Source organism: Nocardiopsis sp. M1B1 (assembly GCF_052466615.1).
Map to the genome: position 1 here is coordinate 1,317,066 of NZ_CP196194.1, position 114,754 is coordinate 1,431,819.

Sequence of the window (114,754 nt, forward strand, 5' to 3'; positions counted from 1 at the left end):
AGCCGCAGAAAGAGCCGCAGAGCATGCCGCACAAGTCGCGTCCGGACCTCGGTGCCGTAGCGTCCTACACCTTTCCCAAGCCCCGCCGCCTCACCGTCGGCGGCGGCACGGTCGTCGCCGTCGACGTACCCGGCCAACAGCTCGTCTCCCTCCGCCTCGTGCACCCGCACGGCGGTGCCGCCGAGCCGCTCGACGCCATGGGCGTCAGCGCTCTGACCAGCGAGGTCCTGGAGGACGGCCCCGGAGGCAACAGCTCCCTGGCGCCCGCCCTGGAGCGCCACGGCGCCGAGTGGGTCTCCCGCGTCAACTGGGACGCCTTCATCACCGGCCTGGACGCCCCCGCGGGCCGCCTGCCCGAGGCGGTGCGCCTGTTCGCCGACGCGGTGCGCCGTCCCGCGCTCAACCCCGACGACGTCGTCCGCCGCCGCGACCAGCTGCTGGAGCGGTTCTGGCTGGAGGCGGCCTCGGCCGGCACCCTGGCCATGCGCAGCCTGGGCGGGCAGCTGTTCACCGGCCGCTACGCCACGCCGCTCGCGGGCGGCCCGGTCAAGCTGGCCGACGTCACCCCCGAGACCGTGGCGGCCTTCCACGCCGACTCCGTCGCCTCGGTGGCCGGGACCCTCGTGGTCGTCGGCGACCTCACCGGGATCGACCTGGAGGACCTGGGCAAGACCGTGTTCGGCGACGCCGCGGCCGTGCGCGCGCCCGAGCCGACCGAGCCCGCTCCGCCGCCGGGGGAGCTGCCCCGCGTCCTGATCGTGGACCGGCCCGGCTCCGTGCAGTCCGCCCTGGTCATCGCGCACCGCGCCCCCTCCCGCTCGCAGGTGGACCTGCCGCGCGCCGAGGGCGTCAGCGAGGTCCTGGGCGGCATGTTCACCTCCCGGCTCAACCTGGAGCTGCGCGAGCGCCTGGGCTACACCTACGGCGCCGGGTCCCGTTTCGACCTGCGCCGCGACAGCGGGGTGTTCTTCATGTCCGCCCAGGTCGAGGCGGACACCACCGCCCACTCGGTCACCTCCTCGCTGGAGCAGGTCGCCAAGCTGCGCGAGTCGGGGGTCACCGAGGAGGAGCTGTCCGCCGTGCGCGACTCCAACACGGTGGGCCTGCCAGTCACCTACGCCACGGCGCGCGCCATGGCCGGGGCCCTGGTCGACATGGTGGTGCACGACCTGCCCGAGGACCACGTGGACCGCGTCCGGGCCGGTTACGAGAGGCTCACCAAGGAGTCCCTGGACAGCGCCGCCACCGAGTACCTGCGCCCCGAGGAGTCGGTCGTGGTGGTCGTCGGCGACGCCGAGCGCCTGCGCCAGCCGCTCACCGACACCGGGGTGGGCCCGGTCGAGGTGCGCACCCCGGACTCGCTCTGGACCTGAGGCCGACGGGTGCGCGGGCGGTCGGCCCGCGCACCCGCGCCACCCCCGCCAACAGGCACGGGAGCCGCGGAGTGAGACCTACGTCACTGCATGCTCGGGTCGTCGCCGGACATAACGAAAGCGAACCTATGTGTCCGTGATGTGGCAACCACCAGCATGGATCCGGCGTCCTGCTGGTATAACGAGTGATCCGTGCACCTACGTGGTGACAGCGACCGCAATGCTCCCGCAGGAGGCCACCATGGCCGGTGAATGGACCCGTGGATAACCGTGTCCTCCCTAGAGAACCCCCACACGCAGCGCCCTGAGGCGTCGCGCTCCTCCGCACGGGCGGAGACGGCCGACACGGCCGAGCCCCGTCCCGAGGGGCGCCTGCTCAAGGGGCGCTACCAGTTGGTGTCGGAGATCGCCAGGGGCGGTGTCGGCACGGTCTGGCGTGCCACCGACCTGGTCATCGACCGCGAGGTGGCCGTCAAGGAGCTGCGCCTGCCCGCGGACCTGAGCCGCTCCGAGCGCGAGTCGCTCCTGCAGCGCACCACCCGCGAGGCCCGCGTCGCCGGACGCCTCACCCACCCCAGCCTGGTCACCGTCCTGGACGTCGTGGACGAGGACGACCGCCCCTGGATCGTCATGGAGCTGGTGGAGGCCTCCACCCTGGAGGAGCTCATCCAGGTGGGCGGCCCGCTGCCCTACCAGCGCGTGGCCGAGATAGGCCTCCAGCTCATCGACGCGCTCAAGGTCGCGCACGCCGAGGGCATCGTGCACCGCGACGTCAAGCCCGACAACGTGATGATCAGCCAGGCCGGGCGGGTCGTACTCACCGACTTCGGGCTGGCCGCCTGGAACGGCGAGTCGGCGCTGAGCGCGTCCGGGCGCATCATCGGCTCCCCGGCCTACATCCCGCCGGAGCGGGCCAAGGCGGGCCCGGTGGGACCCGAGTCCGACCTGTGGTCCCTGGGAGCCACCCTGTACGCGGCGGTGGAGGGGCACCCTCCCTACGACCGCAAGGGCTACATCAAGATCCTGCGCCAGGAGCAGCTGGACGAGCCCGCCGAGGCCGCCAGCGCGGGCCCGCTGGCGCCGGTGCTGGCCGGTCTGCTCCGGGTGGAGCCCTCGGAGCGGCTGACCGCCGAGAACGCCACCAAGATGCTGCGGATCGCGGCTCTGGCGCCGTGGGCGCCCGAGACGAGCCCGGAGACGGCCGCGCAGGGCACCGCCACGCCCGCCGAGCCCCGTCCCGAGGGCGAGGAGCGCGAGTCGGCCCGCGAGCACTTCAAGGCGGGCGCGCACGTGCTGGCGGAGTCCATCAACGAGCGGCTGCGCAACAGCCCCGAGGCGATGAACTCGATCATGACCTCGATCCGCGAGTCCACGGACACGCTGGGGCTGACCAGTTCGGGCAAGCACGCCGAGCGCAGCCGCCTGCCCGCGGTGGCCACCATCGCCGCGGTCTCCCTCGGCGTCCTGGTGCTGCTCGCGGTCATGCTCTGGGCGCTGCTCGGTCGTTAGCGCCGCCTCGGCGGGAACCTCCGCGCGGGCTGGGCGGGGTGGGATGGGTGGGGCCGGCGGGATTCGAACCCGCACTGTACAGCACCTAAAGCTGCCGTCTCCTGCCAGTTGGACTACGGCCCCTCGCGGACAACTGTACCGGTGCCGGGCGCGGGGCCCGGCCGCGGCGGGCCCGTGCGCCCGCCGCGGCCGGGGGCCGCCCCCGGCACCCGTGTCACAGGCCCAGTTCCCGCTTGATCCGGTCGACGTGGCCGGTGGCCTTCACGTTGTAGAAGGCCTTCTCCACCCGGCCGTCGGTGCCCACGACGACGGTGGAGCGGATGACGCCCTGCACGACGCGGCCGTAGTTCTTCTTCTCGCCGAAGGCACCGTAGGCGCGCAGGGTGTCCTTGTCCGGGTCGCCCAGCAGCGGGAAGGTCAGCCCCTCCTTGTCGCGGAACTCGGCCAGCTTGTCGCTCGTGTCCGGGGACACGCCCAGGACGGTCAGGCCCGCGGAGTCGAAGTCGCGCAGGTTGTCGCGGAAGTCGCAGGCCTGCGTGGTGCACCCGGGGGTCATGGCCGCCGGGTAGAAGTACAGGACGACGCGCTTGCCGGTGGAGGCCAGCACCTCGCTCAGGGTGACGGGCTTGCCGTCGGCGTCGTCGAGGGTGAAGTCGGGCGCCTGGTCGCCGGGCTCCAGACGGATCGGGTCGCTCACGTGGTGTCCCCCTTGGGTTCGCGGGCGGGGCGCCGCCCCGCCGACTCTCGCCCTCACCCTAACCACCCCCGTCTTCCGGTGCCCCGGGAGTCGCCGCTTCGCGGGCTGTGCCAGGCTGGGGGTACGGTGTTCGGTTGCGATTCCGGTTCGGTTCGCCCGCATCCGGAGTGACCAGCGGCGCGATCACCTATTGTTGACCGCACTCGTCCTGTCGTTCGGCCCCGGCGACGTCCGCCGCGCACCGGGGACGCCGCGTCGGCGGCGCCCGGCGGGCCGGAACACACCCGCTTCGCTTGGAGAGTATTGGCGACGATGCCTGGATTCACACTCGACGAGGTCAGGGCCCGGACCCTCAAGGAGCGCGACTCCTGGTGGACGGTCTACCTCGTGGACCCCATCGCGGTCCGGCTCGTGCGCCTGGTGGCCAACCGCACCTCGATCACACCCAACCAGCTGACGGTGGTCGCGCTCTTCCTGGGGCTCGGCGCGGCCGTCTGCTTCTCGCTGGGCTACCGCCACTTCCTGGCGCTGGGCGCGCTGCTGTACCTGTTGTCCTTCCTGATGGACTGCACGGACGGCAAGCTGGCCCGGCTCACCGGCTCTGAGTCGCTGTTCGGGTCGTGGATGGACTACGTCTCCGACCGGTTCCGGGTGCTGGTGTGCGTGGTCGCCCTGATGGGCGGACAGTACGTCGTCGCCGAGAACGCCGAGGGCGACGGGCCGGTGTGGTTCGTGTGGCTGGCCCTGGTCGTGGTGTTCCTGGACATGCTGCGCTACCTCAACGCGCTCCAGGTGTACAAGGTCCGCAGGGAGATGCGCTCGCACCTGGCCGCCGCCCTGGAGAGGGCCCGCGCCACCCTGTCGATGCTGGAGCCGGAGGAGGACGACACCGGCTCGGCCACCGGCGCGGGCGGGCGGACGATGAGCGACGGCGGCGAGCAGGCGGTGCTGCGCCACGGCATCGGCGTGCTGGAGCAGATCCTGCACAGCCAGAACGAGCGCGAGGCCCGCAACCAGCGCTCGGCGGGCAAGCAGCCCGACCTCACCCTGCCCAAGGTGGACCTGCACCAGGAGTTCCGCAACCGCTTCCCGTGGTACCAGCGGTTCTGGTCGGCCCTCAACGCCAGACGGGTCAGAACGCACCTGGTGGGCGGCATCGAGTTCCAGATGTCGGTGTTCGTGATCGCGCCGCTGGCGGCCGCCGTGTTCGGCGCGCCGTCCCTTATCGGATGGATCACCGCCGTGGCGGGTGTTTTGCTCCTCGCGTTCGAGATCGCCATCATCTATAAACTGTGGTTGTCCACGCGGGACTTCTTCCGCGTGGTCGACGGAATCGACAGCGCGCTGAGATTTTCCGGTCCGTCCGACGGCGCGGAGGAAGGGAGCCGGGACACCGGCTCGGACACGGGTTCTCAGACGACCCTGCGCTAGTGGAGAGAGGCACCCATGACGGGACGTGACACCGAACCGCGCCTGACCCCGGCGGACGTCGTCGCCGAGATCAACCGCGAACAGCGCCAGCTCGCCGAGACCCTGGACGAGTTGAGCGTGCAGGCCCGGCCCGCCAACATCGCCCGCAAGCAGATGGAGAGGGTCCGCGAACGCGGCGCCCGGATCGTGGACGAGGCGCGCGCCCTGGTGGTCGGGGGCGGCGCGGTGCGCGTGGAGAGCCACCCGGTGGAGCCCGAGGAGGGCAGCATCGTCGTCAAGGGCGACGGCCACGTCGTCACCACCTACCAGTCGCGCGGTCAGCTCCCCCCGGAGGCGCTGCTGCTCGCGGTCGGCGTCGGCGCGGTCGTCGCCGTGGGCGTGGTGGCCTGGGCGGTGCACCGCAGGAGGAAGTAGCGCCGGACCGGCGCGCGTTCGGAGGGGTCCGCGTCAGCGGGCCCCTCCGTGTGTGTCGCGGAGGCGTTCGAGGCGGTGCCCGGTATAGGGCCGCGGCCGCGCGCGGGCCCCGGGCGGCGCCGCCTAGAGGAAGGTCTGGCCCTCGCCCCGGTAGGTGGGCACGGCGCCCGCGTACTCCCCGGTGTCGGAGTCCACCAGGTGCAGGGTGTCGAAGCGCTCGCACAGCTCTCCCGCCTTGGCGTGGCGCATCCACACCCGGTCGCCGACGGACAGGCCGTCGGCCGCGGCGCCGAGCAGGGGCGTCTGCACCTCGCCCGCGCCTTCGTTGACGCTGTAGGAGAGACCGGCGGGCAGGTGGGGGAGCGGGGCGCGGTGGGCGTTCACGGGGCCCGAGGCGGGGTAGCCGCCGCCGAGGGCGGTGGCCACGCCCGGCCCGGGGCGGCGCACGACGGGGAGCGCGAACAGGGCGGCGGGGCGCCCGCCGAAGGAGCGGTAGTGGTCGAACAGGTGCGGGTGGTAGAGCCCCGAGCCCGCCGCCAGCTCGGTCACGGCCCTCTCCCGGCCGGTGGTGTGCAGGCTGCCGGTGCCGCCGCCGTTGACGAAGCGCAGGTCGGCGACCTCCCTGACGGCGTGCACGATGGCGGCGCGGCGCTTGGCCAGCTCCACGGCCGAGCGGCGCTGGACGGCGCGCAGGAGGCGTCCGTAGAGCGGCCTGCCGGGCGGGGCGTCGCCCACCCCGGCGATCTGGCCCTCGTAGGCCATGATCCCGTCCAGCTCCAGTTCGGGTCGGACCGCGACCGCGCGGGCGAACGCGGCGGCCTGGGCCGGGGTGCGCACGGGGGAGCGGTAGGTGCCCACGCGCAGGCGCGGTCCCACGGGCTGCCAGCTGGTGTCCACGTCCAGGCACACCCGGACCGGCGGGGCGTCGGGGCCGCGGGAGTCGGCGGCCTCGGCGACGGCCGCGCCGATCAGGTCCAGATGCGCGGTGTCGTCCACCATCAGGGTGATGGCGCGGGCGGCGCGGGGGTCGCGCACGAGCCTGGCCAGGGCCTGGCGGTCGACGGTGGGGTAGGCGACGAGGACGTCGTCGCTGAGGGGGCGGTCGCCGGTGGCCAGCCAGAGGGCCTCGGGCAGGGTGAAGGCCATGATTCCCGCGTAGCCGGGCAGGGCGAGGACGGTGCGCAGCAGTTCTCGGCTGCGCACGGATTTGCTGGCGATCCGGATGGGCCTGCCGTGGGCGCGGCGGGTCAGGTCGGCCGCGTTGGCGCGCAGGGCTGCGAGGTCGACGAGGGCGAAGGGGGCTTCGAGTTCGCGCGTGGCGGACTCGTACGTTTCGCGCAGACTTGTCATGTCCTGAGCATGCCAGAACATGAATGTCTTTCATATTCTCGGCGGGAAAGGGGACGCGGTACCCCTGCGGCGGGCGGTCCGCGGGCGGCTTCGCGATAACCGGCCCCCGGTGTTGCGGGGGCGATACCCTGGGGTGTCACGGCTGATCAGCCGTCCGACCCCGGGAGTGGTTCTTTCCATGAGTGAGCGTGAGTACGTCCTGACCCTTTCGTGCCCCGACAGCCGGGGCATCGTCGCCGCTGTGGCCAACCTGCTGTCCGACCACGGTTGCAACATCACCGAGAGTCAGCAGTACGGCGACCACTACACGGGACGCTTCTTCCTGCGGATGCAGTTCGTGGCCGAGCGGGGTGGCGACGGCGTGGCCGGGGAGGACGTCCTGCGCGGCGCCTTCGCGGCGCTGGCGGGGGACTTCGGCGGCGGGAACGGCGACGCGTTCGTGGAGTGGACCCTCAACCGCCGCGACGTGCGCCCGCGCATGATCGTGATGGTGTCCAAGTTCGGCCACTGCCTCAACGACCTGCTCTACCGCCAGCGCAGCGGCCTGCTGGACGCCGACATCGCCGCGGTGGTCTCCAACCACCCCGACCTGGAGTTCCTCGCCGACTCCTACGGCGTGGACTTCCACCACCTGCCGGTCACGGCCGGGAGCAAGAAGGAGCAGGAGGCGCGCCTGCTGGAGCTGGTCGACTCCTACGACGTGGACCTGGTGGTCCTGGCGCGCTACATGCAGGTGCTCTCCGAGCAGCTGTGCGCCAAGATGTCCGGCCGGATCATCAACATCCACCACTCCTTCCTGCCCAGCTTCAAGGGAGCCCGGCCCTACCACCAGGCCCACGCGCGCGGCGTGAAGCTGATCGGCGCGACCGCCCACTACGTCACCGCCGACCTCGACGAGGGCCCGATCATCGAGCAGGAGGTGTCCCGGGTGGACCACACGCACAGTCCGGAGCAGCTCACGGCGATCGGCCGGGACCTGGAGTCGGTGGCGCTGGCGCGCGCGGTCAACTGGCACGCGCAGCGCCGCGTGCTGCTCAACGGGGACAAGACCGTCATCTTCGGCTGAACCGGACGCCCGCCGCGCGGCGGCGGGGTGCGGTCCGCACGGGGGCGCCCGCGGGCGCCCCCGTGCGTTTTCCTGGCCCGACCGGATTCCCGACGCTGTTTTGGGTCGGAGATGGGACGCGCGTTGCCCGTTCCGACCAGGAAAAATTACTCACAGTGCTTTGTCGGATACAGTGTGTATGTATATGGTGTGATCAGTTCGACATCCTTCCGGCCATGACACGGGCCCGGGTTTCGGTCCGGCCCTCTGGGAGGGCACATCCGCCGGGAAGGCGCGGGGAGCGGTCCGGGGGCGCCTTCGGCGCCGCGACCGCCCGTGCGGCCCGCACACTGCGTAGGGGGACCCAGTGACGGACATGAGGACCGAGACCAAGGTGCCGGGAGCCCGCGAGTCGGGCCGGACGAACCGGGGGGACTCCTCCCGCGAGGAGGGCGGGCGCACCCAGATCGCGGACGGCGTGGTCGCCAAGATCGCCGGCATGGCCGCGCGTGAGATCGGCGGCGTCCACGCCATGGGCGGCGGGACCGCGCGGGCGGTCGGCGCGGTCAGGGACGTCGTGACCCGGGGCGGCGACAGCGGCTCGGTCGCGCGGGGCGTCTCGGTCGAGGTGGGCGAGCGCCAAGCCGCCGTCGACATCGACCTGGTCGTCGAGTACGGCGCCGCCATCCAGGACCTGGCCGCGGCCGTGCGCCGCAACGTCACCTCGGCGGTGGAGCGCATGACCGGGCTGGAGGTCACCGAGATCAACATCCGGGTGGACGACATCCACCTGCCCGACGACGACCGCGGCGAGGACGACGGCGAGTCCGCGCCCCGGGTCCAGTGATGGCGGCCGCCGACGCGGACCCGGGCGAGGTCGCCCGGCGCCTGGCGGGGGAGGCCGAGCGCTTCCCGGACGTGGTGGAACTGTCCTCGGGGGGTTTCGGCACGCTGACCACGCCCGTCCCCGGGGGACGGGTCCTGGGGGTGGCGGTACGCGCCGACAGCGTCGAGGTCGGCGTCGTGGTCCGGTTCGGGCGGCCCCTGCCGGAGATCGCCGCCGAGCTGCGCCGCGTCCTGACCCCGGTCGCCGGGGGCCGCACCGTCCACGTGTCCGTGGAGGACGTGGTCGCGGGACTGCGGGACGGCGCCCGTACGGGTGGTTGAACAGGCAGCATCGGGTGCTGGACAAGAGGGGGAAGCCATGTGGCCCATCGTCGGACTGTCCTACGGGACGGTACTGGGTCTGGCCGCCGCGTTCGGCGGTTTCACGGCCTTCGCGCTGGTCCTGATCCTGGGGATCGCGGGGTTCGTCGCCGGTCGGGCGATGGAGGGCGAGATCGACCTCACCGCGGTGTTCTCGCGGCGCTCCGCCTGAGACGTGAGGGGGCGGACGTGGCCGGAGTGCGGACCAGTACGGTTCCCCGACAGCGGGAACGCCCGGGCGACGGGGTCGCCCGGGAGCGGAGCGGGGCGGACCGCGACCCCGGCGGCCGCACCGTCATCGAACCCGGTGTGGTCGAGAAGGCGGCCGCGCGCGCGGTCCGCGAGGTCCCCGGCGCCCTCCCCGCCCGGTCGCGCACGGCGCGGGCCCGGGTGAGCGGCGAGGTCGTGCTGCTCAGGCTGCGGGTCGGCGTCCGCTACCCGCACTCGGTGCGCGAGGTCGCCGCACGGGTGCGCGGGCACGTCGGGCGGCGGATCGAGCGGATCACCGGAAAGCGGGTCCACCACATCGACATCGAGATCGCGGAGTTGGTGCGCTGACATGACCACCGTGGAAGAGGTGCTCGGACGCCCCGACCAGGGCGTCGACCGCCGGGCCAGGCGGGTGGCCGTCCACACGTTCCGTCCGCGGAGGTCCTGGCCCGCGGTGATCACGGGCCTCGTGATCCTCCTCGTGGCCGTCGTGGCCGCCGCCGAGGTGATCTCGGCCCTGGCGGGGAGCCCGCTGGGGCTGATTCCGGTCGGCGCGGCCAGCGGTTACGCGGCGACCACGACCTGGTCGATGCCGTCGGTGCAGATCGCCTCGGCGGTCCTGGCGCTGATCGGGCTGGCCCTGATCGTGGCCGCCCTGGCCCCCGGGCGGGGGCGCTGGACGGCTCTGCGCACCGACGACCCCGCCCTGGTGGTGGGGCTGACCCGGCCCGCGCTGCGCCGGGCGGTGGCCGCCGCGGCCGAGGGCGTCAGCGGAGTCGAAGGCGTGCACGTGACGGTGCGCGGCAACAGGATCCGGGTGCACGCGCGCACCGGGATGCGCGGGTCGGCGGGACTGCCCGCCGAGGTGACCGCGGCCGTGGAGCGGCGGTTGGAGGAGCTGGCGCCGCTGCGCAGCATGCGGATCGCCACCCACGTGCGGTACGCGGAGGGTTGACCATGGCTGGTGGCAGGTCGCGCAGGTCGGCGCGGGGGAACCGGTGGGGGCTGGCGGTCGTGGGGGCGGTGCTGCTCCTCGCGGGGCTGGCGTCGCTGGCCGCGGGGCGCGGCCTGTTCGGCGGGGGAACGGCCGACAGCGTTCTGCTCGGCCCCGGGGCCCGGGAGGCGCTCGACCAGCAGTGGGTGCCCTACGCGGCGGTCGCGGTGGCCTTCGTCGCCGGTTTCCTGGCCCTGCGCTGGCTGATGTCCCAGGGGCTCAACGACACGGTGGGGCGCCTGGTCCTGGAGCGCGGGGAGCAGGGGCGGGTGGAGATGTCGGAGAACGTGGCCCGCGGTGCCCTGGAGCAGGAGGTCGCCGATTACCCGGGCGTGCGCCGCGCCCGCGCGCGGCTGACCGAGTCCGCCGAGGCGCCGCACCTGCGCCTGGCGCTGACCCTGGACGACGACGCCGACGTGGCCGGGGTGTGGCGGCGGGTGAGCTCGGAGGCGCTGGCGAACCTGCGCCGGGCGCTGGACCTGGAGCAGGTCCCGGCCGTCGTGCGGATGTCGATGACCGCACCGGCCAAGAACCCGCGGCGCAGCCTGGCCTGAGCCGTTGCCGCCGATTGTCGGTGCCCGCTGTTAGCTTCGCCACATGACTCGAATGACCTTCGTGAACCTGCCCGTCAAGAGCGTCGACGCCACCCGGGAGTTCTTCAGCGCGCTGGGCTTCGGCTACGACGAGGCCTTCTCCGACGACAGGGCGCTGTGCATGGTCGTCAGCGACCAGTCGCGCGTCCTGTTCCTGTCCGAACCCTTCTTCGCGGAGTTCACGCCCTCGGGGACGGCCGACACCTCCGCGGGCGCGGAGGTGATCACCTGCCTGAGCGCTGACAGCCGCGAGGACGTGGACCGGATCGCGGAGGCCGCCGCCGTGGCCGGGGCGACCCACGCCAGGACCACCGAGCACACCGGCATGTACTCGCGCTCCTTCGCCGACCCCGACGGCCACCTGTGGGAGTTCCTGTACATGGACGCGACCGCCACCATCTCCTGAGCGACGGCGGGTGCGGGCCCCGGGGCCCGCACCCGCCCAGCTCCGTCGGGATCAGACACCGACCGTGTTGATTGTGTACACAAGTGACTTAGTGTACGCTGACGGTATGGCTGAGACGATCACTTCCCGTCATTTCCGCGCCCACCTCTCGGAGGTCATCGACAGAGCCAGGGCCGGTGACAGCACGGTGGTGACGCGCAACGGCAGACCCGTGGGCGCCTTCGTTCCCATGGAGGTGCTGGAGCAGGCCAGACTGCGCGAAGAGGAGGAGTTGCGTCGCATCATCGAGGAGCGACGGGACTCTCCGACGGTCTCGCTGGCAAAGGTCATGGCGGAGACGCTGGAACGGGATGAGTAGGTACTCGACGGTCTTCAAGATCGAAGCCCAGGCCGAGCTCCGCAAGATCCCGCGCGGGCAGGCGATGACCGTCCTGCGCAAACTTGCGGAGCTGGAGTCGGACCCCTACGCCTTCGGAACCACTCCTCTGGTGGGGATCCCCGGGCACAGAAGACTCCGCGTCGGTGACTACCGGGTCATCTACACCGTGGACAACGGCGAACTCGTGATCGTGGTGGTCGAGGTCGGGCACAGGTCGAGCGTGTACGACTGAGTCCCCGGCGTCGGCCGCCGTCCGGATCTCCGGACGGGTCCAGGACCAGGGGACCCGCTCCGTACGGGCGGGCGCGGGCCCCGGGGCCCGCACCCGCCGCCGCGTCAGCGCACGGCGTCGCGCTCGTGGCGGATCCGGCCGTCGCGCAGCACGGTGCGCACGCTCGTCTCCGGCGAGGCCAGGACCCCGATGTCGGCGAGCGGGTCGCCGTCGACCACGACGAGGTCGGCCCGCGCCCCGTCGCGCAGGGTGCCGACGACCCCCTCCAGCCCCAGCAGCCGGGCGGCGTTGACGGTGGCGGCGCGCAGCACGTCCGCGGCGGGCTGGACCCGGCCGCGGATGGCGAATTCCTGGCTCTGGCGGTCCTGCATGCCGCCGAGCAGATCGCTGCCGAAGACCAGGTTCACCCCGGCCTCGTGGGCCATGCGCAGGGCGTCCAGCCCCCGGTCGAGCACGGTGTCCACCTTGGCCTGGCTGGCCGCGGGCAGCCCGTTGGCGGCCCCCTGCCGGGAGAGCTCCTGGTAGGTGACCAGGGTGGGCACCAGGTAGGCGTCGTGCTCCAGGAACAGCTCGATGCTGCTCTCGTCGATGAGGTTGCCGTGCTCGATGCAGCGCACGCCGAGGCGGAGCCCGCGGTTGACGGCGCGGGCGGTGTAGGCGTGGCCGGTCACGTAGCGGTTGGCCGCCTCGGCCTCCTCCACCACGGCCCGGATCTCGTCCTCGGAGGACTGGGTGGAGTCGATGCGGTCGGTGGGGGAGGCCACGCCGCCCGAGAGCATGATCTTGAGGTGGTGGGCTCCGGTGCGCAGCTGCTCGCGGGCCGCGCGGCGGAACTCCACGGGCCCGTCGCAGACGATGCCCGCGCCGGGGCAGCAGGCGTGGGTGTCGTTGCCCTGTCGGCCGGGCGCGCGGAAGTCGCCGTGGCCGCCGGTCTGCGACAGCGCCTTGCCGCCGAACATGAGCCGGGGGCCGTCGACGAGCCCCTCCTCGACCGCCCTGGCCAGTCCCCAGTCGCCCCCGGCGACGTCGCGGACGGTGGTGAAGCCGCGCCTGAGCATGTCGCCCAGGGAACGGCCCGCGTAACTGGCGACGTAGGCGGGCGACTGGTCCATCGCGGCGCCGAGGTCGGCGCTGAAGGCGGTCGGGTGCACGTGGGCGTCGATCAGGCCCGGCATGAGGGTGGCCCCCGCCAGGTCCACGGTCGGCACCCGCGACTCCACCTCGGGCGGGGTTCCCTGGCCGCTGCCCGCGACGAGGCCGTCCCGCACCAGGAGCCAGGAGCCGGGGGTCCTCGTGCCCGCCTCGGGGTCGAGTAGCCCGGCGCCCGTGAAGAGGATGTGCGGTTCTGACTGGCGGGTCATGGATACCTCCGTCGGGGTTCGCGTTGTTGCAATATATGTTGCATCACGGGGAGGGGGCCACCCCGGGGGTGGTATCGCTTGGGGGTGCGGCGCGGTCCGGGGCGCCGGGACGGAGGGGTGATGGCGGACTGGATCGAGGCCGCGCTCGGCGGCGGACGCCTGGGCCGTGCGGCCGAGCGCGTGGTCAGGGTGCTGCGGGACGAGCCGCGGTTCGCCTCCTACGCGAGCACGGCCGAGCTCGCCGAGCGGGCGGGGGTCAACGTCGCCACGGTCGTACGGGCCGCGCAGGCCCTCGGGTTCACCGGCTGGCCCGCCCTGCGCGTCGAGCTGCGCTCGCGTTACCTGGCCTCGCTCAGCGCCGGAGAGGTCCTGGCCGAGCACGCCGGGGCCGACGCCGACCCCGTGCGCGAGGCCTTCCGCGCCGACCGCGAGGGGCTGCGCGACCTGGAGCGGACCCTGGACCCCGCCCGGGTGCGCGCCCTGGCGGGCGCGGTGCACGGTGCGCGCCGGACGCGGGTGGTGGGTTCGGGCACCTTCGCGGCGCCGGGCGTGCAGCTCGCGCACGCCGCGGGGATCATGGGTTACGACGTGGAGCGCCTGGAGCTGGGCGGCACCGGCCTGGTCAGCGCGCTGGCGCGGATGGGTCCCGGCGACCTGCTGCTGGCGTGCGACCTGTGGCGGCTCCCGGTCGCGCTGCGCTCGGCGGCGCGGGTGGCCCGTGAGCGGTCGGTGCCGGTCGCGGTGATCACCGACCGCAGGGACTCCCCGCTGGCGGAGGGGGCGGCGCACGTGCTGCTGGTGCCCAGCGAGGGCGTGGGCATGTTCCCCTCGCTCACCCCGGTGATGGCGGTCGTCCACGCGGTGCTGGCCGAGCTGGCCCGTCTCGGAGGGGACGCGGTGCTGGCCGCCGTGCGCGACACGGAGCGCCTTTGGGAGAGCACGGAGCTCTTCTGAGCGACGCCGGGGCGAACGACCTGGGACGACGCGGTGACACCACTGTGACGTGATCAGGGTCACGTTCGATGCAATAAGTGTTGCACTTCACGCGGTGCGGCTGCTTACATGGCCCGGTCGGACCGCCTCCGCGGGCGGTCCCTCCCGTGCACGTCCCCCGAACCGAACCTCGCCGCGAAGGTGGCCCATGCAGACGACCCATCTCGTGATCCTCGCCGTGTACATCCTGGCCATGATCGGGATCGCCCTCTACTTCGTGCGCTCGGGCAGGCTGCGCGGCGGTGACGACTTCCTGTTCGCCGGACGCAGCCTCCCCCGCCCGGTCATGATCGCCACCATGCTGGTCACCTGGGTCGGCTCGGGCACCATCATCGGTGGCGCCAACTTCGCCTACACCTACGGCCCCATGGCGGGCATGGTCTTCTTCGCGGGAACGCCCCTGGGCATCCTTGTCCTGCTCCTGGCGGCCCGCCGCATCCGCCGGGCGTCCCGGCACACCATCCCCGAACTGCTGGAGGTGCGCTTCGGCATCGGGGTGCGCACCGTCGCCGCCGTGGTCACCACCATCGCCTTCCTTGGACTGACCGCCTCGCAGTTCGTCGGCGGCGGGTACGTCGTCAGCCTGGTCACGCCGCTGTCCGCCACCCAGGGCACCGTGCTCATCGCGGTCGTCGTGACGCTGCTGACCGTCACCGGCGGCCTGTTCTCGGTCGCCTACACCGACTTCGTCTCGGCCATCCTCATCGTGCTCGGCCTGTTCGTGTCGGTGCCGCTGGTGTTCGCCGCGATCGGCGGCCCCGGCGCCTACTGGGACGGCCTGCCCGAGCAGGCGACCACCTTCAGCGGCGGGCTGACCGCCCTGCAGCTCCTCGGCTACTTCCTGCCGCTCTTCCTGCTGCTGCTCGCCGACCAGAACATGTACCAGCGCCTGGCCGCGGCCAAGGACGAGCGCGAGGCCCGCTCCTCGACCGTCGGCATGCTCGTCGGCAGCTTCTTCGTCTTCGTGCCCGTGGTGCTGCTCGCCACCTGCGCCGCCATCCTCATGCCCGGCATCGACGGGGACATGGCGGTGCTCAGCCTGGCCTCCGAGGGCTACCTCCCGGTGGTGCTGGGCGGCCTGATCCTGGGCGGGGCGGTCGCCTTCGTCATCACGACCGGGTCCTCGTACATGCTCTCCTGCGCCTCCAACGTCGCCTACGACCTGTACGCCCGCTTCGCCGGGGACAGCGCGGACGAGCGCCGCAAGCTCGTGGTCCAGCGCCTGTCGGTCCTGGGCATCGCGCTCGCGGGCCTGGCGCTGAGCCTGTTCTTCCCGACCGTGCTGGAGCTGCAGATGTACTCCTACACGGTCTACGGAGCCGCGATCACCCCGGTGGTCCTGTCGGTGCTGTTCTGGAAGCGCGCGACCACCGCGGGCGCCGTCGCGGCGCTGGTGGTCGGCGCGGCCACCACCATCGGCTGGCAGGTCGCCGGGACCCCGGGCGGCCTCAACGCGGTCATCGTCGCCCTGCCCGCCGCCCTGGTCGCGCTCGTCGTGGCCAGCCTGGTCACCAGGGCCCCCGACCCCGCGCGGGTGGCCGCGGCCGAGGCGCCCGCGCCCACCGGGACCGACGCCTGACACACGCGGGGACCGCTCCCGACCGGGAGCGGTCCCCGTGCTCTCCCCACGCCCCGGCGGACCAGGCGGCCCGCCGGGGCCCGTCTTTCCCGCCCACGGCAGCGCGGGAAAGCCGTTCTAGGATGGGCGTATGCCGGGGCGAAGACGCAGACGCGAACGCGAGGCGCGCCGTGCCGAGGCCAGGACGGCACGGGAGGCGCGGAGCCGCTGGGAGGTGCTCTTCGAGACCACCGACGAGGCGGACTGGCACGCCTACCACCGGCGTAGGAGAGGGGAACCGGTCGGCCTCAGTGAGGAGGACCTGCGCGTCGACGTCCTGTGCGGGCGCGGTGCGCATCCCACCACCTACCGCCTCAGCGTGCTCGTGCCCGACGGCCTCGACCGCGACGCCTACCTTCGCTCCCTTCGGCAGTGACGCCGTAGGCCGGTGCGCTGGTCACCACCGGGGAACCTCTCCGTACGGGCACGGACCCCCTGCGGACTCCACGTGGGCCCCGGACGGCCCGGCGTCCGTCCGTGCGCTCCTGCGGAGCCCTCAGCACTCGATGACGTTGACGGTCAGGCCGCCGCGCGAGGTCTCCTTGTACTTGTCCACCATGTCGCGGCCCGTGTCGCGCATGGTCCGGATGTCCTTGTCCGGTGCAACGGTTAACAACATGCTGCCGTACTGCCTCGGAGAGGACGAGAAACCCTCAACCGTGGTCTACTCCTACGGGGGCCGGGTCTCAGGTGTTGGTTGTTGAAGCCTGTACTCGTCCGGAGAACAGCATGGGGGCCAGAGCGTCGTGCAGTTCGCTCGTGGTTCGGCTGATTTCGGCGTGCAGGTGAGCCTTGTCGTCCAGGGCTTCGAGGGACGCACCGATCTCCTGCTGAACGTGCAGGGGAGGTAGCGCCGTAGGGAGCGATCGAAGTGTGTCCATCGTGAGCGACCTGACCGTGCTTCCAGAGGCGTGCCTGTCGATCCAGCGCTGGACCGTGGGCAGGGTCAGATAGTGCACCAGGTACACGGGGTCCATACGTTCGGACGGGCGCACACGAAGCAGTTGGGTGCTGTACAGCCAGTCCCGTTGATCCGAGGTGATCCGGGCGAACTTGCCGAGTGTTCCGGTTCGGGTGCCGACGATATCGCCCGAGCGGAGCCGGTAGCGGTGCAGTCGTCCAGCCGTCGTGCGGGTGACGTGGGCCAGGCCGGTGTCCGACACTCGCCGGTCGGCGATGTCGCTGGGTCTGACCAGCGGGATTCCCTGCTTGCTGAGCTCCCGGGAGGGCAGGCTCGCGCCGGAGGGGCCTGCCTGGATCTCGCAGACCTCGTCCAGCCGATGCTCACTCCAAGCGTCGGGTAGCGGGCCGATCAGCGAATCCATTTCCGTGCCTCCTGGAGCACCTGACTGCTTCTGGCATCGACGTAGGGGATCTGTGCCTCCAGAGAGTCCAGGCGTCGGATGAGTGCCGTCAGCACCTCCGCTTGCTCTGCCTGGCTCGTCTGCGGTGCACGTCCGGTCACATAGATCGATGGGCGAAGTGAGTACTTTTTATCGCGTACCTCCTGAATCGTCGCGACGTAGCTAATACTCGACGCTTCGCTCTCGGAGGCATCTCGCTCCCCGTTACGCCATCCGTTGTAAGCGTGTTGGACGAGTGCGATGTCCTCCTCTCGGAGGGTTCGGATCGTACGCGAGGTCATACGGCCGAGTCCGCTGGCGTCGATGAAGAGAATCTCCTCGCACCTACCTGTCGGAGCTTTCAATATCCACAGGGTCACGGGGATGGCGGTGTGCTGGAAGAGCTGGCCGGGGAGGGTGATGAGACACTCTACGGCACCGTCCTCGACCATGTTCTCCCTGATCGCGGCCTCCCTGGCGTTGGCCGAGCTTGATGCGCCGTTGGCCATCACCACGCCCGCCCTACCGTTCGGAGAAAGGCGGTCGATCACGTGCTGGAGCCAGCGGAAGTTCGCGTTCTCCTTCGGTGGTTCTCCGTAGCGGAAGCTCTCGCGGGTGGAGTCTCCGGGTGGGCTGCTCAGGTTGAACGGCGGATTGGCCAGGACGAGGTCTGCGGTGTCGTGTGCGGCGTCGCGGTCCCAGGGAAATCCGGGACGGTGGCCGAACTCGGCCTCGATGCCGTGCAGCAGCATGTTCATACCGGCGATACCGAAGGCCAGCTCGTTGAAAGTGGTGCCGCTGACACGGGGGATCCGCGTCGGGTCGGTTTCCGTTTGTGCTCGTACGGCCTCAGCCAGGAACTCGCCCGTCCGACAGAAGGGGTCATAGACACTGTCGAAAGGATTGTTGGATGTGAGGAGGTCCACCATCATGCGCACCACTGACTCCGGGGTGCGCAGATCCGAGTGACGGGAGAGCCAGCCTCTTTCAAGGAAGGAGAGAGCGCTGTTGAAGGCAGCCGACAGGATGTCCTGCTCCTGGCTTTGGGTGTCGATCGTGTCGACTCCGCGAACCGCCGTGGTGAAGGCGTCAGATCCTAGTCCTTGGAGAGGACCGGGGACGAAAGGGGGGAGGTAGTCGCAGAAGTCGGCCGCGAATACGGACCCGTCAACGGTGCCGTGACCGGTTTGTTCCCGTAGAAGGCCCCACTGGTCAGCATGTGAGGAACGGAGGAAGACGAGTACCGCGATGAGGAGAGCGGACTCGGTTGGTGTGCACAACCCCCGAAGGTCGTCCAGCAAACGGAAGACGGTGCTGTCGACCCCGTCGGTGTCGACCGGGAATCGATGTTTGGGCGCTGACGTCGCTCCCGGGGCGTCGGCCGCTACTGTGGCGCGTACGCGGTCCGCGTAGGTGGTCCCTGCGGGCTCGTGCGGATGACGGGCGTTGGCGGGTACGGCGCGTGAGGACAGCCAACCGATGACCTGGTCGAGGTCGAACAGCTCCCGTTCGGTATCCGCCGGTTCGGGGAAGTCGGGTCCGCGCTTGCGCCAGTTGGTGACCGCCGCCCGACTGACCTCGGCGTATCGGGCGAGTTGTGCGCGTGACACCAGGGTCGGCCCGTCCTCGCTCACAGTGGCCTCCTCAGAAGCTCGGCGGGAGTTCGCCCCGGCACACCTGGTCCTTGACCAGGAGCACCTCGGGAACGCGGTCGAAGGGCTTGATGCCGGAGGCGGCCTCGGGGCTGACGTACGAGAGCACGAGGTAAAGCTTGGCGTGGTCCGCCTCCAGGTGGCGGTGGTGGATCGGCTCGTGGTGCATGATGCGGTTGCGCAGCAGCCGCAGGGAGTAGAGCTGATCCTGGAGGGCGCGGCGCGGACCCCGATAGCCGGGGAACGCCCGGTGGAGGGCGGGAACCCAGAGGTCACGGTCGTACCTGCGAGCGACCAGTGAAGACCAAAACCCCAGGGACAGTTCGGTGACGATGTCGTCCGGCGTGGCGGAACGGCGGCAGCGGGCTCGCGCTTGGCGGACGAGGCGCTGTCCCTCGTTGTCCAGCGGCGCCCCGTTCCACCAGTCCTTCTGCCCGAAGTGCGCGCTCAGGTGGTTGTGGAGGGAGTTGCGCAGAGCCAGTTCGAACGTGTGGAGCGGACCGTAGAAGGCCGCGGAGACCATGACGTTCCAGTGGTACAAGTTCACGGCCCGAACCGCGTCACCCCCACTGTGCCGGAGGTAGGGCGCGAGGCGGGGAGAAGAGTAGGCGTAGACCATCCATTCCGGGATGCCGGCGCTCACGGTGACCTTCGTTCTATCTCGGCTGAGGGCGCGAGAGGACAGGGGGCGAGGGCGTTTGGTATCGTTGCCTGCGTAAGCCCCGGGTTCGCCTCTGCTCAGCACGCCACCCGGGGCACGGCTTTTTCCGGGGTGGCACTGTCCAGGCCCGACGACCGGCTCATCGCGCACGCGGCCGGGTACACCGTCTTTCAGGAACAACGGTACACACGACGGCCGCGCTGTGCAAGCGCACTCCAGTGCGCGCCTTTGTTAACAGTCTCTGGGTCGGGCCCTCAGCACTCGATGACGTTGACGGCCAAGCCGCCGCGCGAGGTCTCCTTGTACTTGTCCATCATGTCGCGGCCCGTGTCGCGCATGGTCCGGATGACCTTGTCCAGCGACACGAAGTGGCTGCCGTCGCCGCGCAGCGCGATACGTGCGGCGCTGATCGCCTTGACCGAGGCCAGTGCGTTGCGCTCGATGCACGGCACCTGCACCAGGCCGCCGATGGGGTCGCAGGTCAGCCCCAGGTTGTGCTCCATGGCGATCTCGGCGGCGTTCTCCACCTGCGCGGGGGTGCCGCCCAGCACCTCGGCCAGCCCGGCGGCGGCCATCGAGGAGGCCGAGCCCACCTCACCCTGGCAGCCCACCTCGGCGCCCGAGATCGACGCGTTCTGCTTGAACAGGATGCCCACGGCCCCCGCGGTCAGCAGGAACCGCACCACGCCCTCGTCGCCCGCGCCCGGGCTGAAGTGCAGGTAGTAGTGCAGCACGGCGGGCACGATGCCCGCGGCCCCGTTGGTCGGCGCGGTCACCACGCGGCCGCCCGCGGCGTTCTCCTCGTTCACGGCCAGCGCGTAGAGCGTGATCCAGTCGCTGCCGCGCATGGGGTCGGAGTCCACCCCCGTCGGCGCCAGCAGGCCCGACTCGTCGCAGTTGCCGCCCAGCTGCCGGTACAGGCGGTGCGCCCGCCGGGGCACCTTCAGCCCGCCGGGCAGGCTGCCCTCGGTGGTCACCCCGCGGCGCACGCACTGGCGCATCGCCTCCCACAGCACGAGCAGCTCGGCGCGGATCCGCTCGGGGGAGCGCCCGAAGGCCTGCTCGTTGGCGAGCATCACCGCGCTGATCGACATCCCGGTGTCGGCGCAGATGCCCAGCAGCTCCTCGGCGCTGGAGAAGGGGTGGGGCACCCGGGTGTCGTCGGCCTTGATCCGGTCCGCGCCCGCCGCGCGCTCGTCCACGACGAACCCGCCGCCCACCGAGTAGTACACCTTCGCCGCCAGTTCGGCGCCGGAGGAGTCCAGTGCCACGAACCGCATCCCGTTGGGGTGGTCGGGCAGGCTCTCCCTGCGGCGGAAGTCCACGTCCACGGCCGGGTCGAAGGCCACCGGCGGCCCCTCGGGCCCGCCCAGGCGCAGGGTCCTCTCCCGGCGCACCCGCTCCACCAGCTCGGGCACCGCGTCCACGTCCACGTGCTCGGGGGTGTGCCCCATCAGTCCCAGGACCACCGCCCGGTCGCTGCCGTGCCCCTTGCCGGTGAGCGCCAGGGAGCCGTACAGCTCCGCGCGCACGCGGGCCGCGCCGTCGAGCAGGCCCTCCTCGCGCAGTCCGGCCACGAACGTGCGCGCGGCCTTCATCGGCCCGACCGTGTGTGAACTGGACGGTCCGATTCCGATCTTGAACAGGTCGAACACGCTGATGGCCATGGCTGTCCTCCTCGTCGAGTACAGGGCCCGGGCATGTGAACGCCGTGCGGGGCCGCCCGGCCCCGCACGGCGGGGCTCTACAGGTTCGGGTAGAGCGGGTACCTGGCGGTCAGCGCCTGGACCCGGCCGCGCAGCGCGGCCTCGTCGAACTCCGGCTTGAGCGCCTCGGCGATGACGTCCGCGACCTCGGCGAAGTCCTCGTCGCCCAGACCGCGGGTGGCCAGCGCCGGGGTGCCGATCCGCAGGCCGGAGGTGACCATCGGCGGACGCGGGTCGTTGGGCACCGCGTTGCGGTTGACCGTGATCCCGATCGAGTGCAGGCGGTCCTCGGCCTCCTGGCCGTTGAGCTCGGAGTTCACCAGGTCCACCAGGACCAGGTGCACGTCCGTGCCCCCCGAGAGCACCTTCACGCCGACCTCGGCCGCGTCCGGCCGCGTCAGCCGCTCGGCGAGCAGCCTGGCGCCCGAGACCGTGCGGCGCTGGCGGTCGGCGAACTCCTCGCCCGCGGCGACCTTGAGGGCCACCGCCTTGGCCGCGATCACGTGCTCCAGCGGCCCGCCCTGCATGCCGGGGAACACCGCGGAGTTGATCTTCTTGCCCAGCTCGGCCTTGGCCAGGATCATGCCGCCGCGCGGGCCGCCCAGGGTCTTGTGCGTGGTCGTGGTGACCACGTCGGCGTGCGGCACCGGGTTGGGGTGCAGCCCCGCCGCGACCAGACCGGCGAAGTGCGCCATGTCCACCATCAGGAGCGCGCCGACCGAGTCCGCGATCTTGCGGAAGCGGGCGAAGTCCAGCTGGCGCGGGTAGGCCGACCAACCGGCGACGATCATCTTGGGCCGGTGCTCCTCGGCGAGCGCCTCGACCTCGTCGTAGTCGACGGTGCCGTCCTCGTCGCGCACGTGGTAGGCCACCGCGTTGAGGATCTTGCCGGAGTAGTTGATCTTCATGCCGTGGGTCAGGTGGCCGCCGTGGGCCAGGTCCAGACCCAGGATGGTGTCACCCGGCTTGAGCAGCGCGAAGTACACGGCCGTGTTGGCCTGCGCGCCCGAGTGCGGCTGCACGTTCGCGTGCTCGGCGCCGAACAGCGCCTTGGCGCGGTCGATGGCGAGCTGCTCGACGACGTCGACGTGCTCGCACCCGCCGTAGTAGCGGCGGCCCGGGTACCCTTCCGCGTACTTGTTGGTCAGGACGGTGCCCTGAGCCTCGATCACCGCCTGGGGGGCGAAGTTCTCCGAGGCGATCATCTCCAGGGTGTCGCGCTGGCGCGCCAGCTCCGCGTCGACCGCGGCCGCCACCTCGGGGTCCAGTTCGCCCAGCGTCTGGTTGAGCGTGTTGTCAGTAGCCATCGGGGGCCTACTCCTCGCCTTCGGTCAGCTTGGTGTACTCCTCGGCGGAGAGAAGGTCGGAGGGCTCCTCGGAGATCCGGGCCCTGAACAGCCAACCGTCCTCGAAGGGCGAGGAGTTGATGGTCTCGGGCTCGTCCTCCAGGGCCGCGTTGACCTCGGTGACCTCACCGCTCACCGGCGAGTAGACGTCGCTGACGGACTTGGTGGACTCCACCTCGCCGCACGGCTCGTCCGCGGTCACCTCGCTGCCGACCTCGGGCACCTCGACGTAGACGATGTCGCCCAGGGACTCGGCGGCGAACGAGGTGATCCCGACGGTGGCGATCCCGTCCTCGACCACGACCCACTCGTGTTTGGCGGTGTAACCCAGCTCCGTGGGAACGCTCACTTCAACTCTCCTTGGAGGTGTTCCATTTTCCTGCCGCGCGCCCGTACGGCTGCCCGGCCCGGCCTACGCCCGGTCGCGCCCCGTGCGTGCGGGTCCCCTGTGGAGGGATCCCGCCGCGCTGGGGCGTGCGGGCCTTCGGGGTGTGAAGGCCCCTGCTGCTACGACTGCCGCTTGTAGAACGGCAGCTCGACCACGTCGACGTCCTCGCCCCGCCCGCGCACGTCCACGGTGAACGCGCCGGTCGAGGTGTCGAGGTCGCCGTCCACGTAGGCCATGGCGATGGGGCGGCCCAGGGTGGGTGAGGGCGCGCCGCTGGTGATGGTTCCGACGGAGGTGCCGTCGCGCAGGACCTCCTGGCCCTGGCGCAGCGGGCGGCGCCCGCGCGCGACGAGGCCGATGAGACGGCGGGGACGGGAGGAGCGGGAGGCCTCCTCCAGGGCCGAGCGGCCCACGAAGTCGCCCTTGTCGAACTTCACGACCCGGCCCAGACCGGCGTCGAAGGGGGTGAGGTCGGCGGTCAGCTCCTGCCCGTACAGCGGCATCCCGGCCTCCATGCGCAGGGTGTCGCGCGCGGAGAGCCCGGCGGGGACGAGGCCGTGCCGCTCGCCCTCGGCCATGAGGGCCTCCCACACCTCGGGGGCCCGGTCCGCGGGGCTGACGAAGATCTCGAAGCCGTCCTCGCCGGTGTAGCCGGTGCGGGCGAGCAGGACGGGCTCACCGGCGACGGTGTGCTCGTACCCGGCGTAGTAGCGGATGCCGTCCAGGTCGGCGTCGGTCAGCGGCGCCAGGACGTCGACGGCGCGGGGCCCCTGGACGGCGATCAGCGCGTACTCGGCCGACTCGTCGCGGACCTCGACGTCGAAGCCCGCGGCCCGCTCGGCCAGGGCCGGGGCGACCACCGCGGTGTTGGCGGCGTTGGCCACGACGAGGTACTCGTCCTCGCGCAGCCGGTAGACGATGAGGTCGTCCAGGACACCGCCGTCCTCGGCGGTGATCATGGAGTAGCGGGCGCGCCCCACCTTGACCTGGGACAGGTGGCCGACCAGCGCGTGGTCGAGGGCCTGGGCGGCCTGCGGGCCGGTCAGCCGGATCTCGCCCATGTGGGAGAGGTCGAACAGGCCCGCGGCCTCGCGCACCGCCCGGTGCTCGGCGGTCTCGCTGCCGTAGCGCAGCGGCATGAGCCACCCGGCGAAGTCGACGAGGGTGGCGCCGGCCTTCTCGTGGACCTCGCGCAGCGCTGTCGCGCGCGGCGCGGATGCGGCATCTGACATGGGCACTCCCGAGAGGATGGGCGTCGTGACTTGCGTGGCGTTGCCATCCTCCCCCTCTGTCATCTGTGCCTGAGAGCTTCGCCGCGCGCTCGGCGCGGCTTGCACCTTCGGCGAGGGACGGCTGTCCCTGCTTTCCAGAGTGGTCTCGCCCGTACGGTCCGCTGTGCCTGAGAGGTTGTCTTCGGGGAGGGATTGCTCCTTCGGCGGCCCGCGCTGGATACGCGGGCACTCTCCCGTACGGGGTCAGCAACACGTTCAGCCTAGCAGCGGCCGTGAACGGCGCCCAAGGGTGCCCGGCGCCGGGCGGGAGCGCCGGCGAGGCACCCGTGAGCGGCGCCGTCCGAGCCGTGCGCGCCGTGTCCGCCCCGGCCGCCGGGCTCCTCCGGTGTCCGACACTCCGGCCGCCTCCACCCTGGGGCGGGAGGGCGGGGATTAGCGTGTTCGGGGAGTACCGACCGGGGAGGGAGACGGATGCGAACCGACACCGGGAGGGCGGCGCGCGCCGCGCGCTCGCTCGCGGCCGGATGCGTCCTGTCCCTGGCCGCGGGCACGGGGTGCGCCGGGGCCGTGGACGGAGCGCGGGGGCCGGACGGGCGGGCCCGGGAGGGGGCGGAGACCGGGCCCCCGCCCCTGACGCGGGGTGACCTGGCCGCCGTCGAGCGCGAGGACCTGGAGGCGGTGTTCGCCGACGCGGGGGTGGAGGGCACCTTCGTGCTCCACGACGTGATGGAGCGGGAGGCGACCGTGGTGGAGCCGGAGCTGGCGCGCGAGCGCGCGGTCCCCGCGTCCACCTTCGACCTCGTCAGCACCCTGGTGGGGCTCCAGACGGGCGCGGTCGGGGACGTGGACGAGGTGGTCCCCCACGGGGGCGGACCCCAGCCCGTCGACCGGCGGGAGCGGGACACGGCCCTGCGCGAGGCCCTGCCCGCCTCGAACGTCCCCGTCTACCGGGAGGTGGCCCGCCGGATCGGGCACGGGCCGATGGCGGCCTGGGTGGACCGGCTGGACTACGGCAACCGTTCGGTGGGCGACGCACGGGCGCTGGACCGGTTCTGGCTGGAGGGGCCGCTGCAGATCTCCGCGATGGAGCAGACCGACTTCCTGGCGAGGCTGGCCCGCGACGAACTGCCCGTGGACGACGCCCACCAGGAGGCGGTGCGCGAACTCGCCGTTCTGGAGGAGGGCGAGGGCTACGCCCTCCACGCGAAGGCCGGGTGGGAGGCAGAGGCCGGTTCCGCGCCGGGCTGGTGGGTCGGCTGGGTCGAGAGCGGCGAGGACCTGTACACGTTCGCGCTGCGCGTCGAGCCGGAGGGGGACCAGGACGCCGAGCTGAGCGAGTCCCTGGGGAGGGAGATGCTCGTGGAGCTGGAGGTCCTGCCCGAGGAGGAGCGCACCGTCTGAACACCGCGCGGGCCCCGCGACGCGCGTCGGCCCGCCCCCGTCGCGGGAGCGGGCCGAGCGCGTCGTCCGGGAGTGGTTAGGCCTTGCGGCGCTGGCGCACGGCCTCGGCCAGCTGGGTCAGCACCTCGCCGGTGGTCTCCCAGCCCATGCACTTGTCGGTGATCGACTGGCCGTAGGTCAGGGCGGCGGGGTCGCCCAGCTTCTGGGCCCCCTCGACGATGAAGCTCTCCAGCATCACGCCGATGACGCCCTTCTGGCCCTCGGCGACCTGGGCGGCGATCGCGGCGGCCACACCGGGCTGGCGGGTGTGGTCCTTGCCGCTGTTGGCGTGGCTGGCGTCGATCATCAGGCGGCGGGGCAGCCCGGCGCCCTCGATGACGTCCAGAGCGGCGTCGACCGACCCGGCGTCGAAGTTGGGGCCGCTGCGGCCGCCGCGCAGGATGACGTGGCAGTCCGGGTTGCCCTCGGTGACGACCACCGAACCGGCGCCGGCGGGGTCGATGCCGAAGAAGGTGTGCGAGGCGGCGGCGGCGCCGACCGCGTCCACGGCCACCTGAACGTCGCCGTCGGTGCCGTTCTTGAAGCCCACGGGCGTGCTCAGGCCGCTGCTCAGCTGGCGGTGCACCTGGCTCTCGGTAGTGCGCGCCCCGATCGCGCCCCAGGAGACGACGTCGGCGATGTACTGCGGGGTGATGGGGTCGAGGAACTCGGTCCCGGCGGGCAGGCCGAGCGCGTTGATGTCCAGCAGCAGCTTGCGCGCGGTGCGCAGGCCGCGGTGCACGTCGTAGGTGTCGTCCAGGCCGGGGTCGTTGATCAGGCCCTTCCAGCCGACGGTGGTGCGCGGCTTCTCGAAGTACACGCGCATCACGACGCACAGCTCCTCGCGTAGGGAGGGCACCAGCTCCTTCAGGCGGCGGGCGTAGTCCATGGCGGACTCGGGGTCGTGCACCGAGCAGGGGCCCACGACGACCAGCAGGCGGTCGTCGTCACCGTCCAGCACCCGCTTGACCTCGGCGCGGGACTCCTCGACCAGGGCGCTGCGCTCGGCGCCCAGCGGGAGCTCGGCCAGCAGGTCCCGGGGCGCGATGAGCGGCTTGTAACTGGCCACCCGGGTGTCGTTGGTGCTCGGCATGGTGTTCCCCTCGGGTCCCGTCTGTCGTGTTTTCCGCTGTCGCCACGAAAACCGTCTTATGAAAACAGTAGCGCGGACGGTTCGGCACTCCGCTGCCGCGTCGGCCTGCACGGTTCACGTGACAGAAAACACCACACCGGTTCCGGGCGCCGAAAAGCGTCTCATTTCGTGAGACGAAATTCTTCCGGTGCCCGCTGCCATTTCCGTCGGGGGCGGCTCCGGAGCCCGGCCGGTCACCCCTCCGTCCCCGGGAGGTCCTCCTCCCAGTACTCGCGCGGGTTGCGCGCTCCGTCGGTGACCGTGCCGCGCTCGGCCTCGGCCCGACGCAGCTGCACGCGACGGATCTTACCGGAGACGGTCTTGGGCAGCTCACCGAACTCCAGGCGGCGCACCCTCTGGTGCGGCGACAGGCGCTCGCGCGCGTGGGCCAGGATCGACCGCGCGGTCTCGGCGTCGGGGGCCACCCCCTCGGCCAGGGCCACGTACGCCTTGGCCACCGCCAGCCGCAGCGGGTCGGGGGAGGGAACGACGGCCGCCTCGACCACGTATTCGTGCTCGACCAGAACGCTTTCGAGTTCGAATGGTGAGATGCGGTAATCTGAGGCCTTGAACACATCGTCGGATCGACCGATATAGGTAATGTAACCGTTCGAATCCCGGCTGGCGATGTCACCGGTGCGGTAGCGGTCCCCGCGGACCACCTCGCGGCTGAGGCCGGGGTTGTCGGCGTAGCCTTTCATCACCCCCGCCGGCTCCCGGGACAGGTCCACGCAGATCTGCCCGGTGTCGGCGGGCTCGTCGGTGGCCGGGTCCGTCAGCACCACGTCGTAGCCCGGCAGCTCGCGCCCCATCGACCCGCGTACCACCCGCTGACCGGGGCCGTTGCCCAGCAGCATGGTCGTCTCGGTCTGTCCGAACCCGTCGCGCACGGTCACGCCCCACGCCTCGCGCACGCGGTCCACCACCTCGGGGTTGAGCGGCTCCCCGGCGGCCACCGCCTCGCGCAGCCCCACGTCCCACGCGGCGGGACCGGCCTGCGCCAGCGTCCGCCACACCGTCGGCGGCGCGCACAGCGTGTCCACCCCGCAGCGCACGACCGCGTCCAGCAGCCCCGCCGCGTCGAAGCGCTCCTGGTTGACGACCAGCACCGTCGCCTCGGCGTTCCACGGGGCGAACACGCTCCCGTAGGCGTGCTTGGCCCACCCCGGCTCGGACACGTTGAGGTGGACGTCGCCCGGCCGCACGCCCAGCCAGTACATGGTCGACAGGTGCCCCACCGGGTACGAGCGCTGGGTGTGCACGACCAGCTTGGGCAGGGCGGCGGTGCCGGAGGTGAAGTAGAGCAGCAGGGGGTCGTCGGGGTGGGTGGGGTGCGGCGGGTGGAAGTCCAGACCGGCGTGCTCGGAGTCGGCGTAGTTCAGCCACCCCTCCATGTAGCCCGTGCAGATCCGCGTCCAGTGCCCCCGCAGCGGGGCGAACTTCTCGGCCTCGGCGGCCGAGCACACCACGTGCGCGATCTCGCCGCGCTCCAACCGGTCCAGTAGATCGCCCTCGGACAGGGAGGTGGGGGTCGGGCAGACCACGGCGCCGAGCTTGGTCGCGGCGAGCAGGGTCTCCCACAGCTCCACCTGGTTGCCCAGCATCAGCAGGATCCGGTCGCCCGGGTGCACGCCCTGGTTGTTCAGCCAGTTGGCCACCTGACCGGAGCGCTCCGACATCCGCCGGTAGGTGTACCTGGCCTGACCGCCGTCCTCCTCCACGATCCACAGCGCCGTCCGGTCCGGACGGCGCACGGCGACCTCGTCGAAGTAGTCCAGCGCCCAGTTGAACCGGTCCGACCGGGGCCAGGCGAACTCCCGGTGCGCCCTCTCCTGGTCCTCGCGTAGGTCCAGGAGCAGGTCCCTGGCGGCGCGGAACTCGGCCGCGCCCTCGGCTGCCGTCTCTCTCGACATGTGGCGACCTCCGGTTCGTGGACAGGGCGCCGACCGCACTGTCCGCCGGTCCCGCCCGGGTGGGGCGGTGCAACGGGTGTGCCCCGCTGGTCCTACCCGGGATGCGCCGCCGTGACGCTTGGGGACCGTCGTCCGGACGTGCCCTTGACCTCGGGGGGCGGTTCGGGCGTCCGTCGGGGGCGGTGGCCGTATACGGCCCCGCGCGGTGGGTCCCGCTGGCTCTAGGATGTGTGGACATGGAGGAACTTCGCGGACACCACGGAACTTGGCGGATCGACGACGAGACGATCCGTATCCGCTTCGACTCCGGCCGCAAGGTGCCCACCCTGTTCCGGTCGCTGGGGAGCTGCTCGGTTCCGCTGGTCGCCGTCCGCGAGGTCGACTTCGACCGGGGCACCCGCAAGCACGGGTGGCGGATGCGGCTCCGGCTGGTGGAGGACACCGACCCCTACGCGCTCCTGGGCGTCCCCGGCCGGGACGCGCTCACCCCGCTGCTGATCACCGGTCCGCACGACGGAGAACTGCTCGCCGAGTACTACTCCGAGCAGATCGCCTCCTCGGCCCGTTTCGCCCGCGAGACCCGCACCGGGGAGATCGATCCGCGCGAGGTCGCCCTGGGCCTGGTGGGCCGCGTCCCCCTGCAGGTGCGCACCGCCGAGGGCACGGCCTCCTTCGACGGCACCCGCGTGCGCCTCCAGTGGGACAACTGGCTGGCCAGCACGGCCAAGCAGAAGGAGAAGGCCCGCGACTACCAGCTCTCCGAGATCGAGTCCGTGCACTGGCACCCGCCGGTCGACGTCACCGAGGGCTACTTGCGCATCGTGCTGCGCGGGGTGACCATCCCCGAGGCCACGGCGCTGGACCACGACTTCTTCACGCTGGCCTCGCACGGGTCCAAGGGCAGCGAGGAGACCCTGCTGATGGCCGCCACCGTCAACGCCCACGTCGCGGCGGCCGAGGAGCCCCGGCAGGAGCGCGCCGCGCTCGGCGCGGCGGACGAGGACGGCAGCGAGGCGATCTTCGCCAAGATCCGCGAGCTCGGGCGGCTGCACGCCGAGGGCCTGCTCACCGACGACGAGTTCAGCGCCAAGAAGGCTCAGCTGCTCGACCGCCTCTGACGGCGTCCCGCGTGTGTTCGCGCCCGGTGGACGCCCGGGACGCCGTACCCTCTCCTCGTCGTTCTCCGTCAGGCGTCCGCCGGACACCTCCGTCCGCGGCGCCCGACTCCGCCGGGGTCCCCGGGGAGGAACCACGTCCACGAACACGTCCACGAAAGGCCTCACGCTTTGCGTACCTTGTACCCGCCCATCGAGCCGTACGACTCGGGGATGCTCGACGTCGGCGACGGACACCGCGTCTACTGGGAGCTGTGCGGCAACCCCGCGGGCAAGCCCGTGGTGTTCCTGCACGGCGGTCCCGGCGGCGGATGCGTGCCCGACCACCGCAGGCTCTTCGACCCGGAGCGGTACCGGATCCTGCTGTTCGACCAGCGCAACTGCGGCCGCTCCACCCCGCACGCCAGCCAGATGGACACCGACCTGTCCACCAACACCACCTGGACGCTGGTGCGGGACATGGAGCGGCTGCGCGAGATGATCGGCGCGGAGTCCTGGCAGGTCTTCGGCGGGTCCTGGGGCAGCTGCCTGGCGCTGGCCTACGCCCAGCGCCACCCCGACCGCGTCAGCGAGCTGGTCGTGCGCGGCATCTTCACCCTGCGCGAGAGCGAGCTGCGCTGGTTCTACCAGGAGGGCGCCTCCCAGCTCTTCCCGGACCTGTGGGAGTCCTACCTGGAGCCCATCCCCGAGGAGGAGCGCGACGACCTCATCGCCGCCTACGCGCGCCGCCTGAACTCGCCCGACCGGGAGGAGCGCCTGGCCGCCGCGCGCTCGTGGAGCGTCTGGGAGGGATCCACGGTGACCCTGCTGCCCAACCACGAACTGCGCGAGCACCACGCGGACGAGGACTACGCGCTGGCCTTCGCGCGGATCGAGAACCACTACTTCGTCAACCGCGGGTTCCTGGAGCCCAACCAGCTCATCGACGGTGCGGAGGCGATCCGGCACATCCCCGGCGTGATCGTGCAGGGCCGCTACGACGTGTGCACCCCGGCCCGCACCGCCTACGACCTGCACAAGGCCTGGCCGGAGGCGGACTTCCACATCGTGGACGACGCCGGGCACGCGTTCAGCGAGCCGGGCATCCTGGACCTCCTGATCGAGGCGACCGACCGCTTCGCGAAGTAGGCGGTCCGGCCCCGGGGCGGGGGGACCGCCCCGGGTCTGCGGGCGGGACGCGGGTGTGGAGCCCCCGCCCCGCGTGCCCCGACCGGTCCGGCCGGGGCGCGGACACGGCGGGGGCGTGCGTGGGAGGGGCCGCGCGAGGCGTTCGCCGGAGTGGGGCGGCGGGAACGTGCGCCCGCCGCCCTCCCTAGTAGCCGCGCTCGTAGGAGCAGCTCATCCCGGCCTGGCCGCCGATCTCGAACAGGCCCAGTTCGTCCAGCCGCTGGAGGCCCCGGTGGCGGGACAGGTTCCACGAGGCGAACCCGGCGTCGTCGGCCTCCGCCACGAGGTCCTGGAACCCCACCAGGGCGCAGTCGCGTTCGTTGCCCTCCAGTTCGAGCAGGCCGGGGATCGCGTCGGCGGACAGGTCGCGCAGGTACCAGGTGTCGACCGTGGACAGGTCCAGGTCCTGGTGGCTCTCGGCGATCCGCAGGTCCGGGTTCCCGTAGGCGAACACGGCCAGGGCCGTTCCGGCCAGGGCGGCGGTGGCCCGGGGCAGCCAGGCCGCCGGCCGGCCCAGGGTGTTGAGCGCACCCGCCGCGAGCAGCAGGCCGAACACCCCCGCGCTCCACACGATCCACGCCTCGGCGCTGGCCCGCATCCGGGTCAGCCCGTAGGCGTCGATGTACAGCTGGAGGCGCATCATCGCCGAGGCCAGGATGACCAGGGTGAGCGTGCACAGCAGCCCGAGCAGGGCGTTGCGCAGGACACGGCTGGTGCCGGAGGGCAGGATGCGCACGACCACCGCGATGACGCACAGGACGAGCAGACTGACCACGACCAGCTGGAAGAAGCCCTGGCGCGCGTACTCGGCGTAGGTGACCCCGGCGACGCGCTGGACGTACTCCTCGCCGCCGAACATCGCGACGGCCTGCACCGCGAGGAACGCGGTGAACAGGAGGACCAGGGCGCCGAGGGGGATCGTCCACACCCACACCGGCAGGGGAGTCCGCTCGCGGGAGGGGCTCCCGGGGGCGGTGAGGGGAGCTGGCCTCGGTGCGTGGCGGCGGCACGCGGCCAGCACGGCGGAGCCGGTGAGCAGCATGGCCGTCACCATGGCGAACAGATCGCCGAACGGGTTGAAGTCGCTCTCCAGGAACAGGTCGGTGAACACCCGGCCCAGGTAGCTGCCGAACACCGGGTCGGCGAAGGCGAAGAGCACGCCGAAGACGAGCAGCAGCCCGACCGTGGCCGCCGTGGTGACCAGGACCGGTCCGACCAGGCGGCGGGACCGCGTGCTCTGTAGCGGCGCGGCCAGGAACCGCGGTGTGGAGGGCAGGTTGCGCAACAGGGCGAGCGAGCCGGTGACGACGCCCACCGCGCCCTGACGCGAGGCGGGGTTGCGCGTGGCGAAGGCCATCGAGGCGAAGAGGAAGGACGCGGTCAGGGTCCACAGGAGCACCCAGCCCGCGTCGCGGAACACCGCCGTGAACAGCAGGGCGGCGGCGAGCACTCCGTAGACCGCCGACCAGGTGTAGGAGTAGCGGTCGGGTGTGGGGTCGGGGTCAGGGGTGGGGACGGGGGTGGAGTGAGGAACAGAGGGGTGAGGGGGAGAAGCGGCTGGAGAGGCGGGGGCGTGGGCGGTGGCAGTGGCGTGTGGGGCTGCGGGGTGGGGGAGGGGCCCGGTTGAGGGTGCGGTGCCTGGAGCGGACCCGGCGGCCTCAGCGGTAGCGGTTTCGCCAGCACCGGTGGAGGCGGTATTGATGGCCTCGCCAGCCTCGCCAGCCTCGCCAGCCTCGCCAGCATCGCCAGTACTGGTGATGCTGGTGGCACCGGTGGCCTCTTCGCCTCCAGACGTACGTGTTCCGCTGCTGTCGGATTCACCGGCCTCCGTGACCTCCGACGCACCTTCCGCCCCGGCCGAGGAATCGGCCCCGCAATCCGCACGGGTCTCTGCGGCCCCAGAAGCCGGGTTTTCGGTCTCAGGGGAGACCCCGGTGTGCTCTGCGTCCGCTGCGGCTACGGAGGAGTTCTCGGGTCGCGGTTGCCCGTCGTCCTCGGCGGGGTCGCTCTGCGCGGTCGGGTCGGGGACACCGGAATTCGCGGCGCTGGAGGAGTCCTCTGACCGCGGTTGCCCGTCGTCTGTGGCAGGGCTGCCCTGCGCGGCCGGATCGGGCACACCCGAACCCGCGGCGCTGGAGGAGTCCTCTGACCGCGGTTGCCCGTCGTCTGTGGCAGGGCTGCCCTGCGCGGCCGGATCGGGGACACCCGAACACCCTGTCACGGGGGCCTGCGTGTTCCCAGCGGTGCCGGAAGTGCTCCCGGCCCCCGGTTCCCCGCTTCGCCCCTCCCCGCCCTCCGTCCCGCTCGCGGGGATGGCCGGGCGCACCACCAGCGCGGTGAAAGCGGTCAGACCCGCGACCACACCGGTGATGACCAGGCCGATCCCGGGCCGGTCGAACGTGGCCAGCAGCGCGGCCACCACACCGACGCCGAACACGGCGACCGGCAGCCACACGGGCGCCCGGGGCAGGGGCACCCGGGGCCGTTCCCGGTACCGGTAGGCCGGGTCCTGGTACGCCTGGTGGTACTGCTGCGTGTGTGACAGGTGCGCGAACGTCGTACCGTACTGCTGCGGTCCCTGGTGGGCATTCCGCGGCCTTGCCTGCCCCACCTGTCCCGGGAGTCCCGGCCGCACGGTCGGGTCCGGATACCCGGCCTGGCCCGGAGGGATCGGATACCTCGCCTGTCCCGCCAGGCCCGGCTGTCCTGAGGCTTCCAGCGGACCCGACTGACCGGTCTGCCCCGGTGGTCCCGCCTGTCCTGGTCGGCCCTCCCGCTCCGCCTGCCCCGCTGGACCCGGGCGCACGGGGGTCCTGTCCGGTTCCGGCACGGGGGCGGCCTCCGCCGCCGACCCACGGCTCCCGGGATTCCCGGTGGTCTCGTCCTCGCTCACCCGTGTGCCCCTTTCCCGACGGCACCGGACGGCCCGGTGCTGTCGGCAGTGGGACAGCGTGTGCGCACCGGCGGTTCACACAACATCCGTTTTATGGACGAAAGAGAAGTTATGGACATGCGCCGGTGCGCCCGTACAAGCCCGCGCGAGCCCGTACAGCACGCACGTCCGGGCTAGAGTCGGGGGCCACACCCCTTCCGCGCGAGGAGTCCAGCGACGATGCGAGTCGAGGTCGACTACGACCAGTGCGAGAGCAACGCCCTGTGCATGGCCGCCGCACCGGAGGTCTTCGAGGTCCGCGACGACGACTTCCTCTACCTGCTCACCGAGGAACCCGCCGCCGCGTCGCACGAACGCGTCCGCCAGGCCGAACGCCTGTGCCCCAAGAGGGCCATCACCGTGCGGGAGTGACCCCCGCGGCCGCCAGCGCCTCGTCCCACGTCGTCGGCTTCTCCAGCAGACCCCGGTAGCGCATGGTCCTGGGCGTGGAGCGCAGCCCCATCACACCGGTGAGCATTCCGCCCCGGCCGAGGAAGGCCACGAACTTTCGGTCCTCCGGGGAGCCGTGCACGAAGGTGACCTGATCGGCGGGCGCGCCCTGTCCCAGCAGCTGGACCTTCATCTTGTATTGGTCGGACCAGAAGTAGGGCACCGGAGTGAAGGGCGTGCGCCCGCCGTCGCCCGCCAGCAGGTTGTGCGCCGCGGCCTCGCCCTGCTCGCCCGCGTTGGTCCAGTGCTCCAGGCGGATCCGCCCGCCGTAGCGCGGGTGCGGCCAGTTCGCCAGGTCGCCGACCGCGTACACGTTCGGCACCGAGGCCGCGGAGTACTCGTCGCACGCCACCGAGCCGTCGGCCAGCAGCTCCACCCCGGACCCGCGCAGCCACTCGGTGTTCAGGTGCACGCCGATCCCGGCGACCACGAGGGAGGCCTCCACCGCCGTGCCGTCGGCGAGCCGGACCCGCTCCACCCGGTCCCGGCCCTCGAAACCGGCCACGCTCACGCCCAGGCGCACGTCGACGCCGTTATCCCGGTGCAGCTCCGTGAGGACCTCGCCGATCCTCGGGTCCACGACCCGGGTCAACGGGGTGGGCGCCGCCTCCATCAGGGTCACGTCCATGCCCACCGCGCGGGCGCTGGCCGCCACCTCGGCGCCGACGAAACCGGCCCCGACCACCACCAGTCGGCCGCCGGAGTCGAACTCCGACCGCACCGCCTCGGCGTCGTCCAGGGTGCGCAGCACGTACACGCCCGCCAGGTCGGTGGCGGGACGGCGCGCACGCGCGCCCGTGGCGATCACCAGGCCGTCGTAGCGCACCGTCGAGGCGGCGCCGCCCGGCCCGGACACGCTCACCTCACGGGCGGCGGTGTCCAGCCCCACGGCCCGGCTGCCCGGACGGAAGTCCAGGTCCAGCGCGTCTACGGCCTCGTCCTCGCGCAGGCGCAGCGCCCGGTGGCCCACCAGCCAGCCCGGGCCGCCGCCCGCGGGCTCCATGCCCACCCCGGTCAGGACCTCCTTGGACAGCGGAGGCCGCGAGTAGGGCCGGTGCGCCTCCTCGCCCAGGAGCGTCAGCCGCCCCTCGTACCCGCGTTCGCGCAGCGCCTCGGCCGTGTGCAGCCCGGCCATCCCCGCGCCGACGACGACGATGTCGTTGAGGGTGTCCCGCACGGTGGTGTCCCTTCCGGTGGTGGTTCCCCGAGGAGGGGGTTCGTCAGAGTGGGCGGACCTCGCCGACGGGGGCGCCACCTCCGAGGACGTCCACGCGCAACCGGTCCTGGACGGGGGAGACGTCCACACCGAGGGTCCGCAGCGCGTCGAGTGCGACCAGCGTACGCGCCCGCTCCTCGGCGTCCCCGTCGCTGATCTTGACGGCGACGGTCTCGCCGGTGGCGGCGCTGAGCACGAGTACCCCGTCGGCGCCGACCTTGGCCACCAGGCCGGGCATCCGCCTCATGAGGTCGGTGTCGATCCGGTCGCTGCCCGCCACGTACAGCGGGTGGGCGCTCATCGCCTCGACCACGGCCCGTTCCGGTCCGCCCTCGGGGGCGGTGCGCATGCGCCACAGGCCGCGGGCCAGACCGGTCAGGGAGACCGCCATCTGGGGCGCCCCGCAGCCGTCCACGGCGGTGTGCGCGACCGGCTCCTCGCACAGCTCCTCGATGGTCTCGCGGACCAGGACCTGGAAGGGGTGTTCGGCTTCCAGGTAGTCCCCGGTGCTCCACCCCCGGGCGACGCAGGCGGCGAGCATGCCAGCGTGCTTGCCGGAGCAGTTCATCAGCACGCGCTCGGGCTCGCGTCCGGCGCGCACGAACGCGGCGCGCGCGTCCTTGCCGCCGGGGGCGGCCGGGGGGCAGCCCAGGGCGTCGACGGTGAGCCCGGCCGCGGCCAGGATGCGCTCGGTCTCGGCGGTGTGCGCCTCCTCACCGGAGTGGCTGCCCGCGGCGATGGCCAGCGAGGGCCCCTCCAGGCGCGCGCCCGCCCGCAGCATCGCCAGCGCCTGGAAGGGCTTGGCGGAGGAGCGCGGGAACATGGGCTGGTGCACGGGGCCGCGCGCGTAGGCGATCCGGCCGTCCGCGGCCAGTCCGACGACCGCGCCGTAGTGGACGCTCTCCAGCATTCCGGACCGGACGACCTCCGCCAGGGGGACGTACTCGGGCAGCGGGTTCTGGGGCATGCGGGCTTCTCCTCGCCGTTGAGGTCGGGTCAGGGTGCGCGTGGAGTGTCCGCCTGTGGGTGGACACGACTGAGAACGTTACATAACCCCCCTTTCTTCCGGTCGCCCCGCGGTCGCGGAACCGGTCCGGCCGGAGCAGCCCCGCGGCCCGGGGGCCGGCCGGAGCGGTCGGCCGCCCCGCCTCCGGGAACGCCCCGCCACGTGCACGGGGTCCGCTGTCGGACGCGGGGAGTAAGGTCGTTGCCGGTACGCGGTGAGGCGGGACAGCCGTTCGGCACGAGGGACGAAGGAGTGGGGCACACGATGGGAACGCTGCGGATGGGCGCGCTGACCCGGCGCAGGGTCGGCATGCGGGCGGCGGACCTGGAGTACGCGGTGCTCGACATGGAGACCACCGGCCTCGAACCGCGCGAGGGCGCGCGCATCGTGGAGATCGCCGTGGTGCGCGTGCGCGGCGACGGCAAGTTCGTGGAGGAGTTCAGCACCCTGGTCGACCCGCGCGGGCCGGTGGGCGGCCGGGAGTTCCACGGCATCGGCGAGGGCGACACCGTGGGCGCCCCGACCGCGGCCCAGGTGGTGCCCAGACTCACCGAACTGCTCTCCGGGGCGGTCGTGGTCGGCCACAACCTCGACTTCGAACAGCGCTTCCTCGCCTCGGAGCTGGTGCCCGCCGGGCTGCCCACGGGCCAGGCCGGGCTGTGCACGCTGCGCGCGCTGCGCTCACAGGTGGAGCTGGAGCGGTACTCGCTGCCCAAGGCCTCCCACCGGCTCAGCGGCGACTGGCCGACCGGACAGCACACCGCGCTGGGCGACGCCCGTGCCTGCGCCAAGCTGCTGGCGGAGATGCTCGCCAACGCCCCCGGCGAACTGCGCTACGGCGGTCCCGCGCCCAAGCGGCTCGCGGTGCCGGACCCGGTCCCCGGCCCGGGCGGCGCGGCGGGGCCCGTCCGCTGGAAGCCGCGTACGGCGTCGGTGCCCGGCGGGCTGCCTCCGCTGAGCCCCTGGCGGGCGCGGTGGCGGCCCCACGAGCTCGACCCGCTGCTGTGCGGCGGGGCCTTCGGTGCCACGGACCGCGCCATCGCGGAGATGGCCGCGCACCGCGACACCCGTTTCCGCGAGCGGCTGGCCGCGGCCGCCGCGGTGACGGGCGGGCTCGCTGCCACCGCCGCGGGCGGCCTGCTGCTGCGCATGGCCGGCGGGAACACGCGCGACCCCGGTCATCCGGCCGGACGCGGCGACGGCTCCCCGGCGCGGCTGCTCGGCCGGATCGGCCGGTCCGCGTTCGGGGACCGGCCGGGGTTCACAGACCGGAGAGCGTGAGGAAGAACGCCACGATCAGCGCGCTTCCGCCGAGGGTGGTGAGCAGCGCCTTGCCCGGTTCGGTGAGCCGGGCCGACACCAGTCTCACGCGGGGGCGCACCATCTCCGGGCTCCGCGCGGCGGCCACGGAGCCGCCGCGGTCGGGGCGGGGCGCCGGGATCCGGCCGGGGACGTAGCTGGGGACCTTGTTGAACATGGCGACCGCCACCAGGACGGCGCCGAGGAGGATCAGTACGAGGGACACGTCGGAGAGGGCCTCACACTCGGTCGAAGGGGCGACCGCCCGAGGGGCGGGCGGGCCACCGATTCTGGCCGATGTCGCCGTACCGTTGCGACTTGATATCGCCTCGCCAACGTTGTGGCGCAGGTTATGGGCCAGCCCTTATGACTACGTGTTCACGAGTCGCCACTCCGAGTGTTCCTCGCGGCCGTTTGCGGAAGAACGGTGTCCACGGTTTCGGTCGCCACGCCGAGGGCGCGGAGCACGAACCGTGTGACCAGGGCGTGGGTCTCGTCGAGGTCGATCTCCCCGCTGACGAGGGGCAGGCGCTGGGAGCCGACCATCGACAGGGCCAGCCGGGAGACGGGCTCGGCGGGCAGGGGGTCGAACTCGTCCGCGGCGGTGCCCTCCTCCAGGATCTCGGTCAGCAGGCGCTGCATGGGCGCCACGTGGGCGGCGAGCGCCTGGTAGGCGTCCGGGCCGAGACTGGCCCCGAGCTCGGCGGCGGGCGGGTGCGGATGCGCCATGATGCCCTCCAACTGGAGGCGGACGAACGCCGAGAGCCGCCGCGCCGCCGAGACGCCCGAGGGGAGTTCGCGCCGGTACCGCTCCACGAACGCGCTGTTGACCTGCTCGGTGAAGGCCAGGAGCAGCGCGGGCTTGTCGGGGAAGTAGTTGTACAGGGCGGTACGGGTGATCCCCGCGGAGTTGGCCACGTCGGTCATGGAGATGCGGTCGATCCCCTGGGTCCGGATCAGCTCGTCGACGGCGTCCATGATGCGATCCCGTGTGCGGGCACGGTGGGCGGCGATGGTCGGCGCCGTGATCTTGGGCATCCTCCTATGGTGTCACGCCCGGGGACGGGCCGGGGTGGTGTCCGGTGACCGTGCGCGACGGTGGCGACGGGGTGTCCGGGGGGCGGAGCGGGCCCGGGCGCGCTCAGCCGGCACCCGCGGGCCACCGGCTCCGCCCGCGCGGGCGTCATCCCCGGGGCGCCGTCAGCGTACGGGCCAGGAAGTCCCGGACGTGGTCGGCGGTGCCGTCCAGGTGGCTCTCCAGGAGGAAGTGGCCGCCTCCGGGGACCAGGCGGATCTCGGCGTCCGGCAGGTCGCGGGCGAAGGCCCGCGCGCCGTCGGGGCCGAAGATGCGGTCCTCCGCCCCCCACACGGCCAGGAGCGGGACGCGGCTCTCCCGGAAGTAGGCGTGCACCCGCGGGTAGAGGGGCGGGTTGGTGGCGTAGTCGCGGAAGAGGGCGAGCTGGACGAGGTCGTTGCCGGGGCGGCTGACGTCGCGGTGGTCGGCCGTCCAGGTGTCGGGGTCGACCAGTTCGGGGCGGTCCACCCCGTGCAGGTACTGCCAGCGGATCGCGTCGAGGCCGAGGGCTCCGCGGACCGCCGGTTCCGTCGCGGGCCCCGGGTCCTTCGCGTAGGCCCACACGGGCGCCCAGAACTCGGGGACGAAGCCGTCCTCGTAGGCGTTGCCGTTCTGGGTGACCACCGCGGTGACCGCGTCCGGGTCGCGCAGCGCGAGCCGCCAACCGATGGGCGCGCCGTAGTCCTGCACGTACACGGCGTACCTGGTGACGCCGAGTCCGGCCAGGAGCGCCTCCGTGACGTCGGTGAGCGCGTCGAACGTGTACGCGAACGCGTCGGCGGGCGGGGCGTCGGAGCGGCCGAAGCCGAGGTGGTCGGGGGCGATGACGCGGAACCGGTCGGCCAGCCGCGGGATCAGTCGGCGGAACATGCGCGAGCTGGTGGGGAACCCGTGCAGGAGCACCAGGGCGGGCGCGTCGCGGGGCCCCGCCTCCCGGTAGAAGACGCGGTGTCCGCGCACGGTGGCGTACTGGTGGCGGATCTCCGTCATGACTAACCCTCCAGAGCAATTTTGATGGTTATCGCTGCCCCCAGTGGAGCGGATGCGGGGTAACCTGTCAAGTCGATGAAGAGGGTTAGTCCGGGAGGCGGGCCGACATGATCGACGAGGAAGCGCTGCTCGAAGCGCTGAACAGCACTCCGGTGGTGGACGGACGGCAGCGGGACCTGTGGGCCGATGACGCCGTGCCGCGGCGGTGGGCGCGCGAGCACGGCGGCTCCGACGACGCGTCGGCGATCGGCTGGCTGCGGGCGGCGAGGGACGCGCTCCAGGCCGCCACGCGCGGCCCCGTGCCCGAGGCGCGGATGCGGCGGATGCTCGACGGGGTCTCCCGGGTCCCCGACGTCGACGGGTCGGACCTGCGGTGGCCCCTCCAGGCGCCGCCCGAGCGGATGCTCGCGGTGGAACTGGTGCTCGCCTGGTACGACGTCCAGGAGCGCAGGCCCGGGCGGCTGCGTCCCTGCGGCAACGACGAGTGCCGCCTCTTCCTCCTCGACCGCAGCCGCGCCAACACCGCCCGCTGGTGCTCGATGAGGACCTGCGGCAACCGCCTGAAGGCCCGCCGCCACCAGGAGCGCGCCCGCCGGGCCCCGGAGGCCTGACGGGCGCGCGGCCGGGGCTCAGGCGGCGTCGGCGTCCGCTCCGGTCCCCGGTGCGTACATCCGGCCCAGGTCGGCGAACACCTCGGTGTTGAGCTGGTAGGCCAGCCGGGTCTCGGCCACCAGGCGGGCGGCCGCGGCCTCGCCCAGGTCCAGGGAGTCGAGCCGCTCCCGGTACCCGGTGCGGAAGCGGGGCAGGCTGCCCAGCGCGTCGAAGACGTAGAAGGAGACACCGGCCGCGTCGGTCAGGCCGTAGGTACTGGCGGCCGCGCGGCGGATGAACTGCCCGCCGGACACGTCGCCCATGTAGCGGGTGTAGTGGTGCGCGACGAACCCCTCCGGGCGGTCGGCCATCTGCTCGATGCGCGCCGCGTAGGTGCGGGTGGCCGGGGTGGGGGAGATCCTGCTGCGCCAGTCGGCGCCGAGCAGGTGCTCCAGGTCGCGGACCAGCGCGGGGACCCGCTCCAGCTCCGGGTAGTGGAACCTTCCGGCGACCGGGTCGTCCGCCAGGCGCCGGCCGGTCTCCTCCAGCGCGACGTAGGCGAAGTAGTGCTGGGCCACCATGCCGGTGTACCCGCCCAGGGGGAGCGTGCCGTCCATGAGGGCCCGGGTGAACCCGTGGTCCTCGGCGGCCTGGTGGTCGCTCCAGGTCGCCGCGCGCAGGCGTTCGGAGAACGTCCCGGGGGTGTCGGGGGCGGTCGTCGCGGGAACCTCGGCCGTTGCGCTCATCGGTGTTCTTCCGCCTTCCGTCCGGCACGTTTATGACATCATGTCATTTAGACGGAGGCCGCTGTCAAGGGGGATATGACACCCTGTCATGAAAATCTGTCGCCGCGTCGGTGGTCGCCGCACCCCTCTCCTCCGCCGGTTCCGCCGCCCAGGGCTCCGTCCCGGAGGCCGCCTCTCCGCTTGCGGGCGAGCCCCCGCAGGGGCGCCGACCTCTCCGGAGAGGTCTCGGGTACGCTCGAAGAAATCCAGCGCGTGTCCCCCGTCACACCCTGCATGTGCTCGTGCATGGGCATATGCCCGTTCCGTCCGTATGTCGGGGCGGAGCGTCAGCGGGTTCCCCACCGCGGGCCAACAGGCCCTCACACAGGGAGAACAGGGCTGTGATCCCGGTCTCCGGCGTCGGATGTGTCTCGTCACGGCCGCTGGTCAACAGGTCACCGGGGCGATTATCGTTTGGGTGTCGTGCGGTCCGGACCGCCGGGAGAACCCGGGGCGCTCCCCGGGATCACACGGCGCGACACGGCACCCACGAACCGGCAGACCAAGGGCGATGAGTGGATACCAGGAGAACAGGGCACGATCCCGGGACGGTGATCGGCGGGGAGGCGGCACGGGCCGTCTCCGTCAACGATGCTGCCTCGCACGACGGGGCCTTCCTGGGCGACGACACCGTCCCGGACGAGCGGGTGGAGGCTGCTGTCGAACCGGTTGACGTCCTACTCATAGAAGACGACCCCGGGGACGCCTTCCTCGCCGAGGAGCTGCTCGACGAGACGGCCCTGCCCACGCACATCACCTGGGTCCCCACACTCGCCGAGGCGCGCCGGCACCTGGAGGACTTCCGGGGCTGTGTGCTGCTCGACCTCAACCTCCCCGACGCCCACGGGCTGGACCTGCTCCGTGAGGTCCTGGAGGGCGCGCCCGCGGCCGCCGTCGTCGTCCTCACCGGACTCGACGACGAGCACGAGGGCGTCGCCGCTGTGGCCGCGGGCGCCCAGGACTACCTCGTCAAGGGCCAGGTCGACGGCTCCCTGCTCGGCCGCAGCCTGCGCTACTCCCTGGAGCGCCGCCGCGCCGACGAGAACGCCCGCCAGCTGCGCGAGGCCCGCATGAGCGCCCGCGAGAACATGCGCCTCGAACGCGGACTCCTGCCCCAGGTCCTGCTCCAGCGCTCGCCCCTGGAACACCTGGCCTACTACCGCCCCGGCCGCAAGCGCGCCCTGGTCGGCGGGGACTTCTACGACGCGGTCGAGAAGGACGGCACCACCCACGTCATCATCGGCGACGTCAGCGGGCACGGCCCCGACGAGGCCGCGCTCGGAGTCAGCCTGCGCATCGCCTGGCGCGCCCTCATCATGGGCGGCGTCGACGAGGAAAAGGTGCTGCCCAACCTGGAGGACATCCTGGTCACCGAGCGGGCCCAGGAGGAGATGTACGCCACCCTGTGCATGGCCAGCCTGGACACCGGCGACGACCGGGTCAGGCTCCGCGTCCTGGGCCACCCGCCGCCCATGGTCCTGCGCGACGGCGCCGTCGAGGAGACCCGCGTCACCCCGCAGCCGCCCCTGGGGGTCTTCCCCGTCGAGCAGACCGACACCGACACGGTCGTGCTCCCCACCGGGGCGACCATGCTCTTCTACACCGACGGCCTCGTGGACGCCTACGACGGCGCCCCGCCCGCCCGCCTGGAGGTCGCGGGCCTGCGCCGGATGGTCTCCGGCGTGCTGGAACGGGGCACCTCCCTGGCCGGGCTGCCCGAACGCCTGGTGGACGAGGCCGAGCGCAGCAACGGCGGACCGCTCCAGGACGACGTGGCGATGCTGCTCATCACCCACGGAGAACCCGAGTGAGGCCCGCGACCGGAGAGGGGACGGCCATGGAGACCGAGGAATCCGGGCCCGCCCCGGACACCGGCGTGCACGGCGGGGCCTCGATCGGCGGCACGCACTTCGTCAACGGCACCAACCGCGAGGGGAAGCGCTCGCCCCACCAGTCGTGGAGCCTGCGGCGGCGCGTCACGAGCCTGCTGGCCGTGGTCGCCGTCGTCCTGGTCGTGGCGGTGTCCGTCATCACCCTGGCGGCGTTCCAGGCCCGCGAGTCCCTGGCGCTCCAGGTCGACTCCCTGACACCCGCCGTGAGCGCGGTCGAGCAGACGCACTCGGCCTACCTCACCCAGGACCACGCCCTGCGCGGCTACATCCTCACCCAGGACCGCGAGTTCCTCCAGCCCTACGTCGAGAGCCAGCTGACGCTGACGGAGAACCAGGCCGTCCTGGCCCAGCTGGCCGAGGACAACCCCGAGGTGGCCACCAACGTCGACGCCCTGCTCACCGCGGGCCGGGTGTGGACCGAGGAGTTCGCCGAGCCCGCCCTGGAGCAGGTCAGCAGCGGCCAGGAGGTCACCCAGGAGGAGCTGCGCCGCGGCCGGGTCCTCTTCCTGGAGCTCAGCCGGATCAGCGACGCCACCACCAGCCAGTTGGAGGCGGAGATCAAGGAGGCCCGCGAGGGCCTGACCCTGGCCACCCAGCAGGTCGTGGCCCTGCTGGTCCTGGTCGGCCTGGTCGTGGTGTTCCTGTCCGTGTTCCTGTGGGTGATGCTCCAGCAGTGGGTCCTGCGCCCCCTGGAGGAACTCGCCGGGCACATGCGCCAGGTGTCGGAGGGCTACTACGCCCACCGGATCTCCCTGCACGGCCCGCCGGAGATCGTCCGGCTCGGCCGGGACGTGGACGCCATGCGCGAGCGCATCGTGCAGGACCTGGACGAGGTCGCCTCCGCGCGCCGCAAGCTCCAGGAGCAGTCCGTCCTCATGGAGAACCAGACCGAGGAGCTGCGCCGCTCCAACCTGGAGCTGGAGCAGTTCGCCTACGTCGCCTCCCACGACCTCCAGGAGCCGCTGCGCAAGGTGGCGAGCTTCTGCCAGCTGCTCCAGCGGCGCTACCACGGGCAGCTGGACGAGCGCGCCGACTCCTACATCGACTTCGCGGTCGAGGGCGCCAAGCGCATGCAGACCCTCATCAACGACCTGCTGGCCTTCTCCCGGGTCGGCCGGGTCAGGAACTTCGCGCCGGTCGCCCTCGACGACGCGCTGGACGACGCCCTGAGCAGCCTGTCCACCCGTCTGGAGGAGGCCGACGCCGAGGTCACCCGGGACCCGATGCCGACCGTGCAGGGCGACCGCACCCTGCTCACCCAGGTGTTCTTCAACCTCGTGGGCAACGCCGTGAAGTTCCGCGGGGAGGAGGACCCCCGGGTCCACATCAGCGTCGAACGGCGCGGTGACGAGTGGGTGTTCTGCTGCTCCGACAACGGGATCGGAATCGAACCGCAGTACGCGGAGCGCATCTTCGTGATCTTCCAGCGGTTGCATACCAGGGACAAGTACACGGGGACCGGCATCGGCCTGGCGATGTGCAAGAAGATCGTGGAGTTCCACGGGGGGCGGATCTGGCTGGAAACCGGCTCCCAGGGTTCCGGGGAATCCGAAACCTCAGGTGACCGGGACTCTGGTCGGACCGGAACACGCATATGCTGGTCCTTGCCCGCCGACCCCGCGGAGGACGAGGACCCGGCCCCCGACAGGGGAACCGCCGAGCCCCTCGCCGCCGATAGTGGGGACGAGGGCACCGAGGACGCCGAGACCACCCCCGAGGACTCGGCTCCGACGGCCGCACGACAGCCCACGGGTACGGACAACCCTGGGGAGGACGGCGCCGAACCGGACGACAGGCCCGGCGGCGTCCGCTCCGCCCAGCCCGACACCGGTGGCGGTACGGTTCCCCCCGGTCACGGGGCGGGACCCTGAGCAGGGGTCTGGAAGCTTGAGCGAGGTCATGTTGGTGCATCCCATCGAGGTGCTGCTGGTCGAGGACGACCCCGGCGACGTCCTGATGACCAGGGAGGCGTTCGAGGAACACAAGCTGGGCAACCGCCTGCACGTGGTCTCCGACGGTGTCGAGGCGCTGCGCTTCCTGCGTCGCGAGGAGGAGTTCGCCGACGCGCCCCGCCCCCACCTGATCCTGCTGGACCTCAACCTGCCCCGCAAGGACGGCAGGGAGGTGCTGGAGGAGGTCAAGAACGACGAGGACCTCGCGCACATCCCCGTCGTGGTGCTCACCACCTCCGAGGCGGAGGAGGACGTGCTGCGCAGCTACCGCCTGCACGCCAACGCCTACGTTCCCAAGCCGGTGGACTTCGACCAGTTCATACGGGTGGTCCGGCAGATCGACGACTTCTTCGTCAGCGTGGTGCGCCTGCCCAAGGGGTAGGCGGCGCGCCCGCTCCACGGGGCGTGTTCGTCCCGGGTCTGCTCGCGGGGTTGTCCACAGCCGCGCGCGGGGGCTACCGCGGCGCGTCCGCGCGCGGTTCCATGGATACAGGGGGGCCAACCGCCCCTCCCGCTTCGCGCTGCCCCGCGTGACGCCCCGCCCCGCCCGGCGAACGCGCGGGAGCCACAACACGTGGCCGCAACGGTTTTTCGTTACGGTAAGGGCATGAGCTTGCCGGAACCGCGTGACCCCGCTGGTCCCTACCGCGTCAGTGTCGTGTGCCTGGGCAACATCTGCCGCTCGCCCATGGCCGAGAAGATCCTCGCCGCCGACCTCGAACGCGCCGGGATGAGCGGTCTCGTGGCGGTGGACAGCTTCGGCACGGGCGACTGGCACGTGGGCGGCGGCATGGACCCGCGCGCGGCCTCCACCCTGCGCGTGCACGGCTACCTCACCAGCCACACCGCCCGCCAGTTCGCCCACGACGTCCTCGCCGACCGGGACCTCGTCCTCGCCATGGACCTGGACAACGTCGACGAGATCCGGCGCGTCGTCGACGAGTACGGTGAGGAGTACGGGTTCGACATGTCGCGGGTCCGCCTCTTCCGCTCCTTCGCGCCCGGCACCGGCCCCAACCCGGAGGTCCCCGACCCCTACTACGGCGGCGACGACGGGTTCACCGCCGTACTGAACATGGTGGAGTCCGCGGCCAAGGGCCTCACCGGAGAACTCGTCACCCGGTTGAGGCGGTAGCGCGGGTGAGGGGGGAGCGGATCGTGCGGGACTTCGGAGGCGACGGCGGCGACGGGCCCGGGGAGGGCCGCCGCAGGGACCCGGTCGACGGAACCATGGCCGAACGCCTCACCGTCCTGCTCGACCGCGACGTCAGGCGGGCCGCCCGCGCGGGCAGCAGCCACGACTGGGACATCTACTACGCCGAACTCACCGACGGCACCCGCCTGTTCGTCAAGTCCCTGGTGCGCGGAGCCCCGCCCAACGGGGTGCTCACCGCCGAGGCGCGCGGCCTGGAGTGGCTGGGCCGGACCTTCGGCTCACCCGCCGTCGACGTCGTCGCCTGGGACGACCGCATCCTCGTCCTGCCGTGGATCGAGGAGCGCGAACCCACCGTCCAGGCCGCCGAACGCCTCGGCCGCCAACTCGCCGGGATGCACCTGACCGGCGCCGACCGCTTCGGCGCCGACTGGCCCGGCTACATCGGCCCCCTGACGATGGACAACACCCCCTCCCGGGACTGGCCGCGCTTCTACGCCGAGCAGCGGCTGCGCCCCTACCTGCGCCAGGCCCTGGACCAGGGCTCCCTCACCCCGTCCGACGGCCGGGTGGTCGAGAAGGTGGTCGACGCCGTCGCCGACCTTGCCGGAGAGCCCGAGGAGCCCGCGCGCGTCCACGGCGACCTGTGGAGCGGCAACGTCCTCTGGCGGGCGCAGGACGCGGTGGTCATCGACCCGGCCGCGCACGGCGGGCACCGCGAGGCCGACCTGGCCATGCTGGCCCTGTTCGGCCTGCCCCACCTGGAACGGGTCCGCGACGCCTACAACGAGGTGGCGCCGCTGGCCTCCGGGTGGCGGTCGAGGGTCGCCCTGCACCAGTTGCACCCGCTGCTGGTCCACGTGTGCCTGTTCGGCGCCGCCTACCGCACCACGACCCTGGAGGCCGCGCGCACCGCCCTGCGCGGCGGCTGACGGTGCTGATCCCTCTGGGCGGCGGCTGGCCCCTCTGGGCGGTGGCTGGCCGTGCCGGTCGTCTCGGGCTCGGGTGACTTGGCCGTGCCGGTCGGCCTGGACGGTGGTTGACCGTGACGTGTGTTCCGCGTGCTGATCGTCCCGCGCTGCGGCTGGCCGTGCCGACCGTCCCGCGTGTTGGCCGCCCTGTGTGCTGATCCTCCTGCGGGGTGGCTGGCCGTGCCGACCCTCCGGTGCCGCCGGGACTGGGGGACCGCTGGAGCCGCTGACCCCTCCGGCGGGGCCGCAGAGGGACGCGCACTATGCTCACCACGTGCCCGGCGGATCGCTGAACCCTCCTGCAACTGAGCCCCCACACATCCCGGGTGGCGCAGCGGAGGAACCTAGGGAGCGCTTCTCGTGACTTCACCCTCCGACATGGACGTGATCGTCTTCGACGTTCTCGGGACCATGGTCGACGAGCCCGGCGGCATCGGGCGCGGCATCCGAACACTGCTCCCGGACATCGACGACGCGAGGACGCGCGAGCTCGCCGAGGTGTGGAACAGGCATGTCGACGAGCAGCAGCAGGAGATCCTCGCCGGCCGCCGCCCCTACGCCAACAGCACAGTGATCGACCTCGAAGCGGCCACACGCGTCGCGGCCGAGGCCGACGTCGACGACGAGGACGCGATCCGCTCGCTGGCGGCCTCCGCGCGGCGGTTGGCGCCGTGGCCGGACTCCGCCTCCGCGCTGGACCGGATCGCCTCGTACTTCCCGGTGGTCGGCCTGTCGAACGCCAGCCACCCGGCGCTCACCCGCATCAGCGCGCACGCCGGGCTCCGCTGGCACCAGGTGCTCTCCGCCGAGGAGGCGCACAGCTACAAACCCCATCCCGACGTGTACCGGCTCGCGATCGCGAACGCGGACTGCCCGCCGGACCGCCTGCTCATGGTCGCCGCCCATGCCTGGGACCTCCGGGGCGCGCAGGCCCTGGGCATGAAGACCGCCTACGTCGAACGTCCCGTCGGAGATCCTCCGCGCGCGACGGACCGCTTCGACCTGGTCGTGAAGAGCCTCGACGAACTGGCCATAAGCCTCAACGCGATCTGACGACCCGAGAACGCCGCCCCTGGAACCAACGCCGCCCCTTGAATCAAGGGTGTGGATTCCGGAGCCTGAGTTCTCGAATCGAGGGTCGAGGTCCTGGAAGCCGAAGCCTGGGGCCTCGAAACCTGGGGCCGGGGGTCTGGACTCCGGGCTCTGGGATCTCGAACCCAGAACCCAGGGTCTCGGCTCCGGAGCCCGGAACCCCGAACCGAGAGTCGAGTGTCTGGTCTCTCAAGCCTGGTGTCCCAAACCTGGATTCGAGGCTGTAGAAGCCGAAGCCTGGGACCTCGGACGGAGAGCCCGGAGAGCGGAGCCGGTGACCCGCGTCCAGCGGCCTGGCCCGGCCCTATTCGGCCAGGTGGACCCGGCCGGGCAGTTCCCGGAAATTCCCTCGCTCCCGCTCGCCTCACCCGGTACGGTCTCGGAGTGCTGCCGCCGTGGAGTCCACGAGACCCGCGCGCGGCCGCCCCGTCAGTTCCCACGAGGAGAGCAGGTTTCGTCCATGGCATGTCGTATCAGTGAGCTCGTGCTCTCCTGCCGTGACCCCGAGGTGCTGGCGCGGTTCTGGTGCGAGGTCCTGGACTTCGTCGTGCTCGACCGCGAGGAGGGCTGCATCGAGATCGGGCCGCGCGAGGGGTTCGGCGGCCTGCAGCCGACGATCATCCTCAGCCGCACCGAGGAGCCGGAGAGGGCGAAGCCCCGGCTGCACATCGACGTCAACGCCACCGACCGCGACCAGGACGCCGAACTCGAACGCCTTCTCGCCGCCGGGGCCGTGTTCGCCGACATCGGTCAGAGCGGGGAGGAGCCCTGGCACGTCCTCGCCGACCCCGAGGGCAACGAGTTCTGCCTGCTCAGGGCCCGCCTCGACCGGCTCTGACGGCCTCCATGGGCACCGGCGGCCAGCCCGTCCCCGTGGTCACGACCGGTAACGGCGCCAGCCGCGTCCACCGCGTCCACCGCGTCCACCGCGCCTACCGCGTTCATCGCGCATCGGCCGGGCCGGGCCGGGCCGCCGGAGGCTCGCCCTCCTGACGCCTACCGCCGAGGTCAGCGGGGAGAGCCCCCGGCGGTCGCCGCGTGCGCCGGACACGGGCGGCGGCGCGCGGTGCGTCCTCACCCGACGGTGCGTCCTCACCCGACGGTGCGTCCTCACCCGGCGGTGAGCTCCAGAACGGCCTTGCCCCGCAGACGGCGTTCGAGGAGGGAGGCCACGGCCTCGTCGGCCCGGTCCCACGAACCCCGCCAGGAGATCCCCGGATCGAGCTCCCCGGAGGCGACACGACCGGCCAGCCAACCCAGGTCCCCGGCCGGAGCCACGCCGTCCTGGAGGTGGAACGTGGTGATGGAGCGGCCGTGCCGCCCGTCGTCCACGAGGAACGCGTCGAGTGGGAAGTGCTCGGGCCGCCCGGTCACGTGTCCGACGGCCACCAGGGTCCCCCCGGTGTTCAGCCTGTCGAAGGCCGCGACCAACTGGGGGCCTCCGACACAGTCCACGACCCCGTCGAACAGGTAGTCGGGTTCCCCGGGTTCCGACACCACCTCGTGGGCGCCCAGGCCGCGCAGTTCGGCGCCGTGGGTCCGGGGACCACCGGTGCAGGCGGTCACGTGCGCGCCGCCCATGCGGGCGAGTTGGACCGCGTACCGTCCCACGCCACCGGTGGCCCCGGTGACCAGGATTCTTCTGCCGAGGAGGAACCCCACTTCGCGCAGGGCGCGCAGAGCGCTGGTGGCCGTCACCGGGACGGTGCTGAGGGCTCCGTGGTCCGCGCCCTCCGGGGCGGCCCCCAGGAAGGCCGTGTCGACGGCGCGCAGTTCGGCCCAGCCCCCCGCCGCGCCCAGGGTGACCACCGCTGTTCCAACGGCGGGGCCGGATCCGTCGGCGGCGGGGCGTTCCACGAATCCCGCGGCGTCCCACCCCGGCACGGTCCCGTCGGGCAGACGGGAGACGGTGTCCACCTCGCCGAAGTTGAGCGAAGCGGCCGTGACACGGACCAGCGCCTGGTTCGGGGCCGCAACCGGTTCGGGGGCCTCTCCGAGGCGCAGGTGGCGGGGTGCGGTGCGGTCGACGACCAGGGCGCGCATGTCCGGACTCCTTCACGGGACGGGGTGGGCGGGATCAGAATATGGCACTCAGAGGCATTATGCGTCAAGAGGCTAAAGCGTCCAAGGAGCCAAAGCTGACAAGGGGCTATGGGCGTCGAGTGGCGGTCCGTCTCGGTACACTGCGGCCATGGCCAGCACCCGTCCCAACGCCGCCGCCTCCGAGGAGTCCCTGCGCGAGCGCAAGAAGCGCCGCACCCGCCGGGCCCTGGTCGACACCGCGCTGGAGCGTTTCACCCGGGCGGGGTACGACCAGGTCACGCTGGACGAGGTCTGCGCGGCGGCGGAGGTCTCCAAGCGCACCTTCTTCCGCTACTTCGCGAGCAAGGAGGAGCTGGCCGCGGCTCCGTTGCAGGACCTGTGGGAGGAGTTCCTCCGGGTGCTGGAGGAGAGGGGGCCCGACGGCCGTCCCCTGGTGGAGATGGCACGCGACGCGATCCTCGAAGCCGCGGAACACGTGGCAGACCCGGAGTGGAGGCATGCCGCCCGGCTCAGCCTCAGCCTGGCCGGGAACACTCCGGCGATCAGCGCCCACAACCTCCAGTTCTGCGAGCGCACCACGGTCCGTGCCCTGGCCGTGCTGGGGGTCGGCGACCACGGCGACCCACGCTCGCGGCTCGCCCTGGACATGGCCGCCTCCGCGGCCCGGCACGCGCTGGACGGCTGGGCCGCCGAGCCGGGAACCCTCACGGTCCCCGACCTGCTCGCCCGGTACCGCCGGGCCTTCGACGCACTGCCCGGCGGCCTCACCGTGTCCGCCCCCGAGCGCTGACGGCGCCCGGATACCGCGAGGGAACGGCACGTGCCGCCCGTCACCAGCGGGCTGGGGCGCCACGCTCTAGATTGGTGGCATGGCTGACGCATCCGAGGCACAGAGCACACCCGAACACGACGGCCCCGAACTGCACGTCGCCCTCATCGGTTACGGCAAGGGCGGCGAGGTCTTCCACGCGCCGCTGATCGACGCGGTTCCGGGACTGCGCCTGTCCGCGGTGGTCACGGGCAACCCCGACCGCCGCCGGGCCGCCGAGGCGCGCTACCCCGGCGTCACCGTGTACCCGAACGTCGCTGAGCTGTGGGCCGACGCCGAGCGTTACGAGATCGCGGTCGTCACCACGCCCAACGACACCCACGCCCCGCTCGCCCAGGCAGCCCTGGAGGCGGGCCTGGCGGTGGTGGTGGACAAGCCCTTCGCGCTCACCGCCCTCCAGGCCCGGGAGCTCACCGACCTCGCGGACAAGCTGGGCCGGGTGCTCACCGTGTACCAGAACCGCCGCTGGGACGCCGACTTCCTCACCCTGTGGGGCCTCATCGAGGAGGGGAGGCTGGGCCGCGTGCACCGGTTCGAGTCGCGGTTCGAGCGCTGGCGTCCCCGGGCCAAGGGCACCTGGCGCGAGAGCGGCGGGGTCGAGGCCGGGGCCGGACTGCTCTACGACCTGGGCCCGCACCTGATCGACCAGGCGGTCAACCTGTTCGGCCCGGTCTCCTCCGTCTACGCCGAGATCGACGCCCGACGCGAGGGCGTCAACGCCGACGACGACGTCTTCCTGGCCCTCGACCACGCCCGGGGCACGCGTTCCCACCTGTGGATGAGCGCGCTCACCGCCCAGGGCGGGCCACGCTTCCGGGTGCTGGGGGACGAGGGGGCCTTCACTAGCCACGGCATGGACGGCCAGGAGGCCCGGCTGACGGCGGGGGAGCGGGCCGACGCCGCCGACTGGGGCGTGGTCCCCGAGGCGGACTGGGGCGTGCTCGGGGTGGACGGCCACACCCGGCCGGTGCCCAGCGCGCGCGGCGCCTACCCGGAGTTCTACGCCGGGGTGCGCGACGCGGTCGGCGAGGGCGAGCCCCTGCCGGTGGATCCGCACGAGGTGATCCACGGACTGGAGGTCATCGAGGCGGCCCGGCGCAGCGCCCGGACGCGGTCGGTGGTCGACGTCTGATTCCCGGCTCCCGGGGGAGGCCCGGGAGCCCACCGGACCGCCCGCATGGGCCTATGTTGGAAGGACTCACCCCAGTTCGCCCCGGGGTTTCACCGAACGCCGAAGGAGACGCGCCGTGGCCCAGGTCCTCGTGGTCGCCGACGAACTCACCGGTGCCAACGCCACCGGTGCCCGGTTCGCCCGTACCGGGATGCGTGTGGCCACGGTGACTCCCGAGCACGTGAGCCGGGTCGTGGGGGACTACGACGTGGTCGTGGCCAACCTGGACAGCCGCCATGTCCCTCCCGAGCACGCCGCCGACCTGGTCACGGACGTGGTCGAGGCCGTGTGGCCGGTGGGGCTGGTGGTCAAGCGGACAGACTCCACGCTGCGCGGCAACATCGGTGCCGAGCTGGAGGCCACCTACGACGCCGTGCGCGAGCGCGTGCCCGCCGGAACGCGGGTGCGGGTGCTGTTCGTTCCGGCCTTCCCGAGTTCGGGGCGCATCACCGAGGACGGGCTGCAGTTCCTCAACGGGTTGCCGCTGGAGCGCACCGAGCTGGCCGAGGACCCGCTGTGCCCGATGACCACCAGTTCCGTCGCCGACATCCTCGCCGCCCAGACCGACCTTCCGGTGCGCCACGTGCCCGTGCGGCAGGTGACCCAGACGATGCTCACCGCCGAACTGCTCGCCGGTGACGAGCCCGTGGTCGTGTGCGACGCGAGCACCGAGCAGCACCTGACCGACATCGCGGAGGCAGCGGCCGCCGCGCACCACGACACGGGAATCGTGTGGCTGGCGGCCGACCCCGGGCCCACGGGGGCGCTGCTGGCCTACGCGCTGCGGTTGAGAGGCCAGGCGGGTTCGCGCGGGCCGCTGCTGGGGGTGGTGGGCAGCACCACCGAGCTGACCCGGCGGCAGCTGGCCACCGTCGCGCGCACGGGCGCGGTGCGGTTCGTGGACCTGGACGCGGTGGAGTTCAGCGTGGGGGAGCGCGCGGACGAGGTCGCCGAGCGGACCGCGCGGGAGCTGTCCGAGCAGCTGACCTCGTCGGGTTTCCCGGAACTGTGCGTGCTGCGGGTGGTGACGCCCTCCGACAGGGTGCGCGAGCTGCCCGCCCAGGTCCGCGCGGAACTGCCCGGCCGGATCGCGCGGCTGGTGTCGGACGTGGTCAACGAGGTCGCGGACACCACGGGGGCGCACGCGCTGCCCAGCGGGCTGTACCTGACGGGCGGGGACCTGGTGGCGAGTCTGCTGGACGAGCTGGACGTGCACGCGTTCGACGTGGGGGGCGAGATCGTTCCGCTGACGGTGCACGGGCACCTGAGCGGAGGGCCGTTGGACGGAACGCCGGTGGTGGCCAAGGGCGGGCTGGTCGGGGACGACATCACCCTGGTCGAGTGCCTGACGAAGCTCCGCCGGGCGGTGCAGACCCGGTTGCACCAGGTGCACTCGGAGGTGTCGGAGCACGTGGTGCCGACGCTGCTGCGCGACACGGTCTGACCCGGTTCCAAAGGGGCCCGCCCATCGGATGGTGGGTTCGCGGTTCGTTGACGTGCCCCCGCGCGCGGGGATGGTCCGGCTCGTGTTCGGCACGGGCGCCGCGGAACCTGGAATTCCGATCTCCTGGGCATCTCCCGTCCTACTCTGATGCGTCTGCTGGACAGCGGAGAAAATCTCTCACAGCATGCGTGGTCGGCACCGGCGGGTCCTGCTCCGCGATGTTCTGTCCTACCAGGAGAACACTCGCCGGGAACGCGAGCAGGTGCTGGCGGGGGCCGTGCGCGCCAACGCCAAGGAGAGCCGCGGCCAGCCAGGGTGTGCCACACCCCGGTGGAGCGCGGCCTGGTCATCCGGCCTTCCAGCACCGAGGGTGGAGAGCGTTCCCGAGACGCACACACCCTTCGGAAGTGAGCCATGAGCACCGAGTTGTTCGACGAGGACCTGCTGGGGACCATCGCCGCCGAGCCGCACCGCCCGCTGCTGTTCGTCAACGCCACCGTGTACACGTTCGACCCGCTGATCGGTGACCTGACCGGCGCCGACCTTCTCCTGGACGGGAAGGAGATCGCCGGGGTCGGCCCCGGCCTGCACACGGCCGCCGAGGACGACGGCGCGGTCGTCGTGGACTCCACGGGGCTAACCGTCGTCCCGGGCGTGGTCGAGAACGACACCGTCGCCGGACTGCGCAGGCGCCCCTCCGACCGGGTCGGCACGCTGGCCCCCGGAAACCCGGCGACCTTCGTCGTGATCGCGGGGCACCACCCCGAGGCCACCGCGCTGGAGCAGGTGATCTGGCGTCCTGAACGGGCCGCCGCGGTCGTCATCGACGGCGAGTTCGCCCTGTTCAACGGCCGACGCCTGGTCGAGCCGCTGACCGAGCGGTTCCCGGGACCGGCGCGGACACCGGCGGACAGCCCGTACCTGGGGATGTGGATCGACGAGACGGGCTTCATCCACCAGGAACTGACCGCCGACGGTCGCTACGACGAGACGCGCGGCGGACGCCCCCACGCCTACCAGGGGTCGTTCTGGATCGAGGGGGACCGCATCGTCTACCGCGACGACCTGGGCTTCTGGGCCTACGGCCGTTTCACCGACGATGTACTCCACCACGCGGGCTACGTCTTCCACCGCCGGTGAGCGCACCCGCCGGACACAGGCCTCCCCCCGCAGGGCAGCGGGGAGAGGCCGTGTACCGCCCACCGGCGGGGCCGTCGCCGCGACGGCCCCGGCTTCAGTCGTCGATCGCCTGGTAGAGGGTGGTCCAGAAGTCGTGGATCAGCCGCGCCGAGTCCGGGACGGACATCCCGACCTGGGTGAGCACGATTCCGGTGAGCTGGTTCTCCGGGTCGGCGTAGGCCGAGGTACCGGCTCCGCCGTCCCAGCCGAACTGGCCGACGGGCGCGTAGTCACCGCGGTAGGTCCGCACCGCCATCCCGAAACCCCAGCCGCCGTGCTGCCCCTGGCCGAACGACACGTGGACGTTCTCGGTGGCCATGGTGTTGCGAGCGGCCTGCTGCGCGGGCGTGAGGCGGTTGGTGGTCATCAGCTGGACGGCGGGCCGGGACAGGATCCGCTCGTTTCCGTGCATCCCCTGGTTCAGCAGCATCCGGAAGTAGGCGTGGTAGTCGTCCACGGTGGAGACCAGCCCGCCGCCACCGCCCTGGAACGCCGGAGGCTGGCTGTGCCGTCCCCCCTCGGCCGGGTCCCACACGTGGAACTCCCCGGTCTGCGGGTCGGGGGCGTACAGGGGCGGCAGCCGGTCCATCCCGTCGGCGGGCACGTGGAAACCGGTGTCCCCCATGCCCAGGGGCCCGAAGACGCGTTCGCGCAGGAACGCTTCGAACGACTGCCCCGTGACCCTGGAGACGAGCACACCGAGCAGGTCGTTGCTGATGTGGTACTGCCACTGCTCGCCGGGCTGGTGCATCAGCGGAAGCGTGCCCAGGCGGCGCATCCACTCGTCCGGCTCGGGCATCGGCTCCGGCAGGTCGGGCGTGAGCCCCTGCTCGAAGACCGCGTTCATGATCGGGGTGCCCAGCGCACTCCGGTCGATGCCGAGCCCGAACGTGGAGGTCAGCACGTCCCGTACGGTGATCGGCCGCCGCGCCGGCACGGTGTCGTCCAGCGGGCCGTCGATCCGCCTCAGCACCTGCCGGTCGGCGAGTTCGGGCAGCCACTGCTCCACCAGGTCGTCCAGCCGCAGCCTGCACTCGTCGAGCAGGACCATCGCCGCCGCCATCGAGACCGGCTTGGACGTCGAGGCCATCCGGAAGATCGTGTCCCGGCGCATCGGCGCGCCGCCGTCGTGGCGCATCGTCCCGAGCGCTTCGACGTGCGTCTCACCGCCCCGGCTGACCAGGGCGACGAGTCCGGGAATCCTCCCGCTCTCGATATGGCGTGCCAGCACGTCGCGCATTCTGTGCAGCCCCGCCTTGGAGAGGCGGCCGTTGTCGTTTTCCATCGTGGATCTCCGTAAGTCGTCAGGTGGTCGGGGGAGCGGCTGTTCAGAGGCTGCGGGCGGTGATGTCGCCGTAGGAGGTGGTGGCGTGGATGTCGAGGGTGGTGGCGCCGTCGTTCTTGAGGGCGTTGTGGATGCGGCCGTAGGGGGTGCCCGCGTTCAGGGCGGCGGAGGTGCCGGGGGCGGCGCTGATGGTGATGTCGCCGGATTCGGTGCGCAGTTCGACGGTGCCGTGGGTGGCCTGGGTGATGTCGATGTCGCCCTTGTGGACGCTGATCTGGGCGGGGCCGTTCAGGTGGCCGATGGTGATGTCGCCGTCCAGGAGGGTGAGGTGGGCGTTGGTGGTCTCGTCGAGCTTGACGGGGCCCTGGGCGGCTTCGACGGTGACGTTTCCGAGGCGGCCGACGCCGCGCAGTTCGGCGCTGGCGGCCTTGGTCTGGAGGTGGGAGCCGGTGGGCAGCTGGATGGTGATCTCCACCGATCCGGAGGGGCCGAAGGCCCGGTTCCTGGGGGTGGGGGCCTGGACGCGCAGGACGCCGTCGTCGTAGGTGACGGTGGTCTGCTGGGCGGCCTTGACGTCGCGGTTCTTGGCGGGGTTGGCGGGCTGGATCTGGACGGTGGTGTCGGTGCGGTCGGCGGCGATGAGTTGGACGCGTGCGGCGGGGATGTCCAGGACGGCGGTGATGGGGGTGGGGGTGGGGAGGGTGTGCATCGTGTTTCTCCTTCTCCTTCAGCGGCGCTGGTGCGGCTCGCTGTTTCCGATGTTGGAAAAGCTACGTTGCGTTCATGGTTGTGGCAACAGCGTCTCTGTGAGAAAGCCCCGTATGCGCAGGTGATGTCTGGGAAATTGTTGCAATGGTTCTGGATCTAATGCAACAAGCTCTACCCCGAGCGTTGCAATGGATGGAAAGTAAACGCTAGGGTGGGCGCACCCACGCACCCTGAAGGAGACCGCGATGCCCGGAGGCAGGCTCACCCAGTCCGAACGCCAACAGATCGAGCTGGGACTGACCCAGGGACTGGCCTACGCGCGGATCGCCAAGGACCTGGACCGCCCGACCTCGACCATCACGCGCGAGGTGACGCGCAACGGCGGCCCCACGGGCTACCGCGCCGACCTGGCCCACCGCGCCACCCAGCACCGCACCCGCCGCCGCACCAAGACCGCGACCCGTGCGGCACAGGCGCCCCCGCAGGCCTACGGACGCGACGCCGAGGCCGTGCGCGAGTACGAGGAGGCGTTCGCCGCCGTCTTCATGCAGTCGGGCCTGCCCAAGATGACGTCCCGGGTCCTGGTCTCCCTCTACACCACCGACACGGGCAGCCTCACCGCGGCCGAACTCGTCCAGCGCCTCCAGGTCAGCCCGGCCTCGGTCTCCAAGGCGATCACGTTCCTGGAGGGCCAGGGCCTGGTGCGCCGCGAACGCGACGAACGCCGCCGCGAGCGCTACGTCGTCGACGACGACGTCTGGTACCAGTCGATGCTGGCCAACGCCCAGGCCGAGGCCCACCTCGTCGAAGCCGCACGTCAGGGCGTCCAGGTGCTGGGGCCTGGGACCCCGGCCGCCGTGCGCCTGGAGAACATCGCCCGCTTCGTCGACTTCGTCCGCGAGAGCATCATCCGCGCCTCGGAGCAGGCCCGCGAGGTCCTGCACACCAAACCCGAGACCGTCCCGGACGCCACCGGCGAGCCGTCCCCGGAACCCCGGTAGGCAGCCGCTTCGGCGGTCACGGCCACGTGCGGCCACCTCCCCGGTCCGCCGCCGGGGAACACGCGGTGAGCCCGGCGCACACGGGGGCGCGGGTCCGGGCCGACCCGGTCCGCGCGGCCCGGCGTTCGTGTTCCCCGCGCCTTCGGGGTCTTCGCACGTCAACGCCCCCGGCGGGGAAGCCGGGGGCGCGTGGGTGCGGAGCCGGGGTCAGGCGGCCCGCGTCCGCGGCTCCAGGTGCTCGGCGGCGAGCCTGTCCAACGCCTCGGCCAGGGCCTTCGGGTACTCCAGCGGTCCCATGTGGCCGGCTCCGGGGATCTCCCGCACCTCCCGGCAGTCCTTCAGCAGCGACGCGATGTGGTGCGCGTGCCAGGGCGGGGTCAGCTTGTCGTCGGTCCCCACCATCACCACCGTGGGCACCGAGATCTGCCGGGCGGTCTCCTCCGCCTCCAGCGTGCAGATCACCCGTCCCCACGCGCCCCGGGACACACCACCGCACGCGTGGACCATCCTCATGCACAGCCGCACCATGCGCGGATCGGCCCTCCTGCCCATCACCATGGACTTCAGTACCGCCGTGGTGAGGGCGTTGCGCGGACCCAGCGGTACCGGGGCCCTGAGGAAGAGCTGCGCGCCGAACGTGCCCAGCGGCCCGGGCAGCGGGATCGCGGTCGACCGCATCGGCAGTTCCTTGCACCCGGTGTTGGTGAGCAGCACCGCGGCGACCCTCTCCCGGAACACCGGGTGCGCACCGGCCGACATGATGGTCATCCCGCCCATGCTGTGCCCGGCCACCACGGCCTTCTCGCCCTCGGGCACGGTCGCCTCCAGGACCGCGCACAGGTCCTCGGCCAGCTTCCGGGCGCCGTACCCCGCCCTGGTCAGCGGCGCCTGGGTGCGCCCGTGGCCGCGCTGGTCGTAGAGCACCACCCGCAGGGACGGGTCCAGTTCGCGCACCACCGGTCCCCACGAGGCGAGCGAGGTCGCCCAGCAGTGCGCGAGGACCACGGTCGGCCCGTCCTCCGGGCCGCGCACCTCGACGTGCAGCGGTGTGCCGTCGTCGGAGCGCACCTGGAGTTCTCGGACCTGACCCACGTGTCGGGTTGCCATCGGGGATACCTCTCACTTCGGGGGAAGGCCGCGCCGGAGCCGGAAGGGGCCGCCCCTGGTCGGCGCGGGCCCGGGGCGTGCGCGGACGCGTTCAGTCCTCGGACGCGTCGATGTCCACGTGGGGCACGGCGAAGGGCGGTGAACCGGCCCCGTTGACCGGATGGCCGCCCCACAGGTTGGGTTCGTCCAGAACCCCGGTGCCCTCGAACCCGTCGGGGGTGCGCACCACGACCGTACGCACTCCCTCGCGGAAGGCCTCGGTCACCTCCGGGCTGGGGGACAGCCGCCCCCGCCAACGGTAGTCACCGGTCAGGGGGGAGAAGTGGCCCGCCAGGTGGGCCTGGACCCGCACGGCGACGCCCTCGTCCGCCGCGACCCCGGCGTCCGCGGCGCCTGTCGCACCCTTCGTGCCGGACGGCGGCTCCGTCGGCTCCGCCCGCTCCGACCGCCGCGCGCCGCCGGTCACGGGCAGCACGACCGTCACCGTGCCCCGGTACTCCTCCTCCTCGTCACCGAACCCGCTCATACCGCTTCCCTCCCGGAGCCGCTTCGGCGCGGACCGCGTGCCGCCGGGCGCCGTCGCGGGAGCGGTCCACCCGCAGGTCGTAGTTGTGGGGGTCGAACCAGCGTGTGCGCAGCGCGAACTCCCAGGTGAAGGTCGGCCACAGCGTGGTGTTGCGGCCCTGCTCGTTGAGGTACCAGCTGTCGCAGCCGCCGGTCACCCAGACCGTGCCCTCCATGGCCCTGGCGACCATCTCGTTGTAGTCGTGCTGGGCCTTCGGGCGCACGTCCATGCGGTCCAGGCCGTTGCGGCACAGGTACTTCAGCGCCTGCATCGTGTACCGGATCTGGGCCTCGATCATGAACAGCTGCGAGGTGTGCCCCAGTCCGGTGTTGGGCCCCGCCAGCACGAAGGCGTTGGGGAACCCGGCCACGGTGGTGCCGCGGAAGGCCTGCACGTCCGTGCCCCAGTGGTCGGAGAGCGAGCGCCCCTCAGCGTCGAAGATCCGCCGCGCCACGGGCGGGTCGCTCACGTGGAACCCGGTGCCGAGGATGATCGTGTCCACCTCGTGCTCGGTCTCGCGGCCCGAGGCGTCGCGGGTGACCACGGCGTGGGGGCGCACCTCCGCGATGCCGTCGGTGACCACGTCCACGTTGGGCCGGGCCAGCGCCGGATAGTAGTCGTTGGACATCAGGATGCGCTTGCAGCCCGCCCGGAAGTCCGGCGTGAGCTTGGCCCGCAGTTCGGGGTCCTTCACGCTGCGGCGGATGTTGGCCCGGCCCAGCCTCTCCACGACCGAGAGCAGCCTGGGGTTCTTGGCGAAGCCGAGGATGTAGGTCTCCCGCCCCCAGTAGATGCTCTTGCGGGCGATCTGCTGGGTGAGCGGCACGTTGCGGTACAGCCAGCGCTCCAGCCGGGTGATGTCGCGGTCGTGCCGGAACATCACCCACGGGGCCGTGCGCTGGAACAGTGTCAGCTTCCCCGCCGCGGGCTGGATCCTGGGCACGAACTGGATCGCGGACGCCCCGGTGCCGATCACCGCGATCCTGCGGCCGGTGAGGTCGTGGTCGTGGTCCCAGTTCGCCGAGTGGAACATCGTCCCCTCGAAGGTGTCCAGGCCCTTGATGTCGGGATAGGAGGGGTCCGCGAGCGGTCCCGCCGCGCTGACGAGGAACTGGGCGGTGACGGTCCCCCGGCTGGTCTCGATCCGCCACCGGTTGCCCTCGGGCTCCCAGTGCGCGGACCTCATGTCGTGGTCGGTGCGGACGTGTTCCCGCACCCCGTACTCCCCGGCAACCCGCTCCATGTAGTCGTGGATCTCGGGTTGGGGGGAGAAGCTGCGGCTCCAGTGCGGGTTGGGCGCGAAGGAGAACGAGTACAGGTGGGAGGGGACGTCGCAGGCGGCGCCCGGGTAGGAGTTGTCGCGCCAGGTGCCGCCGACCCCGCCGGCGCGTTCCAGAACCACGAAGTCCTTCAGACCGGCCTGCTTGAGGCGGACGGCCATCCCGATCCCGGCGAAGCCGGAGCCGATGACGGCCACCCGGAAGTGGGGTGGTGCTTCGGTCACGTCTTGGTCCCTTCGTGCGGACCGGCCCGGACGTGTCGCCGTCCGGATCGGCGGGTGTGTCCCCCGGGGGCGCGGCGCGTTTCGCCCCCGGGGGAGTTGCCACCCCGTGAGGCGCGGCGTGTTCCGCCTCCGGGGAGAGGGCTCCCGGGGACGTGGCGCGTTTCGCCCCCGGGAGGCGGGTCCACCGCCGGAGGACGCGGCGCGTTTCGTCCTCCGGCGATGGGGTCTGGGGCCCGCAGGCCGCGGTGCTTCCGGACCGGAGTCCGCGGCCTGCGGGTTCGGGGGCGGACGGGGAGCGGGCCCGTTCCCCCCGAGGGGGCCCGGCTGCGGGGCGCCGACAGGAGAGGCGTCCGGAGCCGGGGAGGGGTCAGCCGAGCAGTCCGGCCCTCTTCCAGAAGTAGCGGCCCAGGCCGGTGATGGCGCCGGCGGTGTCCAGGGTGCTCACGACCTTGCGGGCGGCCCAGGTCTTGGTGCCGATCCAGTGGGGGTTGTTCCGGGCGACCCGGGAGGCCTCGCGGGGGTCGAGTCCGACCTGCGCGTACACCTTGGGGTTGATCAGCCGGGTGGCCGAGTAGTAGGTGACCAGGCCGAGGATGATCCGGCTGTAGGCCCGGTTGAGCGGGCCGCGCGTGGCCCAGTCGCGCTGGAACTCCTCGCGGGCGTAGCGCATGTGCCGCGCCTCCTCCACCACGTGGATGCGCGAGACCGAGCGCACCAGCGGCAGGATCTGCTCGTCGGGCACCGCCTCGCGCTGGAGCTGGTCGAGGACCTCCTCGACGAACAGCGCCCCGGCGAAGATCAGCGGGCCGTGCGCGATGGTCTTGAAGAGGTTGCCGAGGTGGAAGGCGACGGGGTCGAGCTTGTGCGTCTGCCAGCCGAGCTTGCCCACCATCTTGGCGAACATCACGGTGTGGCGGCACTCGTCGGCGATCTCGGTGTAGGCGTACTGGACGTGGTTGGTGCTGGGGTCGTGGTGGTAGGCGTGGCGGACCAGCATCTGCATGAGGATGGTCTCGAACCAGATGCCGATGGTGGCGACGCTGGCGATCTCCAGCCGGGAGAGCTCCTTGCGCTGCTCCTCGGTGAGCCGGTCCCACAGGTAGGTGCCGTACAGCGACAGGCGCTCGGGGCGGATCGCCCACATGTCCTTGTCCACGGGGGCGTCCCAGTCGATCTCGACGAGCGGGTCGAAGGAGGCCTTGGCCGAGCCGCGCAGCAGGCGCTTGGCGATGTCCTCGCGGTCGGTGATCTTGGGCTTGGCGGTGATCTCAGCGGTCATCTGTGTGTTCCTCCTCAGGACGCGTCCGGCCGGACCAGGGGGTTGGCGTGCCGCGAGTGGAGTCCCCGGGCGATCTCCGCCTCCCCGAAGGCGCCGTCCGACAGGAGCAGGCCCACCTGGAGCGACACGATCTGTTCGGTGGTGCCGGGGAAGTGCCGGAACAGGTGGAGCCCGGCGGTGCCGAGCACGGTGGAGGCGGTGTCGCGGCGGGCGTACCTGGCCCCGGCCGCGCGGACCACCGCCATGACGGTGTCGCGTTCGCTCTCGGCGGGGACGAGGCCGTCGAGGGCCACCCCGGTGGCCCGGGAGCTGTTGTGGATCGGGGTGTCGACGTAGCCGGGGTGGACGGTGGTGACGCCGATGTGCGAGCCGTACTCGGCGCGCAGGCAGTCGGCGTAGGCGGTCAGCGCCCTCTTGGAGACCGTGTAGGCCCCGGCGAAGGGCAGCGACAGGTTGGCCAGGAGCGAGGCGGTGATGAGGACGCGTCCCCTGCTGCGCAGCAGCGCGGGCATCGCGGCCGCGGTGACCCGCCAGGTGCCCAGCAGGTTGACCTCCAGCGCCTGGTGAACGTGGACGTCCGGGGCCTGGCCGATGTCCACGGCCGGTCCGACGCCCGCGTAGTGGATCAGCAGGTCCAGGCGGCCGTCGAGCTGGTCCAGGGCCTCGGCGACGCCCTCGCGCACCTGCTCGTCGTCGGTGATGTCGCAGCCGACGACTCCGGGGGCGGGCTTGCGGTCGATGCCGACCACGTTCACGCCGAGGTGGCGGAGGACGGCCACCGTGGCACTGCCGAAAGCGCCGGAGGCGCCGGTGACGAGGGCGTTCTGGCCGGGCAGTCGTCGCAGGTGACGCGGCAGGGGGGTCCTCATGTGATCTCCTCCACAGTTCCTGCCGGAACGTTACAACGGGCATTGTCACAATGCAATGGGGTGGAACGGGAAATTTACTGACGAGTAAGGTTCGCGGTTGTCTCTAGGCTGGACCCATGGCCGAATACCGCATTGACGAACTCGCCCGGCTCGCCGACACGACGGTGCGCAACGTCCGGGTGTACCAGGACCGTGGCCTGCTCGCGCCTCCCCGCCGGGAGGGCCGCGTGGGCATCTACTCCGAGGCGCACCTGGCGCGTCTGCGGCTGATCGGCCAACTGCTCCGGCGCGGCTACACCTTCGCCAACATCGGCGAGATGTTCCGGGTGTGGGAGCGCGGAGGGGACCTCTCCGACATCCTGGGCTTCGAGTCGGCCATAGGGGACGCCTGGAGCGACGAGATCCCCGGCTACCTGACCATGGGCGACCTGCGCGAACTCTTCGGCCACGGCGTCACGCCCCGCACGGTGAAGCGCTCCCTGGACCTGGGCGTGCTCGAACGCGACGGGCTGCGCTTCCGGGTGCCCAGCCCGCGGCTGCTGCACGCCGGGGTCGAGCTGGTGAAGCTGGGCATGACCGTGGACTCGGTGCTCGACATAGCGGAGAACCTGCGCGACAAGGTCGGCCACGTCGCCGAGCACATGGTCCGCCTGGTCGCCGACCACATCATCGCCGAGTACGCGCCCGGCACGGTGGTCCGCAGCGAGGAGACCGCCGAGATGGCCGAGCTGATCCGCCGGGTGCGCCCGCTCGCGCAGCAGGCCGTGGACGCGGTGCTGGCGCAGGCGATGGCGGAGAACCTCACCAACGTCATGGGGGAGCACTTCGCCCTGGCGATGGAGTACCTGGACAAGGACGGCGCGGACAAGGAAGGCGTGGGCGGACAGCGCGGCGGGGCTCCCGAGGGCCTGACGGGGTCCGCCTGAGGAGGCCCGCCGGTGTCGGCCCACGCTCCACGGGAGCCTGGTCGAGACCGCCTGGAACAGGCCGAACCTAGTCCGGCAGCCCCCGGAACAGGCCCTCCAGGTCGCGCTCGCCGTCGCGGGTCTGTGCACCGCTGGCCAGGCCGCCGCGGATCAGGCGCTCGGCCGCGGGGCGGGCGATCTGGCCCGCCCAGGCGTCGTGCTCCCGCAGGAGACCCTCGGCCAGGTCCTCGGGGACGATGGCGCGCTTGGCCGCCGCGACCACCCCCTCGGGCAGGGCCGCGATGTTGCGGGCGAGGCGGTCGACGGTGCCGTCGAGTTCGTCGGCGGGGACGGCCCGGTTCACCCAGCCGTAGCGCTCCGCGGTTTCGGCGTCGTACAGGTCGGCACCCAGCACCGCCTCCAGGGCGCGACCGCGGCCGATCCGGCCGGCGAGGTACTGCGTGCCCCCTCCGCCGGGGACGATGCCCATGAGAGCTTCGATCTGGCCGAGCCCGGCGCGACCGATCGCCGCGAACGCCATGTCCGCGGCCGTGACGAACTCCGCTCCTCCGCCGCGCGCCGTCCCGGCGAGCTTGACGATGGTCACCTGGGGCTGGTGCCGGAGTAGTTCCCCCAGGGCCTGGAAGACGTTGACGCCGTCGGGAAGGTCGGCCGCGAGGCCGTCGAAGGCGTCCGGAGCGTCGACGAGCGACATGTCCACGTGGGCCATGAAGAACTCCGGATCGGCGCTGTCGAACACGATCACCCGGACCGAGTCGTCGTCCCTCAGGGTGACCAGCAGGTGCCGGAGGTCGGTCATCATGGCGGCGTCCAGGATGTTGACGGGCGGGTTGTCGAGGGTGACGCGGGCGATGCCGTCCTCGCGGCCCACTCGCAGGGTTCCGTAGGCGTCGTGGCTCATGGAGGTCTCCGATCCGTACCTGATATGCACCTAGGTTCCTGGTGCATACTTACAGTGCGGCGGTGGACGACCGACGTCAATAACGCACTTTCGGCATCGTAGGGATCGCGGGGGATACCGACATGGCTGCTTCTGGAACCGGCGCCGACACCGGGAGCGGCATCGTCTTCCGGGCCGACTGCCCCAGCCGCCCGATTCTCGACCAGATCGCGGACAAGTGGTCGATGATGGTGATGGCGGTCCTCGACGAGCCCACCCGGTTCAACGGAATCAAGCGCCGCCTCGAAGGTGTGACCCAGCGGGTCCTGACCCAGACCCTGCGCCGCCTGGAGCGCAACGGGATGATCGTGCGCCGCGTGCTGCCGACCTCACCGGTCGGGGTCGAGTACTCCCTCACCCCGCTCGGCGAATCCCTGCGGGAGCCGTTCGGCCGGTTGTACGGGTGGACGGTCGACAACGCGGACGAGATACGGGCGAGCCAGAGGGAGTACGACCGACGCGCTCGGAGCTGAGGGCGGCGGCCCCCTTCGGCGGACCGCCGCTGTCGGCTCCACGGGTGCCTCTCACGCCGGGGCGGCGTCCTCCCTCGACGCCTCGGAGTCCACCACCGTGAGCGGGAGCGGGACGGTGAACCGCAGTTCGGCGAAGGCCCCGGCCGGGACCGCCGGGGACGCCGGGAGCACCGGCCCGACCCGCCGGTACCGCTCGCCCTGCTCCGGCCGGGGGTCCTCCTCGCCCCGGTTGGGCCACATCGACATCGCGCGCTCGGCCTGCGCGGTGATGGTCAGCGACGGGTTCACCCCCAGGTTCGCGGTGACCGCCGAGCCGTCCACCACGTGGACGCCCGGGTGGCCGTACAACCGGTGGTAGGGGTCGATGACGCCGGTCTCCGCGCTGTCGCCGATCGGGCAGCCGCCCAGGAAGTGCGCGGTCATCGGGACGTTGAACACGTCGCCCACCGTGCCCCCGGGAAAGCCGTCGATGCGCTCGGCCAGCCGGGTGGCCGCCTCCTGCCCGGCCGGGATCCACGTCGGGTTCGGCTCGCCGTGGCCCTGCCGGGAGGTCAGCCTCCTCTTCCCGCCCAGCGGCCCCCGCCGCACCGACGTCGTCAGCGAGTTGTCCAGCGACTGCATCACCAGGCCGATGATGGTCCGCTCAGACCAGCGGCGGGCGGAGAGGCTGCGGGCGAACACCACGGGGTGGCGCGCCGCCAGGCCCAGGAACCGCAGCCAGCGCGGGACCCGCCCGCCGCCGGGCACCTGCATCGCGGTGAGCAGAGCCATCGCGTTGGAGCCCTTGCCGTAGCGGACCGGTTCGATGTGGGTGTTCTCGTCCGGGTGGATCGAGGACGTGATGGCCACGCCCCGGGTCAGGTCCTCCTGCGGCCGGACCCGGCGGGTCATCGCGCCGACGAGCGCCTCGGAGTTGGTGCGGGTGAGCGTGCCCAGCCTCGCCGACAGGCGGGGCAGCGCGCCCGAGTCGCGCATGCGGTGCAGCAGTGTCTGGGTGTTGTAGGTCCCGGCGGCCACGACCACCTGGCGGGCGGTGAACGTGCGGGCGTTCGACCGCCGCCGGGGCGCGTCGGTCCTGACGGTGTCGGCGGCGAAGCCCCCGCCCGGCAGTTCGCGCAGCCGCTCGACGGTGGTCAGCGGGTGCACCTCGGCGCCGTCGCGCTCGGCGAAGTACAGGTAGTTCTCGGTCAGGGCGTTCTTGGCGCCGTGGCGGCATCCGGTCATGCACTCCCCGCACTCCGTGCAGGCCCGCCGGTCGGGGCCCGCGCCGCCGAAGTAGGGGTCGCCCACGGACGCGCCGGGCTCGGCCCGGGCGCCGTCGCCGTCCTGTCCGTCGCCGAAGCACACGCCCACCGGGGTGAGGCGGAAGGTGTGCCCCACGCCCATGTCCTCGGCGACCGCCTTCATGTGCACGTCGGAGGGGGTGACGGTGGGGTTGGTGCGCACGCCGAGCATGCGGCGGGCCTGGTCGTAGAACGGCGCCAGCTCCGACTTCCAGTCGGTGATGTGCCGCCACTGCGGGTCCTCGAAGAACGGGTCCAGCGGGTGGTACAGCGTGTTGGCGTAGTTGAGGGAACCGCCGCCGACGCCGGCGCCCGCCAGGATCATCACGTCGCGCAGCAGGTGGATGCGTTGGATGCCGTACATGCCGAGCTTGGGCGCCCACAGGAAGTTGCGGACGTCCCAGGACGAGGAGGGCAGAGTCTGGGGCGTGAAGCGGCGTCCCGCCTCCAGGACGCCGACGCGGTAGCCCTTCTCGGTGAGGCGCAGGGCGCTCACCGAGCCGCCGAACCCCGAGCCCACGACCAGGACGTCGTAGTCGAAGCGGTCGGCGCGGTCACCGGCCGCGGACCCGGTCTCGGCCCTGGTTCCGGTCGGGGTTTCGGCGGCGGTTCGGGGGGTGGGGGCGGAGGAGCTGGTGGTGACGGTGGTGGCGGTGGGGTCTGTGCTGCGCTCTGGGGGCACGGTGGGTCTCTCTCCAGGTCAGTCGCGGTCTCCCGTAGTGCGCCGGATACGGGTCCGCAACATTGAATGCGCCATCTAGAAATGTGACAACAACTATTGTAATGTTCGTCACTACCGCCGAGTAGGGTGTGTTCCATGTAACACACGTGGCGTGCCTCGGCGCAAGTTCGGCTCCCCCTCGCCGCTCACGGGCGGCGGAACACTGGAGGTACTCATGCCCAAGGCTTCCGGCGAGGCGTCCGAGGCGTCCGAGGCGCCTCAGGACGCGCCTGAGCAGCACGAAGCCGGTGGCGGAACGCGCTGGCGCAGGTTCGCCCTCGTGGCCGTTCCCGGGCTCGCGGCCGCCGCGGTCCTCGGAGGCATGACCACCCAGGGCCTGCTCGCCGCCTCCTTCGCGGTGTCCGGTGACAGTTTCAAGATGTCCGCCGACCAGCTCGTCGGCACCGGCTTCACCCAGTACGGCGACGCCGCCACCTCCGTCGACGGCTCCTCACGCCCGGTCGGCCTGTCCTCGGTCGGCTCCGCCGAGCTGACCAACCTGTGCATGTCCTCCCTGTGGGACCTGCCCATCGGCCAGGCCACCCTCGTCATCACCGCGGGAGAGTCCACCCCGGTCGAGGGCACCAACCTCGTCCTGGACATCGAGCAGCTCCAGGGCGACGCCGAGTTCGGCTCCATCGAGATCGGCCGCGACGCCAGCACGCTGGACAGGGCCGAGGGCGGCCAGGGGCCGGCGGGCGGTTTCGGCCTCCAGTCCCAGAACATCACCGTCTCCGACATGCGGCTGACCACATGGGCGGTCACCTCCGGATCCCTGAAGCTGTCCGGTCTGAGCCTGGCCGTGCGGCCCGGCGAGCACGAGTGCTTCTGATCCCATGGCCCACGCACTGACCCTGCTCCGCGGGGGCCGGGCGCGCCTGCGCAGCTGGCGGCGCGGACGCCCGTTCTGGGGCGGGCTCCTCCTCGTCATCGCCGGAGTCGAGCTGCTGGTCGCGCCGGCCACGCAGAGCCTGATCCTGCCCATCGACCTGATCGCCTACACCGGTGTCGCCGGTGTGTCGGGCCCGCTCATCGCGGTGCTGCTGATCACCCTGGGAGCGCTGAGCTGGTTCCAGCCCGCGCAGCACCTCTTCTTCGGGGTGGTCGGGCTCATGCTCGGCCTGGTGTCCTTCGTGACCTCCAACTTCGGCGGCTTCGTCATCGGGATGCTGCTCGGCATCGTCGGCGGTTCCCTCGTCTTCGCGTGGGCGCCCCGCGTGGACCGTCGCCGAAGGCGCGGCCGGGGACGCCGCCGGGCCGCGGACGCCGACGCAGCCGGTCCCGCGACACCCGACACGGGCGTTCCCGGGGCCGTCGACCCCCGCGGCCCCGAAGCGACCGACGAGGCCGGTGGGCACGCGGTGGGGAAGGAACCTCCGGCCGCCGTGCCCGCCGTGCCCGCCGTGCCAGCCGAGACCGCGCCCGAAGCGGGCGTTCCCGGGTCCCTTCCCGACAGGGACACCGGTCCCGCGACACCCGGCGGGGTCGTCAGCGACCGCCCGCCTCCGTCCCGGCCGCTGGCCGCGCTCGCCCTGCCCCTGGCACTGGCCGTGACCCTGGCCAGCGCCGCCGCGCCCGCCGACTGGCCCTGGGACTGGTTCCTGCCCCCGGGCGACGAGGAGGAACAGCCCTCGCCCTCGCCTTCCCCCTCCCCCTCGGACGAGCCCTCGGCGAGCCCCACCGACCGGCCCACCCAGCCGGGCACGGGGCCCGGCGCGGACGAGGGGGGCGGTGCGGACGAACGGCCTGAGGACGAGGAGACCGGGGAAGAGGAGCCCGGGGAAGAGCCGGAGGAGGACGGGCCGGACCGGGAGGCGAACCCGGACGAGTGCGAGATGGGCACCGGTGAGTCCGCCCTGGCCGGGTCCGAGGAGGAGTTCCTGGACGCCGTCCGCGCCTGCCAGGCGGCCCGGGACGAGGGCGAGCTGCCCGAGGTTCCGGTGGAGGAGGCCTACGACTGCTCCACCGGCTCGGTCCGCACCTCCGGCCTGACCGCCGACCGGCTGACGATGAGCGGCGCCCGCTACGACGGCGTGGTGGAGTGCCCCACCCTCGACGGGCCCCGCAGGTACATCCGGCTGACCATGAGCCGGGCCGACTTCGTCAACGCCGAACTGTGGTTCGAGGACGCCGGAACCCGGATGAGCCTGGGCCTGCCCACCATGGTCATGGACGGGTCCGTCCAGATGCACATCACCCGCATGCACGTGCGCATCCTGGGGATCCCGCTCACCTTCACACCGGACTTCCCGCCCCCGCTGCTGCTGCCGTACATGATCGTCACCGACGTGGACGTGGACGACCCGCTGGCCAGCACCGACGCCATGAACATCCCCGACCTCAACGGCCGCTACGGCGGCGCCTGACCGCGCCGCCGCACACGGGGGCGGGGGCGCAGTCTCCGCGCCGCCCCCGCCCCCGCGCCGTCACAGACCTGAGTCGATCAGACGGCTGGCCCTGCCCACGTGCGACACGTACAGCGCGTCACGGGCCCGGGTGCAGGCCACGAACAGCAGCGTCCGCTCCTGCTGGAAGGCGTGCTCCAGCGCCACCTGGTCGCCGTCGGCGGCCTCGATGGCGGCCTTGGGCGGCAGCAGGTGGTCGCTGACGCCGATCAGCGCCACGCACCGGAACTCCTGGCCCTTGAGCCGGTGCATCGTCCCCACGCGCACCGCCTCGGCGGTGCCGCTGTCCTCCAGTTGGGCGGTGGGGACGCCCCTGGCCTCCAGCTCCTTGGCGATGCCGCGCACGACCCACTGGTTGCGCCCGGCCACCGCGATCTCCGCCGGGTTGACCCCGGCCTCCAGCCACACCCGCACCCAGTCGCCCAGCGCGGTGAGCTCCTCGGCGCGGTCCTCGCAGCCGCGCACCACCGGCGCCGGACCGCGCAGCAGCGAGCGGTACCCGGCCAGGGTGTCGGCGTTGTCGTCCATGCCCAGGGCCGCGCGGCGGTCCAGGATCGGCATGCTCCAGTCCAGGATCTCCTGGGTCACCCGGTAGCTCACCCGCAGCCGCTGGCCGCGCCCGCGCACGTTGATGCCGAGCGAGGCCAGTGACACCCGGTTGTCGGACACCCGCTGGTGCGGGTCGCCGACGATGAACAGGTCGTCCGGCCCCTCCGGGACGGCGGCGCGCAGCATCCGCCACTGTGTCGGGTGCAGGTCCTGGGCCTCGTCGACCACGGCGTGCCGGAACAGCGGCTCGCGGCGGCCCAGGATCCGCGCGGCCTCGGCGGCCAGCTGGGGGTAGGACCACATCCCCTCCACCCTCATGGCGCCGACGTAGCGCCGCACGGTCTCCCACACCTGGCGGCGGTGCTCGGGAGCCAGGTGCTGCACCCGCCCGCTGCGCTCGCAGCGGATGTAGTCGGGTAGCAGCTCCAGGCCCTTGGCGAGGATGACCTGCTCCCACTCGTCCACCAGGAAGCGGCCGGAGAAGGGCAGGCCGTCGGCCACCGCCACCGCGCGCCAGCGCCGGGCCAGCTCGTCCTTGCCGACCATGCGGGGCGCCACGCTGGTGTGGGTCTGCACGACCGAGCGGGCGAGGCTGTCGATGGTGGCCACGCGCACGCGGGCGCGCACGCCGGGATCGGGCAGGAGCTGGTCCAGCCGCTCGGCCAGGGACTGCGCCAGCGCCCGGTTGTAGGTGGTCAGGAGCACCGACTCGCGGGTGTCCTCGGGGCGGGCGGCGGCGTCGCGCTCGGCCAGGTAGGCGGCGCGGTGCAGCGCGATCACGGTCTTGCCGGTCCCCGGGCCACCGGTGACCTGCGTGGACCCGTTGTAGTGCGCCTCGGTGATCCGGTGCTGGTCGGGGTGCAGGGTCAGCTGCCACTGGTCGAAGGGCGCCCTCAGGGCCCCGGCCAGCTCGGGCGGGCCGCTGGGCGTGGGGTCGGCCTCGGCGGGGTCGATCCCGGTCGGCGCCTCGGGGCGCAGGTCGCGCGCGAAGCGCAGGGCCTCGTCGCGCGGGCGCACGGTGACCAGGCGGTAGTGGGTGCCGTCGGCGAGGTCGCCGTCACCGGTCCGGCCGCGGCCCGCGGCGTCGGGGACGACGACGCCGGACCAGTCGGGGGCGATGCTGACGACCCGGACGCCCGGGTCGGCGGCGCCCGCGACGGACTCCAGGTCGGGCTCGTCGCCGACCTGGCAGGCGCGCATCACGGCCAGGGTGTTGAGCTGGACGTCGGGCGTGAGGCGGGTGAAGTCGCTGAGAAACGTCGGGGCGATCGCGAGGGCGGACACGTCGTGGTTTCCTCCGGTCTTCGACCAAGGTGGTGTCTGTGGTGCTCGGGGAGGTCGGATCGGATGGTCTGGCCTGGGAGAACGGCCTGTGCGGCCGCGGCTCCCAAAGGAAGGATGCTCGCCGCGGAATTCCGGCAAACGCCGCTCCCAGTGCGTTTCCCGCCAGGTTCGGGAGATGTCGAGGCTCTCGCGTTTTGGCTGTTCAGGGCCGTGTTTGCGGAGGTGTGTTCGACGGGTGGGCGAAGGTTTTCCGGGACGGTCGGGAGAGGTTCCCGCGACCTGCGGTTCTCCGTTCGGATGCTGTGTCCGGAACCGGGTTTGTGTATCTGTCCGAAATCCCTTCAACGACGGGGTCGGACACCGGAAGAGTGCCTGTTCCGCGTGGGGTCGACGGGGAGTATGAGGGTGCCCCGATCACGCATGGAGGGCGGGACCGAAAACCGGAAGGGTGGGGAGGGGAGCGCCGGGCCCGTACGGCGGGCCGCGCGGCGGGGGAGCGGTTCACGGTGTGGCCGGTTGCGGACACGCGCTGTGCAGACGCGCGCCGACGCGAGATCGTGTACCAGGGGGAGTCAGGAACCACGTGTGGTTCAGGACTCTGCCGGGGTCCGTCCTACCCCGGCAGAGTCCTCAACCACCCTAGAGAAGCGGTACCCAGTCCCCGACCTCCCCAAAGCGCGCCGGGCCGCCAACCTGCGGTGAGAGGGGACGCGGGTGCCGGTCACGGCCCCGCGGCCGCTCCCGCCCGCGTGAGGGGCCGGTCCGCGGCGGCGCCGGTTCCGCACCGCGCTCCTCTCCGCCCATGCTCTACCGTGGTGGTGACAAAAGGAGCGGGAAAGGACCGGGCGAGCGACAGTGGCCTCCAATGACATGAGTCGGATGCGCGTCTCCGACGCGGAGAGGGACCAGGTGGCGGAGGTCCTGCGGGAGGCGGCGGCGCAGGGGCGCATCACCCTCGACGAACTCGACGAACGGCTCAACGCCGTCTACGCGGCCAAGACCTACGCCGACCTCGAACCGGTCACCGCCGACCTGCCGACGGGCGCCGAGACGCTGCCGGGCACCGTCGCGCGGCCGGTGGAGGGCCTTCTCCCGGAGCGCCGCGACGGAGGCGACGCCCTCGTCATCCGCTCCCAGGGCAGCCCCGTCGTCCGCAAGGGCGTGTGGAAGGTGCCGCACCGCGTCGAGGTGTACAACAAGTACGGCTCCACCCGGCTCGACTTCCGCGAGGCCTCCCTGACCGCCTCCGTCGTCGAGGTCCACGTCGACGCCTCCTGGGGTTCGGGCGACGTGATCCTGCCCGAGGGCGCCACCGCCGACGTGGAGGCGGACGCCTCCTGGTTCGGCACGCTGCGCAACAGCGTCGACTCCCTCCGCCGCGCGTCCGCACCGCACTTCGTCATCACCGGTTCCTGCCAGGGCGGCTCCCTGACGATCCGGTACAAGCGGCCCTTCTCCTGGGGCGCTCTGGCGGGTCTGGGGAGCTGAGGCCGGGTTCCCGCGCGGCCGCGGTGGGCCTCCGCGAGCGGGAGTCCGGCTCCGGCCGGGGACGGTTCCGTACGGAGCCGGTTCCGGGCCTCCCAGGGGAGGCGGGCCCGGCACGGAGGTTCTGACGCGTCCCGGTTTTCGGCCTCCCGCACGGGTCCGTCCGCCTTCGTCCGGATACCCGCGCTCCGCCGGTGCGCCATGATGGGTGCGACGCGCGCCCCCGCGCACGCACGGGGCGGAGGAAGCCTGGGTCAACTCCTACTTCCTGCCCATGCGCGGCCCCGCGCACGCGCGGGGCGGAGGCGGCCACCGCCCCGGGAGCACCCGGGCGGGCCGCGGCACCGCGCGGACGGGTGGCGGACGCGCGCCGGACGACGGGAAAGGGCGGCAGGGTGGGCTTGTGGATCGCGGCGGTCGGAGCGGGCGCGTGCGCCCTGGCACTGGGCCCCTACGCCTGGACCTTCCTGGGCAGCGCCGGGCGCCGCGGGGAGGTCGACACCGTCCCGCACCGGCCCGTGGCCGTGGTCCTGGGGGCCGCCGCCTGGAACGACGGACCCTCGCCGCTGCTCGCCCGCCGCCTGGACCTGGCCGTGCGCCTGTACGAGAACGGCCGTGTCGAGCGGATCATCGTCTCGGGAGACAACCGCGAGGTGTCGCGCCGCGAGACCGACACCATGACCGCTTACCTGGTCGGACAGGGCGTGCCCGCCGACCGGATCGACGCCGACCGCCACGGCTACCGCACCTGGGACACTTGCGTGCGGGTGCGCGACCTGTTCGGGGTCCGTGAGGCGACCATGGTCACCCAGTCCTTCCACCTGCCCCGCACGGTCTCCCTCGCCCGGGCCGCGGGGATCGACGCCGTCGGGGTGGGCGACTCCAGCATGGGCGCCCGCCGCCGCTCCACCGTGATCGGCTACGCCCGTGAGGTGGCCGCCGCGGTCAAGGCCCTGCGCGACGCCGTGCTGCGCCCGGCGCCCGCCCGGAGCGAGCCCTAACGCGACCCGGTCCGAGGCGCTGACCGTCGCGCCGCCCGGGCGTCCACAGGCGCGAACCGCCTCTGGCGCCGCCACGCGGCGCGGACCTAGCGTGGTGACAGGGGGGTCCCCGGGCTCCTCCGCTTCGTGCTGCCCGCCCCCGCCCCCGGCCTCGGGCTTGGGCGCCGCCGCACCGCCCGGCTCGTCCACAGGTGGATTCGCGTGCACCGGTTCAGGCGGGATAATCGGCACCATGAACGCGACCACCGACCCACACGACGGCGCGGAGAACGTGGACTGGGCGACCCTGGCCCCCGAGGGCGGCGCTCGCATCCCCGAGCTCCTCGGCCAGCTCGCCGGGAGCGACAGCGCGCTCTCCGAACTCCACGACATCATCCACTTCCCCGCGCCCGGACACCTCGCCGCACCCAAGGCGGTCGACTTCCTGGTCGACCTCGCCTGCGCCGAATCCACCCCGGCCACCGACCGCTGGCGTCCCCTGAGCCTGCTCCTGGAGCTGGTGGCAGGGCACGCCGAGGACCGCTTCCCCGAGGCCCGCGACCTGGACCAGTGGCGCGACGAGGTGGCCTGGGCGGCCTCCAACGACGCCGAGAAGGTCCGCCAGCAGTACCGCGACTGGGCCGAGGAGGCCCCGGACGAGCAGCACCACCACCGCATGCGCAACCGGCTCGCCGTGATGGAGCAGCCCGACGGCGCCGCGATCCTCCAGGCTGAGCTGGACACCTACGAGGCCGTCCGCGCCCGCGTCCCCGACCTGGTCTCCCTGCTCCACGGCGGCGCCAACCGCGGCGGAATGGACCGCGCTGGGGAGTGGGTGAGCTACCTCCTGGCCTTCCTGCCCGACGACGCCGAGCGCATCACCGCCGAGATCACCGGAGCCTCCCAGGTCCTGCTCGCCAAGGACCTGCGCCCCGCCCCGCAGGCGCCCACGAGCCTGCGCGACGTGATGAACGCGCTGGACAGCGGCGGCGACCCGCTCCCCGCGGAACTGTTCGCCCTCGGCCTGCTGGCCAGCCCGACCGACATCGACCTCTCGGTCGGCCTCACCCACCAGATGGCGAGCGGGAACCTGTACAACTCCTTCGCCGCCTCGGTGGCGATGCTGCTCATCCACGGCGAGAACACCCCGCGCGAGGCGCTGCGCCGCATCGGCCGCGGCGGCGGCACCTCCATGGGCTACCAGGGCCTGTTCAACGAGTCCTGGCCGCACTGCGGCGGGCACTCCCCGCAGGTACTGGGCTTCCTGGCGCTGGGCCGCGCGGGCGACCGCGCCCGCCGCCTGCGCCTGGACATCCTGCCCGGCCTGATCAAGGGCGAGGAGGACTCGCGCGCCCTCGTGACGGGCGTCGGCCTGGAACTGGTGCTCGGCCCCCGTAGCAAGGGCCACACCGCCGAGGAGCACGCCGAGGCCGACTACGACGAGGAGACCCTCAAGGTCCTCTGGACGATCGCCGAACTGCCCGCCTCCGCCTGGGAGGACGAGGAGTTCACGCGGACCCTGAGCGCCTGGGCGCTGCCGGACAACGCCGAGGACTTCTGCGCGCTCGCGGGTGTGGAGCCCGAACCGGAGCCGGAGCAGGCCGCGGCCCCGCAGCCGCAGCAGCCCGCTGCCCCCCAGCCCGGCGGGCTGCTGGGGCGCCTCTTCGGAGGAGGACGGTAGGGCGCGCCCGGTCCACCGGCGCGGTTCCCGGCGCCGGTGGACCGACCGGTCGCGATCGCCCGCCGCGGCCCCCCGGCCGCCGTGCACGGCTCCGGGGCCGGGCGGTCAGCCGCCCGCCGCCCCCGGTTCGCGCTCCAGCGCCAGGGCCTCGTCCACTCCGGTCTCGTAGTCGCCCAGGAACGTCGGGTCGGGCCGCAGCACCACCGAGCCCAGCGCCGCCACCGCCGCCGGGACCTCCCGGAACCATCCGTACACGGTGGCGAAGGTGCGCTCCTCCAGACTGGAGTCGGCCACGCCCACCGCGTCGATGCCCGCCGAACGGCACAGCCGCACGGCGCGGGGCAGGTGGAAGTCCTGGGTGACCACGGTGGCCTCCCGCACCCCGAACACCTCGTGGGCCCGCACGCACGAGTCCCAGGTGGAGAACCCGGCGTAGTCCCCCACGACGTGCTCTCCCGGGACCCCGGCGTCCACCAGGTAGGCGCGCATGGTGTCCGTCTCGTTGTAGTGCTCGACGCTGTTGTCGCCGGTCACCAGGACGACGTCGACCCTCCCGGCGAAGTAGAGGTCGGCGGCGGTGTCCAGGCGTCGGGCCAGCAGCAGGCTGGGCCGCCCGTCGGGGCGAACCCCGGCGCCCAGCACCAGTGCCACCGGGCGTTCCGGCACGGCGGCGGCGGTGTGGCGGTGGTCGGAGGTGGAGGAGAGCACCCACAGGAACGGCACGCAGCCCGCCACCATCGCGAACACGGCCAGCACGGCGAGGCGTCCCAGCCACGTCCGGCGTCCGCGGCGGCCGCCGCGACCAGCGGAAGCCCCGGCGCTCCCGGTGCTCTCGGCGCCGGAGACGTCGTCGGCGGTGTCGGCACCGGAGCCGCCGGAAGCGGGGGAGGGCCGGTCGCGGAGGACACCGGTGTCGTCGTCGGACGGGGGACTCTGGGGTGTGGCGGGATCTGGGATCGTCACGCTTGGGAAGACGCCCGGCCCCGCTCCGGAGTTCCGGCGCGGCGCAAGTTCCGGTACGGCGCAGCGGACCCGACCGGTCCGGTCCAGGCCCGCGGACCGTCTGTCCGCACGGCCCTCTCCGGGGCTAGAGTCGCCGCATGTCCTTCCAGCCACAGCACGAAGACCTGCCCGCGCGGCTCCGGCGCCTGGCCGACCTCAGGCCGATGAACATGCGTGAAGGCTCCGGCATGCACGAGTACGACGGCAAGGTCGCCGACCTGTCGCCCGAAGGGGTCCGGGAGGCCCTGGCCGGACTCGGCGGCGAACCCCTCGAAGACCCGCACGACGAGGCCCACCTGGCCGCCTTCGAGAACGCCCTGCGCTACGAGCTGGGCGAACTCCAGCTGCACCGCGCCAACCCCCTCTACCACGTCAACGAACTCGACCTGTCGGGCTACGACCGCGCGTACGCGCCCCGGGCCGAGCGCGACGCCGCCCGCATCGCCCACCTGGCCGAGTGGCCGCGCGTGGTCGACAACGCGATCGCGGCCCTGGACCGCCTGCCCGCCCCCCTCGCGGAGTCCCTCCTCGGCGCCGTCCGGGGGGTGGCCGACGGCCTCCCCGACGACGTGCCCGCCGATGTGCGCGACGCGGCCCTGGCCGCGCACGCGCGCCTGCTCGCCCACGTCGAGAAGGCGGTACGGGAGGGCCCCCGCAGCGCCGGGCTCGGCGCCGAGCCGCTCGCCCGCCTCATGGGCAGCGGCGAGGCCGTCGAGGTCGACCTCGCGGACCTGGCCGCCCGCGCCGACGCCGAACGCGACCGCCTGCGCGGGCGCCTGGCCGAGGCCGTCGGGCGCCTCGCCCCCGGCCGCGACACGATGGAGTTCGTCCGCGAGCTCACCCGCCAGCACCCCGACACCGACGGAGTGCTGGACGCCGCCCGCCGCTGGACGGAGCTGGCGGTGGCGTTCACCGCCGAACGCGGCCTGGCGCCCCACAACGACGGCGAGTGCCGCGTGGACGTCTCCCCGCCCTCCCAGCGTTGGGCCACCGCGATGATGGCGTGGTCGGGCCCGTGGGAGGCCGACACGCCCTCCTTCTACTTCATCACCCCGCCCGACGCCTCCTGGACCGCGGAGGAGGCCGACGAGTGGCTGGAGATGTTCAGCCACACCACCCTGCCAGCCGTCAGCGTGCACGAGGTGGCTCCCGGCCACTTCTCCCACGGCCGTGCGCTGCGTCAGGCGCCCGGGCCGGTGCGCCGCGCCCTGCACTCGATGACCTTCGCCGAGGGCTGGGCGCACTACGTGGAGGAGGTGTGCGTGGACGAGGGCTTCGGCGCCTACGCCGCCGAACGGCTGGGCGACCCCGCCTGGACCGCCGACCACTACGAGACCGGGGTGTGGGTGGAGGCGCTCATCCGCGTCACCCGCCTGTCCGTGGCGATCGGCATGCACAGCGGCACCATGTCCGTGGAGGAGGCGGCCGCCCGCTTCGCCCAGGACACGCCGCTCCAGGGGCCCTCGGCCCTGGCCGAGGCGCGCCGCGCCACCTTCGACCCCACCTACGGCCGTTACACCTGGGGCAAGCTGGAGATCCTGCGGCTGAGGGAGCGGGCGCGCGAGCACTGGGGCGACGGGTTCACCCTGGAGCGCTTCCACCGGGCCCTGCTGGACCTGGGTTCCCCGCCGATCGGTCTGATCGGCACCGCCGTCGAACGAGGCTGAGCGGGGCGGCGGTCGTCCACAGCCGCGGACCGGGGCTGGCGGGGCGGGCGGCGGCGCGGGAGACTCGGATACGGGGGCCAGCCCCCTCGCACGGCGGCGCGCGGCGCCCCCGGAACCGAGCCTACGCCGCCCGCCCGGCCCCGGGCCAGAGGAACCTTCGGCCTGTGGAAGACCCGCGCGGGACCCGGACCGTGTGGGGCCCAGCCCGCGCGGGGCCCGACCTGCGCAGGACCCAACCCGCGCGGGGTCAAGTCCGCGCGGGTCCCAGCCCGGGCGGGCGCGACCTCCGCTGCGCGGGCAGCGCGAAGCGGGGGAGGCCGGGGACCCCCCGTATCCAACGTAGGCCGGACGGGACGGACACCGCTAGAGGGACCTCCGGCCTGTGGAAGACTCGCGCGGGACTCAACCCGCGCGGGACAGCGGCCGTCCAGACCGCCCCGCCGTCCCTACTCCGGGGCGGCCTGGCCCGGCAGGCCCAGCCCGGCCAGCGCGGGGCGGACCCGGCCCCGCGCCTCACCCAGGGCCCGGGCCGCCGTGTCCGCGTCCACGTCGGCCAGCAGCGACACCAGCGCGACGCGGGTGTCGCCCTCCGCCGCGTTCAGCGCCCGCGCGCACACCCGCTCGTCCAGCCCGGTGGCCTGCGTCAGGATGGTCACCACGCGGCCGCGCAGCTTGCCGTTGGTGGCGTCCACCCCCACCATCAGGTTCGAGTACGTCCGCCCCATCCGCACCATCACCGCCGTGGAGAACGCGTTCAGCGCCAGCTTCTGCGCCGTGCCCGCCTTCATCCGTGTGGACCCGGCGATCACCTCCGCGCCGGTGGCCATGCCCACGTGCACGTCCGCCTCCCGCGCCAGCGGCGCCTGCGGGTTCGCGCTGATCAGCACCGTCGCGGCCGAGCGCTCCCGGGCCGCCTCCAGCGCCCCGCCCACGTAGGGGGTGCGCCCGCTGGCGGCCAGGCCCACGGCCAGCGACCCCGGCGTGATCGCGGCGGCGTCGGCCCGGCCCGACTCCCAGTCGTCCTCGATCCCCTCCACGGCCCGCGCCAGGGCCTCCCCGCCGCCCGCGTGGTGGGCCACCACCCACGAGGCGGGCACGCCGTAGGTCGGCGGCAGCTCGGCCGCGTCCTGGGCGGCGATCCGCCCCGAGGTGCCCGCGCCGAAGTAGTGGATGGCCGCCCCGCTCTCCAGGGCGGCCACCCCCAGCTCCACGGCCCGCGCCAGTTCCGGCAGGACCGCGCCCACCGCGCCGGGGACCGTGACGTCCTCGGCGTTGATCTGTCGCAGCACGTCCAGCGCCGGGAGCAGGTCGATGTCGTGGGTACCGGAGTTGCGGGCCTCCGTCGGCGCGCGCACGATCACGGCCGCACCGCCCCCGTTCCCTTCGGAGGTCAGCGGGGCGCCGGCCTCCCGAGGGGCGTCCCCGCCTTCCGGCCGGGTTCCGCGCCCGTCGTCGTGCACAGCGCTCTCCTGTTCGGTCCGCACCGGTGCCGTTCCTTTCCCTCGTTCGACCGTCCCGCCTCCGCCGCCGGTCGGAGCCGGGCGGCGGGAGCGGGACGCGTACGGTCAGCCGTCGTTGTCGTCCGTGCTCCCGCCGCCGGGGGCCTCGCCCCTGCGGCGCCTGCGGTCGTCGTTGATCCGCAGCCCCCGCACCGCCTCGAAGGTCGTCTCCAGCGCGGTGCGGCTGTCGGTGTAGCGGCTCTGCGCCAGACCCACGAACAGGCAGTCCACCACGGTCAGCTGCGCGAGCCTGCTCGCGGTGGCCCCCGAGCGGAACGTGGTCTCGCGGGCCGCGGTGGTCAGCACGTGGTCGGCGAACCCGATCGGCGATCGGGGGAAGTTGGTGACGGCGACGGTCCGGGCGCCGCGCCGCCCCGCCTCCGTGAGCGCCTGCACCGTGTCTATGGTCGTCCCGCTGTGGGAGATGCCGATCGCCACGTCGCGCTCGTCCAGCAGCGCCGCGCTGGTGAGCATCACGTGCGCGTCCGACCACGCGAACGAGGTGAGCCCGATCCGGTGCAGCTTCTGCTGGAGGTCGGCGCCGACGAACGCGCTGGCGCCCACCCCGTACACGTCGATGCGCCGCGCGCCCGCCATCGTGTCGATGACCGTGCGCAGCACCTCCACGTCCAGGGCGGCGCCGGTCTCCTCCACCGCGCGCGCGTCGGTGTAGGCGATCTTCTGCACCACCGTGACGAGGGTGTCGTCGGGGTTGATGTCGCTGGACAGCTCCGGGGCCGCCCCGCGGGCGCCACGCGCCTGACCGGCCTCGGTGGCCAGGGCGAGGCGCAGCTCCCGGTAGCCGCTGAAGTCGATGGTGCGGCAGAACCGGATCACGGTGGCCTCGGACGTGGCGCAGTCCTTGGCGAGCTGGGTGATGGAGGAGGCGGCGGCCCGCTCGGGGTCGTCGACGACGTGCTGCGCGACCCGCCGCTCCGCGGGCGCGAGGGAGGGCAGGAGCGACCGGATGCGCAGGACCGTCGTGGGGACGGGAGGCGCGGAGACCTGTCCGGTCTCCGCCCGTCCGCCCGCAGGCTTCGGAATTTCCGCCATGGAGGAAAGTTTCTTTCGGTCGTGGTGAAGAGTCAACGAGGAGAGGGGAAAAAGCGGGAGAATCCAGGATTCCAAGGGACGGCCGCAGCGGCAAGTGGGGGGTACGTGATTGCGATATCCCAGCTCAGGCGGCACCCTGGAACCAGGGGGCGCCGGGGTTCACCCGCTCGCACGCGCGCTCCGCGAGGGGGAGGGTGCTGTGTCGCTGAGCGACCCGGCGAGGCGGTGGCACGACACGGCCGGGCAGGCCCGGCAGGGCGCGTCCGCGCACACCGCCGGCGGGCTGCGCGTGAAACTGCTCGGGCAGTTCGGCGTCGAGATGGACGGAGCCCCGCTGCGCCTGCGCGGGGACAAGCGCCGCGCCCTGCTCGCCACGCTCCTGCTCAACACCGGGCGCACCGTCCCCACCGCGCACCTCATCGAACGCGTCTGGGGCAGCCCGGCCTCCCCGTCCGCGCGCAGCGCCCTCCAGGTCCACGTGACCCGCGTGCGCGCCGTCCTGGACCAGCACTGCGGCACCCCGCTCATCGCGGGCGGCGACGGCGGCTACCGGGTCGACCTCACCGAGGAGCAGTGCGACCTGCTGCGCTTTCGCTCCCTGGTCCGCCGCGCCGACGGGGGCGCCGAACCCTCCGACCGCGCCGACCTGCTCATCAGCGCCCTGGGCCTGTGGCGGGGCCCCGTCCTGGCCGACATCGTCAGCCCCGTCCTGCACGAGCGCGACGTCCCGCCCCTGAACGAGGAACTCCTGCGGACCGCCGAGGAGGGGTTCGGCGCCGCCCTGGCCCGGGGCGACCACGAGCGGGTGGCCGACCAGATCGGCCCCATCGCCACCGACCACCCCGAGCGTGAACCCCTCATCCGGGTCCAGATGACCGCCCTCTACCGCTGCGGGCGCCCCAGCGAGGCCCTGCGCGTGTACGCCCGCACCCGCGACGCGCTGGCCGAGCACCTGGGCGCGGACCCGGGCCGCGAACTCCAGGAGACCTTCCAGGGAATCCTGCGCGGCGACCTCGACCGCGCCACGGGCACCAGCGTCCCGCACCAGCGCGCCTCCGTTGAGCAGGGCACCGGGGCCCGGCCCCCCGCTCCCACGGCCGGGGCCCGCCCCGGACCGGACACCGAACCGGCCGCCGGACCCCGTTCCGAATCCGGTCCGGCCACCGAACCGCCCGCCGAACCGGACACCGGACCCGGACCCGGCGGCGAGCCGGACACCCCGGCGGGGGCGGAGGAACGCGACGGCCGCGGCGAAGGCCCGGTCCACCCGCCCGCCCCGGTCTCGGCCGCCCTCGCCCCGGCCGAACTGCCCGCCGCGCCCTCCGTGCTGCTGGGGCGCGATGAGGCCCTGGCCGAGCTGGACCGGCTGGTGGACCCCTCCAGCACCGCTCCCGGCAGCGCGCTGGTGCGCGGCCCCGCGGGCGCGGGAGCCAGCGCCCTCGCCCTGAGCTGGGCCCGCGCGGCCGCACCGCACTTCCCCGACGGGCAGCTCTACGTCGACCTCCGCGGCGGCGACGGCGGCCCGCGCGACCCGGCCGAGGTGCTGCGCCGCCTGGTGCGCTCCCTGTCCACCGGCACCCGCGGCACCGAGGCCATGGACGCCGACGAGGCCGCCGCTCGGGTCCGCACGCTGCTGGCGCACCGGCGGGTCCTGCTGGTCCTGGACAACGCGGCCTCCGCGCGCCAGGTGCGCCCCCTGCTCCCCGGCGGCACCGGATGCGCGGCGCTCGTCACCAGCCGCTACTGGCTGACCGACCTGCTGGTGCGCGACGGCCTGCGCGCCCTGCCCGTGGGGCCCCTCCCCCCGGACGCGGCGGTGGACCTGCTGCGCCCGCGGGAGGGGCGGGACCGGTGCGCCGAGTCGGTGCTGCGCCGCCTCGCCCACGCCCTGGGCCACCTGCCCCTGCCGCTGCGCATGGCGGCGGTCTGGCTCGACGACACCCGCCCGGGCCGGTCCGCCGCGGAGCTGGTGCGCCGTCTGGAGGGGGCGGACCCGGCACGCGGGAGCACGCCCACGGCCCGGATGGCCGCCGTGCTGCGTGCCGGGCCCCGGGAGGGGCGACACGGCCGCGGGGAAGTACCGGCCGAGCCCCGTCCTCCCGAGACCAGTGTCGACCGGGGATCTTACGTTCGGCTTTCACCCGGGTGAGAAGTGACCGCCGGCGGGGGGACGCGGAGTACGCGCCGCGTCGCCCAGCGCGGTCGCCGCAGGTGCGCGGCGGGGGAGGACCAAGAGCGCGTAGCGAAAAGGATTAGATATACCCACGGGGGTCCTCATCACTCCCATGAGTCGCTAGGGTCAACCCCATGACACAGAACAACGATCCCAACATGGACCCGGCGGGAACCACGCAGCACTTCCGCCGCTTCGTCGACGAGAACCCGAGCACCGAGGAGCCCGCGCGCCGCCCGGTCATGCCGATCGTCCTGGCCGTCGTCGGCGCGGTCCTGCTCATCGCCGTGATCGTCGCGCTGTTCCTGGCCTTCGCCTAGGCACTCCGAGGCAGGGGACCGAGGGGAGGACCGCCACTCCCGCCGGTCCGCAACCGGTTCGCGGCCCTCCTGCGGTCCTGCTAGAGTTAACGACGTCGCCAGGGAGGCCCGCAGGGCCGGTACCATGGCATGACAGGCGCCATTAGCTCAGTTGGTCAGAGCAGCTGACTCTTAATCAGCGGGTCCGGGGTTCGAGTCCCTGATGGCGCACAGACAACGGCCCCGGGTCGAAGGCACTGCCTTCCGCCCGGGGCCTTCGTGTTGTCCGCTCGCGCCGACGGGGAGGCGGCCGCCCCGGTGGTGTGCCCCACATCGTGCGGATCGCGGCGCGGGGCACTCCATCGGTCGGGTAGAGTTGTCCCTGTCGCCGCGGCCGCAAGGCCGGGCGGTGAACAACAGGCGTCATTAGCTCAGTTGGTCAGAGCAGCTGACTCTTAATCAGCGGGTCCGGGGTTCGAGTCCCTGATGACGCACCCGAGGCGAGGGCCCCGGCCGGAAACGGCCGGGGCCCTCGCTTTTTCCGTGGGAACGCCCTGTACGGGAACACCCTGTCGCGCTCTCACGCCGTTCGCCCGCTTCCCCCGAAGCGTTCACTCCCCGTGCTCCGCCGGAAGCCCTCCGCCGTCCTTTTCGGAATCCGCTCCCGGAACCCGTGTGCGCGCGGCCGCTCGGACGAGGACGTGGCCCCGGAAAACGTCATAGGTCTGTGATGTGCTGCTTCGCGTTTGCGGCATCCCATAGGGGTGAAGCGAGGGAGGGGCCGTGGAGGCGCACCGTGACGATCCGCTGCCATTCCGTCGTTTTCGCAGATGAGATTGACATAAACCCCCAGGTAGTGAATTGTTACCTTCTCGCTGCCTCTTCCAGGCCGGCGAGCCCCATGCATAACTTTCGGAGTATCCCCATGTCGAATTTCTCCCCCCTCCTGCGTACCGCGGGTGTCTCGGCGCTCGCCGCGGGCAGCGTGTTCGCTCTCAGCGGCTGCGGTGCCCTCATGTCCTTCATGGGTGCCGGCAACGTGATGGAGCTCAACGTCGGCGACTGCTTCGTCGAGGCCCAGATGAACACCGCGCTCGCCAGCGAGGACGTCAGCAACGTCCCGCTGGTGGACTGCGCCGAGGAGCACGACTCGGAGTTCTTCTTCTCCTACGACATGACCGAGACCACGTTCCCGGGCGACGAGGCGACCATCGCCCAGGCCGAGGAGACCTGCACCGGCGAGGAGTTCACCAGCTTCGTCGGCGTCCCCTACGCCGAGTCGGAGATCTACGTCGGCTACCTCTACCCCAGCCAGCAGACCTGGGACCAGTTCAACGACCGCGAGATCATCTGCTACGTGACCACCTCCGAAACGGGCGAGACGGTCACCGGCACCCTCGCGGGCGCCAACCGCTGAGCTTCCCCCGGACGGCGCAGGCCCTGCTCCGCCTCCGCCCTCAGGCCGCCCGAGCGGCCTCCCCTTCCTCCCCCCAACCCCCTTCCACCTGCGGCGACGAACGCCGCGCGGTGTTCGGAGCCCTCGATCCGGCGAGTCCGGACCCGGGATGACGACGTCCGCGAGCCCCGTGCATCCGGACAGGTGGCGCCGATTCCCTCCCCCGCGTCGGCATCAGTACCCAACGACCCAGTGGAGTTCCCCATGCTGTCCATAACGCACCGCCCGCTCTTCGGCCGTGTCGTCCTGGGAACCCTGGCCGTCGGCGCCACCCTGGTGGCCACGACGGCCTGCGGTTCGCTTCCCCTGCTGCCCCCCGCCCTCCAGGGCGGCGGGGAGACCGTCGCACCCGAGCCCACGGACGCCGTGGAGCCGACCGAGTCCACGGAGACCGCTGAGCCGGTGGAGACCGAGACCACCGAGCCCGTCGCCCCGGGTGACGGTGACGTGTTCTCCCTGGAGGTGGGCGACTGCTTCGTCGAGGAGGACATGAACACCGCGCTGTTCAGCGACGGGATCAGCGAGGTCCCGCTGGTGGACTGCGCCGAGGAGCACGACTCGGAGTTCTTCCACTCCCACCAGATGACCGACGCCGAGTACCCCGGCGAGGACGCGACGATGACCGAGGCCGAGGAGATCTGCACCGGCGAGGAGTTCACCAGCTTCGTCGGTGTCGAGTACGCCTACTCGGAGATCTACGCGGGCCACCTCTACCCGACCCAGGAGAGCTGGGACATGCTCGGCGACCGCGAGATCATCTGCTACGTGACCACCTCCAACACGGGCGAGATGGTCACCGGCACCCTCGAGGGCGCCAACCGCTGAGCGTCGGGACCGCGGGGCCCTGTCCCCACCCCGCCCTCCCGCCGCTCTCCCCCGAGGCGGCGCGCGTCACGCGGCGCCCCGGAAGGTAACAGAACCTGACACATACGGACCTGGGACGAAACCTTCTCCACGTCCCCGGCATCTGGGTATGTGTCGCCGATTCCGTCCCCCGTCGGCATCAGTACCGAACGATCCAGTGGAGTTCCCCATGCTGTCCGCAACGCGCCGCCCGCTCTTCGGCCGTGTCGTCCTGGGAACCCTGGCCGTCGGCGCCACCCTGGTGGCCACGACGGCCTGCGGTTCGCTTCCCCTGCTGCCCCCCGCCCTCCAGGGTGGCGGGGAGACCGTCGCACCCGAGCCCACGGACGCCGTGGAGCCGACCGCGTCCGAGGAGACCGGCGAGCCCGTATCCCCCGGGACCGTCGACGTGTTCTCCCTGGAGGTGGGCGACTGCTTCATCGAGTCCGAGATGGAGACCGCGCTGTTCAGCGACGGGATCAGCGAGGTCCCGCTGGTGGACTGTTCCCAGGAGCACGACTCGGAGTTCTTCTACTCCCACCAGCTGACCGACGCCGAGTACCCCGGCGACTCGGCCGTCCAGACCGAGGCCGACGAGATCTGCACCGGTCAGAACTTCACCGACTTCATCGGTGTCGACTACCTCGACTCGGAGATCTACGCCTACTACCTCACCCCGACCCAGGACAGCTGGGACCAGGCCAACGACCGCGAGATCATCTGCTACGCGACCACCGCCAACATCGGTGAGATGGTCACCGGCACCCTCGCGGGCGCCAACCGCTGAGCGACGGAGGTCCCGGGACCGCGTCCGGGCCCCGGCCCCTCCCGCCGTCTCCTCCGGTAGGCGACCCGCGGTCCGCGAAGCACCCCGGGAACCCGATTCATCCTGTCGTGGGATGAAAAATCCTTCGCGGCCGCGGTGAGAACGGCCCGCACCGCCCCTCGCGGGGTGGCGCGGGCCGCCGTCGTCTCCGGGGTCAGATCCCCAGGCCGCTCGGGCCGGTCCGGTCGCGCAGCGCCGCGAGGTCCTCGGCCTCCACCTCGACCTCCCCGTCGACCCGCGCCGGGGGCAGGCCCTGGCAGGTGAGGTCCTCGGGCTGGGCCCCGTCCACCAGATAGGCGTCCACCGCCTCGGCCACGCAGTCCAGGCCGCCGGGGAGGTAGAAGCCGTGCCCGCCGTCACCGGCGACGGTGATCAGGGAGCTGTCCAGGCGGTCGGCCATGGCCGGGCCGCCCTCGTAGGCCGTGTTGGCGTCGAACTCACCGGCGATGACCAGCGCCTCGGGGTAGCCGTCCCGCTCCAGTTCGACCGGCGGCTCGGGCCGGTCGAGGCCGTTGAAGGTGCACGGGTGGGGAACCGCCCAGTAGGCGCCGCTGCCGTAGGGGTGCTCCTCCCGGTACTCCCGGGCGTCCGCGTGGTAGGTGCTGACCCTTTCCGGCCACTCGGCCTCGCACAGCACCGCCGTCTGCAGGTCCAGGGTGGCCGTGCCGTACTCCTCCTCTGCCAGGGTGCTCGCCTGGGCGGCGAGGGGCTGGGGCAGGGGCTGGTCGTGCACGATGTACCCCAGATACTCCGAGACCACGTCCCACTGGTCCTGGAAGCGTGAGTTCATGCCCACGTCCATGTGGAACAGGTGGCTGTCGTAGAGCACGCCGGGTGCGACCTCGAGCGGTTCCTCCCGCAGCCGCTCGGCGGTCGCCTCGAAGGTCGCGTAGACCTCCTCCTGGGTCGAACCGAAGCCGAAGACGTCGTCGTACCCGGCCACCCACGCCGTGTAGCGTTCCATGTTCTCGCTGTAGGCGGGCGCCTGCATCATGAAGACGTCGCGCCAGATGCCGTCGGGGTGCACCGACGAGTCCAGCACGCTGCGGTCCAGCCGCTCGGGGAACAGGCTCCCGTAGACCGCGCCCAGGTAGGTGCCGTAGGAGTAGCCCAGGTAGTTGGTCTTCTCCTCGCCCAGGGCGGCCCGGATGACGTCCATGTCGCGGGCGGTGTTGGCGGTGGTCATGTGCGGGCGCAGGTCGCCCTCGGCCTGCTCGCAGGCACGCTGGTAGCGGATCGCCGACCGGGTGGCCTCGGAGATCTCCTGGTCCGTCGGACTCGGGTAGACGGGCGGGGGTTCCGAGCCGCAGTCCAGCCTGGGCGAGGATCCGCCGCTGCCGCGGGGGTCCATGCCGATGACGTCGTACACCTCGGTGACCCGCAGGCCGCCGACGAGTCCGGTGCCCGTCTGCGGGTCCAGCGGCAGGGGCATGCTGCGCCCGTGTCCGCCCGGCCCTCCGGGGTTGGTGAGCAGGATGCCGCGCCGCTGTTCGGGGTCGGTGGCGCGGGCCCGGCTGATGGCCACCGTGACGCGCTCGCCCCCGGGGTCGGAGTAGTCGAGCGGGACCACGACGTCGGCGCACTCCAGTCCCTGGAGTACCTCCTCGGTACAGGGGGCCCAGGCCAGTTCCTGGCCGTGGAACTCGGCGAGCGCGGTGTCGTCGGCGGGGGAGTCCAGGGAATCGGCGGCGGCGGGGGAGGCCGCCGCGAGGGATGTGGCCAGGGCCGTCACGAGGACGGTCGAGGCCAGTGTGGTTGCGCGTGCTGTGCGCACGGGGGTTGCCTCCGCGTTCTCGGCCCGTTCGGGGAAACGGGATCGTGTACTTCGGAGACGTAACCGTACGAACCGCCCGTGTGATGACAACACCCACAAATGTCATGAGTGTGCTCATGTGGCCGGATTCGGCCAATCGACGCGGCAACCATATGTGACGGTTTATCGATTTCTGTTCGTTTTGTGATGTCGATCGTGTCGCTCGGAAGACGCCGTTTGGTCACGAAGGTGGTCTGGACCACACGGATCGGGTTACCGTGAACCCTCTATTAGGAAACTTTCCTAATAGAAACGGAGTCCCTGCGCCCCCCGAAGGAGCCCCGTGGCCACCGAAATCGCGGCCTCCCCACCACCGCCGCGCGCCGGAAGCGGCGCGTCGGCCCGCACCGACGCGCCCGCGCCCCTACTGACGCGGATCTGGCGCCACTACGCCGCCGTCAAGGTCCGCAAGGCCGTCGTCGTGGTGTTCGTCGTCGCCAACGTGACCTTCTTCCTCGGCCGCGCCATGCCCGGCGACCCGATCGACGTGATGGCCGGACGCCTCACGCAGGGCGGCATGTCGATGGAGGAGGCCCGGGTCATCGCCATGAACTCGCTGGCCTACGACCCCGACGCCCCCCTGTACCAGCAGTGGTGGGACTTCCTGGTCGGCCTGGTCACCTTCGACATGGGCATGACCATCAACCGGCCGGGCCAGAGCGTCATGGAGGCCATCGGCGCCTACCTGCCCTGGACCCTGTTCAGCATCGGCGTCGGCACAGTCATCGCCGTCGTCCTCGGCCTGGCCCTGGGCATGGTGATGGCCTACTGGCGCAACCGCTTCCTGGACCACGTGCTCAGCGTCCTCGCCTCGGTCTTGGGCGCCGTCCCCAACTACCTCATCGCGATGGCCCTGGTCTTCGGCGGAGGCATGTACCTGGGGTGGTTCGACCCCATCGACCTGCGCGGCACGATCAGCCCCGGCGTCCAGGCGGGGTTCAACGCGGAGTTCATCGGCGACGCCCTGTACCACGCGGCCCTGCCGATCGTCACCTACGTGCTCGCCATCATCGGCACCTGGATGCTCATCATGAAGGCCTCCACCACGGAGGTGCTCGGCGAGGACTACGTGACCGTCGCACGCGCCCGGGGACTGCGCGACCAGCGCATCGCCGTCTCCTACGTCGGGCGCAACGCGGTCCTGCCGCTGGTCGCCCAGATCGCCATCTCCTTCGGCACCCTCGTCGGCGGCGCGATCTTCGTCGAACAGGTCCTGGTCTACAAGGGCGTCGGCGGCCTGCTCCTGGACGCCGTCAACTACCGCGACTACCCGCTCCTCCAAGGGCTGCTCATCATCATCACGTCCTGCGTGGTGGTCGCCAACCTCGTCGCCGACCTCCTCTACAGCCGCCTCGACCCGCGCATCCGAACGTAGGAGCCCACCGGAAATGGCCGTCACCACCACCGCAGCCCCCGGGGTCTGGGGAACGATCTGGCAGGGCCTCACCCGCAGCACCAGCGGGTTCGTCGGCCTCTGCCTGGTCCTGAGCGTCCTGCTCTTCTCCTTCGTCGGGCCGCTGCTCATCGACCACCACAACCCCACGGACGTCACCGCGATCTGGGGACCGATCACCGCCGAGCACTGGCTCGGCACCAACCACCAGGGCAAGGACACCTTCACCCAGCTCGTGCTGGGCGGACGCGAACCCATCTGGGTCGGCTTCGTCGCCGCCGTGATCACCGTGGCCATCGCGGTCGTCCTCGGCGGCGTCGCCGGGTACGTGCGCGGACGGATCGACCACTTCCTGCTCCAGCTCACCGACATCACGATGACCATCCCGTTCATCGTGCTGATGCTGGTCATCGCGTCGTTCTTCCGCACCTCCTCGCCGCTGGTGGTCTCCTTCATCATCGGCCTGGTCACCTGGCCCTACCTCATGCGCTCCATCCGCGCCCAGGTGCTCACCCTCAGGGAGCGCGAGTTCGTCGAGGCCGCCCGGCTCCAGGACCTGGGCACCGCGCGCATCCTCTTCGTCGAGGTGCTGCCCAACATGGCGGGCTACATCTTCATCAACTTCATCATCGCCATCACCAACGCGATCTACGCCGTGGTCGGCATGTACCTGCTCGGCCTGCTGCCCAGCACCGCCGACAACTGGGGCCTGATGATCCAGCAGGCCTGGAACAACAACGCCTTCCTGCTGCCCCAGGCAGCGCCCTTCCTCATCGCCCCGATGGTGATGATCATGCTCTTCCAGATCGGGCTGGTCACCATGACCCGGTCACTGGAGCAGGCCCTCAACCCACGACTCCGGGACAGGTGAGCCATGACCGACCGCACCGCCGCCCCGCCGTCCGCCGAGGGCCCCCTCCTGTCGGTGAGGGGGGTGGACGTGGGCTACCGCACCGGCCGCAGGAAACAGGTCACCGCGGTACGCGACGTCTCCTTCGACCTCCACCCCGGCCAGTCCATGGCCCTGGTGGGGGAGTCCGGCTGCGGCAAGACCACCCTGGGCCTGGGCCTGCTCCGGCTGCTCCCGCGCACCGGCGTCCTCTCCGCGGGCGAGGTCCTCTTCCGCCGCAAGGACGGCCGCCTCGTCGACGTGCGCACCCTCGCCCGCGAGGACCTGCGCCGTTTCCGCTGGAACGAGGCGGCCATGGTCTTCCAGGGCGCCATGAACGCCTTCAACCCCGTGCTGCGGGTGCGCGACCACTTCCTCGACACCTTCCGCGCACACGACCGGGGCCGCCGCACGCGCGCCGAGGTCCTCGAACGCTCCGCGGAGCTGCTGCGCATGGTCCGGCTCGACCCCGCCCGGGTGCTGGACAGCTTCCCCCACGAGCTCTCCGGCGGCATGCGCCAGCGCACCCTCATCGCGCTCGCCCTGGCCCTGGAGCCGCAGCTGCTCATCCTGGACGAGCCGACCACCGCCCTGGACATCCTCACCCAGCGCTCCATCGTCGAGCGCCTCGCGGAACTGCGCGAGGAGCTGCGCTTCGCGATGGTCTTCATCACCCACGACCTGGGCCTGGCCGCCGAACTCGCCGACCGCGTCGGCACCATGTACGCGGGACGGCTGATCGAGACCGGCACCACCCGCGACATCTTCCACCGCGCCCGGCACCCCTACACCTCGGCGCTGATCAATTCGGTGCCCCCGGTCACCGGCGATCTCAGGGTTCCCGAGTCGCTGCCCGGAGGCCCGCCCAGCCTCTCCGCGCTGCCCCCCGGCTGCTCCTTCGCGCCGCGCTGCAAGCACGCCGTCGAGCGGTGCGAGTCCACCCGGCCCGTGCTCGACGTGCTCACGCACCGCCCCGACGGGCTGAGCCACGCCGCCGCCTGCCTGCGTTCGAACGAACTCTCCACCGAGGGGGCCACCCGTGACTGACCGGACCGTTTCAGCGGACCCGCGGCCCGAGCCCGGCGCCGCACCCGCCGGCGACGGCGGGGAGGCCCCGCCGGTACTCAGCCTGCGCGGCGCGCACCAGGTCTTCTCCACCCCGCGCGGCGACGTGCCCGCCGTCGCGGGGGTCGACCTGGACGTGCGCCCCGGACGGGTGCTGTGCCTGGTGGGGGAGTCCGGCTGCGGCAAGACCACCAGCGCCCGCATGGCCGCGGGCCTGGCCGACCCGGTCCGGGGCTCCGTGCTCTTCCGGGGCAGGGACGTCGCGGAGATGGACCGCCGCGAACGGAGCCGCTTCCGCCGCTCGGTCCAGTTCATCCACCAGGACCCCTACGCCTCGCTCAACCCCGTGCGCACCGTCTACTCGACCGTCTCCGCGGGGCTGCGCCGCCACGGGCTGGTCAAGGACAGGCACGAGGCCCGCCGGGCCACCGCCGAACTCCTGCGGCGGGTCGACCTCACCCCGGCTGAGGAGTACCTCGACAAGTACCCGCACCAGATGTCCGGCGGCCAGCGCCAGCGCGTGGCCGTGGCCCGCGCCCTGGCGATGGAACCCGAGGTGATCATCGCCGACGAGTCCACCTCGATGCTCGACGTGTCCATCCGGGTCAGCCTGCTCAACACCCTCGGCGCGCTGCGCGACGACCTCGGCGTGGGCTTCCTGTTCATCACGCACGACCTGGCCGTGGCCAAGTACTTCGCCTGGGAGGGCGAGATCGCCGTCATGTACCTGGGCAGGATCGTCGAGCACGGCCCCACCCAGCGCGTGGTCAACGATCCCCGCCACCCCTACACCAAGGCGCTCATCGACGCCGTCTGCGAACCGGACCCCGACCTGGCGCACGGCCGGGAACGGATCAGGCTGCGCAGCTCCGAGATCCCCGACCTGACGGACCTGCCGTCCGGGTGCGACTTCCACCCGCGCTGCCCCCTCTACGAGGAGGGCGGCTGCGACACCGTCCGGCCGCCGCTGGCCCCCGCGCACGACCGGCTGCTCGCCTGCCACGTCGTCGGCCGGGGGTGAGGCCGTGCTCGCCGTCGTCGGCCGCTTCGGACTCCTCGCCGGAGCCTTCCTCGCCCTGACCAGCGCACTCATGCTCGTCCTCACACCCCCCGGCACAGCCGAGTTCGTCATCAGCGCCCTCACCGTCGTGATCGGCCTGGTCGTGCTCTCCCTCGGTCTGCTCGCCGTCCTACTCGAAAGGAAGCGCCAATGACCCCTTCCACCCCCCACCCCCTGATGCGGGACCTGAGCCGCAGGCGCCTGCTCCGGACGATCGGCTTCGGCGCGGCGGGCGTCGCCGGCGCCGGCGTGCTGTCCTCCTGCGCGGGCGGCGACAACGCCGAGAGCGGCGCCGCGCAGTTCACGGGCGTCTTCGACTTCGACCTGGCGGCCCAGACGCGCAACGTCGCCGTGGAGGACGGCGCGCTGCTGATGAACTCCGTGTACGCCGACCTCTTCCTGCCCGCGGGCGCGTTCTACAACTGGGAGACCCACGAGTGGGACTACCTGCTCCTGGAGAACAGCGCCTGGGAGGACGACGACCTCGTCGTCACCCTGCGCCCGGGCCTGAAGTGGAGCGACGGCACCGACCTGACCGCCGAGGACCTGCACCAGAACTACGCCATCCGGGTCCTGGAGGCGCCCGCCTGGTCGGTGGGCTTCCCGCAGATCACCGAGCTGGAGCGGCTGGACGACCTCAGCGTCCGCGCGCGCTTCGACAACCCCTTCCCCGGCATCGAGCTCCAGGTCGTCAAGCACCGGATCTTCTCCAAGTCGACCTACGGCGACTTCGGGGAGCGCGCGATCGCGATGGTGGCCGACGGCGTGCGCCAGGGCGACGACGAGCACACCGAGTTCAACGCCGAGTTCATCGAGTTCAACCCCGAGGAGATCATCACCAGCGGCCCCTACACCTTCGACCGTGCGCAGATGTCCGACGCGCGGATCACCCTGGTGCGCGAGAGCACCGGCTACCAGGGCGAGGAGGTGAACTTCGAGGAGGTGGTCGTCCACAAGGGCGACAACCGCCAGGCCTCCCTGCTCATCCAGCAGGGCGAGGTCGACTACTCGACCCTGGCCACCTCCGCCGCGGACCAGCAGGCGTTCCGCGGTGTCGAGGGGTTCCGGTGGATCGAGCACCCCGGCTACGACGGCTGCGGGCTGATGTTCAACTACGCGGCCAAGCCCGAGCTGAGGGACGTGCGGGTGCGCAAGGCGCTCAAGCACCTGCTCGACGGTGACCAGATCGGCCAGGTGGCCCGGGGCGAGGCCTACGACGGGGTGCGGTACTACTCCGGGCTGGTCGACCTCCAGACCGAGCAGATCTTCACCCCCGAGGAGCTCGCGGAGTTCGCCAGCTACGACCACGACCCGGACCGGGCCACCGAACTGCTGGAGGAGGCGGGCTGGACCAAGGAGAACGGGGTCTGGCACACCGCCGAGGGCCGGGAGGCCAGCTACGAGATCATCGGCGTCGCGGGCTGGGGCGACTTCGAGCTGACCGCCACCCAGGTGGAGGAGGCCTGGAACGCCTTCGGGATCAGGACGACCGCGCGCAACGTGCCCGCGGACAACCCCTGGGGCATCTGGGCCGCAGGTGACTTCGAGGTGGCCGTGCGCCACTGGGGCAACCCGGAGATCCCGCAGTACTGGGGCGCCTTCCAGATGAACTTCCTGGTGGAGAACGCCCGCACCGGCGAGAACCCGGGGCAGGACTTCGACCTGAAGGTGGACAGTCCCAGCCAGGGCGAGGTGGACCTGGAGGCGCTGGTCGAGGTCGCCAAGACCGCGCAGACCGAGGAGGAGCAGACCGAGGCCCTCAAGACGATGGCGATCGTCTTCAACGAGCTGCTGCCGCGCATCCCGGTCTGGACCTACAAGTACCTGGCCCCGGCCCTGGAGGGCGCGCGGGTGGAGTCCTTCCCCGAGGACCACCCCGCCGCCCAGAACCAGATCTACCGGGACAACCACATCATCCTGTCGCTGATGCAGGGCGGCCTGGAGGCGGCCGGGTAGGGGCGGCGGGTCCGGGGGACCGGGCCGGACCCGGGGGCGGGGCCGCGCGGCCCCGCCCCTTCTGTGCCTACTCTCTCTTTTGTGCCGGAATCATGACCCTTGATGTGCATTCGCGTCAGGGGAAGGTAGTCTCCTGTACGTCGGGAGGACGGTGTCCGAACACCGCCCGTTTCCGGCGCCAACGCCTTCGGAAGGGCCGCCCCGGCCTCCTCCCCGAAGGTGCGGAAAACGTTTCCGCGCTCCGCGTTCCCCCGGTCGTGCCCCGCTCCGGTGCCGCACGACCCGCGAGGCGCGTCGCCCCTCGTCCGGAGCCGTTCCCGGAGCAATTCCGTGAACGGCGCGCGAGCGGGGGAAGAGGAATCGACAGGAGAGCCATGACCCCCGCTCCCCGTGGACCCGCGCACCCGGGCCGTCCGTGCGCCGGGGCCCCGCGCCCCCGCGCCGACGCGGTGTCCCGCAGCGGCGGGCCGACGCGGCCCCCGTACGACGGGGCTTCCCGCCGGTGCGGCCCGATGGCCGGCCCGGTTCGGCGGCCGTTCGCGGAGCCGCGCGTCCGCGCTGTTCAGGGCGGGTGCGCGTGGTTCCGGATCACGGGTCCGCCGGTGCGGCGGACCGGTTGCTGACACCTGTCCGGAAACAGACACGTGTCCATAAATCTCACAAAAACATCTGGGGTCACACCGGCTCCTGGACGGCGTTTGTGCACGTCAGAGGTGTTGTTCCGGGTGCTTTTGTGATCCTTCCATGATTCGTCTGCCAAGGCTGTCGACCTTTGTTAGTCTGGCGAACCGAACGACGGTTCTCGGTGGAAGTACAGGAATTGTGCGGGGCATGGATACTTGTCTCCGGATGGGGTGTCGCACCCGTCTGGTCCCCGCTCGGGCGGGGGCGCCCCGGCCGAGGCCTTCTTCCGGCGCACGGGGCAACCGGTTGCCACGGGGGTTCCGAGCGGGACCCCGGGGCGGCCACCTCCCCGGGCAGGGCGGTGGAGCGGCGCCGCCGCCGATCCAGCCCCACCGACGCGAGGAGACGAGATTGTGGCAGAGGCGCCGTCGCCGCGAGACAGCCCCGCCCCGTACCCGCGCGGGGGCGGGTCGATGACGTCAGCGGAGGACGGGCAAGGAGCCAGGCGGGAGGGACGGTTCCGACGGGCCATCTCCCGTATGGTCAGAGCCCAGGAACCCCCCTCACCGGAGACCCAGCAAGGAAATCCCGTGCATCATCCCGTGCATCCGCACTCGCAGAATTCCGGCCGCACGTCGGACCGGGACGGCGTCCAGCCCACGGGCGGGACCGCTCCCGAGTCGGGCGCGACGGAGCGCGGCGACGCCGCGCCCCCCGCGACCGGCCCTTTCTCCGGCTCCGCCGAGAACGGGTACCGGCCCTCCTCCAGGACCAGCGTCCCCAACCCGTACACCACCCGGCGGGTGAACGTCGACGACGTGGACACCGGGGCCTCCCCGGTCAACCAGTGGCGCGGCGTGGGCCTGGACGAGCCCGAGCCGCGCACCCCACCCATCACGGCCACCACGGACACCATGACTGACACCTCCTCACCGACAGAGCGCGCGGAGCGGCCCCAGGCCCCCGCGGCGCAGACGCAGGCGGCGCCCGCGGACACCACGCCGCAGCCGACCCCGCGGCCCGAGCAGGCGGCGCGGCAGCGGGCCGAGGCCCCGCACGGCCGGTCGCGGCTCCCCGAGGAGCAGGGCCACTCGCCCCGGTCCGAGCAGGCGGACGCCCACCGACAGGACCCGCCGCAGGCCGACGACCACCGTCGCCCCGAGCCACCGCAGGCCGCCGCGCCCCAGGCCGACGACCACCGCCAGCCGGAGCAGCCCCAGACCGCCGCGCCTCAGGCCGCCGCGTCCGCCGAGGGCCACCAGCAGCCTCCCCAGGCGTGGGCCGGGCCCGCGCCCCAGCCCTACCAGGTGCCGGGGGAGCGCCCCGCGCCCCCGCAGGTACAGGGTCAGCACGGGTACGCCCAGCAGCCGGGCCCCGGCCCGGTCGGCCACGACCCCTACGCGCCCCCCGCGCACTACCAGGCGGCCCCCGGCGCGCAGTACGGCCCCTACCACCCGGCCGGGCAGGAGCCCCACCACCCCTACCCGCCGCACCCGCAGCCCGCCCCGGCGCCCTACCCCGCCGCGCCGCCGCAGCACGGCGGCTACGCGCCCCAGCCGCAGGGCCAGCACCCCTACCCCGCGCAGCCCGCGCACTACCCGGCGCAGTACCCGCCCCAGCCGCTGGTCACCTACCAGAGCGCCTACCCGGCGCCCTTCCAGCCCCCCGGCTACGTCATGCACGGCCAGCCGATGTTCTACCCGGGCCAGTACAACCCCTACGGCCAGCCGGTCCAGCACATCATCGTGCTCACCGCCGGACAGCAGCCGCAGGTGATCAGCGCCGAGTCGGCCGGCACGTTCTTCGCCGAACAGGCCGAGTCCCGGACCGACTCCGCCGAGCGCGAGGACCGGGCCCTGACGCGCGCGGGCTCCGACACCGACGCGGCCAAGGAGCAGCCGGAGCGGGAACAGGAGCGCGAGGCCCCGGCCGAGGCCGCCGCGGAGCCCGCCGAAGCGGCCCCCGAGGCCCCGGCCGGGACGCTGACCGAGCGCAGAGCCGCACTCATGGACGCGATCGCCCCCGCCGCGGCCGCCCCCGCGCCCTCCGACGACGGCAGCAGCCTCCTCAACGAGGCCCTCGCGGGACTGGCCATGCGCGACCTGTCGCTCGTGGACGCCCTGCTGGAGATGGTCGAGGAGCTGGAGACCGACGCCCAGGACCCCGACCTGCTCGACAAGCTCTTCCAGATCGACAACTTCGCGACCCGTATGCGGCGCAACGGGGAAAACTTCCTGGTGCTCACCGGGCATGACGGCGGCGAGTCCGACGCCCACGACGAGATCGTCCCCCTCCTCGACGTGGCCCGCGCCGCCACCTCCGAGATCAAGGACTATCCCCGCGTCCGGATGGGCAAGATCCCGCAGACCTCCATCACCGGTATGGCGGCCGACGACATCAGCCACCTGCTCGCCGAACTGCTGGACAACGCCACCGCCAACTCGCCCGAGCACTCCCAGGTCGTCATCAGCGCCCAGGAGATGGCCGACGGGCGCCTCATGATCGTCGTCGAGGACGAGGGCGTGGGCATCCCCGAGGGACAGCTCGCCGAACTCAACGACCGTCTCGCGGGCGAACCCGTCCTGGACGCCGACGTGCCCCGCCACATGGGCCTGTACGTCGCCAGCCGGATCGCCAAGAAGCACGGGCTGGAGGCCAGGCTCGAACCCCGATCCTTCCGCGGGGTGAGCGCCTACGCGATCATCCCCAAGGAGCTGCTGCGCGTGGCCACGCCGCGAACCCCCGGACAGGCCCGCACCTCGACCGTCCCGACCAGCGCACCGCCGGCCAAGCCCGCCCCGGCCGCCAAGCCGGTCACGCCCGCCCCGGCTCCCGCCCGCCCCGCCGCCAACGGCACGGGCAAGCCCTCCGCGGCGAGCGGTTCGTCGGTGACCTCCGCCGGGCTGCCCCGGCGCAGCGCCACCCCGCACGGGTCGCCCCTGCGGATGATGCCCCGCCCCGGACAGAAGCCGGACACCCCGCCCCAGTCCCGCGAGGACACCCCGCCCAGGCTCACCGGCGACGCCCGGGCCGAGCAGATCCGCGACGAGCTCGGCGACTTCTTCGACGGCGAGCGCGAGGCCCGCGAGGGCGGCGACGAGCCCAAGGACGACAAGAAGTGACGGCTCCCGACCCCGTCCAGGGCGCCCCTCCCGGCGTGCCCCGCAGACACCACAGCAGCGAACACGACCCTCGGCCCAGGCAGGTAAGGCACAGCGATGACTGAATCCGTGAACGACAGTGTTGAGAACTTCTCCTGGCTCATCGACCGCTTCGTCCGCGACGTGCGCGGTGTCGAGCACGCCGTCGTCGTCTCCTCCGACGGCCTGGTCCTGACGCACTCCAGCGACTTCCCCGAGGAGCACGCCGAGCAGCTCGCGGCCATCGCCAGCGGTCTGCACAGCCTCGCCGTCGGCGGCGCCAACCTCTTCCAGAGGGGCGAGTGCGAACAGCTGCTGGTCCGCTTCAACCACGGCCACCTGTTCATCATGGCGATCAGCGACGGCTCCTGCATGGCGGTGCTCACCGCCCCGGGCACCGAGCTCAAGATCGTCGGCTTCCAGATGACCAAGCTCGTGGAGAACGTCGCCCACGTGCTCACGCCGCAGCTGCGCTCGCAGCTGCGCGAGGTCATCCAGAACTGACGACGGTGCCCGTTCGGGAGGAGAGGTTGCCTCGGCTATGAGCTTCCGCAGGCGAAGGAGTAACCGTGTCCGTCCGTTCACCTTCACGGGTGGGCGGACACGGTCGCGGCATCCGCTGATGGTGCAGACCCTGGTCTCGACGTCCGAGCCCGGGCAGGAACCTCCTGGCACCCTCATGCCGGAGTCGATCAGTATCTACAAGCTGTGCCGGGAGACCCGGTCGCTGGCCGAGGTCTCGGCCGAGTTGAACATCCCCCTGGGCGTCACCCAGGTTCTGGTCAGCGACCTGGCCGAACAGGACCTGGTGTACATCCACCCGACCATCACCGGCAGCAGTCCATCGGAAAACCAGGTTCTGGAGAGGGCTCTTCGTGGTCTCGAACGACTTTTCCAGTGACAAGAGGTCGAATCGCAAGAAGATGTCGAGCAAGATCGTCATCGCCGGGGGCTTCGGCGCCGGCAAGACGACCTTGGTGCGCTCGGTGTCGGAGATTCCCCCTGTCACGACCGAGGCGATCATGACCGAGGCCAGCATCGGTCATGACGACACCTCGATCACACCCGACAAGACGACCACCACCGTCGCGATGGACTTCGGTCGCATCACCATCGACGACGAACTGGTCATGTACATGTTCGGCACACCGGGCCAGGCGCGTTTCTGGTTCATGTGGGACGATCTGGTCCGCGGTGCGGTGGGCGCCGTCGTCGTGGTCGACTGCCGGAGGCTCGCGGACTCCTTCGACGCGGTCGACTACTTCGAGACGAACAAACGCATCCCCTACATCGTGGCGCTGAACAAGTTCGAGGGCCGCCTCGACTACACCTCCGAGCAGGTCCGCGAGGCGCTGGAGGTCAGTCCTGAGGTACCCATCATCGACTTCGACGCCCGGAACCGGTTGTCCGGGGGTGAGGTGCTCAAGACGCTGCTGCGGTACGCGTTGGAGCACAACCGCGCCAGCGAGCCCGTCGCCTGACGGACGGGGAGACGCCGGTCTTCCCACCGCCCCGCAGATTCCCCAGGAAAGTTAGCGACAATGCGCAAGATCCTTATCGTCGGCGCGGGCCACGCCGGCCTGCACCTGGCCCATGGGCTCCTCACCCATGGATACGACGTCACGGTGATCACGGGGCAGTCCTCGATGGAGATCCGGACGGGCAGGCCGTCGATCTCGCAGTTCACGTTCCCCACCGCCCTGGAGCACGAGCGAAACTTCAACCTCGATCTCTGGAGCGCCCTGTCGCCGCAGATCAGGGAGCAGACGGTGCACCTGTATCCGGGCGGGGGCAGCCTCATGTCCTTCACCGGCAGGACGGGTGAGAACAACGACTACGCCGTCTCCATCGACAGGCGTGTGAAGATGGCCGACTGGCTGGAGTACTTCGAGGACCGCGGCGGCAAGGTCGTGATCCACGGTGTCACGGTCACGGACCTCGACTACTTCTCGCGGATGTTCGACCTGATCATCGTGGCGGTCGGCCACGGCGAGCTCGGCCAGCTCTTCGACTACGACGAGAGCAGGTTCTCAGGAGCCAGGCCGCGTGCGATCGCCCAGGCGCACGTCTACGACGTCTGGCCTGCCGAGGGCCAGGACGAGAACATCAGCTGGGCCGCGTCCGCCGCGGAGGCGGGCAACATCATCCTCCTGCCGATCCTCGGCCAGGACGGCCCCTGCCACTCGCTCGTCATGGTGGACAAGCGCGGCGGTCCCATGGACACCTGGCCCGACCGTCCCGGCCCTGAGGAGCAGCTGCGCCGGATGAAGGACCTCCTCCGCCGGTACGCTCCCGAGTACTTCGAGCGGGCCAAGGACGCGGTCCTGATCGACGGCAGGAACAGCACTCTGGTGGAGGACCTGACCCCCCAGGTGCGCAACCCCGTGGGGGTCCTCCCGTCCGGCGGACGCGTCCTCGGGATGGCGGACGTCATCGTGACCATGGACCCCTACGTGGGACAGAGCTGGAACAACTCCACACGGTGCGCGGAGGCCTACCTGGAGGCCATCATCGAACGCGGTGACCAGCCCTTCGACGAGGGATTTCTGGTCGGCGCCTTCGACCGTTTCTGGGAATTCGGTCTCTACAACCAGCAATGGTCCGAGATGTGCTCCACCTGGTGGGACCAGGGGGACATGTCTCCGCAGATGGTGGAGCTGCTGTCCGCCGCCGTGAAGTACCGTGAGATCTCCGACCGCTGGATCCAGGGGTGGGACTACTCGCCGGACTACGGTAAGTGGCTGCTAGATCCGCAGTTGGCCGCAGAGTACGTGGCTGAGGTGCGCGCACGCCACGGCGACTGACGTGTGCGTACCCCAGCGGCCTGAGCCCGGTGTCCGGCGGACACCGGGCTCAGCTGCTTTCTGTGGGAGGTGTCACTCGGTTACACGCTGGACCGGAATTCCAGAAAGCAATGTCCGAAAATAAAGATTCCGTTGTCACCGGCTGTGAACTGTGGGTACTATCCTTCGGGTTGATGTCCGAAAGCGTGGCATGGTGAGTGGTGGGTCATTTGTTTCTTGAGGGCGAACTGTCCGTATGTGGACTGATTTGTTAGTGTCGGGCGGAGCCCTCTGCTGATGATGAGACCTGCGATGACCTCTGGTAGTACCCTTCCTCTCCTCCGGACCTGACAGAAACCTCCGCTTCCCTGCGGCCGCACGGGGACGCGGACCGCTAATCGACCATTCCTGGCCTGTACGAACACACAGCAGTGGCCCGTGCATTTGCACCGGAAGATCTCCGGTAGGCGGATTTCCGGCACACCGCGCGCGGAGCAAGGGGGCCGGTGGTGTGAGATCGGAGACGACGATGGTGACGGGTGCGTGGACGACTCCTGGGGCCGACGAACCGATCGCGGTGGTCGGGCTCTCCCTCCGGCTCCCCGGAGCGTCGACTCCGGAGGCTTTCTGGCGGCTGCTGTGCGAGGGCCGGGAGGCGATCTCCGCCCCTCCCGAGCGGCTCGGCGTCGCCTCCGCCACGCGCGACCCCTACTGGGGCGGGTACCTCGACCGGGCCGAGGACTTCGACGCCGGATTCTTCGGGGTCTCGCCGCGCGAGGCGCTGGCCATGGACCCCCAGCAGCGGCTCATGCTGGAGCTGAGCTGGGAGGCCGTGGAACGCGCACGCATGGCGCCGGACTCCCTGCGGGGCACCGACACCGGTGTGTTCACCGGCGCCGTCGCCGCCGACTACGGCCTCCTGCAACAGCGTGCCGTGCGCGGCGGCGCCACCCACCACACGCTCACGGGCACCCAGCGCGGCATGATCGCCAACCGTGTCTCCTACGCCCTCGGACTGTCCGGGCCCAGCCTGACCGTGGACAGCGGACAGTCGTCGTCCCTCGTCAGCGTGCACGCGGCCATGGAGAGCCTGCGCCGGGGCGAGTGCGGTATGGCGCTGGCCGGCGGAGTCAACCTCATCCTCGTCCCCGAGAGCACCGAGAGCGTCGCCCGGTTCGGCGGGCTCTCCCCGGACGCGCACTGCTACACCTTCGACGCGCGCGCCAACGGCTACGTGCGCGGCGAGGGCGGCGCCGTGGTCGTGCTCAAACCCCTGGGCCGGGCCCTGGCCGACGGCGACCGCGTCCACGCGGTCCTGCGCGGCGGTGCCGTGAACAACTCCGGCCGGACCCCCTACCTCGCCCGGCCCGACGCCGCGGGCCAGGAGAGGGTCCTGCGCGCCGCCCACCGCAGGGCGGGGGTCGACCCGGCGCGGATCGGCTACGTGGAACTGCACGGCACGGGTACGCCGGCGGGGGACCCGGTCGAGGCCGCCGCGCTCGGCGCGGTGTTCTCCGACGGACGTGAGGAGCCGCTGCGTGTGGGGTCGGCCAAGACCAACGTCGGCCATCTGGAGGGCGCCGCCGGAATCGTCGGCCTGGTTAAGACGGTGCTCAGCCTCTCCCACGGACAGCTCCCGCCCACACGCAACTTCGCCCGGCCCCACCCCGGCATCGACCTGGAGGCGCTGCGGCTGAGTCCGCAGTTGCGGCGCGAGCCGTGGCCCGCGGACGCTCCGCTGGCGGGTGTCTCCTCCTTCGGCATGGGCGGGACCAACTGCCACCTGGTGCTCGGTCCGCCCCCGCCGGTCCACACGGACCGGTCCGGACCGGCGACGGGGGAAGGGGGCATCGACCCCGTCCCGTGGATCCTGACGGCCCGGTCCGAGGAGGCCCTGCGTGCCCAGGCCTCCTCCCTGCACTTCTTCGTGTCGTCCCGGCCGGGCCTGCGGGTGCAGGACGTGGGCCTGTCGCTGGCCACCACCCGCACCGTGTTCGAGCACCGCGCGGTCGTCTTCGCCTCGGGCGGTGACGGCGCGCGGGAGCTGGAGTCGGTCGCGCCCTCGTCCGCTCCCGCCGACGAGGCGCAGGAACGGCCCGTCCTGGTCTTCCCCGGCCAGGGCGGCCAGTGGGAGGGGATGGCCCGGGACCTCCTCGACGGTGACGGCCTTCTGGCCCAGGTGTTCACCCGGCGCCTGCTGGAGTGCGAGCGGGCCCTCTCCCCCCACGTGGACTGGTCGCTGATCCAGGTACTGCGCGGCGAACCCGGGGCACCGGCCTACACCGGCTCGGGAGCGCGCGTGGACGTCGTCCAGCCGGTGCTGTGGGCGGTCATGGTCTCCCTGGCCAAGGTGTGGTCGGCGCTGGGCGTGGAGCCGGCGGCGGTCATCGGGCACTCCCAGGGGGAGATCGCCGCGGCGTGTGTGGCGGGAGCCCTGTCGCTGGAGGACGCCGCCAAGGTCGTGGCCCTGCGCAGCCGTGCCCTGACCTCGCTCGCCGGAAGCGGCGGCATGGCCTCGCTGGGGTTGTCCCCCGAACGGGCAGGGGAACTCGTCGCGGGTGAGGAGGACCTCCACCTGGCCGCGGTCAACGGCCCCGAGTCGGTCGTGGTCTCCGGAAGCCCCGAAGCGGTGCGCCGGGCCGTCGAGCTCTGCGTCGACCGCGGCGTCCACGGCGCCCTGGTCGACGTGGACTACGCCTCCCACTCCTCTCACGTGGAGCACATCCGCGAGGAGCTGCTCGCGTGTCTGGACGGGGTCGAACCGCGCCCCGCCCGGGTGCCGTTCTTCTCCACCGTGACCGGGAGGTCCCTGGAGGGGGCCGAGGCGCGGACGGACGCGTCGTACTGGTACGGAAACCTGCGCGGTACCGTCCGCTTCGCCGACGCGGTGAACGCGGCCGTGGAGTCCGGCCACACCACCTTCGTCGAGGTGGGACCGCACCCGGTGCTCTCCTTCGGCGTCGAGCGGACGCTGGACGCCCGCGGGGCTCGGGGCAGGGTGCTGCCGACCCTGCGCCGGGGGGCCGGTGACCAGGCGCAACTGCTGACCGCGGCGGCGCAGGCGTTCACCGCCGGGGTCGGCGTCGACTGGGCGGCCCTGTTCGCGGGAACCGGCGCGAGCCGTGTCGACCTGCCGACCTACCCGTTCCAGCGCCAGCGGTACTGGCCGCACACCCACGCCCCGGCGCCCGTCGAAGGGCCGCCGACCGACGAACCCGACGCGTCCCCCGCCGCGCCCCGCGGTGACGCCCGGAGTACCCGCGCGCTGGTGCGCGGGCACACCGCCCGGGTGCTCGGGCGGGCGTCCCTGACGGCCTCGGACGAGCGCCGCGCCTTCCGCGACCTGGGTTTCGACTCGATGATGCTGCTCCAGCTCGGACGGGCGCTGTCCCGGGAGACGGGGGTCCCGCTGGAGGAGACCGTCCTGTTCGAACTGCCCACCCCCTCCGCACTCGCGGAGTTCCTGGTCGAGGAGGCGGGGGAGGAGGTGTCCGGGGCCGCCGGGCCGCCCTCCGCCCCGCCCACGCCCGCTCCCCCCGCGCCCGCGTCGGCCCCCGCCGTCACGGCACCGGCTCCCGACGACGACCCGATCGCCATCACCGCGATGGCCTGCCGCCTGCCGGGCGGGGTGCGTTCCCCCGAACAGTTGTGGCGACTCGTCGACGACGGTGTGGACGCCATCGGGGACTTCCCCGACAACCGCGGCTGGGACCTGGAGAACCTGTACGACCCCGAGCCCGGCACCCCCGGACGCACCTACGCGCGCTCGGGCGGATTCCTGTACGACGCCGACCTGTTCGACGCCGGCTTCTTCGGGATCAGCCCCCGCGAGGCCGACGCCATGGACCCCCAGCAGCGACTGCTGTTGGAGACCTCCTGGGAGGCGATCCGGCGTGCCGGGATGAGCACGGACGACCTGCGCGGACGCCAGGTCGGCGTGTTCGTCGGCGCTATGCCCACCGACTACGGGCCGCGCCTGGCCGACCCGAGCGCGGGCGACGACGGGGGGTACCGGCTCACCGGCAGCACCCTGAGCGTGGCCTCGGGCCGTGTCGCCTACGTCCTCGGCCTGCGTGGGCCGGCACTGACCATCGACACCGCCTGCTCGTCCTCGCTCGTGGCCCTGCACCAGGCGGCCGAGGCGGTCCGCAGGGGCGAGTGCGAGATGGCCCTCGCCGGGGGAGCCACCGTCATGGCCACCCCCGGCATGTTCCTGGAGTTCTCCGCCCAGCGCGGACTGTCGCCGGAGGGCCGCTGCCGAGCCTTCGGGGCCGAGGCCGACGGCACCGCCTGGGCCGAGGGCGCGGGCGTGCTCCTGCTGGAGCGCGCCTCACGCGCCCGCCGCGCCGGGCGCCCGGTTCTGGCACTGGTCAAGGGCAGCGCGGTCAACTCCGACGGGGCCAGCAACGGGCTGACCGCGCCCAACCCCGACGCCCAGGAGCGGGTGATCCGTCAGGCCCTGGCCTCGGCCGGGGTGGAGCCCGGCGAGGTCGACGCCGTCGAGGCGCACGGCACGGGCACCCGGCTGGGCGATCCGATCGAGGCCAAGGCGCTGATCTCGGTGTACGGCCGGGCGCGCGAGGGCTCCGCGGAGGACCTGCGGCTGGGCTCGCTCAAGTCCAACATCGGCCACGCCCAGGCCGCCGCCGGCGTGGCCGGGGTGATCAAGACGGTGGAGGCGCTGCGGTACGGGCGGCTGCCCCGGACGCTCCACGCCGACGTGCCCACGGACAAGGTCGACTGGGACGGCAGCGGCGTGCGGGTGCTCACCGAACCGGAACCGTGGCCGGACACCGGGCGCCCGCGCCGGGCCGCGGTGTCCTCCTTCGGGATCAGCGGTACCAACGCGCACGTGGTGCTGGAGGGCGTGGCCGACGAGGGCGCCGCGGTCATCGTCCCCGACGACCCCTTCCACCGCGAACGCCACTGGGTGGACGCCTCCGTCCGGGCCGGGGCCGGACCCGAACCGCACGAGGCCGCGGAGCCGCTGCTCGACGAGGGTCTGGCGCTGGTCGACGGGCGCACCGTGTTCACGGGGCGCATCGGCACCGACGGCCAGCCCTGGGTGCGCGACCACGGCCTTCTCGGCCGGATCGTCGTGCCCGGCACGGCGCTGGTGGACCTGGCCGCGTACGCGGCCGACCGGGTCGGCTCCGCCACCGTGGCCGACCTGGTCCTGGAGGCGCCGCTGGTGCTGACGCACGGCGAGGGAGCCACGCTCCAGGTCACCGTGGGCGCCTGCGACGACCGGGGGCGGCGCGAGGTGCACGTCCACGCCCGCTCCGCGCGGGCCGCGTCGGACGCGCCCTGGGCCCGCTACGCCTCCGGCGTCCTGGCGGACGAGCCGGGGCCCGGTACCGGACCCGCCGACGCGGACGGCTCCGTCCCGGCGGACCTGCCCTGGCCTCCGGCCGACGCCGACCCGGTGACCGTTCGACCCGACTACACCCGTCTGGCCCGGCGCGGCTACGCCTACGGTCCGCTCTTCCAGGGGCTGAGGAGCGTGTGGCGGTGCGGGGACGACATCCTGGCCGAGGTCGAACCGCCCGACACGCCGTACACCGGCGGCCCCTTCCACGGTCCCCATCCGGCTCTGGCGGACGCCGCCCTGCACGCGATCCTGCTGTACGGCGGTAGCGGCGAGGACGCGCTGACGGTCCCCTTCGCCTGGTCGGGGGTACGGGTGCGCGCCCTCGGCGAGGAGGCCGCGCGCGGACGCCTGCGCGTGCGCGCCACCGAACTGGGCGCCGACCGCTACCGCGTGCGCGTCTTCGACGAGGCCGGGAACACGGTCGTGGCCGTGGACGAGCTGGCCATGCGCACACTGGACGGGGACGCCCTCCCCGAACGCGACCCGTCCGAGGTGTCGGCCCTGCACGAGCTGGTGTGGGAGAAGGCCGCCGCACCCGGCTCCACGCCCTCCGTCCCCACCGGGCTGCCCGGTTTGGACGCCGTCGACCGGGACGGCGCGGTGCCGCCGGTGGTCTACACCGAGCTCCCCGCCGCGGCGGTCTACGCCGAGGGCGACACCTCGGTGCCCGAGTCCGTCCGCCAGGGGCTGGACGCGGTCCTGGGGACCATCCGGACCTGGCTCACCGACCCGCGCACCGAGCACTCCCGCCTGGTGGTGGTGACCTGGCGCGCGGTGGCCACGGGCCCCGGCACGCGGCTCAGCGGGTTCGCCGCGGCGCCTGTGTGGGGTCTGCTGCGGGCCGCCCAGAGGGAGCACCCCGGGCGTCTGGTGCTCGTGGACTCCGACGGGTCGGAGGACTCCCACCGCGTCCTGCCCGGAGCCGTCGAGCTCGGTGAACCGCAGATGGCCCTGCGCGCGGGCGCGGTCCTGGTGCCCCGGCTGACCAGGGCCGAAGACGACCGCTGGTTGACGCCCCCCGGCGCGCTGTGGCGTCTGGGCAGCAACCGTCCCGGTTCGCTGGAGAACCTGGAGCTGCTGCCGGCGCCGGAGGCCGGGGAGGAGCTCGGCCCGCACGAGGTGCGCGTCGCCGTCCGAGCCGCCGGCGTCAACTTCAAGGACGTGGTGGTGGCGCTCGGCATGGTCGAGGGGGACAGGGGCGTGGGCCTGGAGGGCTCCGGGACCGTCCTGGAGACGGGTGCCGAGGTGACGGGCCTGAATCCGGGCGACCGCGTGGCGGGCGTGTTCGACGGGGCGTTCGGCCCGATCGCGGTCGCCGACGCCCGCAGGCTGGCCCGGGTCCCCGACGGATGGTCCTTCGAAGAGGCCGCGGCCGTGCCGGTCGCCTTCCTGACGGCCTACTACGCCCTGGTGGACCTGGCGGCGGTACGCCCGGGGGAGAGCGTCCTGGTGCACGCCGCCGCGGGCGGCGTGGGAACGGCGGCCGTCCAGCTCGCGCGGCACATGGGGGCGCGCGTGTTCGGTACGGCGAGCCCCCGCAAGTGGGTCGGCCTGGCCGAGTACGGGCTCGACGAGGAGAGGCTGTCCTCCTCCCGCGACCTGGAGTTCGAAGCACGGCTGCGCGCCGCCAACGGCGGGCGCGGCATGGACGTGGTCCTCAACTCGCTCAGCGGGAAGTTCGTGGACGCCTCCCTGCGGCTCCTGCGTTCCCCGGGCGACGGCGGGGGGCCGGGCGGCAGGCTCGTGGAGATGGGGCTGACCGACGTCCGCGACGTGCGCGACGTCGCCGCGGACTTCCCCGGGCGCGGCTACGAGGCGTTCAAGCTGACGGACGTGGCCCCGGAGCGGATCGGCCAGATGCTCGGGCGGGTCCTGGAGCTCTTCTCCAGCGGCACGCTCAAACCCCTTCCGGTCACCGTCCACGACCTCCGCGACGCCAAGGACGCCCTCCGCGGCCTTCAGCGGGGGGAGACCGTCGGCAAACTCGTCCTGACCGTTCCGGCGCCCTTCCCGCAGGAGCGCACCACGCTGGTCACCGGCGGCACCGGCACCCTGGGGCACCGGGTGGCACGCCACCTGGTCGCCGGTTACGGAGTGCGCGACCTGCTGCTCGTCAGCCGGAGCGGCCCCGAGGCGCAGGGCCAGGAGGCGCGCACGGCCGAACTGGAGGCACTCGGGGCCCGGGTGAGCGTGGCCGCCTGCGACGCCGCGGACAGGAAGGACCTGGAGCGGCTCCTGGACGGGCTCCCGGCGGACCGCCCGCTCGGCGCGGTGGTGCACACCGCCGGCGTCCTCGACGACGCCACCGTCACCTCGCTCACCGGCGAACAGGTCGACAGGGTGCTGCGCCCCAAGGTCGACGCCGCGTGGAACCTGCACGAGCTGACCGCGGAGGCCGACCTGGGCGCGTTCGTGCTGTTCTCGTCGGTGGCCGGAACCCTGGGCACCGCCGGGCAGGCCAACTACGCCGCGGCCAACGTCTTCTGCGACGTACTGGCCCACCACCGCCGGGAGCACGGCCTGCCCGCCACCTCCCTGGCGTGGGGCCTGTGGGCCGGGGCCAGCGGGATGACGGGCCACCTGGACAGGACCGACCTCGGTGTCCTCGGCCGGACGGGACTGCTCCCGATGCCCGAGGACGAGGCCCTGCGGCACCTGGACACCGCCCTGCTGCGGAACATGGTCCACGGCGTCCCCGCCCTGTTCGACTCCGCCGCCGATACCGGTACCGGCGTGCTCCGGGGCCTGGGCGGGCCGTCCCCGCAGGGCGCGCGCGCACCCCGGGGCGAAAGGGGGGCGAAGGAGGCCGCCGAGCGGTTCTCCGCGCTGTCCGGACCCGAGCGCGAGCGCGCGCTGCTCACCGAGGTCCGTACGCACACCGCCGTGGTCCTTGGCCACGGCCCCGACGCCAGGACCTCGCGGGTGGGCGCCGACCGGCCCTTCACCGACCTGGGGCTGGACTCGCTCACGGGTGTGGAGCTGCGCAACCGGCTCAGCGCCTCGACAGGTGTGCGGATCCCGGCCACCGCGGTCTTCGACCACCCCACCCCGCGCGCCCTGGCCGCGTTCCTCCTGCTGCTGCTGTTCCCCGAGTCCCCGGACCGGGACGCGGCCGGGGAGGACGGCTCCGGGTCCGGTGACGGAGCCGGGAACCCGGACACCGGCATCGACACCATGGAGGTGGACGAACTCGTCACCCTCGCACTCCGGGGGCAGCACGATCCCCACCACGCTGGACAGGAGACGGCAGTTGACCACTGATGACGCACGCCTGGTCGCGGCGCTCCGTGCCGCGATGAAGGAGAACGCGCGGCTGCGCGAGGAACTGGACCGCTCGACCCGGCCCGAACCGATCGCCATCGTCGGGATGGGGTGCCGCTTCCCCGGGGGAGCCGACACTCCCGAGGGACTGTGGGACATCGTCTCGCGGGGACGCGACGCGGTGCGCCCCTTCCCCGCCGACCGCGGCTGGGACCTGGAGGAACTCCTCGTCGGGCGGTCGGGGGAGCCGCGTTCGTCGACCGGCCAGGGCGGGTTCCTCGACCGCCCGGCCGCCTTCGACGCCGAGTTCTTCGGAGTCTCCCCGCGTGAGGCGGTGGCGACCGACCCGCAGCAGCGGCTCCTGCTGGAGACCGCCTGGGAGGCGGTCGAACGGGCCGGGATCGACCCGGAGTCGCTGGCCGGCTCCGAGACCGGCGTGTTCGTGGGCACCATGGCCCAGGAGTACGGGCCCCGGCTGCTGGACGCCTCCTCCGACGGCTTCGCGCTCACCGGCTCCTCGCCCAGCGTCGCCTCCGGCCGGGTGTCCTACACCCTGGGCCTGACCGGCCCCGCGGTCACCGTGGACACGGCGTGCTCGTCCTCGCTGGTGGCCCTGCACCAGGCGGTCCGGAGCCTGCGCGGCGGGGAGTGCTCGTTGGCCCTGGCCGGGGGCAGCTGCGTCATGGCCTCCCCCGGGCTGTTCACCGAGTTCTCCAGGCAGGGGGGCCTGGCCCCCGACGGTCGCTGCAAGGCCTTCTCCGCGGACGCCGACGGCACCGGCTGGGCCGAGGGCGTGGGCATGATCCTGTTGGAGCGGCTCTCCGACGCCCGACGCAACGGGCACACGGTCCTGGCGGTCGTGCGCGGCAGCGCCGTCAACCAGGACGGGGTCTCGAACGGGATCATGGCCCCGAACGGACCGTCGCAGCAGCGCGTCATCGCACGGGCCCTGGAGGAGTCGGGCCTCACCCCGGGCGACATAGACATGGTGGAGGCGCACGGCACCGGCACCCGACTGGGCGACCCCATCGAGGCGCAGGCGCTCATCGCCGCCTACGGCCGGGGCCGCCCCGAGGACCGCCCCCTCTGGCTGGGTTCGCTCAAGTCCAACATCGGCCACGCGCAGTCGGCCGCAGGAGTCGGGGGCGTGATCAAGTCCGTCATGGCGCTGCGCCACGGCGTCCTGCCCCGGACCCTGCACGCGGACGAGCCCTCGCCGCTGGTGGAGTGGGCCGGGAGCGGTGTCCGGCTGCTGACCGAGGCCAGGCCCTGGCCCGAGACCGGCAGGCCGCGGCGCGTCGGGGTCTCGTCGTTCGGGATGAGCGGTACCAACGCGCACCTGGTCCTCGAACAGGCTCCCGACGACGCCGGGCCGGAACCGCGCCCGGCGGGCGCCGCGGGCCCCGTCCCGTGGGTGCTGTCCGCGCGCACCGAGGCCGCGCTGCGCCAACAGGCGGCCCGGCTCGCCGACCTGCTGCGCCTGTCCCCCGAGACCGCGTCCGAGGACGTGGGCTGGTCGCTGGCCACCGCACGGTCCGGGTTCCCCCAGCGGGCGGTCCTCCTGGCCGGCGACCGTGCCGAGGCGCTGGAGGCGCTGGACGCCTTCGCCGACGTGAGGCCGGCACCGGGCGTGATCCGCGGCCGCTCCGTGGCCGAGCCCCGCACCGCGTTCGTCTTCCCCGGGCAGGGGGCCCTCGACGCGGAGCTGGACCTGGGCGCCCTCATCGACGCGCAACCGCGGTTCGCCGAGGCCGTCCACGAGTGCGAGAAGGCGCTCTCGCCCTACCTCGACTGGTCGGTGACGGCGGCGCTGCGCGGCGGTCCCGGCGCCCCCGACACCAGTCGTCCCGATGTGGCCCAGCCGCTGCTGTTCACGGTCATGGTCTCGCTCGCCCGGCTGTGGCGGTCCCACGGCGTCGAGCCGTCCGCCGTGGTCGGCCACTCGCAGGGGGAGATCGCCGCCGCGCACGTCGCGGGCGTCCTGACCCTTGAGGACGCCGCCGCGGTGGTGGCCCTCCGGAGCAGGCTCGTCCTGCCCCTGGTGGGGAGCGGCGGAATGCTGGCGCTGCAGCTGCGTCCCGGACAGGAGCCCCCATCACTGGAGCGCTGGAGCGGCAGGCTGGACGTGGCCGCCCACAACGGACCGAGCGCGGTCGTGGTCGCCGGGGACGACGGTGCGCTCGGGGAGCTCTCGGAGTGGTGCGCCGCGGAGGGGGTCCTCGCCTTCCCCGTCGCGGCGGACTTCGCCGCGCACTCCCGGCAGGTCGACGCCCTGCGGGCGGAGCTCCTGACCGCACTCGCCGGGATCCGGCCGGAGCAGGGGGAGCTCCCGCTGTACTCCACAGTGCACGGTGCCCGGATCGACGGCACCACCATGGACGCCGAGTACTGGTACCGCAACATCCGCCAGACCGTGCGGTTCGAGGAGGCCGTACGCGCCATGGCGGAGGACGAGTTCACCACGTTCGTCGAGATGGGACCGCGGCCGGTCCTGACCATCGGCGTCCAGCAGACGCTGGAGTCCGCCGGCGCGAACGGCGGCGAGACCGCTGTCCTCGGCGCGTTCCACGGCAGGGCCAGCGGGCCCCGGGAGTTCCTGGCGGCCCTCTCCGAGGTGTGGGTGTGCGGCACCGTCCCGGACTGGTCGGTGGTGTTCTCGGAGTACAACCCGCGCGTGGTCGAGCTGCCCACGTACCCGTTCCAGCACCGGGACTACTGGCTGGACTCCGCGCCCCGCTCCGCCGCGACCCCGCCGGACGACCGTGCGGAGCAGGTACCCGCGGACACCGGGACCTCCCCGCGCGGGAGCCTGTCCGCGCTGTCGGAGCTGTCCGAGCGCGAGCGCGAGGACGCAGTGGTCGCGTTGGTCCGTGAACACGTGGCGGCCGTGCTCGGCTTCGCCTCGCCGGAGCAGGTGGACGTCCGGCGCGGCTTCCTGGACGCGGGCGGCACCTCCCTGGGAGCGGTGCGCCTGCGCAACGCCCTGAACGCGGCGACGGGCCTGGAACTACCGGTGACCGCCGCCTTCGACCACCCCACACCGCTGGCCCTCGCCCGGCACCTGCTCTCCCTGCTGCTCTCCTCCGGCGACGGCGGCACCGCCGACCCGACCACCGCGCTGGACCGGCTCCGATCGGCGGTGCGGGCCACGGAGCTGCGCAGCGCCGAACGCGAGGCCGTGGTGGCGGGACTCCGCGATCTGCTGTACACGCTCACCGAAGGCCGGAGGGCGACGACGGACGGTACCGAGGAACTGGAAGGCGCGAAGGATGACGAGCTCATCGAGCTCATCGGCAAGGAATTCGGAATCTCCTAGCCGCCGTACGCTCCCGCATCCGAAGTTGGTCTCCCATGACGCATGAGGACAAGTTCCAGACACTGGCCCGCCGGCTCGCGATCGATCTGCGCCACGCCCGCGGCCGTATCGACGAGATGGAGGAACGGCGGCACGAGCCGATCGCCGTGGTCGGCATCGGTTGCCGCTATCCGGGGGAGGTGGGCTCCCCCGACGACCTGTGGGAGCTCGTCGAGCGGGGCGCGGAGGGCCTCACCGACTTCCCCACCGACCGGGGCTGGGAACTGGACACGCTGTTCGACAGCGATCCCGCCACCCCCGGGACGAGCTACCTGCGCAGGGGCGGCTTCCTGCACGGGGCCGCCGGGTTCGACGCCGGGTTCTTCGGGATCGGCCCCCGTGAGGCCACCGCCATGGACCCGCAGCAGAGAGTCGCGCTGGAGACCTCCTGGGAGGCCGTCGAACACGCGCGCATCGACCCCACGACCCTGCGCGGCACCTCCACCGGGGTGTTCCTGGGCATGGTCGGCCAGTCCTACGGCCCGTCCATCCGACAGGCGGGGGAGGAGCTGGAGGGCTACCTGCTGACCGGCGGCATGTCGGCCGTCGCGGCCGGCCGGGTGTCCTACACCCTGGGCCTGGAGGGCCCCGCGCTGACCCTGGACACCGCCTGCTCCTCCTCGCTGGTCGCGCTCCACCTGGCCGTCCGCTCCCTGAGGGAGGGCGAGTGCGACCTCGCCCTGGCCGGAGGCGTCAGCGTGTACACCAACACCGGTCCCTGGGTCGCCTTCAGCCGCCAGCGCGGACTCGCCCCCGACGGCCGCTGCAAGGCTTTCTCCTCCAGCGCCGACGGCACGAGCTGGTCCGAGGGGGCGGGCATGCTCCTCCTGGAAAGGCTCAGCACGGCCCGGAGCAACGGTCGCCGTGTGCTGGGGGTGCTGCGCGGCAGCGCCGTGAACCAGGACGGTGCCAGCAGCGGACTGTCGGTGCCCAACGGAACGGCCCAGCAGCGCGTGATCCGGGAGGCCCTGGCCGACGCACGGCTCGCTCCCGGAGAGGTCGACCTGGTGGAGGCGCACGGAACGGGAACGACGCTGGGCGACCCCATCGAGGCCAACGCACTGCTGTCCACCTACGGACGGGACCGCCCCGCCGACCGGCCCGTCGGCGTGGGGTCGTTGAAGTCCAACATCGGCCACGCCGGGGCGGCGGCGGGTGTGGGCGGCGTGATCAAGGCGATCATGGCGATGCGGCACGGCGTCCTG

At 72.4% G+C, this 114,754-nt stretch carries 97 protein-coding genes, 3 tRNA genes and 1 riboswitch (1 of these 101 running past the window's edge); of the genes, 64 read left to right on the forward strand and 36 right to left on the reverse strand.

Annotation, left to right across the window (positions count from 1 at the left end):
- Positions 1-23 precede the first annotated feature (23 nt).
- Together ACSTA4_RS05890 and ACSTA4_RS05895 are read left to right on the forward strand one after the other, a co-directional pair.
- Positions 24-1,373, forward strand: a complete 1,350-nt coding sequence (locus ACSTA4_RS05890; protein ID WP_248773772.1) for a M16 family metallopeptidase — start codon at positions 24-26, stop codon at positions 1,371-1,373.
- Positions 1,374-1,625: 252 nt separating this feature from the next.
- Positions 1,626-2,882 carry a serine/threonine-protein kinase gene (locus ACSTA4_RS05895; protein WP_268742336.1) on the forward strand — a complete coding sequence of 419 codons (1,257 nt, stop codon included), beginning with the start codon at positions 1,626-1,628 and terminating at the stop codon, positions 2,880-2,882.
- A 48-nt stretch (positions 2,883-2,930) separates the two neighbouring features.
- Here the strand turns inward: ACSTA4_RS05895 and ACSTA4_RS05900 are convergent.
- A tRNA-Leu gene (locus tag ACSTA4_RS05900) sits at positions 2,931-3,005 on the reverse strand.
- A 91-nt stretch (positions 3,006-3,096) separates the two neighbouring features.
- A complete protein-coding gene (gene bcp / locus ACSTA4_RS05905; protein ID WP_444962684.1) occupies positions 3,097-3,579 on the reverse strand; it encodes a thioredoxin-dependent thiol peroxidase in 483 nt (160 codons plus the stop codon).
- Positions 3,580-3,891: 312 nt separating this feature from the next.
- Between bcp and ACSTA4_RS05910 the strand changes: the two genes are divergently transcribed.
- Together ACSTA4_RS05910 and ACSTA4_RS05915 are read left to right on the forward strand one after the other, a co-directional pair.
- Positions 3,892-5,010, forward strand: a complete 1,119-nt coding sequence (locus ACSTA4_RS05910) for a CDP-alcohol phosphatidyltransferase family protein (protein ID WP_248773773.1) — start codon at positions 3,892-3,894, stop codon at positions 5,008-5,010.
- A gap of 15 nt (positions 5,011-5,025) precedes the next feature.
- The gene (locus ACSTA4_RS05915; protein ID WP_013151464.1) at positions 5,026-5,424 is read left to right on the forward strand and encodes a DUF3618 domain-containing protein; all 399 of its coding nucleotides are present in this window, start codon (positions 5,026-5,028) and stop codon (positions 5,422-5,424) included.
- Between the two features lie 123 nt (positions 5,425-5,547).
- Here ACSTA4_RS05915 and ACSTA4_RS05920 read toward each other — a convergent pair whose 3' ends face one another.
- On the reverse strand, positions 5,548-6,774 hold the full coding sequence (locus tag ACSTA4_RS05920; protein ID WP_444962685.1) for an amino acid deaminase/aldolase: 1,227 nt from the start codon (positions 6,772-6,774) through the stop codon (positions 5,548-5,550).
- Between the two features lie 178 nt (positions 6,775-6,952).
- Between ACSTA4_RS05920 and purU the strand changes: the two genes are divergently transcribed.
- The 10 genes from purU to ACSTA4_RS05970 all read left to right on the forward strand — a co-directional run bounded on the left by purU (position 6,953) and on the right by ACSTA4_RS05970 (position 11,839).
- Positions 6,953-7,840: a formyltetrahydrofolate deformylase gene (gene purU / locus ACSTA4_RS05925; protein ID WP_212641248.1), complete on the forward strand. Its 888-nt coding sequence runs from the start codon at positions 6,953-6,955 to the stop codon at positions 7,838-7,840.
- Between the two features lie 355 nt (positions 7,841-8,195).
- Positions 8,196-8,666, forward strand: a complete 471-nt coding sequence (locus ACSTA4_RS05930; RefSeq protein ID WP_212641247.1) for an Asp23/Gls24 family envelope stress response protein — start codon at positions 8,196-8,198, stop codon at positions 8,664-8,666.
- A complete protein-coding gene (locus ACSTA4_RS05935; protein WP_444962686.1) occupies positions 8,666-8,986 on the forward strand; it encodes a hypothetical protein in 321 nt (106 codons plus the stop codon). Before ACSTA4_RS05930 ends, ACSTA4_RS05935 begins: the two co-directional genes overlap by 1 nt.
- Positions 8,987-9,023: 37 nt before the next feature.
- Positions 9,024-9,197, forward strand: a complete 174-nt coding sequence (locus ACSTA4_RS05940) for a hypothetical protein (protein ID WP_444962687.1) — start codon at positions 9,024-9,026, stop codon at positions 9,195-9,197.
- Positions 9,198-9,214: 17 nt separating this feature from the next.
- A complete protein-coding gene (locus ACSTA4_RS05945) occupies positions 9,215-9,583 on the forward strand; it encodes a hypothetical protein (protein ID WP_444962688.1) in 369 nt (122 codons plus the stop codon).
- 1 nt (position 9,584) lies between these two features.
- Entirely contained in the window at positions 9,585-10,190 is a 606-nt protein-coding gene (locus tag ACSTA4_RS05950) for a DUF6286 domain-containing protein (protein WP_248773778.1), read from the forward strand.
- A 2-nt stretch (positions 10,191-10,192) separates the two neighbouring features.
- Positions 10,193-10,783, forward strand: coding sequence for an alkaline shock response membrane anchor protein AmaP (locus ACSTA4_RS05955; RefSeq protein WP_444962689.1), 591 nt, complete (start codon positions 10,193-10,195; stop codon positions 10,781-10,783).
- A 43-nt stretch (positions 10,784-10,826) separates the two neighbouring features.
- Complete coding sequence (locus tag ACSTA4_RS05960; protein WP_248773780.1) at positions 10,827-11,228, forward strand: VOC family protein; 402 nt, start codon at positions 10,827-10,829, stop codon at positions 11,226-11,228.
- Between the two features lie 106 nt (positions 11,229-11,334).
- Positions 11,335-11,586 (forward strand): type II toxin-antitoxin system Phd/YefM family antitoxin, encoded by a 252-nt coding sequence (locus ACSTA4_RS05965; protein WP_444962690.1) that lies wholly within the window; start codon positions 11,335-11,337, stop codon positions 11,584-11,586.
- Positions 11,579-11,839 (forward strand): type II toxin-antitoxin system RelE family toxin, encoded by a 261-nt coding sequence (locus ACSTA4_RS05970; RefSeq protein WP_248773782.1) that lies wholly within the window; start codon positions 11,579-11,581, stop codon positions 11,837-11,839. Before ACSTA4_RS05965 ends, ACSTA4_RS05970 begins: the two co-directional genes overlap by 8 nt.
- Before the next feature lie 104 nt (positions 11,840-11,943).
- Here ACSTA4_RS05970 and ACSTA4_RS05975 read toward each other — a convergent pair whose 3' ends face one another.
- Entirely contained in the window at positions 11,944-13,200 is a 1,257-nt protein-coding gene (locus tag ACSTA4_RS05975; protein ID WP_444962691.1) for an amidohydrolase family protein, read from the reverse strand.
- Positions 13,201-13,320: 120 nt separating this feature from the next.
- Between ACSTA4_RS05975 and ACSTA4_RS05980 the strand changes: the two genes are divergently transcribed.
- The 3 genes from ACSTA4_RS05980 (at position 13,321) to ACSTA4_RS05990 (ending at position 16,187) form a co-directional block, all read left to right on the forward strand.
- Positions 13,321-14,154 carry a MurR/RpiR family transcriptional regulator gene (locus ACSTA4_RS05980; protein WP_248773784.1) on the forward strand — a complete coding sequence of 278 codons (834 nt, stop codon included), beginning with the start codon at positions 13,321-13,323 and terminating at the stop codon, positions 14,152-14,154.
- A 187-nt stretch (positions 14,155-14,341) separates the two neighbouring features.
- On the forward strand, positions 14,342-15,772 hold the full coding sequence (locus tag ACSTA4_RS05985; protein ID WP_444962692.1) for a sodium:solute symporter family protein: 1,431 nt from the start codon (positions 14,342-14,344) through the stop codon (positions 15,770-15,772).
- A 130-nt stretch (positions 15,773-15,902) separates the two neighbouring features.
- Positions 15,903-16,187 carry a hypothetical protein gene (locus tag ACSTA4_RS05990; protein ID WP_444962693.1) on the forward strand — a complete coding sequence of 95 codons (285 nt, stop codon included), beginning with the start codon at positions 15,903-15,905 and terminating at the stop codon, positions 16,185-16,187.
- A gap of 120 nt (positions 16,188-16,307) precedes the next feature.
- Here the strand turns inward: ACSTA4_RS05990 and ACSTA4_RS05995 are convergent, their stop codons facing one another.
- The 8 genes from ACSTA4_RS05995 to gcvT all read right to left on the reverse strand — a co-directional run bounded on the left by ACSTA4_RS05995 (position 16,308) and on the right by gcvT (position 24,139).
- Positions 16,308-16,430, reverse strand: coding sequence for a hypothetical protein (locus ACSTA4_RS05995; RefSeq protein WP_444964315.1), 123 nt, complete (start codon positions 16,428-16,430; stop codon positions 16,308-16,310).
- Between the two features lie 67 nt (positions 16,431-16,497).
- Positions 16,498-17,136, reverse strand: a complete 639-nt coding sequence (locus ACSTA4_RS06000; RefSeq protein ID WP_444962694.1) for a restriction endonuclease subunit S — start codon at positions 17,134-17,136, stop codon at positions 16,498-16,500.
- The gene (locus tag ACSTA4_RS06005; protein ID WP_444962695.1) at positions 17,124-18,788 is read right to left on the reverse strand and encodes an N-6 DNA methylase; all 1,665 of its coding nucleotides are present in this window, start codon (positions 18,786-18,788) and stop codon (positions 17,124-17,126) included. The genes ACSTA4_RS06000 and ACSTA4_RS06005 overlap by 13 nt, the downstream gene beginning before the upstream one ends.
- A 10-nt stretch (positions 18,789-18,798) precedes the next feature.
- A complete protein-coding gene (locus ACSTA4_RS06010; protein WP_444962696.1) occupies positions 18,799-19,353 on the reverse strand; it encodes a hypothetical protein in 555 nt (184 codons plus the stop codon).
- Between the two features lie 368 nt (positions 19,354-19,721).
- Positions 19,722-21,134 (reverse strand): L-serine ammonia-lyase, encoded by a 1,413-nt coding sequence (locus ACSTA4_RS06015; protein ID WP_444962697.1) that lies wholly within the window; start codon positions 21,132-21,134, stop codon positions 19,722-19,724.
- Positions 21,135-21,211: 77 nt separating this feature from the next.
- A complete protein-coding gene (glyA, locus tag ACSTA4_RS06020) occupies positions 21,212-22,480 on the reverse strand; it encodes a serine hydroxymethyltransferase (protein ID WP_150250624.1) in 1,269 nt (422 codons plus the stop codon).
- A 7-nt stretch (positions 22,481-22,487) separates the two neighbouring features.
- A complete protein-coding gene (gene gcvH, locus ACSTA4_RS06025; RefSeq protein WP_444962698.1) occupies positions 22,488-22,868 on the reverse strand; it encodes a glycine cleavage system protein GcvH in 381 nt (126 codons plus the stop codon).
- A 158-nt stretch (positions 22,869-23,026) separates the two neighbouring features.
- Positions 23,027-24,139: a glycine cleavage system aminomethyltransferase GcvT gene (gene gcvT, locus ACSTA4_RS06030; RefSeq protein WP_444962699.1), complete on the reverse strand. Its 1,113-nt coding sequence runs from the start codon at positions 24,137-24,139 to the stop codon at positions 23,027-23,029.
- 144 nt (positions 24,140-24,283) lie between these two features.
- Positions 24,284-24,385: riboswitch (glycine riboswitch) on the reverse strand.
- Positions 24,386-24,610: 225 nt separating this feature from the next.
- Between gcvT and ACSTA4_RS06035 the strand changes: the two genes are divergently transcribed.
- Positions 24,611-25,540, forward strand: coding sequence for a penicillin-binding transpeptidase domain-containing protein (locus tag ACSTA4_RS06035; protein WP_444962700.1), 930 nt, complete (start codon positions 24,611-24,613; stop codon positions 25,538-25,540).
- A gap of 76 nt (positions 25,541-25,616) precedes the next feature.
- On the opposite strand, the gene ACSTA4_RS06040 is transcribed toward ACSTA4_RS06035, so the two are convergent.
- Together ACSTA4_RS06040 and ACSTA4_RS06045 are read right to left on the reverse strand one after the other, a co-directional pair.
- Entirely contained in the window at positions 25,617-26,672 is a 1,056-nt protein-coding gene (locus ACSTA4_RS06040) for a 3-deoxy-7-phosphoheptulonate synthase (RefSeq protein ID WP_212641229.1), read from the reverse strand.
- Between the two features lie 233 nt (positions 26,673-26,905).
- Positions 26,906-28,624, reverse strand: coding sequence for an AMP-binding protein (locus tag ACSTA4_RS06045; protein ID WP_444962701.1), 1,719 nt, complete (start codon positions 28,622-28,624; stop codon positions 26,906-26,908).
- Between the two features lie 236 nt (positions 28,625-28,860).
- On the opposite strand from ACSTA4_RS06045, the gene ACSTA4_RS06050 reads away from it, so the two are divergent.
- Complete coding sequence (locus ACSTA4_RS06050) at positions 28,861-29,742, forward strand: DUF4429 domain-containing protein (RefSeq protein ID WP_444962702.1); 882 nt, start codon at positions 28,861-28,863, stop codon at positions 29,740-29,742.
- Between the two features lie 168 nt (positions 29,743-29,910).
- The gene (gene pip / locus ACSTA4_RS06055) at positions 29,911-30,867 is read left to right on the forward strand and encodes a prolyl aminopeptidase (protein WP_444962703.1); all 957 of its coding nucleotides are present in this window, start codon (positions 29,911-29,913) and stop codon (positions 30,865-30,867) included.
- A 184-nt stretch (positions 30,868-31,051) separates the two neighbouring features.
- Here the strand turns inward: pip and ACSTA4_RS06060 are convergent, their stop codons facing one another.
- A complete protein-coding gene (locus ACSTA4_RS06060) occupies positions 31,052-32,356 on the reverse strand; it encodes a DUF4153 domain-containing protein (RefSeq protein ID WP_444962704.1) in 1,305 nt (434 codons plus the stop codon).
- Positions 32,357-34,018: 1,662 nt separating this feature from the next.
- Between ACSTA4_RS06060 and ACSTA4_RS06065 the strand changes: the two genes are divergently transcribed.
- Positions 34,019-34,210, forward strand: coding sequence for a ferredoxin (locus tag ACSTA4_RS06065; protein WP_248769976.1), 192 nt, complete (start codon positions 34,019-34,021; stop codon positions 34,208-34,210).
- Here the strand turns inward: ACSTA4_RS06065 and ACSTA4_RS06070 are convergent.
- Positions 34,194-35,465, reverse strand: coding sequence for an NAD(P)/FAD-dependent oxidoreductase (locus ACSTA4_RS06070; protein ID WP_444962705.1), 1,272 nt, complete (start codon positions 35,463-35,465; stop codon positions 34,194-34,196). The two genes, ACSTA4_RS06065 and ACSTA4_RS06070, sit on opposite strands and share 17 nt — an antisense overlap.
- A gap of 43 nt (positions 35,466-35,508) precedes the next feature.
- The gene (locus tag ACSTA4_RS06075; protein WP_444962706.1) at positions 35,509-36,471 is read right to left on the reverse strand and encodes an asparaginase; all 963 of its coding nucleotides are present in this window, start codon (positions 36,469-36,471) and stop codon (positions 35,509-35,511) included.
- Between the two features lie 303 nt (positions 36,472-36,774).
- On the opposite strand from ACSTA4_RS06075, the gene ACSTA4_RS06080 reads away from it, so the two are divergent.
- A complete protein-coding gene (locus ACSTA4_RS06080) occupies positions 36,775-37,791 on the forward strand; it encodes a 3'-5' exonuclease (RefSeq protein ID WP_444962707.1) in 1,017 nt (338 codons plus the stop codon).
- Here ACSTA4_RS06080 and ACSTA4_RS06085 read toward each other — a convergent pair.
- From ACSTA4_RS06085 to ACSTA4_RS06095, 3 genes are all read right to left on the reverse strand, one after another.
- Entirely contained in the window at positions 37,772-38,035 is a 264-nt protein-coding gene (locus ACSTA4_RS06085) for a hypothetical protein (protein ID WP_444962708.1), read from the reverse strand. The genes ACSTA4_RS06080 and ACSTA4_RS06085 overlap by 20 nt on opposite strands.
- A 152-nt stretch (positions 38,036-38,187) precedes the next feature.
- Entirely contained in the window at positions 38,188-38,847 is a 660-nt protein-coding gene (locus ACSTA4_RS06090; protein ID WP_444962709.1) for a TetR/AcrR family transcriptional regulator, read from the reverse strand.
- 145 nt (positions 38,848-38,992) lie between these two features.
- Complete coding sequence (locus ACSTA4_RS06095) at positions 38,993-39,874, reverse strand: alpha/beta fold hydrolase (RefSeq protein WP_444962710.1); 882 nt, start codon at positions 39,872-39,874, stop codon at positions 38,993-38,995.
- Between the two features lie 107 nt (positions 39,875-39,981).
- On the opposite strand from ACSTA4_RS06095, the gene ACSTA4_RS06100 reads away from it, so the two are divergent.
- Positions 39,982-40,485, forward strand: coding sequence for a CGNR zinc finger domain-containing protein (locus ACSTA4_RS06100; protein ID WP_444962711.1), 504 nt, complete (start codon positions 39,982-39,984; stop codon positions 40,483-40,485).
- 18 nt (positions 40,486-40,503) lie between these two features.
- On the opposite strand, the gene ACSTA4_RS06105 is transcribed toward ACSTA4_RS06100, so the two are convergent.
- A complete protein-coding gene (locus ACSTA4_RS06105) occupies positions 40,504-41,211 on the reverse strand; it encodes a biliverdin-producing heme oxygenase (RefSeq protein WP_444962712.1) in 708 nt (235 codons plus the stop codon).
- Positions 41,212-41,765: 554 nt separating this feature from the next.
- Here ACSTA4_RS06105 and ACSTA4_RS06110 point away from each other — a divergent pair.
- The 7 genes from ACSTA4_RS06110 to ACSTA4_RS06140 all read left to right on the forward strand — a co-directional run bounded on the left by ACSTA4_RS06110 (position 41,766) and on the right by ACSTA4_RS06140 (position 49,148).
- Positions 41,766-43,061 carry a PP2C family protein-serine/threonine phosphatase gene (locus tag ACSTA4_RS06110; protein ID WP_444962713.1) on the forward strand — a complete coding sequence of 432 codons (1,296 nt, stop codon included), beginning with the start codon at positions 41,766-41,768 and terminating at the stop codon, positions 43,059-43,061.
- Positions 43,062-43,087: 26 nt separating this feature from the next.
- On the forward strand, positions 43,088-45,013 hold the full coding sequence (locus tag ACSTA4_RS06115; RefSeq protein ID WP_444962714.1) for an ATP-binding protein: 1,926 nt from the start codon (positions 43,088-43,090) through the stop codon (positions 45,011-45,013).
- 28 nt (positions 45,014-45,041) lie between these two features.
- Positions 45,042-45,476 carry a response regulator gene (locus ACSTA4_RS06120; protein ID WP_013151498.1) on the forward strand — a complete coding sequence of 145 codons (435 nt, stop codon included), beginning with the start codon at positions 45,042-45,044 and terminating at the stop codon, positions 45,474-45,476.
- 225 nt (positions 45,477-45,701) lie between these two features.
- Positions 45,702-46,229 (forward strand): low molecular weight protein-tyrosine-phosphatase, encoded by a 528-nt coding sequence (locus ACSTA4_RS06125; RefSeq protein WP_248773813.1) that lies wholly within the window; start codon positions 45,702-45,704, stop codon positions 46,227-46,229.
- A 23-nt stretch (positions 46,230-46,252) separates the two neighbouring features.
- Entirely contained in the window at positions 46,253-47,179 is a 927-nt protein-coding gene (locus tag ACSTA4_RS06130; RefSeq protein WP_444962715.1) for a fructosamine kinase family protein, read from the forward strand.
- 399 nt (positions 47,180-47,578) lie between these two features.
- Positions 47,579-48,271, forward strand: a complete 693-nt coding sequence (locus ACSTA4_RS06135) for a haloacid dehalogenase type II (protein ID WP_444962716.1) — start codon at positions 47,579-47,581, stop codon at positions 48,269-48,271.
- A 499-nt stretch (positions 48,272-48,770) separates the two neighbouring features.
- Entirely contained in the window at positions 48,771-49,148 is a 378-nt protein-coding gene (locus ACSTA4_RS06140) for a VOC family protein (protein WP_013151502.1), read from the forward strand.
- A gap of 272 nt (positions 49,149-49,420) precedes the next feature.
- Here ACSTA4_RS06140 and ACSTA4_RS06145 read toward each other — a convergent pair whose 3' ends face one another.
- A complete protein-coding gene (locus tag ACSTA4_RS06145; protein WP_444962717.1) occupies positions 49,421-50,353 on the reverse strand; it encodes a zinc-binding dehydrogenase in 933 nt (310 codons plus the stop codon).
- 148 nt (positions 50,354-50,501) lie between these two features.
- Here ACSTA4_RS06145 and ACSTA4_RS06150 point away from each other — a divergent pair, with 148 nt between their 5' ends.
- From ACSTA4_RS06150 to ACSTA4_RS06165, 4 genes are all read left to right on the forward strand, one after another.
- On the forward strand, positions 50,502-51,143 hold the full coding sequence (locus ACSTA4_RS06150) for a TetR family transcriptional regulator (RefSeq protein ID WP_444962718.1): 642 nt from the start codon (positions 50,502-50,504) through the stop codon (positions 51,141-51,143).
- 79 nt (positions 51,144-51,222) lie between these two features.
- A complete protein-coding gene (locus ACSTA4_RS06155; RefSeq protein ID WP_444962719.1) occupies positions 51,223-52,314 on the forward strand; it encodes a Gfo/Idh/MocA family oxidoreductase in 1,092 nt (363 codons plus the stop codon).
- 115 nt (positions 52,315-52,429) lie between these two features.
- On the forward strand, positions 52,430-53,797 hold the full coding sequence (locus ACSTA4_RS06160) for a four-carbon acid sugar kinase family protein (RefSeq protein WP_274976530.1): 1,368 nt from the start codon (positions 52,430-52,432) through the stop codon (positions 53,795-53,797).
- A gap of 414 nt (positions 53,798-54,211) precedes the next feature.
- The gene (locus tag ACSTA4_RS06165; RefSeq protein WP_444962720.1) at positions 54,212-54,937 is read left to right on the forward strand and encodes an Atu4866 domain-containing protein; all 726 of its coding nucleotides are present in this window, start codon (positions 54,212-54,214) and stop codon (positions 54,935-54,937) included.
- A 94-nt stretch (positions 54,938-55,031) separates the two neighbouring features.
- Here ACSTA4_RS06165 and ACSTA4_RS06170 read toward each other — a convergent pair whose 3' ends face one another.
- The gene (locus tag ACSTA4_RS06170; RefSeq protein WP_444962721.1) at positions 55,032-56,261 is read right to left on the reverse strand and encodes a serine hydrolase domain-containing protein; all 1,230 of its coding nucleotides are present in this window, start codon (positions 56,259-56,261) and stop codon (positions 55,032-55,034) included.
- A gap of 43 nt (positions 56,262-56,304) precedes the next feature.
- The gene (locus ACSTA4_RS06175) at positions 56,305-56,970 is read right to left on the reverse strand and encodes a DUF4097 family beta strand repeat-containing protein (protein WP_444962722.1); all 666 of its coding nucleotides are present in this window, start codon (positions 56,968-56,970) and stop codon (positions 56,305-56,307) included.
- 244 nt (positions 56,971-57,214) lie between these two features.
- Between ACSTA4_RS06175 and ACSTA4_RS06180 the strand changes: the two genes are divergently transcribed.
- Complete coding sequence (locus ACSTA4_RS06180) at positions 57,215-57,970, forward strand: helix-turn-helix domain-containing protein (protein ID WP_444962723.1); 756 nt, start codon at positions 57,215-57,217, stop codon at positions 57,968-57,970.
- 207 nt (positions 57,971-58,177) lie between these two features.
- Here ACSTA4_RS06180 and ACSTA4_RS06185 read toward each other — a convergent pair whose 3' ends face one another.
- The 5 genes from ACSTA4_RS06185 to ACSTA4_RS06205 all read right to left on the reverse strand — a co-directional run bounded on the left by ACSTA4_RS06185 (position 58,178) and on the right by ACSTA4_RS06205 (position 63,294).
- Positions 58,178-59,077, reverse strand: a complete 900-nt coding sequence (locus tag ACSTA4_RS06185; RefSeq protein ID WP_444962724.1) for an alpha/beta fold hydrolase — start codon at positions 59,075-59,077, stop codon at positions 58,178-58,180.
- A 91-nt stretch (positions 59,078-59,168) separates the two neighbouring features.
- A complete protein-coding gene (locus ACSTA4_RS06190) occupies positions 59,169-59,603 on the reverse strand; it encodes a DUF4873 domain-containing protein (protein WP_444962725.1) in 435 nt (144 codons plus the stop codon).
- Positions 59,587-61,146, reverse strand: a complete 1,560-nt coding sequence (locus ACSTA4_RS06195; protein WP_444962726.1) for a flavin-containing monooxygenase — start codon at positions 61,144-61,146, stop codon at positions 59,587-59,589. The genes ACSTA4_RS06190 and ACSTA4_RS06195 overlap by 17 nt, the downstream gene beginning before the upstream one ends.
- A gap of 367 nt (positions 61,147-61,513) precedes the next feature.
- Positions 61,514-62,425, reverse strand: a complete 912-nt coding sequence (locus ACSTA4_RS06200; protein WP_444962727.1) for an AurF N-oxygenase family protein — start codon at positions 62,423-62,425, stop codon at positions 61,514-61,516.
- A 14-nt stretch (positions 62,426-62,439) separates the two neighbouring features.
- Positions 62,440-63,294, reverse strand: coding sequence for an SDR family NAD(P)-dependent oxidoreductase (locus tag ACSTA4_RS06205; RefSeq protein WP_444962728.1), 855 nt, complete (start codon positions 63,292-63,294; stop codon positions 62,440-62,442).
- Positions 63,295-63,410: 116 nt separating this feature from the next.
- Between ACSTA4_RS06205 and ACSTA4_RS06210 the strand changes: the two genes are divergently transcribed.
- Positions 63,411-64,220 (forward strand): MerR family transcriptional regulator, encoded by an 810-nt coding sequence (locus tag ACSTA4_RS06210; RefSeq protein WP_248773833.1) that lies wholly within the window; start codon positions 63,411-63,413, stop codon positions 64,218-64,220.
- A gap of 67 nt (positions 64,221-64,287) precedes the next feature.
- Here ACSTA4_RS06210 and ACSTA4_RS06215 read toward each other — a convergent pair whose 3' ends face one another.
- On the reverse strand, positions 64,288-65,151 hold the full coding sequence (locus tag ACSTA4_RS06215) for an enoyl-CoA hydratase/isomerase family protein (RefSeq protein WP_444962729.1): 864 nt from the start codon (positions 65,149-65,151) through the stop codon (positions 64,288-64,290).
- Positions 65,152-65,243: 92 nt separating this feature from the next.
- Here ACSTA4_RS06215 and ACSTA4_RS06220 point away from each other — a divergent pair, with 92 nt between their 5' ends.
- On the forward strand, positions 65,244-65,633 hold the full coding sequence (locus ACSTA4_RS06220; RefSeq protein ID WP_444962730.1) for a winged helix-turn-helix transcriptional regulator: 390 nt from the start codon (positions 65,244-65,246) through the stop codon (positions 65,631-65,633).
- 51 nt (positions 65,634-65,684) lie between these two features.
- Here ACSTA4_RS06220 and ACSTA4_RS06225 read toward each other — a convergent pair whose 3' ends face one another.
- Positions 65,685-67,598, reverse strand: coding sequence for a GMC oxidoreductase (locus tag ACSTA4_RS06225; RefSeq protein WP_444962731.1), 1,914 nt, complete (start codon positions 67,596-67,598; stop codon positions 65,685-65,687).
- 214 nt (positions 67,599-67,812) lie between these two features.
- Here ACSTA4_RS06225 and ACSTA4_RS06230 point away from each other — a divergent pair, with 214 nt between their 5' ends.
- Positions 67,813-68,469 carry a DUF6230 family protein gene (locus ACSTA4_RS06230; RefSeq protein ID WP_444962732.1) on the forward strand — a complete coding sequence of 219 codons (657 nt, stop codon included), beginning with the start codon at positions 67,813-67,815 and terminating at the stop codon, positions 68,467-68,469.
- A gap of 4 nt (positions 68,470-68,473) precedes the next feature.
- Positions 68,474-70,003: a DUF6114 domain-containing protein gene (locus tag ACSTA4_RS06235; protein ID WP_444962733.1), complete on the forward strand. Its 1,530-nt coding sequence runs from the start codon at positions 68,474-68,476 to the stop codon at positions 70,001-70,003.
- 60 nt (positions 70,004-70,063) lie between these two features.
- On the opposite strand, the gene ACSTA4_RS06240 is transcribed toward ACSTA4_RS06235, so the two are convergent.
- Positions 70,064-71,875, reverse strand: coding sequence for a UvrD-helicase domain-containing protein (locus ACSTA4_RS06240; RefSeq protein WP_444962734.1), 1,812 nt, complete (start codon positions 71,873-71,875; stop codon positions 70,064-70,066).
- Between the two features lie 879 nt (positions 71,876-72,754).
- Here ACSTA4_RS06240 and ACSTA4_RS06245 point away from each other — a divergent pair.
- The 3 genes from ACSTA4_RS06245 to ACSTA4_RS06255 all read left to right on the forward strand — a co-directional run bounded on the left by ACSTA4_RS06245 (position 72,755) and on the right by ACSTA4_RS06255 (position 76,021).
- Complete coding sequence (locus ACSTA4_RS06245; RefSeq protein ID WP_444962735.1) at positions 72,755-73,363, forward strand: DUF1707 SHOCT-like domain-containing protein; 609 nt, start codon at positions 72,755-72,757, stop codon at positions 73,361-73,363.
- A 392-nt stretch (positions 73,364-73,755) separates the two neighbouring features.
- Positions 73,756-74,361, forward strand: a complete 606-nt coding sequence (locus ACSTA4_RS06250) for a SanA/YdcF family protein (RefSeq protein ID WP_444962736.1) — start codon at positions 73,756-73,758, stop codon at positions 74,359-74,361.
- Between the two features lie 232 nt (positions 74,362-74,593).
- Entirely contained in the window at positions 74,594-76,021 is a 1,428-nt protein-coding gene (locus ACSTA4_RS06255; RefSeq protein ID WP_444962737.1) for a hypothetical protein, read from the forward strand.
- Between the two features lie 105 nt (positions 76,022-76,126).
- Here the strand turns inward: ACSTA4_RS06255 and ACSTA4_RS06260 are convergent, their stop codons facing one another.
- A complete protein-coding gene (locus ACSTA4_RS06260) occupies positions 76,127-76,984 on the reverse strand; it encodes a SanA/YdcF family protein (protein ID WP_444962738.1) in 858 nt (285 codons plus the stop codon).
- A gap of 137 nt (positions 76,985-77,121) precedes the next feature.
- On the opposite strand from ACSTA4_RS06260, the gene ACSTA4_RS06265 reads away from it, so the two are divergent.
- Entirely contained in the window at positions 77,122-78,690 is a 1,569-nt protein-coding gene (locus ACSTA4_RS06265) for a DUF885 family protein (protein WP_444962739.1), read from the forward strand.
- Between the two features lie 446 nt (positions 78,691-79,136).
- On the opposite strand, the gene ACSTA4_RS06270 is transcribed toward ACSTA4_RS06265, so the two are convergent.
- Complete coding sequence (locus ACSTA4_RS06270; protein WP_444962740.1) at positions 79,137-80,174, reverse strand: N-acetylmuramic acid 6-phosphate etherase; 1,038 nt, start codon at positions 80,172-80,174, stop codon at positions 79,137-79,139.
- Positions 80,175-80,255: 81 nt separating this feature from the next.
- A complete protein-coding gene (locus ACSTA4_RS06275) occupies positions 80,256-81,242 on the reverse strand; it encodes a MurR/RpiR family transcriptional regulator (RefSeq protein ID WP_444962741.1) in 987 nt (328 codons plus the stop codon).
- Between the two features lie 199 nt (positions 81,243-81,441).
- Here ACSTA4_RS06275 and ACSTA4_RS06280 point away from each other — a divergent pair, with 199 nt between their 5' ends.
- The 7 genes from ACSTA4_RS06280 to ACSTA4_RS06310 all read left to right on the forward strand — a co-directional run bounded on the left by ACSTA4_RS06280 (position 81,442) and on the right by ACSTA4_RS06310 (position 86,800).
- Positions 81,442-83,391 (forward strand): BTAD domain-containing putative transcriptional regulator, encoded by a 1,950-nt coding sequence (locus ACSTA4_RS06280; RefSeq protein ID WP_444962742.1) that lies wholly within the window; start codon positions 81,442-81,444, stop codon positions 83,389-83,391.
- A gap of 158 nt (positions 83,392-83,549) precedes the next feature.
- Entirely contained in the window at positions 83,550-83,735 is a 186-nt protein-coding gene (locus ACSTA4_RS06285) for a hypothetical protein (protein ID WP_248773843.1), read from the forward strand.
- Positions 83,736-83,871: 136 nt separating this feature from the next.
- Positions 83,872-83,945: transfer RNA gene (locus tag ACSTA4_RS06290), tRNA-Lys, on the forward strand.
- 189 nt (positions 83,946-84,134) lie between these two features.
- Positions 84,135-84,208: transfer RNA gene (locus tag ACSTA4_RS06295), tRNA-Lys, on the forward strand.
- A gap of 431 nt (positions 84,209-84,639) precedes the next feature.
- On the forward strand, positions 84,640-85,131 hold the full coding sequence (locus ACSTA4_RS06300; RefSeq protein ID WP_444962743.1) for a septum formation family protein: 492 nt from the start codon (positions 84,640-84,642) through the stop codon (positions 85,129-85,131).
- A gap of 243 nt (positions 85,132-85,374) precedes the next feature.
- Positions 85,375-85,995: a septum formation family protein gene (locus tag ACSTA4_RS06305; RefSeq protein ID WP_444962744.1), complete on the forward strand. Its 621-nt coding sequence runs from the start codon at positions 85,375-85,377 to the stop codon at positions 85,993-85,995.
- Positions 85,996-86,203: 208 nt separating this feature from the next.
- On the forward strand, positions 86,204-86,800 hold the full coding sequence (locus tag ACSTA4_RS06310; RefSeq protein WP_416024175.1) for a septum formation family protein: 597 nt from the start codon (positions 86,204-86,206) through the stop codon (positions 86,798-86,800).
- A 193-nt stretch (positions 86,801-86,993) separates the two neighbouring features.
- On the opposite strand, the gene ACSTA4_RS06315 is transcribed toward ACSTA4_RS06310, so the two are convergent.
- On the reverse strand, positions 86,994-88,613 hold the full coding sequence (locus tag ACSTA4_RS06315) for an alpha/beta fold hydrolase (protein WP_444962745.1): 1,620 nt from the start codon (positions 88,611-88,613) through the stop codon (positions 86,994-86,996).
- A 322-nt stretch (positions 88,614-88,935) separates the two neighbouring features.
- Between ACSTA4_RS06315 and ACSTA4_RS06320 the strand changes: the two genes are divergently transcribed.
- From ACSTA4_RS06320 to ACSTA4_RS06385, 14 genes are all read left to right on the forward strand, one after another.
- Positions 88,936-90,027 carry an ABC transporter permease gene (locus tag ACSTA4_RS06320; RefSeq protein WP_444962746.1) on the forward strand — a complete coding sequence of 364 codons (1,092 nt, stop codon included), beginning with the start codon at positions 88,936-88,938 and terminating at the stop codon, positions 90,025-90,027.
- A 13-nt stretch (positions 90,028-90,040) separates the two neighbouring features.
- Positions 90,041-90,916 carry an ABC transporter permease gene (locus ACSTA4_RS06325; RefSeq protein ID WP_013151537.1) on the forward strand — a complete coding sequence of 292 codons (876 nt, stop codon included), beginning with the start codon at positions 90,041-90,043 and terminating at the stop codon, positions 90,914-90,916.
- Between the two features lie 3 nt (positions 90,917-90,919).
- The gene (locus ACSTA4_RS06330) at positions 90,920-91,981 is read left to right on the forward strand and encodes an ABC transporter ATP-binding protein (RefSeq protein WP_248773849.1); all 1,062 of its coding nucleotides are present in this window, start codon (positions 90,920-90,922) and stop codon (positions 91,979-91,981) included.
- Entirely contained in the window at positions 91,974-93,020 is a 1,047-nt protein-coding gene (locus ACSTA4_RS06335) for an ABC transporter ATP-binding protein (protein WP_444962747.1), read from the forward strand. Before ACSTA4_RS06330 ends, ACSTA4_RS06335 begins: the two co-directional genes overlap by 8 nt.
- A 4-nt stretch (positions 93,021-93,024) precedes the next feature.
- Positions 93,025-93,213, forward strand: a complete 189-nt coding sequence (locus tag ACSTA4_RS06340; RefSeq protein WP_444962748.1) for a hypothetical protein — start codon at positions 93,025-93,027, stop codon at positions 93,211-93,213.
- Positions 93,210-95,015, forward strand: coding sequence for an ABC transporter substrate-binding protein (locus tag ACSTA4_RS06345; RefSeq protein WP_444962749.1), 1,806 nt, complete (start codon positions 93,210-93,212; stop codon positions 95,013-95,015). Before ACSTA4_RS06340 ends, ACSTA4_RS06345 begins: the two co-directional genes overlap by 4 nt.
- Before the next feature lie 1,214 nt (positions 95,016-96,229).
- The gene (locus ACSTA4_RS06350; RefSeq protein WP_444962750.1) at positions 96,230-98,761 is read left to right on the forward strand and encodes an ATP-binding protein; all 2,532 of its coding nucleotides are present in this window, start codon (positions 96,230-96,232) and stop codon (positions 98,759-98,761) included.
- A gap of 96 nt (positions 98,762-98,857) precedes the next feature.
- Complete coding sequence (locus tag ACSTA4_RS06355) at positions 98,858-99,283, forward strand: roadblock/LC7 domain-containing protein (protein WP_013151544.1); 426 nt, start codon at positions 98,858-98,860, stop codon at positions 99,281-99,283.
- A 37-nt stretch (positions 99,284-99,320) separates the two neighbouring features.
- Positions 99,321-99,680, forward strand: a complete 360-nt coding sequence (locus ACSTA4_RS06360; protein WP_013151545.1) for a DUF742 domain-containing protein — start codon at positions 99,321-99,323, stop codon at positions 99,678-99,680.
- A gap of 22 nt (positions 99,681-99,702) precedes the next feature.
- Positions 99,703-100,260 (forward strand): GTP-binding protein, encoded by a 558-nt coding sequence (locus ACSTA4_RS06365; protein ID WP_047869036.1) that lies wholly within the window; start codon positions 99,703-99,705, stop codon positions 100,258-100,260.
- A 60-nt stretch (positions 100,261-100,320) separates the two neighbouring features.
- Positions 100,321-101,583: a styrene monooxygenase/indole monooxygenase family protein gene (locus ACSTA4_RS06370; protein WP_444962751.1), complete on the forward strand. Its 1,263-nt coding sequence runs from the start codon at positions 100,321-100,323 to the stop codon at positions 101,581-101,583.
- Between the two features lie 508 nt (positions 101,584-102,091).
- Positions 102,092-110,194 carry an SDR family NAD(P)-dependent oxidoreductase gene (locus tag ACSTA4_RS06375; protein ID WP_444964108.1) on the forward strand — a complete coding sequence of 2,701 codons (8,103 nt, stop codon included), beginning with the start codon at positions 102,092-102,094 and terminating at the stop codon, positions 110,192-110,194.
- Positions 110,184-113,510 carry a type I polyketide synthase gene (locus tag ACSTA4_RS06380; RefSeq protein WP_444962752.1) on the forward strand — a complete coding sequence of 1,109 codons (3,327 nt, stop codon included), beginning with the start codon at positions 110,184-110,186 and terminating at the stop codon, positions 113,508-113,510. Before ACSTA4_RS06375 ends, ACSTA4_RS06380 begins: the two co-directional genes overlap by 11 nt.
- A gap of 35 nt (positions 113,511-113,545) precedes the next feature.
- A protein-coding gene (locus ACSTA4_RS06385) for a type I polyketide synthase (RefSeq protein ID WP_444962753.1) crosses the window boundary here: on the forward strand, positions 113,546-114,754 show its beginning. The gene runs 5,028 nt beyond the window's last position; the window shows 1,209 of its 6,237 coding nt (coding positions 1-1,209); it begins with the start codon at positions 113,546-113,548; its stop codon lies off the right edge, out of view.

Bases quoted from the DNA above. Each gene is read 5' to 3' on its own strand.
- ACSTA4_RS05890 (WP_248773772.1), top strand. From the start codon at position 24: ATGCCGCACAAGTCGCGTCCGGACCTCGGTGCCGTAGCGTCCTACACC.
- ACSTA4_RS05895 (WP_268742336.1), top strand. From the start codon at position 1,626: ATGGACCCGTGGATAACCGTGTCCTCCCTAGAGAACCCCCACACGCAG.
- ACSTA4_RS05910 (WP_248773773.1), top strand. From the start codon at position 3,892: ATGCCTGGATTCACACTCGACGAGGTCAGGGCCCGGACCCTCAAGGAG.
- ACSTA4_RS05915 (WP_013151464.1), top strand. From the start codon at position 5,026: ATGACGGGACGTGACACCGAACCGCGCCTGACCCCGGCGGACGTCGTC.
- ACSTA4_RS05920 (WP_444962685.1), bottom strand. From the start codon at position 6,774: ATGACAAGTCTGCGCGAAACGTACGAGTCCGCCACGCGCGAACTCGAA.
- purU (WP_212641248.1), top strand. From the start codon at position 6,953: ATGAGTGAGCGTGAGTACGTCCTGACCCTTTCGTGCCCCGACAGCCGG.
- ACSTA4_RS05930 (WP_212641247.1), top strand. From the start codon at position 8,196: ATGAGGACCGAGACCAAGGTGCCGGGAGCCCGCGAGTCGGGCCGGACG.
- ACSTA4_RS05935 (WP_444962686.1), top strand. From the start codon at position 8,666: ATGGCGGCCGCCGACGCGGACCCGGGCGAGGTCGCCCGGCGCCTGGCG.
- ACSTA4_RS05940 (WP_444962687.1), top strand. From the start codon at position 9,024: ATGTGGCCCATCGTCGGACTGTCCTACGGGACGGTACTGGGTCTGGCC.
- ACSTA4_RS05950 (WP_248773778.1), top strand. From the start codon at position 9,585: ATGACCACCGTGGAAGAGGTGCTCGGACGCCCCGACCAGGGCGTCGAC.
- ACSTA4_RS05955 (WP_444962689.1), top strand. From the start codon at position 10,193: ATGGCTGGTGGCAGGTCGCGCAGGTCGGCGCGGGGGAACCGGTGGGGG.
- ACSTA4_RS05960 (WP_248773780.1), top strand. From the start codon at position 10,827: ATGACTCGAATGACCTTCGTGAACCTGCCCGTCAAGAGCGTCGACGCC.
- ACSTA4_RS05965 (WP_444962690.1), top strand. From the start codon at position 11,335: ATGGCTGAGACGATCACTTCCCGTCATTTCCGCGCCCACCTCTCGGAG.
- ACSTA4_RS05970 (WP_248773782.1), top strand. From the start codon at position 11,579: ATGAGTAGGTACTCGACGGTCTTCAAGATCGAAGCCCAGGCCGAGCTC.
- ACSTA4_RS05975 (WP_444962691.1), bottom strand. From the start codon at position 13,200: ATGACCCGCCAGTCAGAACCGCACATCCTCTTCACGGGCGCCGGGCTA.
- ACSTA4_RS05980 (WP_248773784.1), top strand. From the start codon at position 13,321: ATGGCGGACTGGATCGAGGCCGCGCTCGGCGGCGGACGCCTGGGCCGT.
- ACSTA4_RS05985 (WP_444962692.1), top strand. From the start codon at position 14,342: ATGCAGACGACCCATCTCGTGATCCTCGCCGTGTACATCCTGGCCATG.
- ACSTA4_RS05990 (WP_444962693.1), top strand. From the start codon at position 15,903: ATGCCGGGGCGAAGACGCAGACGCGAACGCGAGGCGCGCCGTGCCGAG.
- ACSTA4_RS05995 (WP_444964315.1), bottom strand. From the start codon at position 16,430: ATGTTGTTAACCGTTGCACCGGACAAGGACATCCGGACCATGCGCGAC.
- ACSTA4_RS06000 (WP_444962694.1), bottom strand. From the start codon at position 17,136: ATGGATTCGCTGATCGGCCCGCTACCCGACGCTTGGAGTGAGCATCGG.
- ACSTA4_RS06015 (WP_444962697.1), bottom strand. From the start codon at position 21,134: ATGGCCATCAGCGTGTTCGACCTGTTCAAGATCGGAATCGGACCGTCC.
- glyA (WP_150250624.1), bottom strand. From the start codon at position 22,480: ATGGCTACTGACAACACGCTCAACCAGACGCTGGGCGAACTGGACCCC.
- gcvT (WP_444962699.1), bottom strand. From the start codon at position 24,139: ATGTCAGATGCCGCATCCGCGCCGCGCGCGACAGCGCTGCGCGAGGTC.
- ACSTA4_RS06035 (WP_444962700.1), top strand. From the start codon at position 24,611: ATGCGAACCGACACCGGGAGGGCGGCGCGCGCCGCGCGCTCGCTCGCG.
- ACSTA4_RS06040 (WP_212641229.1), bottom strand. From the start codon at position 26,672: ATGCCGAGCACCAACGACACCCGGGTGGCCAGTTACAAGCCGCTCATC.
- ACSTA4_RS06045 (WP_444962701.1), bottom strand. From the start codon at position 28,624: ATGTCGAGAGAGACGGCAGCCGAGGGCGCGGCCGAGTTCCGCGCCGCC.
- ACSTA4_RS06050 (WP_444962702.1), top strand. From the start codon at position 28,861: ATGGAGGAACTTCGCGGACACCACGGAACTTGGCGGATCGACGACGAG.
- ACSTA4_RS06065 (WP_248769976.1), top strand. From the start codon at position 34,019: ATGCGAGTCGAGGTCGACTACGACCAGTGCGAGAGCAACGCCCTGTGC.
- ACSTA4_RS06075 (WP_444962706.1), bottom strand. From the start codon at position 36,471: ATGCCCCAGAACCCGCTGCCCGAGTACGTCCCCCTGGCGGAGGTCGTC.
- ACSTA4_RS06080 (WP_444962707.1), top strand. From the start codon at position 36,775: ATGGGAACGCTGCGGATGGGCGCGCTGACCCGGCGCAGGGTCGGCATG.
- ACSTA4_RS06090 (WP_444962709.1), bottom strand. From the start codon at position 38,847: ATGCCCAAGATCACGGCGCCGACCATCGCCGCCCACCGTGCCCGCACA.
- ACSTA4_RS06095 (WP_444962710.1), bottom strand. From the start codon at position 39,874: ATGACGGAGATCCGCCACCAGTACGCCACCGTGCGCGGACACCGCGTC.
- ACSTA4_RS06100 (WP_444962711.1), top strand. From the start codon at position 39,982: ATGATCGACGAGGAAGCGCTGCTCGAAGCGCTGAACAGCACTCCGGTG.
- ACSTA4_RS06105 (WP_444962712.1), bottom strand. From the start codon at position 41,211: ATGAGCGCAACGGCCGAGGTTCCCGCGACGACCGCCCCCGACACCCCC.
- ACSTA4_RS06115 (WP_444962714.1), top strand. From the start codon at position 43,088: ATGGAGACCGAGGAATCCGGGCCCGCCCCGGACACCGGCGTGCACGGC.
- ACSTA4_RS06120 (WP_013151498.1), top strand. From the start codon at position 45,042: ATGTTGGTGCATCCCATCGAGGTGCTGCTGGTCGAGGACGACCCCGGC.
- ACSTA4_RS06125 (WP_248773813.1), top strand. From the start codon at position 45,702: ATGAGCTTGCCGGAACCGCGTGACCCCGCTGGTCCCTACCGCGTCAGT.
- ACSTA4_RS06140 (WP_013151502.1), top strand. From the start codon at position 48,771: ATGGCATGTCGTATCAGTGAGCTCGTGCTCTCCTGCCGTGACCCCGAG.
- ACSTA4_RS06145 (WP_444962717.1), bottom strand. From the start codon at position 50,353: ATGCGCGCCCTGGTCGTCGACCGCACCGCACCCCGCCACCTGCGCCTC.
- ACSTA4_RS06150 (WP_444962718.1), top strand. From the start codon at position 50,502: ATGGCCAGCACCCGTCCCAACGCCGCCGCCTCCGAGGAGTCCCTGCGC.
- ACSTA4_RS06155 (WP_444962719.1), top strand. From the start codon at position 51,223: ATGGCTGACGCATCCGAGGCACAGAGCACACCCGAACACGACGGCCCC.
- ACSTA4_RS06165 (WP_444962720.1), top strand. From the start codon at position 54,212: ATGAGCACCGAGTTGTTCGACGAGGACCTGCTGGGGACCATCGCCGCC.
- ACSTA4_RS06170 (WP_444962721.1), bottom strand. From the start codon at position 56,261: ATGGAAAACGACAACGGCCGCCTCTCCAAGGCGGGGCTGCACAGAATG.
- ACSTA4_RS06175 (WP_444962722.1), bottom strand. From the start codon at position 56,970: ATGCACACCCTCCCCACCCCCACCCCCATCACCGCCGTCCTGGACATC.
- ACSTA4_RS06180 (WP_444962723.1), top strand. From the start codon at position 57,215: ATGCCCGGAGGCAGGCTCACCCAGTCCGAACGCCAACAGATCGAGCTG.
- ACSTA4_RS06185 (WP_444962724.1), bottom strand. From the start codon at position 59,077: ATGGCAACCCGACACGTGGGTCAGGTCCGAGAACTCCAGGTGCGCTCC.
- ACSTA4_RS06190 (WP_444962725.1), bottom strand. From the start codon at position 59,603: ATGAGCGGGTTCGGTGACGAGGAGGAGGAGTACCGGGGCACGGTGACG.
- ACSTA4_RS06200 (WP_444962727.1), bottom strand. From the start codon at position 62,425: ATGACCGCTGAGATCACCGCCAAGCCCAAGATCACCGACCGCGAGGAC.
- ACSTA4_RS06205 (WP_444962728.1), bottom strand. From the start codon at position 63,294: ATGAGGACCCCCCTGCCGCGTCACCTGCGACGACTGCCCGGCCAGAAC.
- ACSTA4_RS06210 (WP_248773833.1), top strand. From the start codon at position 63,411: ATGGCCGAATACCGCATTGACGAACTCGCCCGGCTCGCCGACACGACG.
- ACSTA4_RS06220 (WP_444962730.1), top strand. From the start codon at position 65,244: ATGGCTGCTTCTGGAACCGGCGCCGACACCGGGAGCGGCATCGTCTTC.
- ACSTA4_RS06230 (WP_444962732.1), top strand. From the start codon at position 67,813: ATGCCCAAGGCTTCCGGCGAGGCGTCCGAGGCGTCCGAGGCGCCTCAG.
- ACSTA4_RS06235 (WP_444962733.1), top strand. From the start codon at position 68,474: ATGGCCCACGCACTGACCCTGCTCCGCGGGGGCCGGGCGCGCCTGCGC.
- ACSTA4_RS06245 (WP_444962735.1), top strand. From the start codon at position 72,755: ATGCGCGTCTCCGACGCGGAGAGGGACCAGGTGGCGGAGGTCCTGCGG.
- ACSTA4_RS06255 (WP_444962737.1), top strand. From the start codon at position 74,594: ATGAACGCGACCACCGACCCACACGACGGCGCGGAGAACGTGGACTGG.
- ACSTA4_RS06265 (WP_444962739.1), top strand. From the start codon at position 77,122: ATGTCCTTCCAGCCACAGCACGAAGACCTGCCCGCGCGGCTCCGGCGC.
- ACSTA4_RS06275 (WP_444962741.1), bottom strand. From the start codon at position 81,242: ATGGCGGAAATTCCGAAGCCTGCGGGCGGACGGGCGGAGACCGGACAG.
- ACSTA4_RS06285 (WP_248773843.1), top strand. From the start codon at position 83,550: ATGACACAGAACAACGATCCCAACATGGACCCGGCGGGAACCACGCAG.
- ACSTA4_RS06300 (WP_444962743.1), top strand. From the start codon at position 84,640: ATGTCGAATTTCTCCCCCCTCCTGCGTACCGCGGGTGTCTCGGCGCTC.
- ACSTA4_RS06305 (WP_444962744.1), top strand. From the start codon at position 85,375: ATGCTGTCCATAACGCACCGCCCGCTCTTCGGCCGTGTCGTCCTGGGA.
- ACSTA4_RS06310 (WP_416024175.1), top strand. From the start codon at position 86,204: ATGCTGTCCGCAACGCGCCGCCCGCTCTTCGGCCGTGTCGTCCTGGGA.
- ACSTA4_RS06325 (WP_013151537.1), top strand. From the start codon at position 90,041: ATGGCCGTCACCACCACCGCAGCCCCCGGGGTCTGGGGAACGATCTGG.
- ACSTA4_RS06330 (WP_248773849.1), top strand. From the start codon at position 90,920: ATGACCGACCGCACCGCCGCCCCGCCGTCCGCCGAGGGCCCCCTCCTG.
- ACSTA4_RS06345 (WP_444962749.1), top strand. From the start codon at position 93,210: ATGACCCCTTCCACCCCCCACCCCCTGATGCGGGACCTGAGCCGCAGG.
- ACSTA4_RS06355 (WP_013151544.1), top strand. From the start codon at position 98,858: ATGACTGAATCCGTGAACGACAGTGTTGAGAACTTCTCCTGGCTCATC.
- ACSTA4_RS06360 (WP_013151545.1), top strand. From the start codon at position 99,321: ATGAGCTTCCGCAGGCGAAGGAGTAACCGTGTCCGTCCGTTCACCTTC.
- ACSTA4_RS06365 (WP_047869036.1), top strand. From the start codon at position 99,703: ATGTCGAGCAAGATCGTCATCGCCGGGGGCTTCGGCGCCGGCAAGACG.
- ACSTA4_RS06370 (WP_444962751.1), top strand. From the start codon at position 100,321: ATGCGCAAGATCCTTATCGTCGGCGCGGGCCACGCCGGCCTGCACCTG.
- ACSTA4_RS06375 (WP_444964108.1), top strand. From the start codon at position 102,092: ATGGTGACGGGTGCGTGGACGACTCCTGGGGCCGACGAACCGATCGCG.